The sequence below is a fragment of the Streptomyces sp. NBC_01471 genome, from assembly GCF_041438865.1.
Classification (GTDB): Bacteria; Actinomycetota; Actinomycetes; order Streptomycetales; family Streptomycetaceae; genus Streptomyces.
The window spans coordinates 1715001-1830343 of sequence record NZ_CP109450.1 but is presented as its reverse complement, the minus strand read 5'-3'; the positions used below and the strand labels follow the sequence as shown (position 1 = coordinate 1830343).

Below are 115343 nucleotides of genomic sequence, written 5' to 3'. Positions count from 1 at the left end.
TCCGTGCCAGGCTGGCCGAACGGGAGGCGGCCTACCCGCGCCGCCGCGGTATCCAGGCGCCGCCGCCCCGGGTCAGGGTGGCCCCCACGGGATCCAGGCTGGCCACGGTGATCGAGGTCCGCGCCCAGGACGCACCGGGCCTGCTGTACCGGATCGGCCGGGCGCTGGAGACGGCCGCGGTGAGGGTGCGCAGCGCGCACGTGTCCACGCTGGGGGCCAACGCGGTGGACGCGTTCTACGTGACGGGGCAGGACGGGGATCCGCTCCCGGCGGAGGCGGCGGCCGGGCTGGCCCGGGAGCTGGAGGCCGGGCTGCGGGGGTGAACGGGGGCGCATCCACCCGGCCGCCGTACCGGGTTCTGTCCCCTGCTCCGGACCCCTGCCGGGGGCAGGGGCAGACCCGACCCACCCCGTCCGGATACCCTGGGGTCCAACCGTCCCCCCGCCCCCGACCCGAGGATCCGCGACCGCCGTGTTCGATACCCTCTCCGACCGCCTTGCCGCGACTTTCAAGAACCTCCGGGGCAAAGGGCGCCTCAGCGAGGCGGACATCGATGCCACCGCGCGCGAAATCCGTATCGCCCTGCTCGAGGCGGACGTCGCGCTGCCCGTCGTCCGCGCCTTCATCAAGCAGATCAAGGAGCGCGCGGCAGGCGCCGAGGTCTCCCAGGCGCTGAACCCGGCGCAGCAGGTCATCAAGATCGTCAACGAGGAGCTCATCGGCATCCTCGGTGGCGAGACCCGCCGCCTCCGCTTCGCCAAGCAGCCGCCGACCGTGATCATGCTCGCCGGCCTTCAGGGCGCGGGCAAGACGACCCTCGCCGGAAAGCTCGGCCTCTGGCTCAAGGGCCAGGGCCACACCCCGCTGCTCGTGGCGTGCGACCTCCAGCGTCCCAACGCCGTCAACCAGCTGAGTGTGGTCGCCGAGCGTGCGGGCGTCGCCGTGTACGCCCCCGAGCCGGGCAACGGCGTCGGCGACCCGGTCAAGGTCGCCCAGGACTCGATCGAGTTCGCCAAGTCCAAGCAGTACGACGTCGTCGTGGTGGACACCGCGGGCCGGCTGGGCATCGACCAGGAGCTGATGCGGCAGGCCGCGGACATCCGTGACGCCGTCAGCCCCGACGAGGTCCTCTTCGTCGTCGACGCGATGATTGGTCAGGACGCGGTCAACACCGCCGAGGCCTTCCGCGACGGCGTCGGCTTCGACGGAGTGGTGCTCTCCAAGCTCGACGGCGATGCCCGCGGTGGTGCGGCCCTGTCGATCGCGCACGTCACCGGCCGGCAGATCATGTTCGCCTCCAACGGCGAGAAGCTGGACGAGTTCGACACGTTCCACCCGGACCGCATGGCGTCCCGGATCCTCGGCATGGGCGACGTGCTCAGCCTGATCGAGAAGGCCGAGCAGACCTTCAGCCAGGCCGAGGCCGAGCAGATGGCCTCCAAGCTGGCCGGCAGCAAGGGGGGCAAGGACTTCACCCTCGACGACTTCCTGGCCCAGATGGAGCAGGTCAGGAAGATGGGCAGCATCTCCAAGCTGCTCGGCATGCTGCCCGGCATGGGGCAGATGAAGGAACAGATCAACAACATCGACGAGCGGGACGTGGACCGTACCGCCGCGATCATCAAGTCGATGACCCCGGCCGAGCGCCAGGACCCGACGATCATCAACGGCTCGCGCCGGGCCCGGGTGGCCAAGGGCTCGGGCGTCGAGGTCAGCGCCGTGAAGAGCCTGGTGGAGCGGTTCTTCGACGCGCGCAAGATGATGTCGAAGATGGCCCAGGGCGGCGGCATGCCGGGAATGCCTGGTATGCCGGGCATGGGGGGCGGCCCGGGGCGCCAGAAGAAGCAGCAGAAGCAGGCCAAGGGCAAGCGCAAGAGCGGTAACCCGATGAAGCGCAAGGCGGAGGAGCAGGCCGCCGCCGCCCGCCGCGAGCAGGGCGGCGCCGCGGGCCTGCCGTCCGGTGAGGACGCGAAGAACTTCGAGCTCCCGGACGAGTTCAAGAAGTTCATGGGCTGACCGCGTCACCCGCGCGGCACGGACCGGTACGTACGGCCGAGCGGCCCGTACCCCTCGGATCTCCGGGGGTACGGGCCGCTTCGCCGTGGTGAGGCGGTGGGCAGCCCGCGGTCAGGCGGTCCGGGCGACCACGTAACGGAAGATGTTCGGCATCCACACCGTGCCGTCGCGCCGCAGATGGGGGTGGAGCGCCTCGGCGACCTCCTTCTTGACCTGGTCCCGGTCCGTCGCCCGTATCGCCGCGTCGAACAGCCCGGTCGACAGCAGCCCCCGCACCGCGCTCCGCAGGTCCGCGTACCCGAACGGGCAGGCCACCCGGCCCGATCCGTCGAGCTTCAGCCCGGCCCGCGCCGCGACCTCCTCCAGATCGTCCCTGCGCGGCTGACGCACGGCATCGGCCAGTCGGGTGGCGACCCGCAGCACGGCCGACGCCGAGCAGCGCTCGGGCGGACCCCAGCCGGTCAGGACCACCGCGCTGCCGCGCTCCAGCAGCGGCACCGCGTCCTCGACCGCGGGCATTGCTCCGTCCGGGTCACCCGTGACGCCGCCCATCGGCTCGAAGGCCGTCAGCAGGTTGTACGGCACGGTGGCGCCGCCGGAGGCCTCGGCGGGCCCACCGTGCACCAGGCGGGTCCTGCCGCGCCGTGCACCGGGCGTACCGTCCGCGCCGTCCGGCAGCAGCCGCTCCCGGGCCAGCGCGATGCGCTCGGCATGCGTGTCCACGCCGGTGACGCTCGCCCCGCGGGCCGCGGCCATGAGCAGGGCGAGCCCCGAACCGCAGCCGATCCCGAGCAGCCGGGTGGCGCTGCCCGCGTCCAGCCGCTTGTAGACCGCTTCGTAGAGCGGCACCAGCATCCGTTCCTGGATCTCGGCCCAGTCGCGGGCACGCGCGACCGCTTCCTCTGTGGGAGCCGCAGCCACGGACCGGTGGTTCCGGACGAGCGTTGATGACATCGAAGCGCCCCAATTCGCCGAGAGATCGGTTGTGCTCGGTTTGCAAACCCCCGTGCAGATGTGCGCGCACTGTCCTGTTGCCCAGAGAACTCCGCATCGGCGCTCAAGTCCAGAGGGGGTGAGGCAATGCTTGCGTTGCCGGAATATGCGTCCTGACTGTGCGTCTCCGGGCGCGAAAATCAATCACGTTCCCGGGGGTACTCGCCGTACGATTCGCGCCATGAAAAAGGCTCCCGTTCTCACGCCCCGGGCGGACGACTTTCCCCGCTGGTACCAGGACCTGATCAACAAGGCCGAACTCGCGGACAACGGTCCGGTGCGGGGCACCATGGTCATCCGCCCGTACGGCTACGGGCTGTGGGAGCGGATGCAGCAGGAGCTGGACGCCCGCATCAAGGCCGCGGGCGCTCAGAACGCCTACTTCCCGCTCTTCATCCCCCAGTCTTACCTGACTCGCGAAGCTGAGCATGTCGAGGGATTCGCGCCGGAGCTCGCTCTCGTCACCCATGCCGGTGGCAGAGAGCTCGAAGAGCCGGTGGTCGTCAGGCCCACATCCGAGACGATCGTCAACGAATACTTCTCGAAATGGGTGCAGAGCTACCGGGATCTGCCGCTGCTCATCAATCAGTGGGCGAATGTGGTCCGTTGGGAGATGCGGCCGAGGGTGTTCCTGCGGACCACCGAATTCCTCTGGCAGGAGGGCCACACCGCCCATGCCGACAGGTCGGAGGCGCATGACTTCGCCGCGCACATCCACCGGAACGTCTACGCGGACTTCATGGTCAACGTGCTCGGCATCGATGTGGTGCTCGGCCGCAAGACCGCCGCGGAACGGTTCGCGGGCGCGATCAACACCCTGACGCTCGAAGCCATGATGGGGGACGGCAAGGCCCTCCAGATGGGCACCAGTCACGAACTCGGCACGAACTTCGCCAAGGCGTTCCACACCGAGTACCTGTCGAAGGACGGCAAGCAGGAGCTGGTCTGGCAGACGTCCTGGGGCGCCACGACCCGGCTGGTCGGCGGGCTGATCATGTCGCACGGCGACGACAGCGGCCTGCGGGTGCCGCCCCGGCTGGCGGCCGTGCAGGCGGTGGTCGTCGCCATCAAGGGCGACGAGGCGGTGGCGAAGGCCCGCGAGATCGGCGCGCGGCTGGAGGCGGCGGGGATCAGGGTCCGCGTCGACGACCGCACCGACATCCCCTTCGGCCGCCGGGCCGTCGACTGGGAGCTCAAGGGCGTCCCGGTACGGATCGAGATCGGCCCGCGGGACCTGGCTGAGGGCACGGCGGTCCTGGTCCGCAGGGTGGTCGACCCGCAGGCCGCCGGCGGTCCCGGCGGCAAGGAGTCCGTACGCGTGGATGAGCTCGCCGGGCTGCTGCCCGCGGTGCTCGAAGAGGCGCAGAGCCAGTTGCTGCGCGAGTCGCGGGAGCGCCGTGAGTCCCGTACCAGCGAGGTACGGACGGTCGGGGAGGCCGCCGAGGCGGCGGCCGCGGGCGGCTGGGCCCGGATTCCGTGGGCCCTCCTCGGCCCCGAGGGCGAGGCCGAACTCGCCGGGCACGGGGCATCCGTACGGTGTCTGGTCGCCGAGGACGGGGCGGTGCCGGAGTCGGACGACGCTCCCGGTACCGTCGCTCTGGTCGCTCGTGCGTACTAGTCGCTCGCGTACGGGTGGGGGCCGACGGTCCCGGCGTCGGGTGCGGCCGGTGACCGGCCGCTGAATCGGCCGAAACGCCCCTTGTGGGTCGGCCGGTGGAGCGCGGACCGGCGTGGGACCCGTGGCTACGCGCCGGGGCGTACGCGACCCTACGTACCACCTTGGTGTGAGCTGTGAGGCTTCTCCGCAGATCAGCGCACCCGCCCTCGTCCGGACGCATCAAGGGCAACTGACGGGTACGTGCAAATTATTTGGGATGCCCCGGAATAGGAACACAGCGGTACCCCGGCTCGTTGTCACGACGTGAGCACGACACCAACTGTCCTCGCCGCAGAGCTGGCGCAGGCGTGGGCCGATATTCAGCGGTACCACCCCGAGCTGCCGGATCTAGCCGCGCCCGAGTCCCTGATCGGCGAGTCCTCGTCCGCCTGCGGCGCTGAACTCTCCTTCGAGCGACTGCTCCATGAGGCAGTCCACGGCATCGCCGCCGCGCGAGGTGTCCGCGACACCTCGCGCGCCGGCCGCTACCACAACCGCAGGTTCCTGGCGATCGCCGAGGAGATGGGGCTTGACCACCCCGAGGAGCCGCATCCCAGCAGCGGCTTCTCGCTGGTCTCGCTCAACCCCGAGGCGAAGCGCAGATACCGCCAGACCATCGAGCGGCTCCAGCGCGCGCTCAAGGCGCACACGGTCGCCACGGCCTCCGACACCAAGCGCTCCTTCCGCGGACCTGCCGCCCGGCACGGTTCCTCCGGCGGCGGGGTGCGCGTGAAGGCGGTCTGCGACTGCGGCCGCAATGTCCGGGTCGTTCCGTCCGTGCTGGCCCAGGCGCCCATCGTCTGCGGTGGCTGCGGAAAGGCATTCCGTATCCCGGAAGTGGTCGCAGCGGCCGGCTGATCCGGGGTGCCGCGACGTATGGCACAATGGCTAGCTGTACTCGACAGCCGCACAGGAACCCTCTCGTCCTCCGGCTGACGCGTCCATCGGGCACCCGAGTACCGCAACCCCACGTGGCATCTCGTTGTGCCCAACCACGTCAAGACCAGGAGACACCACTTCCGTGGCAGTCAAGATCAAGCTGAAGCGTCTGGGCAAGATCCGTTCGCCTCACTACCGCATCGTCGTCGCCGACTCCCGTACCCGCCGTGATGGCCGGGCCATCGAGGAGATCGGCCTGTACCACCCGGTGCAGAACCCCTCGCGCATCGAGGTCAACTCGGAGCGTGCGCAGTACTGGCTGTCCGTCGGCGCCCAGCCGACCGAGCCGGTCATGGCGATCCTGAAGCTCACCGGTGACTGGCAGGCGCACAAGGGCCTCCCGGCCCCCGCGCCGCTGCTGCAGCCGGAGCCGAAGGCCGACAAGCGCGCCGCGTTCGAGGCGTTCGCCAAGTCCATCGAGGGCGACGAGCCGAAGGGTGAGGCCATCACCCCGAAGGCGAAGAAGGCCGACAAGAAGGCGGACGAGGCGGCTCCGGCTGCTGAATCCACCGAGTCGACCGAGGCCTGAGCATGCTCGAGGAGGCTCTCGAGCACCTCGTGAAGGGCATCGTCGACAACCCCGACGACGTACAGGTCGCCTCGCGCGACCTCCGTCGCGGGCAGGTGCTGGAGGTCCGGGTGCACCCCGATGACCTCGGTAAGGTGATCGGCCGCAACGGCCGCACCGCGCGCGCCCTGCGCACCATCGTGGGCGCCATCGGCGGCCGTGGGATCCGGGTCGACCTCGTCGACGTGGACCAGGTCCGCTGAGAAGTAGCTGAACACCGGCTCGGGCCGGGGAGGGCTGAGAAGCCGTCCCCGGCCTTTGTCGTCCGCGGTTCGCGCGGCAACACAGAAGCAGAAGCAGAAGAGGAGCGAAGCGTGCAACTGGTAGTCGCACGGATCGGGCGCGCCCACGGGATCAAGGGCGAAGTCACCGTGGAGGTGCGCACGGACGAGCCCGAGCTGCGGCTCGGACCCGGCGCGGTGCTCGCCACCGACCCTGCGGCCACCGGGCCGCTGACGATCGAGACCGGCCGGGTGCACAGCGGCAGGCTGCTGCTGCGCTTCGCGGGGGTCACGGACCGGACGGGCGCCGAGGCGCTCCGGAACACCCTGCTGATCGCCGACGTCGACCCGCAGCAGACTCCGGAGGACCCCGAGGAGTTCTACGACCACCAGCTGATGGACCTCGACGTGGTGCTGGCCGACGGCACCGAGGTCGGCCGGATCACCGAGATCACCCACCTGCCCTCGCAGGACCTCTTCATCGTGGAGCGCCCCGACGGCAGCGAGGTCATGATCCCCTTCGTCGAGGAGATCGTCACCGAGATCGACCTGGAGGAGCAGCGGGCCGTCATCGACCCGCCGCCCGGCCTGATCGACGACGGCCAGGCCGAGGTGGCCGGCGCCCGGGACGACGACTGATGCGGCTCGACGTCGTCACGATCTTCCCGGAGTACCTCGAACCGCTGAACGTCTCGCTGGTGGGCAAGGCGCGCGCCCGCGGCCGGCTCGACGTACAGGTGCACGACCTGCGGGACTGGACGTACGACCGGCACAACACGGTCGACGACACCCCCTACGGCGGCGGCCCCGGCATGGTCATGAAGACCGAGCCCTGGGGCGAGGCGCTGGACGAGGTGCTGGCCGCCGGTTACGAGTCGGGCGCGTCCGGCCCCGTCCTGGTCGTGCCCACCCCCAGTGGCCGGCCCTTCACCCAGCAGGTCGCGGTCGAACTCTCCGAACGGCCCTGGCTGGTCTTCACGCCCGCCAGGTACGAGGGCATCGACCGGCGGGTCGTCGACGAGTACGCGACCCGGATGCCGGTGTACGAGGTCTCCATCGGGGACTACGTCCTGGCCGGCGGCGAGGCCGCGGTCCTGGTGATCACGGAAGCCGTCGCCCGGCTGCTGCCCGGTGTGCTCGGCAACGCCGAATCGCACCGCGACGACTCCTTCGCGGCCGGTGCGATGGCCGACCTCCTCGAAGGCCCCGTCTACACGAAGCCGCCCGAGTGGCGCGGCCGGTCCATCCCGGACGTCCTGCTGAGCGGCCACCACGGGAAGATCGCGCGCTGGCGCCGGGACGAGGCGTTCCGGCGTACGGATCTCAACAGGCCGGATCTGCTGGAGCGCGGCGACCCCGCGTCCTTCGGCAAGAAGGACCGCGAAATGCTCTCGATCCTGGGCTGGAAGCAGGGGCCCGGCGGGCGATTTGGGCGAGAGCCCGGGGACGTGGAAGAATAGGCCGCTGCTGTACGTCCGGCGTGCGCCCCTGCCACAGGGGGAACGACGACCGTCCGACGCGATCAGCTCCCGAAACTCATCACGATGATTCCGTCGATGACCTGTGGCATCGGCGAAGAAAGCAGAAGATCATGTCCAGCCTGCTCAACGACGTCAACACCGCTTCGCTGCGGTCCGACCTTCCGGCCTTCCGCGCCGGTGACACGGTCAACGTCCACGTCCGTGTCATCGAGGGCAACCGCTCGCGTATCCAGCAGTTCAAGGGTGTCGTCATCCGCCGCCAGGGTGCGGGCGTCAGCGAGACCTTCACGGTCCGCAAGGTCTCCTTCTCGGTCGGCGTCGAGCGTACCTTCCCGGTGCACAGCCCGATCTTCGAGAAGATCGAGCTCGTCACCCGCGGTGACGTCCGTCGCGCGAAGCTGTACTACCTCCGTGAGCTGCGCGGCAAGGCCGCGAAGATCAAGGAGAAGCGCGACCACTGAGTCCACAGGGCGGCCGGATAAGCTCTGGCCCCGATGGACACCGAAGCACAGCACAAGGAGCGCGACCGCTCGCCCGAACCGGATACGTCCGGGGAGGAGCAGCGGTCGCGCTCTGTGCGTCTCTCCGCGCTGATCGAGGGGCCCTGGCGCAAGGCCGGGCTGCTGGCCCTCGTCTGCCTGGTGTTCCTGCTGCTGCTGAGTACGTATGTGATGCAGCCGTTCCTGATTCCCAGCGGCTCCATGGAACCCACGCTCCAGGTGGGGGACCGGGTGCTGGTGAACAAACTGGCGTACCGGCTCGGCGACGAGCCGCAGCGCGGGGACGTGGTGGTCTTCGACGGGACCGGCTCCTTCGTGCAGGAAGCGCCCGCGCGGAACCCCGTGACCCGGGCGGTGCACGGTGCGGCGGCCGCGCTGGGTCTCGCCGCGCCGGCCGGTACCGACTACGTCAAGCGTGTGGTGGGGGTGGGGGGCGACCATGTGGTCTGCTGCGACAAGCGCGGCCGGATCGAAGTGAACGGGCGGCCGGTGGACGAGACGTACCTGTATCCCGGCAACCCGCCCTCCCAGGTGCCCTTCGACATCGTGGTGCCCGCCGGAACCCTCTGGGTGATGGGCGACCACCGCTCACGCTCCAGCGACTCCCGTGATCATCTCGGTGATCCCGGTGGCGGGATGGTCCCGGTGGACCAGGTCATCGGGCGGGCCGGTGGGATCGGCTGGCCGTTCAGCCGCTGGACCTCGCTGGAGCGGACCGGTGCCTTCGACCGGGTACCGGCGGCCGGCGGCAGCCATGGGTAACCGGGGGAGAGCGCGCGACAGCGGGGGGAGCGCGGATCGGACGGCGGCGGTCGACGGCCCCACGGGCGAGCGGTCCCTCCCCACCAGGGCCGAGCGGCGCAGGCTGGCGCGCAAGGTGCAGCGGCGGCGGCGCCGCTCCACGGCGCGCGAGATACCCGTTCTCATCGTCGTGGCGGTCGTCATAGCGCTGGTGCTCAAGACGTTCCTGGTGCAGGCGTTCGTCATCCCGTCGGGTTCGATGGAGGAGACGATCCGGATCGGCGACCGGGTACTGGTGGACAAGCTCACCCCCTGGTTCGGCTCGAAGCCGCAGCGCGGCGATGTCGTCGTCTTCAAGGACCCCGGCCACTGGCTGCCGCCGGAGGAGAACCAGACCCGGAGCTCTCCGTTCCTCGTCAAGCAGCTCAAGGCCGGACTGACCTTCATCGGGCTGCTGCCGTCGGACAACGAACAGGACCTGATCAAGCGGGTCATCGGGGTCGGCGGGGACACCGTGAAGTGCTGCGACAAGAAAGGCAGGGTCACCGTCAACGGCGTCCCGCTGAACGAGCCGTACCTCCATCCGGGGAATCCGCCCTCCCAGCTGAAGTTCGAGGTGAAGGTCCCGGTCGGGCGGCTCTTCGTGATGGGCGACCACCGGTCCAACTCGGCGGATTCCCGGTTCCATCTGGACGAGCCCTACCAGGGGACGGTGCCCGTGAGCGGCGTGGTGGGGCGGGCGGTCGTGATCGCCTGGCCGTTGGGACACTGGAGCAGGCTCAAGGAGCCCGCCACCTTCGCATCGGTGGCGTCGGCGGCGCCGGGTCCGTCCGGCTCCGATCAGCCCGGCTCCGGTCCGGCAGGCTCGGATCCGTCCGGCTCCGGGCCGGGGGGCCTCGCCTCTCAGGATCGGCACGTAAACTTCCCGCTCCCGACTCCTGCGGAACTTCCGCTCGTTATGGGAGTGGTGGGCCTGCGTCTCCCCGGAGGCAGGCGACGGCACGGAGTGAGGAGTGGATGTGGGGGACGTGGCGGTCGGCGCGCGATCCGGACACGAAGAGCCAGAGGACCGGCCCGGGCCGCCCGTTGGTGGCGCGGGAACCGAAGCCTCTGACAGTGGGAGGTCCGACGGGTCCGACAGGGCCGGTGGCCAGCACAGGGCCGGCGGCCGGCAGAACGGCCCCGACGGGCCGGACGACCTTGACGAGGACGGCAGGGACGGCGAGAACAGCGGAGACAGGGGACCGAAGAAGCAGCGCTCCTTCTGGAAGGAGCTGCCGCTCCTCATCGGCATCGCGCTGGTCCTGGCGCTGTTGATCAAGACGTTCCTGGTCCAGGCGTTCTCGATCCCCTCCGACTCGATGCAGGACACGCTGCAGCGCGGCGACCGGGTGCTGGTCGACAAGCTGACCCCGTGGTTCGGCTCGGAGCCGGAGCGGGGCGACGTCGTGGTGTTCCACGACCCGGGCGGCTGGCTCGAAGGTGAGCCGACCCCGACTCCGAACGTGGCGCAGAAGTTCCTGAGTTTCATCGGCCTGATGCCGTCCGCGGAGGAGAAGGACCTGATCAAGCGGGTCATCGCGGTCGGCGGGGACACGGTTTCCTGCAAGAAGGGGGGCCCGGTCGTCGTCAACGGCAAGGCGCTGTCCGAGAAGTCGTTCATCTATCCCGGCAACACCCCCTGCGACGACCAGCCGTTCGGGCCGATCCATGTGCCCAAGGGCCGGATCTGGGTGATGGGTGACCACCGTCAGGACTCGCTCGACTCGCGCTACCACCAGCAGCTGCCCGGTGGCGGCACGGTGTCCGACAAGGAGGTCGTCGGCAGGGCGTTCGTGGTGGCCTGGCCGGTCAACCGCTGGGACTGGCTGGGTGTTCCGAGCACCTTCGACCAGAAGGGCATCAACGCCGCCGGATCGCTCGCTCCCGGGGCGCTCGGGCTCGCCGGGGCGCTGCCGTTGGTGATCCGGCGCAGGCGCAGGCTGACCCGCGACGGTACTGCCGGGTAAGGTGCGCTCCCAGATCGTCGATCTCCGATGTGGGGGAGCGCTGGGATGAGCGGAACAGTACGTACGAGTGAGGGTGGCGGCCGGCTCGGCAGTGCGCTGTCGGGTCTGGCCGTGGCCGTCGGCTGCGTGCTCTTTCTCGGAGGGTTCGCCTGGGGTGCGGTGGAGTACAAGCCGTACACCGTGCCTACGGACTCGATGACCCCGACCGTGCAGGTGGGGGACCGGGTACTGGCACAGCGAATAGACAGCAGTGCGGTGCACCGCGGGGACGTGGTGGTTTTCAAGGACCCCGACTGGGGCGACATGCCGATGCTGAAGCGGGTCGTCGGAGTCGGCGGCGACGAGGTCGCCTGCTGCGACAGCAGGGGCCGCCTCACGGTGAACGGCGAGGGGATCAACGAGCCGTATCTCAAGGCCGATTCGCTCTCCAAGGGGCGGGCCTCCGCGATGGCGTTCACGGTGAAGGTGCCCGAGGGGCGGCTCTTCCTGCTCGGTGACGAGCGCACCAACTCGATGGACTCACGCGTCCACCTCCAGGACGCGTCCCACGGCTCGGTACCGCGCTCGACGGTTTCCGCTCGGGTCGACGCCATCGCGTGGCCGCTCAGCGGCGGAACGGTCGAGCGGCCCAAGGGCTTCGCCGCGCTGCCGGGCGGGGTCTCCCAGCCGGGGCCGCTGAAGCTGATCCTGGCCGCTGTGCTGGCCGGAGTGGTGCTGATCCTGGGCGGGGCGGTCTACGGGCCGCTCGCACGGCGGCTGGGCGGCAGGAAGAAGGTGCCCGCCGGTGCCGGCTGAGCTGCGGGAGGTGGCGCGCGTCATCCTGCTCGATCCGGCCGACCGGGTGCTGCTGATGCACGGATTCGAGCCCGCCGATCCGGCGCGTACCTGGTGGTTCACTCCGGGCGGAGGTGTCGAGGCCGGGGAGACCCACGAGGAGGCCGCGCTCCGCGAGGTACGGGAGGAGACCGGCATCGACACGGTGGACCTCGGCCCGGTGCTGTGGACCCGGGTCTGCTCGTTCCCGTTCGACGGGCGCCGGTGGAACCAGGACGAGCGGTACTTTCTCGGGCGAACCACTCGGACGGCGACCGCCATGGACGGGCTGACCCCGCTGGAGCAGCGCAGTGTCGCGGGGCTGAGGTGGTGGACTTCCGCCGAACTGTCCGCGACGCGTGAGACGGTGTACCCGACCAGGCTCGCCGGGCTGCTGCGCACGCTGCTCGACGAGGGTCCCCCGGCTGCACCGGTGGTCCTGGCCCCGGAAATCGTCTAGGGGTGCGGGGAGCGGCGCACAATAGGGGGACGCACGGCTGAAGGGGAACATGCCATGAGCGCCGAGGACCTCGAAAAGTACGAGACCGAGATGGAGCTGAAGCTCTACCGGGAGTACCGCGACGTTGTCGGCCTGTTCAAATATGTGATCGAGACCGAGCGGCGCTTCTACCTCACCAACGACTACGAGATGCAGGTGCACTCCGTACAGGGCGAGGTCTTTTTCGAGGTGTCGATGGCTGATGCCTGGGTCTGGGACATGTACAGGCCGGCCAGGTTCGTCAAGCAGGTACGCGTACTGACCTTCAAGGATGTGAACATCGAGGAGCTCAACAAGAGCGACCTCGAACTTCCGGGTGGCTGAGTTGTCCACAACCGGCGAGTAATCCACCAAGATCCACACGGTGGCTGCCCGGGCGGCACAGTCGGTGCCGGAGGTGGTGCCGAATGAACGCACGGGGGGCACTCGGGCGGTACGGCGAGGAGCTGGCGGCGAGGACGCTGGCCGGATCCGGAATGACCGTCGTCGAGCGGAACTGGCGGTGCAGGTCGGGCGAGATCGACATCGTGGCGCGGGACGGCGACGCGCTGGTCGTCTGCGAGGTGAAGACCCGCAGGGAAGGCTCTTTCGAACATCCGATGGCCGCGGTCACCCCGGTCAAGGCCGACCGGCTCAGACGGCTCGCCGAGTGCTGGCTCGCGGCGAACGGCGGGGCGCCGCCCGGCGGGGTGCGGATCGATCTGATCGGGGTCGTGCTGCCCGGGCGTGGGGCGCCTGTGGTGGAGCATGCGCGGGGGGTGGCCTGATGGGCTTCGCACGTGCGTGTTCGGTCGCGCTGGTCGGGGTCGACGGCGTGGTGGTGGAGGTCCAGGCGGATCTCGAACCGGGCATCGCCGCTTTCACCCTGGTGGGGCTGCCGGACAAGAGCCTCATCGAGAGCCGGGACCGGGTCAGGGCCGCCGTGGTGAACTCGGGCGCCGAGTGGCCGCAGAAGAAGCTCACGGTCGGGCTAAGTCCGGCGTCGGTGCCGAAGAGCGGCAGCGGGTTCGATCTGGCTGTCGCCTGCGCCGTCCTGGGGGCGGCCGAGCGCGTCGACCCGAAGGAGATCGCCGATCTGGTGCTCATCGGTGAGCTGGGGCTCGACGGCCGGGTCAGGCCGGTACGTGGCATTCTGCCCGCTGTGCTGGCGGCGGCCGAGGCGGGATACAGCCAGGTCGTGGTCCCGGAGCAGACCGCGGGGGAGGCGTCGCTGGTGCCGGGGATCTCGGTGCTCGGGGTGCGGAGCCTGCGGCAGCTCATCGCCGTACTCACCGGTGAGCCGGTCCCCGACGAGGCGGCTCCGGTGCGGGGGCAGCCGGACTCGATGCTGGCAGGGCTGATGGTGCCGGGCGCCGGTGCCGGCACCGGGCTGGCCCCGGGGCCGGGACCCGGGGCGGGGCCCGATCTCGCGGACGTGGCGGGGCAGCCGACCGCCAGAAAGGCACTGGAGGTCGCCGCCGCCGGGGCCCACCATCTGCTGCTGCACGGGCCTCCCGGTGCGGGCAAGACCATGCTGGCCGAGCGGCTTCCGGCGATCCTGCCGCCGCTGACCAGGCACGAGTCGCTGGAGGTCACGGCGGTCCACTCGGTGGCCGGCATCCTCCCACCGGGGGAGCCACTGATCGGGACCGCGCCGTACTGTGCTCCCCACCACTCCGCGACCATGCAGTCGCTGGTCGGCGGCGGCAACGGACTGCCCCGGCCCGGAGCCGTGTCCCTGGCACACCGAGGGGTCCTCTTCCTCGACGAGGCACCCGAATTCTCCGTCCGGGTCCTCGACGCGCTCCGCCAGCCGCTGGAGTCCGGGCACGTGGTGGTCGCGCGCAGCGCCGGGGTGGTGCGCTTGCCCGCCAGGTTCCTGATGGTGCTGGCCGCCAACCCCTGCCCCTGCGGCCGGCACACGATGAACGGCTCGGGGTGCGAATGCCCGCCGTCGGCGGTCCGCCGGTACCAGGCCAGACTCTCCGGCCCGCTGCTCGACCGGGTGGATCTGAGGGTCGAGGTGGAGCCGGTGCGCCGCTCGGATCTCATGGAGCAGGGCGGTGCGGGTGAGTCGTCCGCCGCTGTGGCCGTTCGGGTACGGGAGGGCCGGGAGCGGGCGGCGGCGCGGCTGGCCGGCACGCCGTGGAGCACCAACAGCGAGGTGCCGGGCCACGAGCTGCGGACCCGCTGGACGGCCGCGCCGGGTGCGCTCGCCGCGGCCGAGCGGGACATGGAGCGAGGGCTGCTCACGGCCCGAGGTCTCGACCGGGTCCTGAGAGTGGCCTGGACGGTCGCCGACCTGGCGGGCCGCGACCGGCCGGGCGCCCAGGACGTCGGGCTGGCCCTCCAGCTGCGGACCGGCGTGGACCGCGGGGCGTTGCTCGCCGCAGGGAAGGACGCCGGATGAGTACGGACACCGATGGGGACGAGCGGCTGGCCCGGGCCGCCCTGACCCGGATCGTCGAGCCGGGTGACGAACTGGGCGGCCGGTTGCTGCGCGAACTGGGGGCCGTGGAGCTGTGGCGGCGGCTGCGCACCATGGCGGACGGCGGGGAGGCGGCGTTCCCCGGGGCGAGCGCCAAGCGGCTCGGCGGCTACCGGCTGCGGGCGGCCGCGGCGCGGCCCGAGCGGGATCTGCGGGACGCGGACGCGGGCGGCGGGCGGTTCATCTGTCCGGGCGACCCGGAATGGCCGGCGCAGCTCGACGACCTGGGGGACGCACGGCCGATCGGGCTCTGGGTGCGGGGCCGGCCCCATCTGCGGATATGGGCGCTGCGCTCCGTCGCGGTGGTCGGTGCCCGCGCCTGTACGGCTTACGGGGCGCACATGGCGGCTGCCCTGGGATCGGGCCTCGCAGAGCTCGGCTGGGTCGTCGTGTCGGGAGCTGCCTTCGGTGTCGACGGCGCCGCCCACCGCGGTGCGCTCGCCGCCGGCGGCGCCACCATCGCCGTGCTGGCCTGCGGTGTCGACACGGTCTACCCGCGCGGTCACGCCGAGATGATCGGGCGGATCGCGGAACAGGGTCTGCTCATCGGTGAGTTGCCACCGGGTGCCCACCCCACGCCCAGCCGCTTCATCCTCCGCAACCGCGTGATCGCCGCGCTCACCCGGGGAACCGTGGTCGTCGAGGCCCAGTACCGCAGCGGCTCACTGGCCACCGCGCGCAGTGCGCAGAAGCTCGGCCGGTACACGATGGGTGTGCCGGGGCCGGTCACCAGCGGGCTCTCAGCCGGTGTGCACGAACTGCTGCGCGGCGGGGGTGTTCTGGTCACCGACGCGGCCGAAGTCGCCGAGCTGGTGGGGGACATCGGCGATCTGGCACCCGGCAGACATGGTCCTGTCCTGCCGCGGGACCTCCTCGGACCGGTAGCCGCCCGGGTGCTGGAGGCGCTTCCGGGCCGTGGCGCGATGGACGGGCGTGATGTGGCCCGCGAGGCCGGGACAACGGCCGACGAAGCGCTCGCGAGGCTGTACGAACTCCACTCGTTGGGGTTTGTTGAACGGCGAAGTGAAGGATGGCAGTTGGCAGTGGCGGCGCCACAGATCGCGGACACCCGGCGAGGCGATGCTTGACCTGGGGCAATCGGGTGAAAAGGTGATGTCGCAGCCTCGGCAGGGGCCTTCCGGCATCACCTCCCCGACGCGGTCCACGGGACCGCGGCACACAGGTGCTATGACGTACTCATCGCGCCCTGCGATGCTCCAGTCACGCTACGCTCACAAGGAATCCGGCTCAAAACAAGTCCCACGCAGGTCCCAGCAGAACGGCTCAAGGCAACGAATGCCCCAGCACACGTCCGGGTCTGACCGCGCGGCAGCGCCACCGGCTGCACGTGGCCATATTCGGCCCCCCGCGCCGTCATCACTCGATGAGCTGTGGCGGTCGTACAAGTCGACGGGCGACAAACGGCTGCGCGAGCAGCTGATCCTGCACTACTCGCCCCTGGTGAAGTACGTCGCGGGCCGGGTCAGCGTGGGGCTGCCGCCCAATGTCGAGCAGGCCGACTTCGTGTCCTCCGGCGTCTTCGGACTGATCGACGCCATCGAGAAGTTCGACATCGAGCGGTCCATCAAGTTCGAGACCTATGCGATCACCCGGATCCGCGGGGCGATGATCGACGAACTCCGCGCGCTCGACTGGATTCCCCGCTCGGTCCGGCAGAAGGCACGTGCGGTCGAGCGTGCCTACGCCACGCTGGAGGCCCAGCTGCGCCGCACTCCGTCCGAGGCCGAGGTCGCGGCCGAGATGGGCATCGCCGTCGAGGAACTGCACGCGGTCTTCAGCCAGTTGTCGCTGGCGAATGTAGTGGCCCTGGACGAGCTGCTGCACGTCGGCGGCGAGGGCGGTGACCGGCTGAGCCTGATGGACACCCTGGAGGACACCGCCGCGGACAACCCGGTGGAGCTGGCCGAGGGACGCGAGCTGCGCAGACTGTTGGCCCGCGCCATCAACACGCTCCCCGACCGGGAGAAGACCGTCGTCACGCTGTACTACTACGAGGGCCTCACGCTGGCTGAGATCGGCCATGTCCTCGGGGTCACGGAGAGCCGGGTCAGCCAGATCCACACCAAATCGGTCCTGCAGCTTCGCGCCAAGCTGTCGGACGTCGGCCGCTGATTCCGCAGGCGAATCGTGCCTGCCGAAGGGGCTTCCGTAAAGTGGGCCCGTGCCCAGGATTCGAGCGGCCTCCGTGGCCGAACACCGAACCATGCAGCGCGGTGCCCTGCTGGACGCCGCTCGCACCCTCCTCTCCGAAGGCGGCACGGAGGCGCTGACCTTCCCGGCCCTCGCCGAGCGCACCGGCCTCGCGCGCTCCTCCGTGTACGAGTACTTCCGCTCGCGCGCCGCCGTGGTGGAAGAGCTCTGTGCCGTCGACTTCCCGGTCTGGGCCGCGGAGATCGAGTCCGCGATGGAGCGGGCCCCTGATCCGGCGGGCAAGGTCGAGGCGTATGTGCGCCAGCAGCTGGCGCTGGTCGGCGATCAGCGCCACCGGGCGGTGGTGGCCATCTCCGCGGGCGAGCTCGACGCGGGCGCTCGCGAGAAGATCCGTGCCGCGCACGGCGGTCTCATCGCGATGATCGTCGAGGCGCTCGAAGCTCTGCACCACGACCAGCCGAGGCTCGCGGCGATGCTGCTCCAGGGAGTGGTGGACGCGGCGGTGCGGCGCATCGAGACGGGTTCGGCCGAGGACCCCGCGGTGGTGGCCGAAGCGGCCGTCGCGATGGCCCTGGGCGGCGTCCAGGGCTGACGCCCGCCAGTGCGTGCGCACCGCCGGTGCGTGCGTCCCGCGGGGTGGAGCCCTGTGATCACTGTCGCCCTGGTCGCCCCCGTCGTCCCCGGTGCCGTTGTGATCTCCGGTGCCGCTGTGGGCTCCGGAACTCCGAATACCGGGAGCAGCCTGGACGGCCCCAGGTGCAGCAGTCCGGGCGGGAGCAGCGACAGCGGGTCCAGGTAGACGTCACCGCGCAACAGCCCCCAGTGCAGACAGCCCGACGGACAGTGGGACGGCCCGTCCTCCCGTACGGCGACCGGCCGGCCCGCGGTCACCTCGTCCCCCGTCCCGACGAGCGCCCGGACCGGTTCGTATGTCGTGCGCAGGGGTGTGCCCGACACCGCGATGGTGAGCACCCCGTGCCCGGCCACCCGGCCCGCGAACGTGACCCGGCCGGGTGCGGCGGCCAGGACCGGTGTGCCGGGTGCGGAGGCCAGGTCGACCCCGCGGTGCCCCGGCCCGTATGGAGAGGCGGGCGGGTCCCAGCCGTGAACGATCCGTGGACGGCCGGCCACCGGCCAGCTGCGGTCGGCCGGCGCGGGTACGCGCGCCGGCACCGTCGGCGCGTCCGCTCCCCTCGCGGACAGGGCGGGCGGCTCGGTGCGAGGGAGCCCGGCCCCGGAGGCGACGGCCATCGCGGCCACGGCCGCCGGCAGCACCGCGCACACCGCGCACACCGCGCACACCGCGCACACCGCCACGAGTAACCGGGCGAACCATGCCTTCAGGCCAGGGGTGTCCGGTTCGCGGGCATCGCGGCCCCGGGCGTTCTCGTACAGGTACATGAGGGACATGGGGGAACCGTCCCCCAGTACGGGGGTTCGCGGGGATCATGGCCGGTATCTGTGGACTACCAGCCGGTTGTGGACATCGCCGTCACCCGGCACCCACCGGGTCCCGTACACTTCTGGTGGCGATCCGGGTCACCGGGTCGACTTCGCACGCCCCCCATCACCCCATCAGCGGTCGATGGACGCGCCTCTCGGTCCCTTGTGGCACGGCGCGTGTGGGCGTCAGGCGCGACAGCAATCCTGCGGTCGCGACAACCGAGTACATCAAGGAGTACGGCCATGGCCGTCGTCACGATGCGGGAGCTGCTGGAGAGCGGCGTCCACTTCGGTCACCAGACCCGTCGTTGGAACCCGAAGATGAAGCGCTTCATCTTCACGGAGCGCAACGGCATCTACATCATCGACCTGCTCCAGTCGCTGTCGTACATCGACCGCGCCTACGAGTTCGTCAAGGAGACCGTCGCCCACGGCGGCTCCATCATGTTCGTGGGTACCAAGAAGCAGGCCCAGGAAGCGATCGCCGAGCAGGCGACGCGCGTGGGCATGCCCTACGTCAACCAGCGTTGGCTCGGCGGCATGCTGACCAACTTCTCCACCGTCTACAAGCGCCTTCAGCGTCTGAAGGAGCTTGAGCAGATCGACTTCGAGGACGTGGCCGCCTCCGGCCTCACCAAGAAGGAGCTCCTGGTCCTCTCGCGCGAGAAGGCCAAGCTGGAGAAGACCCTCGGTGGTATCCGCGAGATGCAGAAGGTGCCCAGCGCCGTCTGGATCGTCGACACCAAGAAGGAGCACATCGCCGTCGGTGAGGCGCGCAAGCTCCACATCCCGGTCGTCGCGATCCTCGACACCAACTGCGACCCCGACGAGGTCGACTACAAGATCCCGGGCAACGACGACGCGATCCGCTCCGTCACCCTGCTCACCCGCGTGATCGCCGACGCCGTCGCCGAGGGCCTCATCGCCCGCTCCGGCGCTGCGACCGGCGACCAGAAGCCGGGCGAGAAGGCTGCCTCCGAGCCGCTCGCCGAGTGGGAGCGTGACCTGCTCGACGGTGAGAAGAAGGACGGCGCCGAGGTCGTCCAGACCTCTGCCGAGACCGAGAAGGTCGCGGACGCCGAGGCCGCTGCCGAGACTCCGGCCGCCGAGGCGCCCGCTGCCGAGGCCCCTGCCGCCGAGGCGCCCGCCGCCCCGGCCGCGGACGCCGAGCAGGCCTGACCCTCACCGGTTCGGTTGTTGACGGCGGAGGCCTCCGGGCCTCCGCCGTTCACCCGTAAGATCTTTCAGACTTCGAGAGAGAATTTCACGATCATGGCGAACTACACCGCCGCTGACGTCAAGAAGCTCCGCGAGCTCACCGGCGCCGGCATGATGGACTGCAAGAAGGCGCTCGACGAGGCCGACGGCAGTGTCGACAAGGCCGTCGAGGCGCTCCGTATCAAGGGCCAGAAGGGCGTCGCCAAGCGCGAGGGCCGCTCCGCCGAGAACGGCGCCGTCGTCTCCCTCATCGCCGACGACAACACCTCCGGTGTTCTGGTCGAGCTGAAGTGCGAGACGGACTTCGTCGCCAAGGGTGACAAGTTCCAGGCTGTCGCCAACGCGCTCGCCGCGCACGTCGCCGCGACCTCCCCGGCCGACATCGCGACGCTCCTCGCGTCCGAGATCGAGGCCGGCAAGACCGTCCAGGCGTACGTGGACGAGGCCAACGCGAACCTCGGCGAGAAGATCGTCCTGGACCGCTTCGCCCAGTTCTCGGGCGGCTACGTGACCTCGTACATGCACCGCACCATGCCCGACCTGCCCCCGCAGATCGGTGTCCTGGTCGAGCTGGACAAGGCCGACGCCGAGCTCGCCCGCGGTATCGCGCAGCACATCGCCGCCTTCGCGCCGAAGTACCTGGACCGCGAGGACGTCCCGGCCGAGGTCGTGGAGGCCGAGCGCCGCGTCGCCGAGGAGACCACGCGCGCCGAGGGCAAGCCCGAGGCCGCGCTCCCGAAGATCGTCGAGGGCCGGGTCAACGGCTTCTTCAAGGACGCCACCCTCCTGGGCCAGCCGTACGCCCTGGACAACAAGAAGTCCGTCCAGAAGGTTCTGGACGAGGCCGGTGTCACCCTGAAGCGCTTCTCGCGCATCAAGGTCGGCATCTGAGTCTGTACGCGATCCACCGAAGACCCCGATAGGGTCTGACGCAGCCGCCCGGGTCCGCGCCGGACGGCCGCAGATCTGACGAGGAGGCCATTGCCGCACAGGGAACCGCAAGGACCCCCGGCAATGGCCTTCTTCGTATGCGCACGAGGAGATCTCCATGGAACAGGCCGACAAAAACGCCGACAGTCCCGACGACGGCAGTACCGGCGACGTCAAGAGGCACGGCCGCTTCATGCTGAAGCTGTCGGGTGAGGCGTTCGCCGGCGGCGGCGGCCTCGGCGTCGACCCCGACGTCGTACACGCCATCGCCCGCGAGATCGCGGCGGTCGTCCGTGACGGCGCCGAGATCGCGGTCGTCATCGGCGGCGGTAACTTCTTCCGCGGCGCCGAGCTCCAGCAGCGCGGCATGGACCGGGCCCGCTCCGACTACATGGGCATGCTCGGTACGGTCATGAACTGCCTCGCCCTCCAGGACTTCCTGGAGAAGGAGGGGATCGACTCCCGCGTCCAGACCGCCATCACCATGGGGCAGGTCGCGGAGCCGTACATTCCGCTGCGCGCCGTCCGTCACCTGGAGAAGGGGCGCGTCGTCATCTTCGGCGCGGGCATGGGCATGCCGTACTTCTCCACCGACACCACCGCCGCGCAGCGTGCCCTGGAGATCGACGCCGAGGCGCTGCTCATGGGCAAGAACGGGGTGGACGGGGTCTACGACTCCGACCCGAAGAAGAACCCCGACGCGGTGAAGTACGACGCGCTGGAGTACAGCGAGGTGCTGAACCGCAACCTCAAGGTCGCCGACGCGACCGCCATCACCCTCTGCCGTGACAACAGTCTGCCGATCCTCGTCTTCGAGCTGCTGGCCTCCGGCAATATCGCGCGGGCCGTCAAGGGTGAGAAGATCGGGACTCTTGTGAACGACCAGGGCACCCGGGCCTGAGAACCGGGGGACGGCCGTTCGGGAGAGCCGAGGGGCCACGAGTCACGAGGCCGAGGCCGAGAGGCCAACAGGACCGACAAGAACCTGCCGGTCGGACACCGTGCAGGGCAAGACGCGGGTTTACTCCAGGGCCTGAGAACGCGGGCCCACTCAAGACATGCGGGAGCAAGTGGTGATCGAAGAGACCCTCCTCGAGGCCGAGGAGAAGATGGAGAAGGCCGTCGTGGTCGCCAAGGAGGACTTCGCCGCGATCCGCACCGGCCGTGCGCACCCGGCGATGTTCAACAAGATCGTGGCGGAGTACTACGGCGCGCTGACCCCGATCAACCAGCTCGCCTCGTTCTCCGTGCCGGAGGCCCGGATGGCCGTGGTGACCCCGTTCGACAAGACCTCGCTGCGGAACATCGAGCAGGCGATCCGTGACTCGGACCTCGGCGTCAACCCGAGCAACGACGGCAACATCATCCGTGTGACGTTCCCGGAGCTGACCGGTGAGCGCCGCAAGGAGTACATCAAGGTCGCCAGGACCAAGGCCGAGGACTCCAAGATCTCGATCCGCTCCGTCCGCCGCAAGGCCAAGGAGACGATCGACAAGATGATCAAGGACGGCGAGGTCGGCGAGGACGAGGGCCGCCGCGCCGAGAAGGAGCTCGACGACACCACCGCGAAGTACGTCGCGCAGGTGGACGAGCTGCTCAAGCACAAGGAAGCCGAGCTGCTCGAGGTCTGATGAACGACTCTTCCTGGGGTGCCCCGCAGAGCGGCCACTCCGTCGGGGAATGGCGACCCGCCCCCGACCAGGGCGCTGTCCCGGCGGGTCCCGCATACGGCGAGCATGAAGTTGAGCAGACTCGGCCCATGCCCATCGTGCCCGACTCAGGCAGAGACGCCGAAGACGGCGGTCGTGACCAGCACAGCCGTGCCGACCACGACCGGGGGGCCGCTCGCCCGAGTGGCCCCCTGTTCCGTGACGAGATGCCGCAGGAGCCCATGCCAGCCCCGCCGCCTCCCGAGAAGAAGAAGGCCGGCCGCGATCTGCGGTCGGCGATAGGGGTCGGTGTCGGCCTCGGCGTGGTGGTGGTCGCCTCCCTCTTCATCTGGAAGGCCGCGTTCGTGATCGTGATCGCGGTCGCGGTGGTCGTCGGCCTCTGGGAACTCACCTCGCGGCTCGCCGAGCGCAAGGGCATCAAGGCGCCGCTCGTACCGCTCGCGGTGGGCGGCGCCGCCATGGTCGTCGCCGGGTACGCGCGCGGGGCCGAGGGTGCCTGGATCGCCATGGCGCTCACGGCGCTCGCCGTCCTGGTCTGGCGGATGACCGAGTCGCCCGACGGCTATCTGAGGGATGTCACGGCGGGGGTGTTCGCCGCGTTCTACGTGCCGTTCCTCGCGACGTTCGTGGCGCTGCTGCTGGCGGCCGACGACGGCCCCTGGCGGGTGCTCACGTTCCTGGTCCTGACCGTGGTCAGCGACACGGGCGCGTACGCGATCGGCTGGCGCTTCGGCAAGCACAAGCTCGCACCGCGCATCAGCCCCGGAAAGACCAGGGAGGGGCTGTTCGGCGCGGTCAGCTTCGCGATGGTGGCGGGCGCCCTCTGCATGCGGTTCCTGATCGACGACGGGCAGTGGTGGCAGGGTCTGCTGCTCGGCCTCGCCGTCGCGGCCAGCGCCACCCTGGGCGATCTGGGCGAGTCCATGATCAAGCGGGATCTCGGGATCAAGGACATGGGAACGCTGCTGCCGGGCCACGGCGGGATCATGGACCGGCTGGACTCCCTGCTGCCCACCGCACCCGTGGTCTGGCTGCTGCTGGTGCTCTTCGTCGGCTCCTGAGACCGGCGATCGGCGTATATCCACGTCTCTGACCTGTGCCTTCACCGGAGGGAGGGGCGTCGTCCACAGGACGGCGGGCCCTCCCTCCGCTGTCTGCGACACTGGATGAACCATGCCTAAGCCCGGAGAACTCACTTTCGTCGCGCCCCGCGGAGCCAAGAAGCCCCCGCTCCACCTCGCCGACCTCACGCCCGCCGAGCGCAAGGACGCCGTGGCCGAGACCGGCGAGAAGCCGTTCCGCGCCAAGCAGCTGTCGCAGCACTACTTCGCGCGGTACACCCACGACCCCGCCGAGTGGACCGACATCCCGGCCGCCTCGCGCGAGAAGCTGCGGGAGGCGCTGCTTCCCGACCTGATGAGCGTCGTGCGCCACATCAGCTGCGACGACGACACCACCCGTAAGACGCTCTGGAAGCTGCACGACGGCACGCTCGTCGAGTCGGTGCTGATGCGCTACCCGGACCGGGTGACGATGTGCATCTCCTCGCAGGCCGGCTGCGGTATGAACTGCCCCTTCTGCGCCACCGGTCAGGCGGGCCTCGACCGCAACCTCTCGACCGCCGAGATCGTGCACCAGATCGTCGACGGTATGCGAGCGCTGCGCGACGGTGAGGTGCCGGGCGGGCCCGCGCGGCTCTCCAACATCGTCTTCATGGGCATGGGCGAGCCCCTCGCCAACTACAAGAGGGTGGTCGGCTCGATCCGCCGGCTGACCGACCCCGAGCCGGACGGTCTCGGGCTCTCGCAGCGCGGGATCACCGTGTCCACGGTCGGTCTGGTGCCGGCGATGCTGCGCTTCGCCGACGAGGGCTTCAAGTGCCGCCTCGCGGTCTCGCTGCACGCGCCCGACGACGAGCTGCGCGACACCCTCGTCCCGGTGAACACGCGCTGGAAGGTCCGCGAGGTGCTCGACGCGGCGTGGGAGTACGCCGCGAAGTCCGGCCGCCGGGTCTCCATCGAGTACGCGCTCATCCGCGACATCAACGACCACGCCTGGCGGGGCGACCGGCTCGGACGGCTCCTCAAGGGCAAGCCGGTCCACGTCAACCTGATCCCGCTCAACCCGACACCGGGCTCCAAGTGGACCGCGTCCCGGCCGGAGGACGAGAAGGCGTTCGTCGCCGCCATCGCCGCCCACGGTGTCCCCGTGACCGTACGGGACACCCGTGGCCAGGAGATCGACGGAGCGTGCGGGCAGCTGGCGGCCGCGGAGCGGTAGGGCCCGTGTAACGTGGGCCGCACATTTTCATATTCCGACAGGGGAGCGCCACAGCGCTGAGAGTGCGGCACGCCGCAGACCCTCTGAACCTTGCCCGGGTCATTCCGGGTAGGAAGTTCGGTCACTACTCAAGCTGTTCAGCCCTGCCCGTTTCCGCGGGCAGGGCCGCGTCTCTTCCTGGATGTCCCCATCCCAGGAGGAATCAGTGAGTACCACCAAGCGAGCGCGCACGTCCGGCAGAACGCTGACCACCAGGAGGCTCACCGTCACGGCGCTGGCCGCCGCGCTGGGCGTCTCGACGCTCGCTGCCTGCGGAAGCTCCGGCGACTCCGGTTCGGGCGCCAAGAACTCCAAGGTCGTCACGCTGGTCAGCCACGACTCGTTCGCCGCGTCCCCCGCCGTGCTGAAGGAGTTCACGAAGGAGACCGGCTACACCGTCCACGTCCTGAAGAGCGGGGACGCCGGAGCCGCGCTCAACCAGGAGATCCTCAGCAAGGGATCCCCGCGCGGCGACGTCTTCTTCGGCGTCGACAACACCCTGCTGTCGCGGGCACTCAGCAACGGCCTCTTCACGCCGTACCGGGCCAGGGGTCTGGACCAGGTCGATTCCGGGGTACAGCTCGATGCGGCGAAGCACCGGGTCACCCCCATCGACAGCGGCGACCTCTGCGTCAACTACGACAAGAAGTACTTCGCCGACCACAAGCTCGCCCCGCCCAAGAGCTTCGACGATCTGATCAAGCCGCAGTACAAGAACCTCCTCGTCACCGAGAACGTCGCCACCTCGTCGCCCGGGCTCGGCTTCATGCTCGGCACGGTCGCCCGGTACGGGAACGACGGCTGGCAGGCGTACTGGAAGAAGCTTGAGGCCAACGGCGTCAAGGTCGACGACGGCTGGGAGCAGGCGTACAACAACGACTTCTCCGGTTCGGCCGGCGGCAAGAAGGCCAAGGGCGACCGGCCGCTCGTCGTCTCGTACGCGTCGAGCCCGCCCGCCGAGGTGCTGTACGCCAAGCCGCAGCCGAAGACCGCCCCCACCGGTGTCGTCACCTCCACCTGCTTCCGGCAGATCGAGTTCGCCGGGCTGCTTGACGGCGCGAAGAACGAGAAGGGCGGCAAGGCCCTGATCGACTTCCTGATCAGCAAGAAGTTCCAGGAGGACATGCCGCTCAACATGTTCGTGGACCCCGTGGTGAAGGGCGCGAAGGAGCCCGCGGTGTTCACGAAGTTCGGCGCGAAGGTCACCCGTCCCGAGACCGTCGCACCCGGCACGATCGCCAAGAACCGTGATCAGTGGGTCAAGTCGTGGTCCTCGATCGTCCTGAAGTAGAGCCCGCGGCGCGGAAGGGGCCGTCCGCGACCGGGCCGGGGCCAGCGAACAGGGCGGCCCGGCGGCGGACGGCGGTGCGGCTCGCGCTGATGGCCGTGCCCGTCACGTTCTTCGCCGTCTTCTTCGCCTACCCGGTCGCCGCCATCGTCGGCCGCGGCCTCAAGGCCGGCGGCACCTGGCAGTTCGGGCGGATCGGCGACGTGCTGAGCCAGCCCGACATCCTGCACATCCTGTGGTTCACCACCTGGCAGGCGTGCGCGTCGACCGGGCTCACGCTGCTGATCGCGCTCCCCGGCGCGTACGTCTTCGCCCGCTTCGACTTCCCCGGCAAGCAGCTGCTGCGCGCCGTGGCGACGGTGCCCTTCGTGCTGCCCACCGTCGTCGTCGGGACGGCCTTCCTCGCGCTGCTGGGCCGCGGCGGCCTGCTCGACCAGCTGTGGGGCGTACGCCTGGACACCACCGTCTGGGCGATTCTGCTCGCGCACGTCTTCTTCAACTACGCGGTGGTCGTGAGGACCGTGGGCGGCCTCTGGGCGCAGCTCGACCCGCGCCAGGAGGAGGCCGCGCGGGTGCTCGGCGCCTCCAGGTTCGCCGCCTGGCGCCGGGTGACCCTGCCCGCGCTGACGCCCGCGGTGGCCGCCGCCTCGCTGATGGTCTTCCTCTTCACCTTCACCTCCTTCGGCGTGGTGCAGATCCTCGGCGGACCCACCTTCTCCACGCTGGAGGTGGAGATCTACCGGGAGACCGCCGAACTGCTCGACCTGCCGACGGCGGCCGTGCTGACACTGGTGCAGTTCGCCGCGGTCGGAGCGATCCTCGCGCTGCACGCCTGGACCGTGCGGCGCAGGGAGAGCGCGCTGAGCCTGGTGGATCCGGCGCAGACCGCGCGCCGTCCGCGGGGGACGGGCCAGTGGACGCTGGTCGGCGGGGTGATCGCGGTGATCGCCGTACTGATCCTGCTGCCGCTGGGGGTCCTGGTCGCGCGTTCGCTGGACGGCCCGGGGGGCTACGGCTTCGCGTTCTACCGGGCGCTCCAGTCGCAGGGCGCCGGCGGCGGTACGTTCCTGGTCCCGCCGGTCGACGCGATCTGGAACTCCGTGCGGTACGCCCTGGCCGCGACCGGGATCGCCCTGGCCGTCGGCGGACTCGCGGCCGCGGCGCTCACCCGGCGGGCCGGACGGCTGGTGCGCGGGTTCGACGCCCTGCTGATGCTGCCCCTCGGGGTCTCCGCCGTGACGGTCGGCTTCGGGTTCCTGATCACCCTCGACAAGCCGCCGCTCGATCTGCGCTCGTCCTGGATCCTGGTGCCGCTCGCCCAGGCGCTGGTGGGCGTTCCGTTCGTCGTACGGACGATGCTGCCGGTGCTGCGTGCGGTGGACGGGCGGCTGCGGGAGGCCGCGGCCGTTCTCGGTGCCTCGCCGCTGCGGGCCTGGCGCGAGGTGGACCTGCCGATGGTGCGCCGGGCGCTGCTGGTCGCGGCCGGCTTCGCGTTCGCCGTGTCGCTGGGGGAGTTCGGGGCGACGGTCTTCATCGCCAGGCCCGACAACCCGACCCTCCCGGTGGCGGTGGCACGGCTGCTGGGCCGGGCCGGTGAGCTCAACTACGGGCAGGCGATGGCGCTGTCCACGATCCTGATGCTGGTGTGCGCCGTGTCGCTGCTGGTGCTCGAACGCATTCGTACCGACCGCTCTGGAGAGTTCTGATGCTGCAACTGGACGGTGTGACGGTCCGCTTCGGGCAGCGGGTGGCGCTGGACGCGGTGGACCTGGCGGTCGCCGAGCACGAGACGGTCTGTGTGCTCGGGCCCAGCGGCAGCGGCAAGTCGACGCTGCTGCGGGTCGTGGCGGGGCTGCAGCCCGCGTCCGCCGGGCGGGTGCTGCTGGACGGGACGGAGCAGAGCGGGGTGCCGGTGCACCGGCGCGGTGTCGGCCTGATGTTCCAGGACCACCAGCTCTTTCCGCAGCGTGATGTCGGGGGCAATGTGGCCTTCGGGCTGCGGATGCGCTCCGTCCCCCGGGCCGAACAGCCCCAGCGGGTGCGGGAGTTGCTGGAACTGGTCGGCCTGCCCGGCGCCGAGCGGCGGGCGGTGGGCGCGCTCTCGGGCGGGGAGCAGCAGCGCGTCGCGCTGGCCCGGGCGCTGGCCCCACGCCCCAAACTGCTGATGCTCGATGAGCCGCTCGGTCAGCTCGACCGCAGCCTGCGTGAACGCCTCGTCGTGGAACTGCGCGGTCTGTTCGGCCGGCTGGGTACGACCGTGCTCGCCGTCACTCACGACCAGGGTGAGGCCTTCGCGCTGGCGGACCGGGTCGTGGTGATGCGGGACGGGCGGATCGCCCAGGCCGGTACCCCGCTGGAGGTGTGGCAGCGGCCGGCTTCTGAGTTCGTCGCGCGGTTCCTCGGTCTCGACAACGTGGTGGCCGCGACGGTCACGGGCCGGGCGGCCGACACTCCCTGGGGCAAGATCCCGGTGCCGGAGGGATCGGCGCAGGGGGAGGGCCGGCTCCTGGTGCGGCCCGCCGGTGTGCGGCTCGCGGCGCCGCGGGAGGGGCTGCGCTGCACGGTGGAGGCGCGCACGTTCCGGGGCAGCCACGTGGCCGTACTGCTCCGTCCGGAGCACGGACCGCAGCTGGAGGCCGAGTGCCCGCTGCTCACGGCGCCCGGTGTGGGCGAGACGGTGGGGGCGGTCTTCGGGGCGGCCGATGTGGTCCTGCTGGCCGCGGAGGAGTGAGGGCGGGTCCCGGGCGTCCGCCGGCCGCGGTCACCGGGCCGGGTGTTCCGGCAGGACAGCCCCGGCCGCCCGGGAGAACATCTGAGTGACCTCCGGAAAGGGCAAGGACACCATGAGCACCGAGAAGAACGCCGAGAACGACACCGCGGACGGGACGGGTGAGGGCATCACCCTCACCCGTGTTCTGGACGCACCGCCCGAGCGGGTCTTCCGGGCCTGGACCACGCCCGCGCAGTTCGCCGCCTGGTACGGCGGTGACGCGGAGGCGCCCCTGGACCGGGTCACCATGGACGTCCGCCCCGGCGGCAGATGGAGCCTGGTGCTGGTGGTGCCGGACCACGGCGAGATGCCGTTCCACGGGGTCTACCGTGAGGTCGGCGCCCCCGGACGGCTGGTCCTCACCCTCAAGGACGGGGGAGCGCCCGAGGACGTGGAGGGTGAGATCGTCACCGTCACCTTCGCCGACCTGGGCGGCGGCCGTACCGAGATGGCCTTCCACCAGGGCGGCGGCAACCTGACAGCCGGGCAGTACGAGAACGCCAGGGGCGGCTGGGAGATCTTCTTCGACACCCTGGCCACGGTGCTGGCCAAGGGCTGAGCCCCGAGGTCAGAAGACCATCCCGGCCAGTGCCTCGGGTGCCTCGTCCACCGTGTCGACCAGGGCGATACGGGACTCCATCGACCGGCCCTTGGCCAGCGCCCGGAGCAGCGGCCAGGCAGGCAGTTCCTCGGTCCAGTGCGCGCGGTCCACCAGGACCATCGGGGACGGTTCGCCGTGCGAGCGGTAGTAGTTCGGGGTCGCGTTGTCGAAGATCTCCTGGACGGTCCCGGCCGCGCCGGGCAGGAAGACGACGCCCGCCGTCGAACGGGCCAGCAGTCCGTCCTCGCGGGTGGCGTTGGCGAAGTACTTGGCGATGTGCCCGGCGAAGGCGTTCGGCGGCTCGTGGCCGTAGAACCAGGTGGGGATGCCCACCGAGTCCCCGCCGTCCGGCCAGCGGCCGCGCACCTCGAAGGCGGCGCTCGCCCAGTCGGAGACGGACGGCCTGAACGACGGTGTCTTGCCGAGGAGTTCCATCGCCTCGTCCAGCATTCCGTCCCGGAAGGGCGCTGCGTACGCGCCGAGGTTGGCGGCCTCCATGGCACCGGGTCCGCCGCCGGTGGCGACGGTCAGACCGGTGCGGGCGAGCGTACGGCCCAGCCGCGCCGCCCCCGCGTACTCCGCCGTGCCGCGGGCCATGGCGTGGCCGCCCATGACGCCCACCACCCGTGCGCTGTCGAGGTGTTCGTCGAGTGCGTCCGAGATCGCGTCGTCATGGATGGAGCGGAGCATCGAGGCGAATATGTCGCCGTCGTTCCCGGTCCGCTGGAACCAGGCGTACGCGCGGGCGTCCGGGGTCGCCTCGTAACCGCTGTCCGCCAGACCCGCGAACAGTTCGTCCGCGGAGTACAGCAGCCCGCGGTACGGGGCGAAGGGCAGGCCGGGGACCGGCGGGAAGACCAGTGCGCCCGCGGCGCCCACCGCGGACTCGGCCTCGGGTCGCATGGGGCACCCGAGGAAGACGGCGCCCGATGTGTCCGCCGAGAGCAGTGTGTCGGTACGGTCCGTCAGGTCGACGGCCTGGACGCGGTATCCACCGAGCGCTCCTCGGGCGGCGGCCCGGTCGAACTGGTCGAGGGTCTCGATCTCGCGGTCACGCTCAGGTGTGGTCGGCATCCGGTCATCGTAGGGGGACGCCTCCACGGGGCCGGCGGCGCTCCACCGTGGCCCGCCGGGCAGGCCCCGCCGCAGGGTGGCGGTCAGGCCGGGAGGTGGCGGGTGTCCCCGCCGCCCGTGCTCCGCAGGAGGATCGCGTAGAGGAGGGAGGCGACGACGATACCGGCGGGGAGGGCCAGGTCCACGCCGCCCAGGGCCTGTGCGATCGGCCCGGTGTAGAGGGTGTCGACGCACAGGGCCGCCACGGCGACGCCTCCCGCGAGGGCCAGGGCCCCCGCCGTGCTGACGCCTGCGGTGTACCAGAAGGGGCTGCCGGGGGTCTCGTCCATGAGGGTGGGGCCGTCGTACCGGTTGCGGCGCAGCAGGATGTCCGTGGCGTAGATGGCCATGGCCGGGCCGAGCAGGACCACGGTGAGCTGAAGGACGTTGCTGACGGTGTCGAGGAAGTTGGAGACGAGCAGCCCGTAGAGGGTGAGGGAGACGGCGGCGGTTCCGTCGGCGATCACGCTGAGGGAACGGCGGATGCGGACGCCGACGGCCTGGAGGGCGAGTCCCGCACTGTAGGACGTCAGGGCGTTGATGGCGATCGTGCCGAGGACCAGGGCGAACAGGAAGAACGGGTCGAACCAGCCGGGCAGGATCTTCTGGAGCCCGGACTGCGGATCCGTCATGTCGACCGCGGTCGCGGCGAAGGCGCCCAGGGAACAGACGGCGACGCTGGGCAGGAAGCCGCCCAGCGCGGTCCACCCCACGATCGACCTCGCCGAGGTGGTCCGGGGCAGGTAGCGGGAGAAGTCGGCGCTGGTGGTGTAGGACAGCGGACCGGAGCCGATCAGGGTGACCCCGGCGATGAGAGCCGTCCACAGCCCGGTGCCGCTGAGCGGTTCGGCCGGCGCGTACGAGAAGTCCGTGTGCCGGAACACGCAGACCGCGACGACGGCGAAGACGGCGGTGAGGGCCAGGGTCAGCGGGAGGTACAGCTTCATGATCATGCCGTGGCCGTAGACGCCGATGGTCAGGGTGACCGTGGCGATGACCAGGACGACGACGATCTTGACGCCGGTGCTCGCGGGGATGCCGCTCTTCTCGACGAGGGAGAAGGCGGCGGTCGCCGCGGCGGCCAGGTTCAGGGCGAAGTAGCAGACGGAGATCATCCAGCCGACGACCGCGTTGTTCACCCGGTTGCCCCGGATTCCGAACATCGCCCGGGTGATCACCTCGCTCGGTGCGCCCGCGGACGGTCCGGATATGGAGAGCAGTCCGGTGAGCAGCCAGAAGAGGTTGCCCACCACGATCACCGCGAGGGCCTGCCACAGGGTCAGGCCCATGAGGATCAGGGCGCCGCCGATCACGAGGCTCAGGTAGTTGACACTGGCCGCCGCCCAGACGGAGAACAACTGCCGCGGGTGGCCGTGGCGTTCGTCCTCGGGGATGTGATCGATGCCGTGGGACTCGACTCGGGCCGCCCCGTCCGACGGGGGCCGCGCCTCCTGCTGCGCGGAGCGGCTGTCGTGGTGCGGTTCGGGAAGCGTGGACGCCATGCGGGCCCCTCCGGATGCTGTGTGCCCAGCTGCTTGCTTGTTGGTCGCACACTCAATAGCATCGATTCCATGCCGTCAAGCATTCAGAACAAGCGAATCCGCAAAGATCCGGCCGCGAGACGTGCGGAAATCGTTGCCGCGGCCGCCGGGGTGGCACTGGCCGAGGGGCTGGAGTGCATTACCCTCCGCCGCATCGCCGAGGAGCTCGACGTCCGGCCGGGGCTGATCAGTCACTACTTCCCGGCCGTGGAGGATCTGGTGTCCGAGGCCTACGGGGCAGCCGCCGGCTCCGAACTCGACGAACTCCTTCCGGGCGACCGGGCGGACGCCAGCCCCACCCGGCACCTGGCACGGTTCTTCGCGCGGGCGGCCGGGGATTCGTACGACGACATCAGCCGGCTCTGGCTCAACGCCCGGCACCTCAGCCGCTACCGGCCCGCGCTGCGTGAGCGGGTCCGTGTTCAGGAGGCCGCCTGGCGTGACCGGCTCGAAGGGCTCATCCGCGACGGCGTCGAACAGGGCGAGTTCCACACCGAGGACCCGCCACTGACGGCCATTCAGATCCTGGTCGTCCTCGACGGCCTCGGCGCACTCGTCAACAGCGGCGACAGCGGCGACGACCCGCCGGTGGTCCGGCACATGCCCGCCGCCACCGCGGAACGCGAACTCGGCCTGCCCGCCGGCACGCTGACCGCCGCCGCCGAGAACTGACCTCTCTCCAAGGAACCCCCATGCGCACCTCTCTGATCCTTCTCTCGGCCCGTCTGCTCGACCCGGCCACCGGCGAGTTCCTGCCGCAGACCGCGCTCGCCGCGGCCGACGGGCGCATCACCGCGCTCGGTGACACCCCGGAGATCCGCGCGCTCGCCGACGCCTCGACCACCGTGATCGACCTCAAGGGCGCGGTAGTGACCCCCGGTCTGGTCGACGGACACATCCACCCCGTCTCGGGCGCCGAGCTGACCGGCGGTCTGGACCTCTCGTCCTGTACCGACGTCGGGCAGGTGCGCGAGGCGCTCGCCCGCGCGGTGCGGGATCTCGCCCCCGGTGCGTGGCTGCACGGCTGGGGCCTCGACCCCAACGTCTTCGCCGGCCACCCCGTCGGGACGGCCCCCTTCGACGCCGTGCTCGACGGTGTGCCCGCCCTGCTGCTGCTCTTCGACGCGCACTCCATGCTGGCCAGCCGGCGCGCGCTGCGGCTCGCCGGCGTGGACGGACCGCGGACCTTCGACCAGGCCACCGCCGAGGTGGTGTGCGGCGCCGACGGCCGGCCCACCGGTCTGCTCCTGGAGGACGCCGCCTGCGAGCTGGTGGAGCGGGTCGCCCCGCAGCCCACCCGCGAGGAACGGCGCGAACGGCTCGCCGCCGTGCTGCGCGCCATGGCCGCCTCGGGTCTCACCGGCGGCCACGCCATGGACGCCAACGGCGACAGCCTCGCGTTCTACGCCGAACTCGACGCGGCCGGGGAACTGCCGCTGCGGCTGCGGGTCGCGCCCTGGTGCCAGCCCGGCACCGGCGCCGACGGCGTGCGCGCACTCATCGAGCAGCAGGGCGCGGGCGGCCGCCTGTGGCGCACCGACGGCGTCAAGATCTTCATGGACGGCACCATCGACAACGGCACTGCCTGGCTGGAACACCCGGACTGCCACGGCGAGTCCCGGCACGCCTTCTGGCCGGACCCCGAGGAGTACACCCGCGTCGTCGGCGCACTGCACCGGGCCGGCGTGCCCACCGCCACCCACGCCATCGGTGACGCGGCCGTACGCCATGTCCTCGACGCGGTCGAGAAGGCACAGGCCGGCGGCGGGCGGGGAGTGCGGCACCGGGTCGAGCACATAGAGACCGTCCCCGACGACACCCTGCGCCGGTTCGCCGAGTTGGGTGTCATCGCCTCCATGCAGCCGACCCACTGCTGCGATTTCACCCGGGCCGACCACACCGACAACTGGTCGCGCCGTCTCGGTGAGGAGCGTGCCTCACGCGCCTGGCGCTGCCGCGACCTGCACGACTCCGGCGCGGTCGTCGTCCTCGGCTCCGACTGGCCGATCGCCCCCTACCCGCCGCTGGACGTGATGGCTGGGGCCCGGCACCGCAGACCCTCCCGCGACCTCGCCCGGGCGCCGCACGGCCCGGAACAGGCACTCACCGCCCTGGAGGCCCTCCGGGGCATGACGGTCCACGCCGCCTACGCGGCGGGCGAGGAGCACGAGGCCGGCCGTATCGCGGTCGGCCACCGCGCCGACCTGACGGTCCTCGCCGGCGACCCGCTCGTCACGGCGGCCACCGAGCTGCCGCGCCTTCCGGTGCTGCTGACCGTCCTCGACGGCGAACCGACCCATCGCGACGCGCGTCTGTGACCCTGGCCCGGCAGCAGGTTCCCCGCTGCGGAAGCCCCGCGTTCAGGACGGCACCGTCCCGGACGGCGCCATCCTGAGGGCAGCCCTTTCACCGGGACAGGGGTGTCGCGGCGAGCACCGCGACACCCCAGGTCAGCGGGGTGAACAGGGTCAGCAGAGCGATCACGCGCAGCACGGCGGCCGACCGCAGCACTCCCGCCGGGGCGCACCCGCGCAGCAGGGCCGCTGTCGTCGCAGCGCGGTCCTGCCGGGCCTCGACGGCGGCGCTGAGCAGAGTGGCGGCCGTGCAGGCCACGACGAGCGCGGCGCCCAGCGCGGTCAGCGGACCGGCCTGCCGGACGGCCGCACCGGGCAGCGCGGAAACGGCGACGATCCCCGAGGCCACCGCGCAGCACACGCCGAGCGGCCGGCCGATCCGGGCCGCTTCGGACTGGAGCACCCGGCCCGCGAGGAGGCGCACCGCCCCCGGCCGTACGGACTGCAGGAGCCGCCCGCACAGATGGGTCAGGGCAGGAGCCGCGACGGCGAGCCCCAGCGCGGTCAGGGACCAGCCGGCCGGCACGGCAGGACCGCCGCCGGAAAGGCCGGGCACCGGCAGCGGGGCGACCCCGGGCCTGCCGCTTCCGTACGCCTCGGCCGCGAGCCCCGCCGCGACGAGTGCCACGCCCCAGGCCGCCCCCCTCGGGGCGGCGTCCTCGCGGACGGGTCTGCGGCGCCGCACGGCCCAGGCGCTGCTCACGGCCGCCGCGACCGGAACCGCCGCCAGCAGGAGCAGAGCCGCGGGCATCGGCAGCGGACTGCCCGCTACCGGCCGCCGGGCCGCACTGTGGAAGGGCAGTCCGCCACCGCTGCGCAGATGGAGGAAGAGCAGCAGCGCCGCCCCGCTGCCCAGGGCGCAGGTGAGCGCGGCGGACACCGCCGACAGCACGGCGCGCCCGGCCGGTCCGAGTCCCGCGGCCGTCGACCCGTGGCTCGGGCGGATGCCGGGGTCGGTGCGGGCCACCGCCGCCGCGAGGCGCACCGTCGCCGCCAGCGGGATCAGGCACCAGAGCAGCCGCAGCCCGGCGCCTGCCGCCGGTGCCGGGTGCCCCACCGCGTAACCGAGCACCCGGAGCAGCAGCAGTCCGACACCGGCCGACGCCGCCGCGACCAGCAGTCTCCGCAGCAGGACGAGAGGTCCGGAGCCGCGGGCTAGACGGAGAGCGAGCACGCGGAGCGCCCCTCGTCGCTGGTCGCGCCCGTGCCGCTGAGGGAGGCGGCGCGGCGGCCGTCCCGGAGCAGGACCGTACGGTCGGCGCACGCGGCGACCTCGGGGTCATGGGTGGCGAGTACCACGGTGATCCCGTGCGAACGGGCGGCGGTGACGAGGGTGCGCAGCAGCTGGGTACCGTCCGCGCCGTGCAGGACGGCGGTGGGCTCGTCGGCGAAGAGCACCGCCGGACCGGCGGCCAGCGCGCGGGCGACCGCCACCCGCTGGCGCTGCGCCTGGAGCAGGGCGTGCGGACGCTTGGCGGCGTACGCCCCCAGGTCGAGCCGCTCCAGCCACTGGACGGCCGTGTGCCTGGCGGCGCGGTGCGGAGCGCCGTTCAGCAGCAGGGGCAGGGCCGTGTTCTCCCAGGCCGTCAGTTCGGGTACCAGCCGGGGCTCGGGGTCGACCCAGCTGAACCGGGTGACCCGCAGCCGCTCGCGTGCCACCCGGCCCAGGGTGTGCACGGGGCTGCTGTTGAACCACACCTCGCCCTGCTGCGGGACGAGCTGGCCCGAGAGACAGCGCAGCAGGGTGGTCTTGCCGCTGCCGCGCGGACCGAGCACCGCGAGGATCTCCGCCTCGCGCACGCCGAGCGAGACACCGGTGAGCGCGGGTGAGCCGCTGTGGGAGTAGTGCGCTGAGCGCGCCCAGAGCACGTCGTTGTCCGGTGGGGCCACCATGGCGAGCACACCTCGGTTCAGATCTGATGTCGGTCCCCGCCGGGAAAACGGCGGGGGAGCCGATAGGTCACTGGGCACCGTAGGGACTCGGGGCGGGGGTGTGCGGACAGCACGCGGCCCGGCCGCACCCGTATCCACTCGTACGGGTGCGGCCGGGCCGACGGGTCACAGGGAGTCGGCCGTCCGGATCAGACCTGATCCGGACGGAAGACCCCGGGCCGGGGCGGGATCAGATCTTCGCCCAGGCCTCGGTGAGGACCCCGCGCATGATCGACTCGATCTCGTCGAACGTCGACTGGTCGGAGATCAGCGGCGGCGCGATCTGGACGACCGGGTCGCCGCGGTCGTCGGCCCGGCAGTACAGACCGGCCTCGTACAGGCCCTTGGAGACGGCGTTGTAGAGGATGCGCTCGGTCTCGTCCTCGTTGAAGGACTCCTTGGTCGCCTTGTCCTTGACCAGCTCGACGCCGTAGAAGAAGCCGTTGCCGCGGACGTCGCCGACGATCGGCAGGTCGTTGAGCTTCTGCAGCGTCGAGTAGAAGGCGGCCTCGTTGTCGAGGACGTGCTGGTTGAGGCCCTCGCGCTCGAAGAGGTCGAGGTTGGCGACGCCGACGGCGGCGGAGACCGGGTGGCCGCCGAAGGTGTAGCCGTGCAGGAAGGTGTTGCCGTCACGGTAGAACGGCTCGGCCAGCCGGTCGGAGATGATGCAGGCGCCTATCGGGGAGTAGCCCGACGTCATGCCCTTGGCGCAGGTGATCATGTCCGGCACGTAGTCGAACTTGTCACACGCGAACATCGTGCCGAGGCGGCCGAAGGCGCAGATGACCTCGTCGGACACGAGCAGCACGTTGTACTTGTCGCAGATCTCGCGCACGCGCTGGAAGTATCCGGGCGGCGGCGGGAAGCAGCCGCCGGCGTTCTGCACCGGCTCCAGGAAGACGGCGGCGACCGTCTCGGGGCCCTCGAAGAGGATCTCCTGCTCGATCTGGTCGGCGGCCCAGCGGCCGAAGGCCACCGGGTCGTCGCCGTGGATCGGGGCGCGGTAGATGTTGGTGTTGGGCACCTTGTGCGCGCCGGGGACCAGCGGCTCGAAGGGGGCCTTGAGCGCGGGCAGTCCGGTGATGGACAGGGCGCCGGCCGGGGTGCCGTGGTAGGCGACCGCGCGGGAGATGACCTTGTACTTCTGGTGGTTGCCGGTGAGCTTGTGGTACTGCTTCGCCAGCTTCCAGGCGGTCTCGACGGCCTCGCCGCCGCCCGTCGTGAAGAAGACCTTGTTGAGGTCGCCGGGCGCGTAGTTCGCGAGGCGCTCGGCCAGCTCGACGGCCTTCGGGTGGGCGTACGACCAGACCGGGAAGAAGGCCAGCTCCTGCGCCTGCTTGTACGCGGTCTCCGCCAGCTCCTGGCGGCCGTGGCCCGCGTTGACCACGAACAGGCCCGAGAGACCGTCGAGGTAGCGCTTGCCCTTGTCGTCGAAGATGTAGGTGCCCTCGCCACGCACGATGGTGGGAATGGGCGCGTTCTCGTACGACGACATGTCCGTGAAGTGCATCCACAGGTGGTCGTACGCGGTCTGGCTCAGGTCCTTGCTCATGACTATCGGGTGCCCCACTGGTAGGTCTGTTTTTTCAGCTTGAGGTAGACGAAGCTCTCGGTCGCCCGTACGCCCGGGAGCGCGCGGATCCGCTTGTTGATCAGGTCGAGCAGGTGGTCGTCGTCCTCGCAGACGACCTCCACCATCAGGTCGAAGGAGCCCGCGGTCATCACCACGTAGTCGACCTCGGCCATGGTGGCCAGCGCGTCGGCGACCGGGTCGAGATCGCCCTCGACCGTGATGCCGACCATCGCCTGGCGCCGGAATCCCACGGTGAGCGGGTCGGTGACGGCGACGATCTGCATGACGCCCTGGTCCTGGAGTTTCTGTACCCGCTGGCGGACGGCCGCCTCGGAGAGGCCGACGGCCTTCCCGATCGCGGCGTACGGCCGCCGCCCGTCCTGCTGGAGCTGTTCGATGATCGCCAGGGAGACGGCGTCGATCGGGGGGGTGCCGTTCCCGTTTCTGGAATCTGCGCTGCGACTGGCCACGCCCACACTGTGCATGAGGTATCGCCCGTCATGCAACCCCGAAGCGATGTAATTCGTTGCCGAAAGTCATTTTGGGAACTGAATCCGAAGTTCCGGGTGGCTGGGTATGTCGAAAGCGTCGCCCATGCGATTAGGGTGGTGTCTCACCCATCGGGACATCCACCGGACATCAACCGGGCCATCCGTCGGGCCGCATATATCGGGCCATACCCATCGGGCACCGGAGAGGGAGAACCACTGTGACCACCGAGCTGCGCCGGCTGCGTAACTACATCAACGGGGAGTTCCGGGACGCCGCTGACGGCCGGACCATCGACGTGGTCAATCCGGCCACCGGCGAGGCGTACGCGACGTCGCCGCTCTCCGGGCAGGCCGATGTCGACGCCGCCATGGAGGCCGCCGCCGCGGCGTTCCCCGCGTGGCGCGACGCCACCCCGTCCGAGCGCCAGCGTGTGCTGCTGAAGATCGCCGACGCCTTCGAGGAGCGGGCCGAGGACCTGATCGCGGCCGAGAGCGAGAACTGCGGCAAGCCGCTCGGGCTGACCCGCACCGAGGAAATCCCGCCGATGGTGGACCAGATCCGCTTCTTCGCGGGCGCCGCACGGCTCCTGGAGGGCCGCTCGGCCGGTGAGTACATGGAGGGGCTGACCTCCATCGTCCGGCGCGAGCCGGTCGGCGTCTGCGCCCAGGTCGCGCCGTGGAACTACCCGATGATGATGGCCGTGTGGAAGTTCGCCCCGGCGCTCGCCGCGGGCAACACGGTCGTCCTCAAGCCGTCCGACACCACGCCCGCCTCCACGGTCCTGATGGCCGAGATCATCGGGGCCGTCGCGCCCAAGGGCGTCTTCAACGTCGTCTGCGGCGACCGTGACACCGGCCGCGCGATGGTGGAGCACAAGGTCCCCGCGATGGCCTCCATCACGGGGTCGGTACGGGCCGGGGTGCAGGTCGCCGAGTCCGCGGCCAAGGACGTCAAGCGGGTCCACCTGGAGCTTGGCGGCAAGGCCCCCGTCGTCGTCTTCGAGGACGCCGACATCGCGAAGGCCGTCGAGGACATCTCGGTCGCCGGGTACTTCAACGCAGGGCAGGACTGTACGGCGGCCACCCGGGTGCTGGTCCACGCCTCGGTCCACGACGAGTTCGTCACGGCGCTCGCCAAGGCGGCCGCCGACACGAAGACCGGGCTGCCGGACGACGAGGACGTGCTGTACGGGCCGCTCAACAACGCCAACCAGCTCGCCCAGGTCAGCGGCTTCATCGACCGGCTCCCCGCACACGCCAAGGTCGAGGCCGGCGGCCACCGGGTCGGCGACCGGGGCTACTTCTACGCCCCGACCGTCGTGTCCGGCCTGAAGCAGGACGACGAGATCATCCAGCAGGAGGTCTTCGGCCCGGTCATCACCGTCCAGTCGTTCCAGGACGAGGCGGAGGCCCTCGCACACGCCAACGGCGTGGAGTACGCGCTGGCCTCCTCGGTGTGGACCAAGGACCACGCCCGCGCCATGCGGATGTCCAAGAACCTCGACTTCGGCTGTGTGTGGATCAACACCCACATCCCGCTCGTCGCCGAGATGCCGCACGGCGGGTTCAAGAAGTCCGGCTACGGCAAGGACCTCTCGGCCTACGGCTTCGAGGACTACACCCGCATCAAGCACGTGATGACGTCGCTGGACGGCTGAACACCCCTGCTTCCGGCCCCTGTTCCGCCGCTGTCCCGTCCCCGTGTCCGCCGCCCCCGTACGATCCGCCGTGCGGGGGCGGCGTGCGTCCGGGCACCCCGCCCCGACAAGGTGTCGCGGCCGGGGCCGGTGCTCCGTACGCAGCGTCCATTGCCCGCCGTCGCTGCCGGAGGTGAAGGTGGGCGCATGGCAGATCTTGGTGTTTCCCGGCGTTCCCTGCTCCGCGGTTCCGGCGCGGTGGGCGCGCTGGCCGCGCTCACCGGATGCGGGGTCCCCGCGGCGTACGTGAAGCCGGGGGAGCGGGCGGGACGCGACAGATCGGCGCAGGACGGGAGCCTGGTCTTCGCCAACTGGCCGCTCTACATCGACACCGACGACCACGACTCCTCCAAGCGGCCCACGCTCGACACCTTCGAGAAGCGGTCCGGGATCAGGGTCAAGTACACCGAGGAGATCAACGACAACGACGAGTTCTTCGGCAAGATCAGCCCGGCGCTGATGAACCACCAGGAGACCGGCCGGGACCTGATCGTCATCAGCGACTGGATGGCCGCCCGGTTCGTCCGGCTCGGCTGGGTCGAGGAGATGGACCGGGCCAGGCAGCCGAACGTCGCCAGGTACCTCGACCCTCAGCTGCGTTCCCCGGCCTTCGACAAGGGGCGCAAGCAGAGCGTTCCCTGGCAGTCCGGGATCACCGGCATCGCCTACAACCGGCGCAAGGTCGGTCACGAGATCAAGCACCTGAGCGATCTCTGGGCCCCCGACCTGCGCGGCAAGGTCACCCTGTTCTCCGGGCTCGACGAGGCGTTCGCCCTGCTCATGCAGGGCAACGGTGCCGACATCACCAACTGGACCGCCAAGGACTTCGACACCATGTGCGACCAGGTCGAGAAGCTCGTACGGAAGAACCAGATCCGCCGCTTCACCGGCAACGACTACATCAAGGACCTGTCCACCGGCGACGTGCTCGCCTGCCAGGCGTACTCCGGCGATGTGATCCAGCTCCAGGCCGACAGCCCCGACATCGAGTTCGTGGTGCCAGAGGAGGGCGGCGAGCTCTGGGCGGAGTCCATGATGATTCCCAACCTCGCCCGCCACAAGGCCAATGCCGAGAAGCTGATCGACTACTACTACGAGCCCGCGGTGGCGGCGAAGCTGGCGGCCTGGGTCAACTACGTGTGCCCGGTCCCCGCCGCACGCGAGGTGCTGGCCTCGTCGAAGGACAAGGAGCTGGCGGACCTCGCCGAGGACCCGCTGATCTTCCCCGACGACACGATGCGCAAGCGCCTCGCCATCGCACGGGACATCACATCGGCCGAGCGGGTCGGATACGCGAAGCGCTGGGACCGGATCGTGGGTCTGTAACCGGTCCGGCCGGCCTTTCGCGGTCCGGCCGGACCGGCGCGTCGCTGGTTGGTCCAGCCGGTCAGGCCCGGCGGCCGGCGGCTCCCGGAACGTACGGGCCGGGGTTGCGCATCGCCAGTACGGTGCTCCGGGTGACCGCCTCCTTGAGCCGGGCCGCGGTGCGGCCGGTGAGGATCAGGTCCACCGGGGTGTCGTCGGCGCGGGTCAGCTGGATCAGCCCGTCCCGGCGGCCGAGGCTGATGTTCCGCCCGACGTAGCGCAACCGCAGCGGCCGGGGCGTCCGCCCGCCCACCGCGGCGGCGACGCTGTCCGCGACCCGCATTCCCATCGGGATGCCCGTCTGGCAGGACATGCGCGACGCAGACCCGTCGGGCCCGTGCGCGGCGGCCGCGTCGCCCGCCGCGAACACCTCCGGGTGCGAGGTCGAGCGCAGTGCGCCGTCGACCCGGATCAGGCCCCGTCCGTCCACCGCGAGGCCCGCGTCGCGGGCCAGCTCCGGCACCCGGAATCCGGCCGTCCAGACCACCGTCGCGGCCGCGATCCCGGTGCCGTCTGCCAGCCCCAGTCCTTCGGCGGTGACCTCGGCGATCCTGCTGTGCTCGTGCACGGTGATGCCGCGCAGCGCCATCGCGCGGCGGAGGTGGCGGGCGGCGCGGGCGGACAGGCCGGCGCCGAGCGCGCCGGCGGTGACCAGCCGGATGCCGAACCCCGGGCAGCTCTCGGCCAGTTCGGCCGCCGTCTCGATCCCGGTCAGTCCGGCGCCGGCGACGGCCAGCGGGCCCGTACCGCGCGCCAGCCGCCCGCGGAGCCGGACGGCGTCGTCGTAGGTGGCGACGGCCGACGCGTGCGCCGCGGCGCCGGGGACGGCGGCGGTGTCGGCCCCGCTGCCCAGGGCGTAGACGAGTGTGTCGTACCCGAGGGTGTCAGGCGCGGAGTCCAGCCGTACCGTACGGGCGTCCGCGTCGACCGCGGTGACGCGCGCGACGACCAGCGCGATGCCCGTACCGGCCAGCAGCCGCCGCAGGGGCAGCTCCCGCAGGCGCTGGCCGGCGGCGATCTGGTGCAGCCTGACCCGCTCGACGAAGCGGTCCGAGGCGTTGACGAGCGTGACCCGCGCACCGGTGCCGCGCAGCCGCCCCGCCGTGCGCTTGGCGGCCGCCAGCCCCGCGTACCCCGCTCCCAGAACCACGATGTGATGGGTCATCGGTCCTCCCGCATCCCGTTCGGCCTGTGCTGTCCCCCTCTGAACCGGCGGGCGGGCCGTTTCGTGACGGGCCGGGGTGTGAGGCAGGACACATCAGCAGTGTGCCGGCGGGAGGTTCTGACCGAGCTGGGCCGTGGCGAAGCCGAGCTTGCCGGGGTTGAGGACCGTGCGTACGGCGCCGACCCGGCCGTCACTGATCTCCGGCACGATGACGCCGAACAGCGCGTCGCCCATCAGGAGGACCGCACCGGGTTCGCCGTTCACCTCGGTCACCCGGAAGCACACGAGCGCCGCCTCCGGCCGGGCCGCGAGACCCAGCAGATAGCGGATCACCTTCTCCCGGCCGCCGACCGGACGGCGGGCCGCGCTGACCTCGCCGCCGCCGTCGCTCCAGGCGACCACGTCTGCGGCGAGCACCTGCTCCAGGCTCGCGAGGTCGCCCTCCACCGCGGCGGCGATGAACAGCTCGACGATCTTCCTGCGCTGCCCGCTGTCGACGGGCAGCTGCCGCCGCGGGCGGCCGAGCTGCTCGCGCGCCCTGCGGTGCAGCTGCCGGGAGTGGGCCTCGTCGATGCCGAGTACGGCGGCGATCTCCCGGTGGCTGTGCTCGAACGCCTCGCGCAGCACGAACACCGCACGCTCGGCCGGGGTGAGCCGCTCCATCACGGTCAGCAGCGCCAGCGAGACCGACTCGCGCTGCAGGGAGGTCTCCAGCGGCCCGAGCGCCGTCTCTCCGCCGTGGGTGAGCACCGGTTCGGGCAGCCAGGGCCCGACGTACCGCTCACGGCGGGCGCGCGCCGAAGTGAGCCGGTTCAGGCAGAGGTTGGTGGAGACCTTGGTGAGCCAGGCGACGGGGGTGCGGATCGCCTCGCGGTCGGCGGCGCTCCACCGCAGATAGGTGTCCTGCACCGCGTCCTCGGCCTCGCTCGCGCTGCCGAGCAGCCGGTAGGCGAGCGAGAACAGCCGGGGACGGTGGGACTCGAACTCTGCGGCGGCTTCCGTGGTCATGCCCGCAGCATGCCAGGGCCGCCGAGCCAGGTCCCGGCGGCAGGGCTCAATCGGGAGACGGGGCGCCGAACGCGGCCACGACGCTCTTCGTCGCCGTCGGGTTCATGTCCGCGCCCTTGGCGTCCGCGGGGTTGACGCCGTGGACGAGGGTCGGGGACAGGCCCCGGGCGGCTGCCATGACCGTGTTGTCCCCCCGGCGCCCGCCGGTCCTGGCCCACACCTCGCGCCCGCCGAGTGCTCCCCGGTGGTCGTGACCGCCAACACCATCCCGTATCAGGGGTGTTGCTGAGGGATCTCCCTCAGGGTGCCGGAGAGCGCCCGGCGGCGGACCGTGCGGAGGGCGTCGATGCGGTTCGTGGTGACCGAGTCGACGCCGAAGCCGATCAGCCGGCGCATCGACCGCTTGGTGTCGGGGGTCCACGCGGAGACCAGCAGCCCGTCCCGGTGGACCCGCTCGCAGAGCTCCGGACTCAGCAGTCCGAAACGGTAGTTGAGCCAGCGGGGCTTCACCGTGTCGAGCAGGGCGGTACGCGGCGGTGTGAGCGTCGTCCAGGTCATGGCGATCTCGGCGGCCGGATCGGCCTCGCGCACGGCGAGCATGGTGGCGGGGCCCGCGCAGTAGTACGTACGGTCGCCCGCTCCGCACTCGTGGACCACACCGACGACCGTGCGTACCGCTTCCGGAGTGGCGCCCGGCAGATCGATCATGAGCCGGTGACCGTCGGCCGACGTCAGCGCCTCCCGGAGCGTCGGCACCCCGCCGTCCGTCAGTCCGCGCAGCTCGTCCGCCGTGACCCGGGCGAGTGGCCGGTCATGGCCCCACAGCCGCTCCAGGGTCGCGTCGTGCAGCAGCACCGGTACGCCGTCCCGGGTCAGCCGGACGTCGATCTCCACCGCGTCGGCGCCCCGTTCCAGCGCGGAGCGGACGGAGGGCAGGGTGTTCTCACGGAAGAGATAGGGGTCGCCGCGATGGCCCACGGCAGTGACGGTACGCATGGGGCCATCCTCGCCGACCGCTGCCGCGGGCGGCTACCGGGCGAGCCACTGCGCGGTGTACGTGTCGATCTCGGCGGCCAGCTTCGTCTTGCCCGGCGCGTCGAGGAACGACGCCGTGACGGCGTTCTTCGCGAGCTCGGCGATGCCCTTCTCGTCCAGCCCCAGCAGGCGGGCCGCGACCAGGTACTCGTTGTTGAGATCGGTGCCGAACATCGGCGGGTCGTCGCTGTTGATGGTCACCAGCACACCGGCGTCCACCATGTCCTTCAGCGGATGTTCCGCCAGGGTGCGGACGGCCCGGGTCGCGATGTTGGAGGTCGGGCAGACCTCCAGGGCGATGCCCTGTTCCGCGAGGTGGTCGAGGAGCTTCGGGTCCTGGACCGAGCTGGTGCCGTGGCCGATGCGCTCGGCGCCGAGGTGGCGCAGCGCGTCCCAGACGGTCTCCGGGCCGGTCGTCTCACCGGCGTGCGGCACCGAGTGCAGCCCCGCCGCGCGGGCCCGGTCGAAGAAGGGCTTGAACTGCGGGCGGGCCACACCGATCTCGGGACCGCCGAGCCCGAAGGAGACAAGACCTTCGGGGCGCAGGTCCAGCGCGAGCCGGGCCGTCTCCTCCGCCGCTTCGAGTCCGGCCTCGCCGGGGATGTCGAAGCACCAGCGCAGCACGGTGCCCAGCTCGGCCTCGGCCGCCTTGCGGGCGTCCTCGATCGCCTCCATGAAGGCCTGCTCGGGGATGTTCCGGCGGGTGGAGGAGAACGGCGTGATGGTGAGCTCCGCGTACCGGATGTTCTGGCGGGCCATGTCACGTGCGACCTCGAAGGTCAGCAGCCGTACGTCCTCGGGGGTGCGGATCAGGTCCACCACGGACAGGTACACCTGGATGAAGTGCGCGAAGTCCGTGAAGGTGAAGTAGTCGGCGAGCGCCTCGGGGTCGGTGGGGACCATGGAGTCCGGGTGGTGGGCGGCGAGTTCGGCGACGATGCGGGGTGACGCGGACCCGACGTGGTGCACATGCAGTTCCGCCTTGGGCAGTCCTGCGATGAACGGGTGCAGGTCGGGCATCGGGTCCTCCGGGGTACGGCGAGTTCTGCTGGTCGGGAACATCGTAGGCGGGGACCGGAGCCTCGCACACAGGCTCTAGCATGACGAGCCGAGGATGGGGGAGGCCCATGTCAGACAACGCACCACGCCCTTCGGGGGATCCCGAGCCGCCGAGAGATCCATGGGCGCCGCCCGAGCCGAAGGTGCCGCTGGACAAGCAGACGGACCAGCCGCGGACGCCGCGCGACCCGGTGCACGACCAGCAGACGGTCACGGCCATGCCGAGCGCCGCCCCCGGTGCCGGACAGCCGGGATCCGCTCAGCCGGCTCCCGGGCAGCAGACGCCGGGCCCGCACATCCCGGGGCAGCAGGGTCCCGTGCCCCCGGGGTTCGCGCCTCCCGGGTACCCGCCCCCCGGATCCGTACCGCCCCCGCCGATCGCTCCGAACGGTCCGGGCCTTGCCGGCCCGGGGCCGAACGGTCCGGTACAGGGCGCTCCCGGCACCTACGGCTACCCCTCCTATCCGGGTGCCGCCCCCGGCCCGCAGGGACCCGCCCCCTACGGATACCCGGGGCAGTCCGGCCGGCCCGGATACCCCGGCTATCCGGGGTACGGCGGCCAGGGCGGCTGGAACACCATGCAGCAGGGACCCGCCAACGGCTACGGAGTGGCCGCGCTGGTGCTCGGCATCCTCAGCGTGGTCGTCTTCTGCGCCTGGGGTCTCGGCATCATCCTGGGGACGCTCGCCCTGATCTTCGGCATCCTCGGCCGCAAGCGAGCCAACCGCGGTGAGGCGAACAACGGTGGGATGGCGCTCGCCGGGATCATCCTGGGCCCCATCGGCATCGTGGTCAGCGCCACGTTCCTCAGCGTGGTCATCTGGGGCATCTCGAACGCGCACGACTCCACCCCCGACTACGGCAGCGGCGGCAACACCTACCCGAGCTCCCTCGTCGTCGGCGCCGACCACTGAGACACGGCCATGGACATACGGCCTGAGACCTGGCCACGGAGACGAGGGCACTGAGAACTGTCCCGGGCGGCCCCGCTCGCCCGGGCAGCGCCGCCGCCGGCACCACCGGGTGGACTCCGGCCGTCCCGCCGCGCGGTGCCCGCGGTCGGCCCGCGGCGACAGCCGTGCGCAGCCACTCCCCGACGGCCGGTATCCAGGGCTCCACCATGGCGTACCGCATGCCGTCGGCCACGGAGGGTGATGGCCGCCACCGGCTCGGACTGCCCGGTCCGATGCCCCGTCCCCGCCACGCGGGGCGCCCCGGATGTGCGGGAACACGATCCGCTCCCCGTGGCCGGCCTGCCCGGCAGGCTCTCAGCCGTGCTCCATGCACGGGAGTCCGGCAGCCGCCACGGACACTCCGTCGTGGATTTTCCGGCCCACGCGACACATGGTCCACCGATTCCGTTGCGTAACCAAAAGGAAACAACGGAATCACTTGTTGATGAACTATCGCTCTGCCAGGATCGGCACTCAATTCGAGCTTGAGCTACGGAGAGAGCACGATGGTCAACAGCTTCCAGGTGCGGGACCGCTTCGCGGCCGGCGCACAGTACATCGGCGGGCAGCTGCGCCCCGGTACATCAGGGCGGACCCAGGACGTCGTGAACCCCGCCACCGGCGAGGTGGTGTTCAGCTACGCGCCGGCGGGCACCGCCGACGTCGACGCCGCCGTCGCGGCGGCCCGCGCGGCCTTCCCCGGCTGGGCCGGGGCCACCCCGGGCGAACGCTCCGACGCGCTGCACCGCTTCGCGGCCGTGCTCGCCGAGCGCGCCGAGGAGTTCGCCTACGCGGAGTCCCTCCAGTGCGGCAAGCCGATCAAACTGAGCCGTGAGTTCGACGTGCCGGGCACCGTCGACAACGCCTCCTTCTTCGCGGGCGCCGCTCGCCAGCTCCAGGGCCAGTCGGCCGGCGAGTACAGCGGGGACCACACGTCGTACGTCCGCCGTGAGGCGATCGGCGTGGTCGGTTCCATCGCTCCCTGGAACTACCCGCTCCAGATGGCCGCCTGGAAGGTCCTCCCGGCCATCGCCGCCGGCAACACCATCGTCCTGAAGCCCGCCGAGATCACCCCGCTGACCTCGTTGATGTTCGCGCAGGCGGCCACCGAGGCGGGCATCCCCGACGGGGTCGTCAACATCGTCAACGGCCTCGGCGCGGAGGCGGGCGAACACCTGGTGGGCCACCCGGACGTGGTCATGACCTCCTTCACCGGCTCGACCCAGGTCGGCAAGCGCGTCGCCGAGATCGCCACCGCGACCGTCAAGCGGATCCACCTCGAACTCGGCGGCAAGGCCCCCTTCCTCGTCTTCGACGACGCCGATCTGGAAGCCGCCGTGCACGGCGCGGTCGCGGGTTCGCTCATCAACACCGGCCAGGACTGCACAGCCGCCACCCGCGCCTACGTCCAGCGCCCGCTGTACGAGGCCTTCGTCCAGGGCGTCGCCGAACTGATGGGCACCCTCCGCATCGGTGACCCCTTCGACGAGTCGACCGACATCGGCCCGCTGATCAGCTACGCCCAGCGCGACCGGGTCGCGGCCTTCGTGGACCGGGCCAGGGACACCGCCCGCGTGGTCACCGGCGGCGAGGCGCCCGAGATCGACGGCGCCTACTACCTCCCCACCCTCATCGCCGATGCCGCCCAGGACAGCGAGATCGTCCAGGCCGAGATCTTCGGCCCGGTCCTGGTCGTGCTGCCCTTCGACTCCGACGACGAAGGCATCGCCCTCGCCAACGACACCCCGTACGGACTGGCCTCGTCCGCCTGGACCCGGGACGTCTTCCGGGCGAACCGCGCGACCCGCGAGATCCAGGCCGGCTGCGTCTGGGTCAACGACCACATTCCGATCATCAGCGAGATGCCGCACGGCGGTTACAAGGCAAGCGGCTTCGGCAAGGACATGTCGGTGTACTCGTTCGAGGAGTACACACAGGTCAAGCACGTCATGTACGACAACACTGCGGTGGCCCGCAAGGACTGGCACCGCACGATCTTCGGGGACCGATAAGGAAAGGGCACCGAGCCCATGGAGCAGTTCGAGCCAGACCGTCTCTCCCCGGCCCAGCTGGCCGCCGCCCGCCGCACTCTGGCCCGTGGCGGAGGGTCAGTCACCCGCAGGTCGCTGCTGCGCGCCACGGGTGCGGGCGCTCTCACGCTCGGCGGCCTCGCCGCCCTCACCGGCTGCGGCATCCCCGCGGCCAAACGCGACGGCGGGGCCCCGGCCACCAGTGACCACTCGGCCGCGGAGAAGGTGATCAACTTCTCCAACTGGACCGAGTACATGGACGTCAGCGACGACGGAAAGCACCGGCCCACCCTGGAGGCGTTCACCAGGCGCACCGGGATCAGGGTCAAGTACACCGAGGACATCAACGACAACGTCGAGTTCTTCGGCAAGATCAAGCCGCAGCTCGCGGCCGGCCAGGACACCGGACGGGACATCATCATCCTGACCGACTGGCTGGCCGCCCGGCTGATCCGGTTCGGCTGGGTCGAGCGGCTGGACCCGTCGCTGCTCCCGCACGCGTACGCGAACCTCTCCGAGCAGTTCCGCACCCCCGACTGGGACCCGGGCCGCGCCTACTCGTACCCCTGGGCCGGTATCCCCACCGTCATCGCCTACAACACCAAGGCGACCGGCGGCCGCAAGGTCGACTCCGTCACCCAGCTCCTCGACGACCCCAGGCTCAAGGGGCGGGTGGGCTTCCTCTCGGAGATGCGCGACTCGGTCGGCATGACCCTGCTCGACATGGGCAAGGACCCGGCGAAGGTCACCGACGCCGACTACGACGCCGCGATCGGCCGCCTCCAGAAGGGCGTCGACACCAAGCAGATACGCCGCTTCACCGGCAACGACTACATCAGCGACCTGGACAAGGGCGACATCGCCGCCTGCGTCGCGTGGGGCGGTGACATCACCCAGCTCCGGAACGACAACCCGCACGTCGAATACGCCATCCCCGCCGCCGGATACATGACGTCCAGCGACAACATGATGGTCCCGGCCAGGGCCCGCCACACCTCCAACGCCGAACGGCTGATGGACTACTACTACGAGCCCGCCGTCGCCGCGAAGCTCACCGCGTACACCAACTACCTCTCCCCGGTGGACGGTGTCCGCGCGGAGCTCGCGAAGATCGATCCCAAGCTGGCGGCCGATCAGCTGATCCTCCCCGACAAGGCGATGGCCGCCCGGTCACACGCCTTCCGCTCGCTCTCCAGCAAGGAAGAGACGGCGTACGAGGAGAAGTTCTCCCGGCTCATCGGGGCCTGACCCCGCACCGCGCGACAGCTCGCCGCCCCAGCGCTCCCCGCCCCAGCGCTCCCCCCTCAGCGCTCCAGCCTCCCCATCTGCCTCTGCTCTCCTCTGTTCCCACGAACCCCCGGGACCGTACCCATGACACAGACGAATGAAGGCGGCGACGTCCGTCTCGCCGGGATCAGCAAGACCTACGGGTCGTTCACCGCGGTGCACCCGCTGGATCTGACCGTCCCGCAGGGCTCCTTCTTCGCGCTCCTCGGCGCCTCCGGCTGCGGGAAGACCACCACCCTGCGGATGATCGCCGGCCTGGAGGACCCGACCACCGGCACCGTCCGGCTCGGCGACCGGGATGTCACCGATCTGCCCCCGTACAAACGCCCGGTCAACACGGTCTTCCAGTCGTACGCGCTCTTCCCGCACCTCGACGTGACCGAGAACATCGCCTTCGGCCTGCGCAGGCGCGGCATCAAGTCCGTCAAGAAGCAGGTCGGCGACATGCTCGACCTCGTTCAGCTCGGGGACTTCGCGCACCGCAAACCGCACCAGCTCTCCGGAGGCCAGCAGCAGCGCGTCGCCGTCGCCAGGGCGCTCATCAACCACCCGCAGGTGCTGCTGCTCGACGAACCGCTCGGCGCCCTCGACCTCAAGCTGCGCCGCCAGATGCAGCTGGAGCTCAAGCGCATCCAGACCGAGGTCGGCATCACCTTCGTCCATGTCACCCACGACCAGGAGGAGGCCATGACCATGGCCGACACCGTCGCGGTGATGAACGGCGGCCGGGTCGAGCAGCTGGGCGCGCCCGCCGAGCTCTACGAGAACCCGGACACCACCTTCGTCGCGAACTTCCTCGGCACCTCGAACCTCATCGAGGCCGAAGTCGTCGAGGCCGGGGCCGACATCACCGTCCTCGCGTCGGGGGCCAGGCTCCGGCTGCCCGCCGACCGGTGTACGGCCGCCACCAGCAGTGGTGGCAAGCTGCTCGTCGGGGTGCGGCCGGAGAAGATCGCCCTGGCGCACGCGGACGACGCGGCGGAGATAGCGGAGGGACGCAACCGCATCACCGGGCGGATAGCCGACTCCAGCTTCATCGGGGTCTCCACGCAGTACGTCATCGACAGCCCCGTCTGCACCGGTCTTGAGGTCTACGTACAGAACGTCGAGCGCGACTCCCGGCTGTCCCCGGGCGCCGATGTCGTCCTGCACTGGAACCCCGGGCACTCGTTCGGCCTCGACGCCGGCCAGGCCGTCGACGCGGGCAAGGCGGACGCAAGTGCCGAGGAGGCCGCGTGAGCGTCACCGAGGCCCCGCCCGCCGAGGCCCCCGCGGCGGAGTCCGGCGCCGTACGCAAGCCGCCCGTCCGCAAGCGGCTCGTACCGTACTGGCTGCTGCTCCCCGGCATCATCTGGCTGGTGGTCTTCTTCGCCCTGCCGATGATCTACCAGGCCTCGACGTCCGTGCAGACCGGTTCGCTGGAGGACGGCTTCCAGGTCACCTGGCACTTCCAGACGTACTGGGACGCCCTGCACGAGTACTACCCGCAGTTCATACGCTCCCTGCTGTACGCGGGCACGGCGACGGTCCTCTGTCTGCTGCTGGGCTACCCGCTCTCGTACCTCATCGCCTTCAAGGCGGGCCGCTGGCGCAATCTGGTGCTGATCCTGGTCATCGCGCCGTTCTTCACCAGCTTCCTGATCCGCACGCTCGCCTGGAAGACGATCCTCGCCGACGGCGGCCCGGTCGTGGGGGTCCTGAACACCCTGCACATCCTCGACGTGACCAGCTGGCTCGGCTGGACCGACGGCAGCCGGGTGCTGGCCACCCCCATGGCCGTGGTCTGCGGACTCACCTACAACTTCCTGCCGTTCATGATCCTGCCGCTCTACACCTCGCTGGAGCGTATCGACGGACGGCTGCACGAAGCGGCGGGCGACCTCTACGCCACCCCGGCCACCACCTTCCGCAAGGTGACCTTCCCGCTCTCGATGCCCGGCGTCGTCTCCGGCACCCTGCTCACCTTCATCCCGGCGGCCGGTGACTACGTCAACTCCGAACTTCTCGGCTCGACCGACACCAAGATGGTCGGCAGCGTCATCCAGTCGCAGTTCCTGCGGGTGCTCGACTACCCGACGGCCGCCGCGCTCTCCTTCATCCTCATGGCGATCGTGCTGATCATGGTCACCGTCTACATCCGCCGAGCCGGCACGGAGGACCTGGTCTGATGCTGAGGAACTCCACGCGCTGGCTGCGCCGCCATCTCGTCACCGTCGCCGGGCTGATCACCCTCGCTTATCTGATCCTGCCCAACGTCGTCGTGATGGTCTTCTCCTTCAACAAGCCCAACGGGCGCTTCAACATCAGCTGGCAGCGGTTCTCGCTGGACGCCTGGAAGGACCCCTGCGGGGTCGCCGACATGTGCGGCTCGCTGAACCTCTCGCTGGAGATCGCCGTCTGGGCGACGATCGGCTCCACCGTGCTCGGCACGATGATCGCCTTCGCGCTGGTCCGCTACCGGTTCAGGGCGCGCGGCGCGATCAACTCGCTGATCTTCCTGCCGATGGCCATGCCCGAGGTCGTGATGGCCGCCTCGCTGCTCACCCTGTTCCTCAACATGGGTGCCCAGCTGGGCTTCTGGACCATCCTCATCGCGCACATCATGTTCTGCCTGAGCTTCGTGGTCACGGCGGTCAAGGCCCGAGTGATGTCGATGGACCCGCGGCTGGAAGAAGCCGCGCGCGATCTCTACGCGAGCCCGGTGCAGACCTTCCTGCGGGTCACCCTGCCGATCGTGTCGCCCGGGATCGCGGCGGGCGCGCTGCTCGCCTTCTCGCTGTCCTTCGACGACTTCATCATCACCAACTTCAACGCGGGGTCGACCGTGACCTTCCCCATGTACGTCTGGGGATCGGCGCAGCGCGGTACCCCTGTACAGATCAACGTCATCGGCACGGCGATGTTCGTCATCGCGGTGCTGGTGGTCCTCGGCGGCCAGCTCGTCAGCAACCGCCGGAAGAACAGCACACCGCACTGAGCAGGACCCGAAGGAGTGGAACCCATGGCCGCAGCTGCCATGACCCGTGCCCTTGCCGCATCGCTCGCCGACGCCGAGCCGGTGTCGTTCTGGCTGGAGGACCCCGGCAAGCCGGCCGTCCTGCCCGCCCTCACCGGGGACGTCAGCTGCGACCTCCTCGTCGTGGGCGGCGGCTACAGCGGACTGTGGACCGCGCTGCGCGCCAAGGAGCGCGACCCCGGCCTGGACGTCGTCCTCATCGAGGGCCACGAGGTGGGCTGGGCCGCTTCGGGCCGCAACGGCGGCTTCTGCGCCGCATCGCTGACCCACGGTCTCGCCAACGGTCTCGAACGATGGCCCGGTGAGATCAAGCAGCTGGAGGAGCTGGGCGCGCGCAACCTCGACGCCATCGAGGAGGCCGTCGCCCGGTACAAGATCGACTGCGACTTCGAGCGCACCGGTGAGATCGACGTCGCCACCCGGCCGCACCAGGCGGAGGAGCTGCGCGACTGGCACCGCGAGACCGCGGAACTCGGCTTCGAGGGGCTGGAGTTCCTCGACCAGGACGCCCTGCGGGCCGAGGTGGACTCCCCGACCTTCCTCGGCGGGATCTGGGACCGGCGAGGCGTAGCGATGCTGCATCCGGCCAAGCTGGCCTGGGGACTCAAGCGGGCCTGTCTGGACCTCGGCGTGCGGATGTACGAGCGCACCCGTGGGCTCGACCTGGTGCGCTCAGGACCGGGAATGGCCGTCCGCACCCCGTACGGCAGGGTCTTCGCCGGACAGGTGGCGCTGGGCACCAACATCTTCCCCTCGCTGGTCAAGCGGGTGCGCCCGTACACCGTGCCGGTCTACGACTACGCGCTGATGACGGAGCCGCTGACCGATGAGCAGCTGGCGTCGATCGGCTGGCGGGGCAGGCAGGGACTCGGTGACAGCGCCAACCAGTTCCACTACTTCCGGCTGACCGCGGACCACCGCATCCTGTGGGGCGGCTACGACGCGATCTATCCGTACGGCGGCAGGCTGAGCGCCGAACTCGACCAGCGCCCGGCCACCTATCTGACCCTCGCCGAGCACTTCTTCACCTTCTTCCCGCAGCTGGAGGGGGTCCGCTTCAGCCATGCGTGGGGCGGCGCGATCGACACCTGCTCGCGGTTCTCGGCCTTCTTCGGCACGGCACACGGCGGCCGCGTCGCCTACGCGGCGGGCTTCACCGGTCTCGGTGTCGGAGCCACCCGGTTCGGCGGCGACGTGATGCTCGACCTGCTCTCGGGTGCCGAGACGGAACGCACCCGGCTCGAAATGGTGCGGAGCAAGCCGATGCCGTTCCCGCCCGAACCGTTCGCCTGGGCGGGTATCGGGCTGACCAAGTGGTCGCTGGCGCGGGCGGACGAGAACGGCGGCCGGCGCAATCTCTGGCTGAAGTCGATGGACCGGCTGGGGCTCGGATTCGACTCCTGAACCGGCCGGTCCCGCCGGTACGCCGGGGCTGTGACCCAGGTCACTGTCATTGGGTGTCCGAACCCGCGTCATGAAGTGCTCCCTCCCCGCTCTCTCCCCGTGCACGCAGGAACCGCGCGTACACGAATGGAGGCCGGGCGATGGCTGGCTCGGGGGCAAGGACCGCAGTGGAGTGGCTCGCGTCGGTGGCGCCGGATCCCGGCGCGTGCCGGCGGGCATGGGAGCGCGACCCCCACGGGGTGGCGCTCCTGCCCGCCGGGGTGCGCTGGGACGTGCTCATCGTTCCGGGGGAGCTGGGCTATCCGACCCTGGACGTGCTGTCCCGGCTCATCGACCGGCCGGGGCCGGTGCTGGCGGATTTCGGTGAGTCCGGGATGGGCTTCTTCGTACCGCCGGGGACGGCCGCGCGCTGGATCGGCACGGGTGTGCGGGGCGTGGGCGACGGTACCTGGATCGTGGTGCCGCAGCCGGGCCGGACGGCCAGTGGGGTGCGCTGGCTCGTCCCGCCGGACGCCGAGGGGACGCTCACCGATCCGGTGCTGCTGGAACTGGCGATGCACGAGGCTGCCGCACTCCGGGCGGGCGACATTGGTGACGGACTGGTCTGAACCACCGCCGGGGAGTGTGTGAAGCCTTGACAGTCCAATTGGTCTGGACCATGTTGGGCGCGCTTCACCACCTCAATCCCCCCATGTCCGGAGGCAGTTGTGAAACGCCCAAGACTTCTGGCCATGCTCGCCACGGCCGCACTCGCGGTGAGCGCACTCGCCGGGGCCGCGCAGACCTCGCAGGCGGCCGGGCCTGCGGCGGGCGCGGCCCTGCCCGCGCACGCCCTGGTCGGCTATCTGCACTCCAGCTTCGCCAACGGTTCCGGCTACACGAAGCTGGCCGACGTCCCCGACTCCTGGGATGTGATCGACCTGGCCTTCGGCGAACCGACGTCCCCCACATCCGGCGACATCCGCTTCAACCTCTGCCCCGCCACCGAATGCCCGGGCGTCGAGTCGGCCGACGCGTTCAAGGCGGAGATCAAGGCCAAACAGGCGGCGGGCAAGAAGGTGCTGATCTCCATCGGCGGCCAGAACGGTCAGGTGCAGCTCACCACCACGGCGGCCCGCGACACCTTCGTCGCCTCCGTCTCGAAGATCATCGACGAGTACGGACTCGACGGCCTGGACATCGACTTCGAGGGCCACTCACTCTCCCTGGACACCGGCGACACGGACTTCCGGAACCCCACGACCCCGGTCGTCGTCAACCTGATCTCCGCGCTGAAGACGCTCAAGGCCAAGTACGGGGACACGTTCGTGCTGACGATGGCGCCGGAGACCTTCTTCGTGCAGCTCGGGTACCAGTTCTACGGTTCGGGCCCGTTCGGCGGCCAGGACCCGCGCGCGGGTGCCTATCTGCCGGTGATCAACGCCCTGCGCGACGATCTGACGCTGCTGCACGTCCAGGACTACAACTCGGGCCCCATCATGGGCCTCGACAACCAGTACCACTTCATGGGCGGCGCCGACTTCCACATCGCCATGACCGACATGCTGCTCACCGGCTTCCCGGTCGCGGGCGACACCACGAAGATGTTCGCTCCGCTCCGCCCCGACCAGGTGGCCATCGGCCTCCCGGCCTCGGTGAACGCGGGCAACGGGTTCACCTCGACCGCCGACGTGGACACGGCGCTGAACTGTCTGACGAAGAAGACGGACTGCGGCTCCTACGCCACCCACGGCACCTGGCCCGGCCTGCGCGGGCTGATGGCCTGGTCGGTCAACTGGGACCTGTTCAGCAATCAGGAGTTCGCGAAGAACTTCGACGCATACAGCTGGCAGTGACCAGCAGCAGGGCCGTGCAGAGCAGCCAGCTGGCCAGCACGTCGAGCGGCCAGTGGTAGCCGTGCAGGAGAAGACCGGTGCCCGTCGCCACCGTCAGGATTACGGCGACGGGCACCGGCCAGTTCCGCCGGGTGTACGGCATGAGGAGCAGCGCGGCCCCGCCGTAGGCCACCATCGCGGTCGCGGAGTGGCCCGAGGGGAAGTAGCCGGTGGACGGGTCGAGCGGCCCCGGCCGCGCCGTCCAGAGCTTCAGTGGCACCACCAGTGCGGGGACCACGGCCATCGCCAGGGCGGCGGCCAGGACGTCCCTGCGGCTGCCGCGCCACAGGGCGTACGCCATCACCACCACCAGGACCGGCAGGGCGACCTCGGTGTTGCCCAGGTCGGAGAGGGCGCCGCTGAGCCACCCGGGGCCGGTGCCCACGATGTGGTGGTCGATGCGCACATCCATCCGCAGCAGCGGCCCGTGGGCCATGACCTGCCAGGTGATCAGGGCGAAGAGGAGAACACAGCCGAGCGCGGAGAGCAGCACGCGCCGCAGCGGGGAGAGAGGAGCCGGCCGCCCGGGAACAGGGGGGGTAGTTCCGAGGCGGCCGCCTGGACCGGTGTGCCGCGCGCCCCGGGGGGTGTGGGGCGGGCGGCCATCCGATCGGTGAGGAGATCCGGAGCCCGAAGCTCCGGTGGTGTGCGCGAAGGCACGACCAGGCGCGAGCTGGGGAGGCCCTTGCCTGGGATCGCTCACAGTCATTCGTGAGCGGGGTGTTTCTCTCATCTGTCAGAACCGTACGGCAGAGGAAAGGAGGCCGACAGCCGGAATCGCATCCCGCCATCGCCCCCCCACACGTTCTTCACATGCCCCGACCGTTACTGGAGGTCACACGCCCGCGAAGGCATCCTCCAGCAGGTCAAGACCCTCGTTGAGCAGGTCCTCGCCGATGACCAGCGGGGGCAGGAAGCGCAGCACGTTGCCGTAGGTGCCACAGGTCAGAACGAGCAGTCCCACCGAGTGACAGGCCTTGGCCAGAGCTGCGGTCGCCTCCGGGTTGGGGTCCTTGCTGCCCGACTTGACCAGCTCGACCGCGATCATCGCGCCGCGGCCCCGGATGTCGCCGACGATGTCGTACTTCTCCTGGATGGCCGTCAGCCGCGCCTTCATGATCTCCTCGATGCGCCGGGCCTTCGCGTTGAGGTCCAGCTCCTTCATCGTCTCGATCGAGCCGAGGGCGCCGGCACAGGCCACCGGGTTGCCGCCGTACGTGCCGCCGAGGCCGCCGGAGTGCGCGGCGTCCATGATCTCGGCGCGGCCGGTCACCGCGGAGAGCGGCAGCCCGCCCGCGATGCCCTTGGCGGTCGTGATCAGGTCGGGGACGATGCCCTCGTCCTCACACGCGAACCACTGGCCGGTGCGGCAGAAGCCGGACTGGATCTCGTCGGCCACGAAGACGATGCCGTTGTCCTTGGCGAACCGCGCGACGGCGGGCAGGAAGCCCTTGGCGGGCTCGATGAAGCCGCCCTCGCCGAGCACCGGCTCGATGATGATCGCGGCGACGTTGTCCGCGCCGATCTGCTTGTTGATCATGTCGATGGCCTGGGCGGACGCCTCGGCACCCGCGTTCTCCGGGCCGCTCGGCCAGCGGTAGCCGTACGCCACGGGCACCCGGTAGACCTCGGGCGCGAACGGACCGAAGCCGTTCTTGTACGGCATGTTCTTCGACGTCAGCGCCATCGTGAGGTTGGTGCGGCCGTGGTAGCCGTGGTCGAAGACCACGACGGCCTGGCGCTTGGTGTACGCACGGGCGATCTTCACGGCGTTCTCGACGGCCTCGGCGCCGGAGTTGAAGAGCGCCGACTTCTTGGGGTGGTCGCCCGGGGTCAGCTCGGCGAGCTGCTCACAGACCTCGACGTACCCCTCGTAGGGGGTCACCATGAAACAGCTGTGGGTGAACTCGGCGAGCTGCGCGGACGCCCGGCGTACGACGGCCTCGGCGGACGCACCCACGGACGTCACGGCGATGCCGGAGCCGAAGTCGATGAGGCGGTTGCCGTCGACGTCCTCGATGATGCCGCCGCCCGCACGGGTCGTGAAGACCGGCAGCACGGAGCCGACACCGGCGGCGACCGTCGCATTGCGACGGGCCTGGAGCTCCTGCGACTTGGGGCCGGGGATGGCGGTGACGACGCGGCGCTCCTGCGGAACAGCGGTCATGGGGGACTCCTGTGGGACGAAATCGGACGCTTCCTCTCAAGCAGGCTAGGGGCGCGTCCGGAACGGCGGCATGCTCCGTTCGGTAGTGGTCCGGGTGTGTCGTTGTCCGCGACGGACATAGCAGCGTGATGACACCCGGCAGCGGGCACGTGGCACTAGATTGAGGCGCGAGATCGAGGCGCACCGCACAGGCGGACCTGGCTGGTCAGGGGGCAGGGGTCATGGACACCGAAGGCACGTACGACGCACGCGGCACCCGGGGGGCCGGTCCCGTGCCGCGCCCTGCCGGGCCGCCGGCCGTCCCGCCCCCGCCCACCTACGCACCGGCGACGGGGCCGGTGCTCGCCGACTGGCTGGCGGCCCCGCGCCACCGGGAGGGGCCCGGCGTCTGGGCGTACGGCCATGCCGAGCGCCCCCCGGAGTCCGAGCACCTCCCCGGCCGCACCGTGTTCAGCGGGGCGGTCATCTCGCTGCTCGCCTGCGTCCTGGTCTGGTCGCTCTGGAACAACGGCTACATCCCGTACTGGCGCGTCCCGCTGGAGCTCTTCACCCCGGGAGACTGGTGGAGCCGCCAGCGGATGGGCGAACCGGCGCCGCAGGGCGCGGAGAACGCGCTGGAGGTCTACCGGTTCCTGATCGCGGCCGTGCTCCTCTACGGCTTCGGCCGGCTCGGCAACTGGCGCGGGGCCTTCGAGCAAGCCGTCGAGGGCCGCCCGCCGCGCGCCCGTGCGACGGCCGCCGCGGCCCTGGCCCTCCTGGTCTGGATCTTCGTCTGGGCGGGCACCCTGCCGGGGCTCGACATGGTCTTCATGCTGATGCCGAGGTCCTGGGTGACCGGCGGCGGCGACCAGGTCGTGGCGGCCGCCGTGGTGTACACGACGTACGGACTGATCACGCTGGCCGTGGTCTGGCCGTTCGCCCGGCTGGGCCGCTGGCGCACCCTGCTGCGCCCGGGGCAGCTGCCGCAGCAGCGCGCTCCGCAGGAGCAGGCGCGGGCCGGGGCCGCGGCCCGGGACGCCTCGGTCCCGGCCCCCGCCGACTGGCCCGAACTGCGCGCCCAGGGCCTGACCGAACTCGCCGACCGGCTCTCCGACGAGGTCCGTTCCGGGCGGATGAACGACGTGGACTACACCCGGGTCCGGCGCGCCTGGCGCTCCGTCCAGGCGGACCCGGCCCGGCTGGACTCCTTCACCGAAGCGGTGCGCAGGACCGGCGCCGCCGCGTGCGTGCACCCCTCGGGCGCCCGCGACCTGCCGGTGCGCGCGGCCCGGCACGACCTGTTCGTACGCCAGGTCAGGCTCGGCACGGTCGACCCCGGCGAGCGCAATCCGTACGCCAGGCGCGGCAGTGGCCTCGCGCTCGAACCCGAGCTGCTCGGCACCTCGCTGCTGGCCGTCGGCCCGCCCGGTGCGGGCAAGACCCGCGACCTGGTGCGGCCCGTGGTGGAGTCCCTCGCCCTGCAGGCCCTCGCGGGCCAGGCCGCCGTCATCGCCGTGGCGTCGGCCGGCACCCAGCTCGGCCCCGACGAGGCGTACGACGTCGTGGTCAAACCCGGCGACCCCTCGTCCGCGTACGACTTCGACCTCTACGGCGGCGCGACCGACCCCGACGAGGCCGCCGCCGTGCTCGCCGAGGCGTTCACCGGCGACCTCCCCGAGGTCGACAGCCGGCGCGCGGCCACCGCGCTCGCCCAGCTGCTCGGCCCGTACCTGGCGGCCCACGGCCACTTCCCCTCGGTGCCCGATCTGCGGGAACTCCTCGACGGGGTGCCGGCCGCGCTCGCCACCCTGCGCGAGGCGCTCGACGCGGGCGGCCACTTCGGCCTGCAGCGCGAACTCGACGCCCGCGCCCGGCAGTCCGGGGCGCCGGGCGACCCCGGACCGGCCCTCGCCGACCGCGTCGCCTCCCTGGACCGGCCCGCCTTCGCCGGGTTCTTCGACACCTCGGGCACCTCCCGGCCCTTCTCGCTGCGCTCGCTCGAACACCCCGTACGGGTCAGGATCGACCTCCCGGAACGGGGGCACGCGGAGGCCTCCCGGGTCCTCGCCCGGCTCGTCCTCGCCCAGTTCACCGCGAGCGCGGCGGCCCGCGCCGACCGCTCGCTCTTCGCCTGTCTCGTCCTCGACGACGCCACCCGCACCGTCACGGCGGACTCGGTCCGCTCCATCCAGCGGCTGCGCTCCGCCCACGCCGGAGCCGTCCTCACCCTGCGCAGCCTGAGTGACGTACCGGACGACCTGCACACCGCGCTGCTCGGCGCGGTCGGCTGCCGGATGGCGTTCTCCGGGGTGACCACCTGGGAGGGCAGGTCCTTCGCCGAGGCCTGGGGCACCGAATGGGTGGAGACCAAGGACGTCACCCAGCGCACGGTCTTCGCCGACCAGCCGCTCACCCGGGCGATCCACTCCTTCCGGAAACTCGTCACGGGAAAGGCGGTGACGACGGACGCCGTGACCGTACGCAGGGTCGAACGCGAGCGCTGGTCGGCCTCCGACCTGGCCCATTCGGTGCCCGCGGGCCATGCGGTGCTCTCGCTGAGGACGGTGCGCGGCGAGCACACGCCGCCCCTTCTGGTGGACCTGCGCGGCTGATCCGGAGCAGGGACTCGTACGCCCTGGCAGAATTGGTGGAGCCGTTCATACGGGGCGGCACAGTTCTCACCCATTCTTCAGCCGAAGGTCCTACGGTCCCCCCATGCCGCCCACCCTTGCCTCGCTGGTCCACCACTCCACGCTCAAGCTGACCGTGCGTGCGGGGGAGGGCCGTCTTGAGACGCCGGTGCGCTGGGCCCACGTCAGCGAGCTGGCCGACCCCGTCCCGTACATGGAGGGCGGCGAACTCCTCCTCATCACCGCGATGACGCTGGACACCGAGGACCAGGAGGCGATGCGCCGGTACGTGCGGCGGCTCGCCAAGGCCGGAGTCGTCGGGCTCGGCTTCGCCGTCGGCGTCCACTACGACGACATCCCGCCCGCACTGGTCGCCGCCGCCGAGGAGGAGGGCCTGCCGCTCCTGGAGGTCCCCCGGCGCACCCCGTTCCTGGCCATCAGCAAGGCGGTTTCGGCCGCCATCGCCGCCGACCAGTACCGCTCGGTCACCGCGGGGTTCGAAGCCCAGCGCGAGCTGACCCGGGCCGCGCTGAGCGGCGACGGCCCCGGCGACCTGGTGGCGCGGCTCGCGTCCCATGTCAACGGCTGGGCCGCGCTGTACGACGCGGCCGGCACCGTCGTGTCCGTCGCCCCCGAGTGGGCCGCGCGCCGCGCCGCACGGCTCACCCCGGACGTGGCCCGGCTCGGCGAGCGCCCGGCGCCCGCGAGCGCGGTCGTCGGCGGCTCCGACGACCGCGTCGAGCTCCAGTCCCTCGGCACCGGCCGCCGCCCGCACGGCGCGCTGGCCGTCGGAACGGGCGCCCCGCTGGGCACCGCCGAGCGGTACGCGGTGCACTCGGCCATCGCGCTGCTCACCCTGACCACCGAACGCTCCCGGTCCCTGCGGGCGGCCGAGGACCGGCTGGGCGCGGCCGTACTGAGGATGCTGCTCGCCGGGGAACCGGACCACGCCCGCACGGTCGCCGGGGATCTCTACAACGGCCTGCTCGACGCCCCGTACCGGCTGCTCATCGCCGAGGGCACGTCCCACGCGCTCCAGGAGCTGGCCGAGGCGCTGGAGTCCGGGGCCTCCCGGGCGGGCGAGATGGTGCTCGTCGTCCCCGAGGGTGAGCGCCTCGTCGTGCTCGCCACCGACGGCGGAGCAGCGGTCACGGCCTGCACGGCGTACGCCCAGCAGATCGAGGCCCGCCAGGCCCCCGCGGACGCATTGACCTCCGCGGGAACCGCCGACGACGACCGGGTCGTCATCGGCCAGTCCGCGCCGGCCGGCACCATCGCCGCCGCCTCCGCGTACCGCCAGGCCGAACAGGCGCTCTCGGTCGCGCGCCGGCGCGGCCGGGTCCTGGTCGAACACGAGGAACTGGCCACCGGATCCGTGGTGCCGCTGCTCGCCGACGACGCGGTCCGTGCCTTCGCCGACGGCATGCTCCGTCCGCTGCACGAGCACGACGCGACGGGCCGCGGCGACCTGGTGGCGTCCCTGCGCGCCTGGCTCGCGCACCACGGCCAGTGGGACGCGGCCGCCGCCGACCTGGGGGTGCACCGGCACACACTGCGGTACCGGATGCGGCGGGTGGAGGAGATCCTGGGGCGGTCCCTGGACGATCCGGACGTACGGATGGAGCTGTGGCTGGCGCTGAAGGCCACCAGCATGCCGTGAGCGGCGCGGGCCGGCCGGCGCCCGGAGCACGCCGCCCCGTCCCACGACATTCCGGCACCCCGGGAGCCCGCACCACTCCATGCCGGACAAACACAGCGCCGCCCCCGCAGCCCTACCGTGGGTACACCAACCACCACCACGGAAGGGCCGGAACACATGACCTCCACCCACGCCTTCTGGCTCGCCGGCCGCCAGGCCACCGGCGATGACACCTTCGATGTCACCTCCCCCTGGGACGGCAGGCTCGTCGGTACGGTCGCCGTCCCCACCGACGCGCAGGTCGAGGAGGCCGTCGCCGCCGCGTACGCCGTCCGGGACGAGTTCGCCGCGACGGCCGCCCACGTCCGGGCCGCCGCCCTGGACCACGTCTCCCGGCGGCTGGTCGAGCGCACGGAGGAGATCGCCCAGCTGATCACCGCCGAGAACGGCAAGCCCATCAAGTGGGCGCGCGGCGAAGTCGGCCGCGCCGTATCGGTGTTCCGGTTCGCCGCGGAGGAGGCCCGCCGCTACAACGGCGGCGAGGCGCAGCGCCTCGACACCGACGCGGGCGGCGCCGGCCGCCTCGCGCTGACGCGCCGGTTCCCGCGCGGCGCGGTCCTGGGGGTCGCGCCGTTCAACTTCCCGCTGAACCTCTGCGCCCACAAGATCGCCCCCGCCATCGCGGTCGGTGCGCCGATCATCCTGAAGCCCGCCCCGGCGACCCCGCTCTCGGGCCTCATCCTCGGCGAGCTGCTCGCCGAGACCGAGCTGCCCGCGGGCTCCTGGTCGGTCCTGCCGGTCGCCAACGACCGGATGCCCGCCCTCGTCCAGGACGAGCGGCTGCCGGTCATCTCCTTCACCGGCTCCGACAAGGTCGGCTTCGCGATCATGGACTCGGTCCCGCGCAAGCACATCACCCTGGAGCTCGGCGGGAACGGAGCGGCCGTCGTCCTGGCCGACTACGCGTCCGAGAAGGACCTCGACTGGGCCGCCACGCGCATCGCGACCTTCTCGAACTACCAGGCCGGCCAGTCCTGCATCTCGGTGCAGCGTGTGATCGCCGACGCCTCGGTGTACGACCGGCTCGTCCCGAAGATCGTCGACGCAGTGGCCCAGCAGACCACCGGCGACCCCGCCGACGCGGCCACCGACGTCGGCCCGCTGGTCAGCGAGGACGCGGCCAAGCGGGTCGAGTCCTGGGTCGACGAGGCGGTACGGGAGGGCGCCAAGCTGCTCGCGGGAGGTTCCCGGGACGGCGCCAGCTACGCGCCGACCGTGCTCGCCGACGTCCCCGCGGACACCACGGTGGCCTGCGAGGAGATCTTCGGCCCGGTCCTGACGCTCACCAGGGTCGACGGCGAGGCGGAGGCGTTCGCCGCCGTCAACGACTCCAAGTACGGCCTGCAGGCGGGCGTGTTCACGCACGACGTGCAGACGGCGTTCCGCGCCCACAGCACCCTTGAGGTCGGCGGCGTGATCGTCGGTGACGTCCCCTCGTACCGCGCGGACCAGATGCCGTACGGCGGCGCCAAGCAGTCCGGCGTCGGGCGTGAGGGCGTGCGCTTCGCGATGGAGGACTACACCTACGAGCGGGTCATGGTCTTCACGGGCCTCGCCCTCTGAACGCGCCCCGCCTTCTGAACGGGCGTCGCCCGTCGAACCGGGCGAACCGGTCCGGACCCGGCCCACGGAGCTGATCCGGACCCGCGTCCGATCAGACCCGATCGGACGCACTCGCCCCCGCCCGGCCACCCCTCACGCACGCGAGGGGTGGCCGCGGTGCTGGGGATGGGGTACATACGGACGAGTAGTGACGACTAGCACCGCCTGACTGCGGGCAGGTGTGTCCACCCGACGTCCGCGGTGAGGAGTACCCCTCATGACCGCACCACTCGACAAGCCCAGGGTCACCGAGCGCGAGGCGCGCGAGGTCGCCGAGGCCGCCCGTGAACAGGACTGGCGGAAACCGAGCTTCGCCCAGGAGCTGTTCCTCGGCCGCTTCCGGCTCGATCTGATCCATCCGCATCCCCTGCCCGACGCCGAGGACGTGCGCCGCGGCGAGGCCTTCCTGGCGAAGCTGCGCGCCTTCTGCGAGACCGGGATCGACGGCGCGCTGATCGAGCGCGAGGCCCGCATCCCCGACGAGACGGTCAACGGGCTCAAACAGCTCGGCGCGCTCGGCATGAAGATCGACACCAAGTACGGCGGCCTCGGCCTCACCCAGGTGTACTACAACAGGGCGCTCTCACTGGTCGGTTCGGCCAGCCCGGCCGTCGGCGCGCTGCTCTCCGCGCACCAGTCGATCGGGGTGCCGCAGCCGCTCAAGCAGTTCGGCACCCAGGAGCAGAAGGACGCCTTCCTGCCCCGGCTGGCCAGCACCGACATCTCGGCGTTCCTGCTCACCGAGCCGGACGTCGGCTCGGACCCGGCCCGGCTGGCCACGTCGGCGGTCCGGGACGGCGACTCGTACGTCCTCGACGGCGTGAAGCTCTGGACGACCAACGGCGTCGTCGCGGACCTGCTCGTCGTGATGGCCAGGGTGCCCAGGCCCGAGAACGGCGAGGGCGGCAAGGACGGCAAGGGCGGCATCACCGCCTTCATCGTCGAGGCCGACTCGCCGGGCATCACCGTCGAGAACCGCAACGCCTTCATGGGTCTGCGCGGCCTGGAGAACGGCGTCACCCGCTTCCACCAGGTCCGCGTCCCGGCGGCGAACCGGATCGGCCCGGAGGGCGCCGGTCTCAAGATCGCCCTCACCACCCTCAACACGGGCCGGCTCTCGCTGCCCGCGATGTGTGTCGGCGCGGGCAAGTGGTGTCTGAAAATCGCCCGCGAGTGGTCGGCCGAGCGAGAGCAGTGGGGCAGGCCCGTCGGCCGGCACGAGGCGGTCGGAGCCAAGATCTCCTTCATCGCCGCGACGACCTTCGCCCTCGAAGCGGTCGTGGACCTCTCCTCCCAGATGGCCGACGAGGACCGCAACGACATCCGGATCGAGGCGGCGCTCGCCAAGCTGTACGGGTCCGAGATGGGATGGCTGATCGCCGACGAACTGGTGCAGATCCGCGGCGGCCGCGGCTTCGAGACGGCCGATTCCCTCGCGGCCCGCGGCGAACGGCCGGTGCCCGCCGAGCAGATGCTCAGGGACATGCGCATCAACCGCATCTTCGAGGGCTCGACCGAGATCATGCACCTGCTGATCGCCCGGGAGGCCGTCGACGCGCATCTCTCCGTCGCCGGCGGCCTCATCGACCCCGAGACCTCGCTGCAGGACAAGGCGAAGGCGGGGGCACAGGCCACCGCGTTCTATGCCCGCTGGCTGCCGAAGCTCGTCGCCGGCCCCGGACAGCTGCCCGGCAGCTACGCGGCCTTCCACCCGGAGGGCCACCCGGACCTCTCGGTCCATCTGCGCCACGTCGAGCGCTCCGCGCGCAAGCTGGCCCGCTCGACCTTCTACGCCATGTCGCGCTGGCAGGGAAAGATGGAGACGAAGCAGGGCTTCCTCGGCCGCATCGTCGACATCGGCGCCGAGCTCTTCGCGATGAGCGCGGCCTGCGTACGGGCCGAACTGCTGCGCTCGTCGGACGACCACGGCCGGGAGGCGTACCAACTGGCCGACGCCTTCTGCCGGCAGGCCCGGCTCCGCATCGACGAACTCTTCGGCCGGCTCTGGGCGAACACCGACGAACTGGACCGCAAGGTCGTGTCCGGTGTCCTGTCCGGTACGTACACCTGGCTGGAGGAGGGCATCGTCGACGCGTCGGGCGAAGGCCCCTGGATCGCCGACGCCACTCCGGGACCCTCCACCGCGGACAACGTCCACCGCCGTATCCGCTGACCCGGGACGGCAGACCCCTCCGGGGCGGTCCACGGCCGCATCGTGGACCGCCCCGGCCCCGGTCGCGGGCGCACGGCAGAATGTCCGCCCGTGACCGTGACAGAAATCCCCGGCTCCAAGTCCGTGACCGCCCGAGCCCTGTTCCTGGCCGCCGCGGCCGAGGGCACCACCACACTCCTGCGCCCCCTGGTCTCCGACGACACCGAGGGGTTCGCCGAGGGCCTCACCCGGCTCGGATACGCCGTGGAGCGCGGGCCGGACGCCTGGCGCGTCGAGGGCCGCCCGGCCGGACCCGGCGTGGCCGGTGCGGACGTCTACTGCCGGGACGGCGCCACCACGGCCCGCTTCCTGCCCACCCTCGCCGCCGCGGGCCGGGGGCACTTCCCGGGCCCTTCGGGCACCGGGAGAGGCACGTACCGCTTCGACGCATCGGCCCAGATGCGCCGCCGCCCGCTGGCCCCGCTCACCCGCGCTCTCCAGGAGCTGGGCGTCGACCTCCGCCACGGGGAAGCAGAGGGCCACCACCCGCTGAGCATCGCCGCCCGCGGCATCGAGGGCGGCGAACTGACCCTCGACGCGGGCCAGTCGTCGCAGTACCTCACCGCGCTGCTGATGCTCGGCCCGCTCACCCGCACGGGGCTGCGCATCACCGTCACGGACCTCGTCTCCGCCCCGTACATCGAGATCACCCTCGCCATGATGCGCAGCTTCGGCGTCGAGGTGGCCCGCGAGGGAAACGTGTTCACGGTGCCGCCCGGCGGCTACCGCGCCACCGAGTACGCCATCGAGCCGGACGCCTCCACGGCGAGCTACTTCTTCGCGGCGGCCGCTGTCACCGGGCACACGGTCACGGTGCCGGGCCTCGGCGAAGGCGCTCTCCAGGGCGATCTGCGCTTCGCCGAGGTGCTCGGCCGGATGGGCGCCGACGTCCGCACGACCGCGAGCGGCACGACGGTCACCGGGCCCGGCTCGCTCGCCGGGCTCACCGTCAACATGCGTGACATCTCCGACACCATGCCGACCCTGGCCGCCATCGCCCCCTACGCATCGGGGCCGGTGCGGATCGAGGACGTCGGCAACACCCGGGTGAAGGAGTGCGACCGGCTGGAGGCGTGCGCGGAGAACCTCCGCGCGCTCGGCATCGAGGTCGCCACCGGACCCGACTGGATCGAGATCAGGCCGGGCAGCCCGCGGCCCGCCCGGATCGAGACGCACGGCGACCACCGCATCGTGATGTCCTTCGCGGTCACCGGCCTGCGCACGCCCGGCATCACCTTCGACGACCCCGGCTGCGTCCGGAAGACCTTCCCCGGCTTCCACGAGGCGTTCGCGGAGCTGCGGCGCTCCTGGTGAAGCATGGCCTGCCTGCCCCTCGTCAGTCTCAAGAGGGCCGGCAGCCGGTACGGCGCCCCGCGCGCCGGGGTCAGCCGTGCGGTCGCGGCCCACCACGCTCCCGTTCCGTGACCCGTACGGGCCGACCGGTGGCCCCAGCGCCGGACCGCCCGGACACTCCGTACGCACCCGAACCGGGGCTCACTGTCCTGACGGCCGGGCGATGCGGCAACAATGGGGGGCATGAGCGACAGCCCTGCCACCCTCGCCGACCCGCACATCGTCTTCGACCCCGTCGAAGGACGCCGGGACATCGTCGTCCTCGGCTCGACCGGGTCCATCGGCACCCAGGCCATCGACCTGGTGCTGCGCAATCCCGACCGCTTCCGGGTGACGGCGCTCTCCGCCGCGGGCGGGCGGGTCGCCCTGCTCGCCGAGCAGGCACGCCGACTCGGTGTCCGTACCGTCGCTGTCGCCCGTGCGGACGCCGTGCCCGCGCTGCGCGAGGCGCTGGGCGCGGAGTACGGCACCGAGCCGCTCCCGGAGATCCTGGCGGGGCCCGAGGCCGCGAGTGAACTCGCCGCGTCCGACTGCCACACCGTGCTCAACGGCATCACCGGCTCGATCGGCCTCGCACCCACACTCGCCGCACTGGCAGCGGGCCGCACGCTCGCCCTCGCCAACAAGGAGTCGCTGATCGTCGGCGGCCCGCTGGTGAAGGCGCTGGCGAAGCCCGGCCAGATCATCCCGGTCGACTCCGAGCACGCCGCGCTCTTCCAGGCGCTGGCGTCCGGAAAGCGCGCCGATGTGCGCAAGCTCATCGTCACCGCGTCCGGCGGCCCCTTCCGTGGCCGGACCAGGGCCGAGCTGGCGGACGTCACCCCCGACGCGGCGCTGGCGCACCCGACCTGGGCGATGGGCCCGGTCATCACGGTGAACTCGGCGACCCTGGTCAACAAGGGCCTGGAGGTCATCGAGGCGCATCTGCTGTACGACGTGCCGTTCGACCGTATCGAGGTCGTCGTGCACCCCCAGTCGTACGTGCACTCCATGGTCGAGTTCACCGACGGCTCGACGCTCGCCCAGGCCACCCCGCCCGACATGAGCGGCCCGATCGCCGTCGGCATCGGCTGGCCGCAGCGGATCCCGGACGCCGCTCCCGCCTTCGACTGGACGAAGGCGTCCAGCTGGGAGTTCTTCCCGCTGGACACCGAGGCCTTCCCGTCCGTCGGGCTCGCCCGGCACGTCGGAGCCCTGGGCGGCACGGCCCCCGCGGTCTTCAACGCGGCGAACGAGGAGTGCGTCGACGCCTTCCTGGCCGGAAAGCTGCCCTTCAACGGGATTATGGATACGGTCACGGCAGTCGTGGCCGAGCATGGCGAGCCCCGTACGGGAACTTCTCTGACGGTCGCGGACGTCCTGCAAGCGGAGACCTGGGCACGCGCCCGGGCCCGTGAACTCGCCCAGAAGGCCACAGCGGAGGCTCGCGCATGACCACGATCGTGTTGACGGTCATCGGCATCGTCATCTTTGTCTTCGGGTTGCTCTTCTCCATCGCCTGGCACGAGCTGGGCCACCTGTCGACGGCGAAGCTCTTCGGCATCCGCGTCCCGCAGTACATGGTCGGCTTCGGCCCGACCATCTGGTCGCGGAAGAAGGGCGACACGGAGTACGGCTTCAAGGCGATCCCGGCCGGCGGCTACATCCGCATGATCGGCATGTTCCCGCCGGGCCCGGACGGCCGGATCGAGTCCCGGTCCACCTCCCCGTGGCGCTCCATGGTCGAGGACGCGCGGTCGGCGGCCTTCGAGGAGCTGGAGGAGGGCGACGAGGAGCGGCTGTTCTACACCCGCAAGCCGTGGAAGCGCGTGATCGTGATGTTCGCGGGCCCCTTCATGAACCTGGTCCTCGCCGTGGTGATCTTCGTCGGGGTCGCGATGTCCTTCGGCTTCGAGACGCAGACCACGCAGGTCGCGGGCGTGCAGAAGTGTGTCATCTCGCAGAGCGAGAAGCGCCAGACCTGCGAGAAGGGCGACCCCGTCTCGCCGGCCAGGGCGGCGGGCCTGAAGGAGGGCGACAGGATCGTCGCCTTCGACGGTGCGAAGGTCTCCACCTGGGCCGACCTGTCGGACCACATCCGCGACACCATCGGCCCGGCCACCCTCACCGTCGTACGGGACGGCAAGCAGCAGACCCTGCACGCCAGGCTCGCCAAGAACATGGTGGCCCGCAAGGACTCCAACGGGGACGTCGTCCCGGACAAGTACGTCCCGGCCGGGTACCTCGGCTTCGCCGCGCAGACCGAGATCAAGCCGCTCTCCTTCGGCGCTTCGGTGGGCCGGATGGGCGGCATGGTGAGCAACGGTGTCGACTCGATCGTCGCGATGCCGTCCAAGATCCCGGACCTCTGGAAGGCAGCCTTCGACGGCGGCCAGCGCAAGGCCGACTCGCCGGTCGGTGTGGTCGGCGCGGCCCGGATCGGCGGCGAGGTCATGACGCTGCACGTGCCCGCGCAGAACCAGCTGGCGATGATGCTGTTCCTGCTGGCCGGCTTCAACCTCTCGCTCTTCCTCTTCAACATGCTGCCGCTGCTGCCGCTGGACGGCGGACACATCGCGGGAGCCCTGTGGGAGGCGCTGCGGCGCAATCTGGCCAAGGTCTTCAAGCGGCCCGACCCGGGCCCGTTCGACGTCGCGAAGCTGATGCCCGTCGCGTACGTCGTCGCCGGGGTCTTCGTCTGCTTCACCCTGCTCGTGCTGGTGGCCGACATCGTCAACCCCGTCAAAATCACCTGAGAACAACCGGAAAGCAGCGGCCGCACACCCTTGGTGTGCGGCCGCTCACCTTTGGGTGGTTTACGGGCGCGGATGTTCGTGTGCTGCCCCGGGTGACGTAATCTCGGTGGCCGAAGCCCGTTGTTTCCGGGACCTCGATCCACACCCTTGGGGATGCACTGCGCATGACTGCGATTTCTCTCGGAATGCCGGACGTTCCGACCAAGCTCGCCGACCGGAGGATCAGCCGCAAGATTCAGGTCGGCACGGTGGCCGTCGGAGGAGACGCACCCGTCTCCGTGCAGTCGATGACCACCACGCGGACCTCGGACATCGGGGCGACGCTCCAGCAGATCGCCGAGCTGACCGCTTCCGGCTGCCAGATCGTGCGGGTGGCGTGCCCGACGCAGGACGACGCCGACGCGCTGGCGACCATCGCGAAGAAGTCGCAGATTCCGGTCATCGCCGATATCCACTTCCAGCCGAAGTACGTCTTCGCGGCGATCGACGCCGGATGCGCGGCGGTGCGGGTGAACCCGGGCAACATCAAGCAGTTCGACGACAAGGTGAAGGAGATCGCACGCGCGGCCTCCGACGCCGGCACGCCGATCCGGATCGGCGTGAACGCGGGCTCGCTGGACGCGCGGCTGCTGAAGAAGTACGGCAAGGCGACGCCCGAGGCGCTGGTCGAGTCGGCGCTGTGGGAGGCCTCCCTCTTCGAGGAGCACGGCTTCCGCGACATCAAGATCTCGGTGAAGCACAACGACCCGGTGGTCATGGTCAACGCCTACCGGCAGCTCGCGGCGCAGTCCGACTACCCGCTGCACCTGGGTGTGACCGAGGCGGGCCCCGCCTTCCAGGGGACCATCAAGTCCGCTGTGGCCTTCGGCGCACTGCTCAGCGAGGGCATCGGCGACACCATCCGGGTCTCGCTCTCCGCGCCGCCCGCCGAGGAGGTCAAGGTCGGCATCCAGATCCTGGAGTCGCTCAACCTCAGGCAGCGCCGCCTGGAGATCGTCTCCTGCCCGTCCTGCGGCCGGGCCCAGGTCGATGTGTACAAGCTGGCCGACCAGGTGTCCGCCGGGCTCGAGGGCATGGAGGTCCCGCTGCGCGTCGCCGTGATGGGCTGTGTCGTCAACGGTCCGGGTGAGGCGCGTGAGGCCGATCTCGGTGTGGCATCGGGCAACGGCAAGGGCCAGATCTTCGTGAAGGGCGAGGTCATCAAGACCGTCCCGGAGTCGAAGATCGTCGAGACCCTCATCGAAGAGGCCATGAAGATCGCCGAGCAGATGGAACGCGACGGCATCGCCTCCGGCGAGCCCGCTGTCTCCGTCAGCTGAGGCTGAACGGCCCTGTCGGCCGGACCGCTCCCGTGAGCTGAACGGTTCCGTGAGGTGAACGCCTCCGTCGGCCGAACCACCAGGCCGGGGCCGGACCGCTCTGTCGGCCGGACCGCTCCGGCGGTGCGCGGGACAGGACCCTGTGCAGGCGCATGCCCGCACGCAGGGCCTCTCCCGCGCGAGCGGTGCTGCGATCCATCTCCGGGTACAGTTCGGAGACCAGCAGACCGTGTGACTCCGCCCCCAGGGGCTTCTCGCGGTGACGCGTCGGTCAAGCCGTGACCGACGCCGGACAGGCGCGCTGCAAACGCTAGCAAGAGCGCGATGCCGTGACACTGCCCCGAAGGAGCGTTGGAGCGACCCTTGTGTTGACGCAGACCACCACCCGGGTCCTGGAACCCGGCGAACTCGACGCGGCGCTCGAGATCCTGCACAGCGATCCCGTCGTCAACGCCTTCGTGACGTCCCGCGTCCAGGTCGCCGGACTCGACCCGTGGCGGCTCGGCGGCGAGATGTGGGGCTGGTACACCGGCGGCAGGCTCCGCTCGCTCTGCTACTCCGGCGCCAATCTCGTCCCGATCTGCGCGGGCCCCGACGCCGTACGCGCCTTCGCCGAGCGTGCCCGCCGGGCCGGCCGCCGCTGCTCCTCCATCGTGGGACCCGCCGAGTCCACGGCGCTGCTGTGGCGGCTGCTCGAACCGAGCTGGGGCCCCGCCCGCGACGTCCGCGCCCATCAGCCCATGATGGTCACCGAACAGCAGTCGCCCGACATCGCGCCCGATCCGCTGGTCCGCCGCATCCGCAAGGACGAGCTGGAAGTGGTCATGCCCGCCTGTGTGGCCATGTTCACCGAGGAGGTAGGCGTCTCCCCGATGGCCGGGGACGGCGGACTGCTCTACCAGGCGCGCGTCGCCGAACTGGTCGGCTCCGGCCGCTCCTTCGCCCGGATCGAGAACGGCAAGGTCGTCTTCAAGGCCGAGATCGGCGCCGCCACCTCCCTGGCCTGCCAGATCCAGGGCGTCTGGGTCGCCCCGGAGTTCCGCGGCCGCGGCCTCTCCGAGACGGGCATGGCCGCCGTCCTGCGCTACGCGCTCGCCGATGTCGCCCCCGTGGTCAGCCTGTACGTCAACGACTTCAACTCCGCGGCGCGCGCCTCCTACCGGCGGGTCGGCTTCCGCGAGGTCGGAGCCTTCATGAGCGTCCTGTTCTGACGCCGGAGTTCTGCGGTTAGGGTGCCGACCATGGATGACGCAGTGGTCGGGCCGGTCGATCTCGCCGGACGAGTGGACGAAGCGCTGGCCGTGCAGGCCCTCGCCTTCGGCCTCAGCGAGGCCGAGGTCGCCGTGCGCCGCCACATCGTGCTGCGCCATCTGCAGAACCCCGGTGCCCGCGCCCTCGGCGCGACGGCGCCCGACGGCCGCCTGGTCGGCTTCGTGTACGGGATGCCCAACAGCCGTGCCCACTGGTGGTCCACGGTGGTCGAGCCGTATCTGCGCGCCACCGGCTCCGACTCCTGGCTCGACGACTCCTTCGTGATCACCGAACTGCACGTGCACCCCGGCTTCCAGGGCCGGGGCACCGGCCGCGAGATGATCACCGCGATCACCGACGCCGCAGCCGAACCGCGCTCGATCCTCTCGGCCATCGACCGCGAGTCCCCGGCCCGCGGTCTCTACCGCTCCCTCGGGTACACGGACCTCGCGCGGCAGGTCCACTTCCCCAGCGCGGGAATGCCGTACGCGGTGATGGGCGCCCCGCTCCCGCTGCTCCGCCCCGCCGCCCCCGCCTGAGCCCGTGCGTTCCGGTCGCCCTCCTGACCGATTTCCGCCCGCCCGCCGGGCACGGTTAACCTCCTGACATCACTTACGGGGGTCCGGGGGGAGTCCCCCGGAAAACACAGCCAAGCAGGAGAGTCACCATGGCCCAGGTCCAGCGCATGTCCCGGTTGATGGTCAAGACCTTGCGCGACGACCCGGCGGACGCGGAGACGCTCAGCCACAAGCTCCTGGTCCGCGCCGGTTACGTACGCCGCAACGCGGCCGGGATCTGGACCTGGCTGCCGCTGGGCAAGAAGGTCCTGGACAACGTGTCCCGCGTGGTGCGCGAGGAGATGGACGGCATCGGCGCGCAGGAGGTCCTGCTTCCCGCGCTGCTGCCCAAGGAGCCCTACGAGGCGTCCGGCCGCTGGGAGGAGTACGGCGACCTGCTCTTCCGCCTCCAGGACCGCAAGGGCGCCGACTACCTCCTCGGCCCGACGCACGAGGAGATCTTCACCCAGACCGTCAAGGACCAGTGCACGTCCTACAAGGACCTGCCGGTGATGCTGTACCAGATCCAGACGAAGTACCGGGACGAGGCCCGTCCGCGCTCCGGCGTGCTGCGCGGCCGTGAGTTCCAGATGAAGGACTCGTACTCCTTCGACACCACGGACGAGGGCCTGGCCGAGTCCTACCGGCTGCACCGCGAGGCGTACATCAGGATCTTCGAGCGCCTCGGTCTCGACCACCGCATCGTCTCCGCCGTCTCCGGCGCCATGGGCGGCTCGGCCTCCGAGGAGTTCCTGGCCCCGGCCGCCGCCGGCGAGGACACCTTCGCTGACTGCCCCCGGTGCGACTACGCGGCCAACACCGAGGCGGTCACCTTCACCGCCCCCTCGGCCGACGCCGTGGAGCACGGAGCCGTCGAGGAGCTGGACACCCCCGACACCCCGACGATCGAGACCCTGGCGGCGCACCTCGGTGTGGACGCCTCCGCCACCCTGAAGAACCTGCTGGTGAAGGTCGACGGCGAGATCGTCGCCGTGGGCGTGCCCGGTCACCGCGAGGTGGACCTCGGCAAGCTGGGCGAGCACCTGGCCCCCGCCGTGGTCGAACTGGTCGTCGCCGAGGACTTCGAGGACCGCCCCGATCTGGTACGCGGCTACGTCGGCCCGCAGGGCCTGGAGAAGGTCCGCTACATCGCCGACCCGCGGATCGCGGCCGGCACGGCCTGGATCACCGGCGCGAACAAGCCCGGCAAGCACGCGCGCAACGTGGTCGCCGGACGCGACTTCGAGGTGGACGACTACCTCGACGTGGTGGTCGTCGAGCCCGGCGACCCCTGCCCGTCCTGCGGCACCGGCCTGAACCTGGACCGCGCGATCGAGATCGGCCACATCTTCCAGCTGGGCCGCAAGTACGCGGACACCTTCCAGCTCGACGTGCTGGGCCAGCAGGGCAAGCCGGTCCGGGTCACCATGGGCTCGTACGGCATCGGCGTCTCCCGGGCCGTGGCGGCACTCGCCGAGCAGTCCGCGGACGACAAGGGGCTGTGCTGGACCAAGGAGGTCGCACCGGCCGATGTGCACGTCGTCGCGGCGGGCAAGGCGCTCCAGACCGAACTGGCCCTGGACGTCGCCGACAAGCTCGGCGCGGCCGGTGTGCGGGTGCTGGTCGACGACCGCGCCGGGGTCTCGCCCGGGGTGAAGTTCACCGACTCCGAGCTGATCGGCGTCCCGCAGATCCTGGTCGCCGGCCGCCGGGCCGCGGACGGCGTCCTCGAACTGAAGGACCGGCGCACGGGCGAGCGCGAGGAGCTCACGGTCGCCGAGGCGATCGAGCGGCTGGCCGGCTGAACCGACCGGAGTGACGCGTACGCGGCGGGGCGGGCCGGCTCAGAGCCAGCCCGCGAACTCCAGCAGCAGCTCCCCGTCCTGCCGCCGCCCCGCCGCGACCGCCCGCACCCCCGATTCCACCGCCCGGAACAGGGTCCAGCCGTGCAGCCGCGCGTGCTCGACCTCCAGCGAGTCCGCCAGCCGGTTCACCCGGCGCCGCACCGTGGAGGGGCCGACAGCGGCGGCGACCAGGTCGTCCACCCGGTCGCGCACCAGCCGGGCCAGGTCGTACGCGCGCTCGCCGACCACCGGATCCGGACCCACCGCGAGCCAGGGGGTGCGCTCGCCCGCGAGTACCTTGCTCTGGCGGAAGTTGCCGTGCAGCAGCACGCTCTCGGCAGCCGACGGGAGGAGTTCGTCGCGCGCCGCGAGCGCCGCGTCGACCAGCGGGACGACCAGCGGTTCGGCCGTCGCCCGCATGGCCGTGGCCTGCCGGGCGGTCCGCTCGGCCACCGTCTCGAAACCGTGCCCGTCCGGCGGCGCCACCCAGAGCTTGCGCACCGTGCCCGCGGCCTCCAGGAGAGCCTTGGCCTCCGGGAGCGAGTGCAGCGAGACCTCCGGGTGCAGACGCTCCAGGAGAAGGGCACCGTCGCCGGGGGAGGGGTCGTCGAGCAGCTGCACGGCGCCCCAGCCGTTCCAGTGCGCCAGCGCGGCCCGCTCCAGGTCGGGCCGGGCGAAGGACGGAGCCAGCTTCAGCGCCGCGTGCGTTCCGTCGGCGCGGCGCACCAGCACGATCAGGGCGCTGCGGCCTCCGGGGGCCTGTACTCGCTCGGCAGTCAACTCCCGTACGCCGAGGGCCCCTTGCATATCAGTCTGAATCCGGCTGAACCAGTCGGCCGCGGCGGCGTCCCCGTACGTCTCGCCGAGCGCCCGGACAAGCCGCTGCGGCGGTTCGAAAGTCATGCGTGCGTGGGTCCCTTTCCGGCGCTTGCTGAGGCCCGCTCGGCGAGCCCCGGAAAGGCTACGCTGCCGTCGCCCCGCCACCGCGCAGCCCGCACCGCGGCCTCCCGCAGGGCCAGCGCCGCCTCGTGCCGCAGCGGCCCCTGCGCGGCCCGCACCAGGTCGGAGTAGACATCGGCCACCCGGTCCTCCAGAACCGCCGCGAGCCGGACCGCGTCGCCCTGCCCCGTCACCTCGAAGGGCAGCGCATAGGCGGCCGACGCCGCGACCGGCTTGCCGCCCAGGTCGCGCACGGTACGGGCCAGCGCGTCGCGCCGGGCGCGGTGGGCGTCGTACGCCTGGCGGGCCTCGGTCCTGCGCGCGGGAGCGATCCGGCCGCCGACGACGCCGTACCCGTACACGGCGGCGTGTTCGGCGGCCAGTGCGGACTGCGCCGCTTCGCGTGCGCTCATCAGTGGTCCCCCTGGGTCAGCAGATACGCGTGGACGGCGGACGCGGCCGCGACCGAGGCCAGCAGCCGTGCCAGCTCCGGCGGTGCGTCGGCGAGCGCGGCGGTGTGGGCGTCGGTGGCCCGCCGCTCGGCCGCCGCGAGGGCCTTCAGGGCGGCCTCGCGGTCCGCGGGCACACCCGGGGGCGCTGGCGCCGGGGAGGCCTTCCGGGACGGGCCGGGCGTCGCGGAGGGTGTGGACCCGGCGGGCGGCGCCAGCGCCTTGACGTGCAGTGCCACGGCGTCCCGCAGCGGCCCCACGAGCTTCTCCGTCGCCGCGTCCCGGTGCCGGGCGAGCACCGCGTCGTACAGGGCGAGCAGACCGGCGCTGGTCCGCGCGGAGCGCTGCCGGAGCACCGTCCCGGCGCGGGGAGCGGCCGCACCCTGTGTACGGTGGGCGGCGGACCGTTCCGAACAGCCGGTCAGGAGTGCGGCACCGGCAGCCGCCGTCGCGCCCAGCACACTCCTGCGTGTGGTCCCCGTGCCCAGCACGTGTTTCTCCCTCGGCCCGAAGTGATCACCGCAGGCGAGCGTACCTGCGGGTCAACACAGCGAGGACGGCAACACCCCTGGGGACCGGATACCCTTTGATCTGACACGCGACGATCAGACACGCGGCGATCGAGAAACGCGACGATCCCACAACAGCACACGCGGCCGAGGAGTCACCCGGATGAGCACCACCCAGAGCGAGAGGCTGCGCGGGCTGCTGGAACCGCTCGTCGCCGCCAAGGACCTGGATCTGGAAGAGATCGAAGTGTCCCGGGCCGGCCGGCGTGGCGTACTGAGGATCACCGTGGACTCCGACGACGGCGTCGAGCTGGACACCTGCGCCGAGCTGAGCCGGGCCATCTCCGAGAAGCTCGACGAGAGCGACGTGATGGGCGACGGCGAGTACGTACTCGAAGTCAGCTCGCCGGGCGCCGACCGTCCGCTGACGGAGCACCGCCACTACGTACGGGCCACCGGCCGCCTGGTGAAGCTGACGCTGACCGGGGGCGACGAGGTGGTCGCGCGCATCCTCGCGGTGGACGACGACGGCCTCGACCTCGAAGTGCCGGGCGTGAAGGGGCGCAAGCCCACCGCCCGCCGGGTCGGCTTCCCGGAGATCGCCAAGGCGCGCGTGGAGCTGGAATTCAACCGCAAGGACAAGAAGGAAGAGGAGGCGTAGCCATGGACATCGACGTAAAGCTTCTGAAGGGCTTGGCGAAGGAGAAGGAGATCTCTTTCGACCTGCTGGTCGAGGCGATCGAGTCGGCCCTCCTCATCGCGTACCACCGCACCGAGGGAAGCCGCCGCCTCGCCCGCGTGCGCCTCGACCACGACAACGGTCATGTGACGGTCTGGGCGAAGGAGGACCCGGCCGACCTCGAAGAGGGCCAGGAGGCCCGGGAGTTCGACGACACCCCGTCCGACTTCGGCCGGATCGCCGCGACCACGGCCAAGCAGGTCATCCTGCAGCGGCTGCGGGACGCGGAGGACGACCTGACCTTCGGCGAGTACGCCGGGCGCGAGGGCGACGTCGTCGCCGGGGTCGTCCAGCAGGGCAAGGACCCGCGGAACGTGCTGGTCGACATCGGCAAGCTGGAAGCCATCCTGCCGGTGCAGGAGCAGGTGCCGGGCGAGACCTACTCGCACGGGCTGCGGCTGCGTACGTACGTGGTCCGGGTGGCCAAGGGTGTCCGCGGCCCGTCCGTGACCCTCTCCCGCACCCATCCCAACCTGGTGAAGAAGCTCTTCGCGCTGGAGGTCCCGGAGATCGCGGACGGCTCGGTCGTCATCGAGGCCATCGCCCGCGAGGCCGGTCACCGCAGCAAGATCGCCGTACGGTCGACCCGGTCGGGGCTCAACCCGAAGGGCGCCTGCATCGGCCCGATGGGCAGCCGGGTGCGCAACGTGATGGCCGAGCTGCTCGGCGAGAAGATCGACATCGTGGACTGGTCGGACGATCCGGCCGAGATGGTGGCCAGCGCGCTCTCGCCGGCCCGGGTCAGCAAGGTCGAGATCGTCGACCTCGCCGCCCGCTCGGCCCGGGTCACGGTCCCGGACTACCAGCTCTCGCTCGCCATCGGCAAGGAAGGGCAGAACGCCCGCCTCGCCGCCCGGCTGACCGGCTGGCGCATCGACATCCGCCCGGACACCGAGCCGGACGACGGCCCGTCCGACGGCCGGGGCGACGAGGCCTGAGCCTCCGGTCCCGGCCGGGCGGCCGGGACCGTAACCGCACGATTCCGGAAAACTTCAAGACAACATCCGTTCGATTCCTGCCCCAATCGGGTGGGGTCGTTACGGGGAGGTAGACTTAAACGTGTCTGGCCGGACAGTCGACCGAGCGTGCCCTGAGCGAACCTGCGTGGGATGCCGGGAGCGGACGGTCAAGAGCGAACTGCTGCGCATCGTCGTGGTCGGGGGCAGATGCGTCCCTGATCCGCGCGGTACGCTGCCCGGCCGGGGTGCGTATCTGCACCCCGCCCCGGTCTGCCTCGACCTGGCGGTCCGCCGCCGGGCGTTCTCCAGGGCCTTCAAGGCCAGGGGGCCGCTCGACAGCGCGGAGCTGACCCAGTACGTCGGGCAGGCAGCACCGTAATAGCAGCACCGTAATAAGTGAACGGCACGGGTCCCCGTGCGGTCAGGTACCTCGCGAGTTGGAAGTAGGTCGAGATTGCGATGAGCACTCGATGAGTACGCGATGAGTACGCCCATGAAGTAGCGACGGTCCGGCGGTAACCCGGACCTAAAAGGAGCGAAGTGGCTAAGGTCCGGGTATACGAACTCGCCAAGGAGTTCGGAGTTGAGAGCAAGGTCGTCATGGCCAAGCTCCAAGAACTCGGTGAGTTCGTACGTTCGGCGTCCTCGACGATCGAGGCGCCGGTTGTACGCAAGTTGACTGACGCTTTGCAGGGGCCCGGCGGCAACGCCGGCAAGTCCGCTGCCAAGCCCGGCGCGCCCCGCAAGGCCGCGCCCTCTCCCGCACCCCGTGCGGGTTCCACGCCCGCGGCGCCGTCCCCGGCCGCCGCGGCCCGTCCCGCTGCCCCGAAGCCCGGTGTCCCGGCCCCCAAGCCGGCAGCCGCCGAGGCTCCGCAGAGCAGCGCTCCCAGCACCCCCTCGGCGCCGTCTCCGGCCGCCCCGGGTCCGCGTCCGGGCCCCAAGCCCGCGGCCAAACCCGCTCCGGCGGCTCCGGTCCCGGCAGCCGAGTTCTCGGCGCCCGCCCCGGCCCAGCCGGCGGCGCCGCAGACCCCGCGTCCCTCGGGCGCGACCCCGGGTCCCCGTCCCACCAACGCCCGTCCGGCCCCGGCCGGCGGTCAGCGTGACGGTGGCCGCGGCGGCGAGCGTCCGGCACGGCCGGCCGGCCAGGGCGCCCCGCGCCCCGGCGGCAACCGTCCGTCCGGTCCCCGTCCGGGCAACAACCCGTTCACCTCCGGTGGCTCCACCGGTATGGCCCGCCCGCAGGCACCCCGTCCCGGTGGCGCCCCGCGTCCCGGCGGCGGCCAGGACCGCCCCGGCGGCCCGCGTCCGCAGGGTGGTCCCGGTGGCGCTCCGCGTCCCCAGGGCCAGGGCGGCGCACGTCCCAGCCCCGGCGGCATGCCCCGTCCGCAGGGCGGTGCCCCGCGTCCCGGCGGCGCCCCCAGCGGTAACCGTCCCAACCCCGGCATGATGCCGCAGCGTCCGGCTGCCAGCCCCCGTCCCGGTGGCGGTCCCGGCGGTGGCGGTCGTGGTCCCGGTGGCGGCGCGGGCCGTCCCGGCGGCGGCGCCCGTCCGGGCGGCGGCGGCTTCGCCGGCCGTCCGGCAGGTCCCGGCGGCGGCGGTCGTCCCGGCGGCGGCGGTGGCTTCGGCGGCCGTCCCGGCGGCGGTGCTCCCGGTGGTGGCTTCGGCGGACGTCCCGGTTTCGCGGGCCGTCCCGGCGGCCCCGGTGGCCGCGGCGGCACACAGGGTGCCTTCGGCCGTCCCGGCGGGCCCGCCCGCCGTGGCCGCAAGTCGAAGAGGCAGAGGCGCCAGGAGTACGAGGCCATGCAGGCCCCGTCGGTGGGCGGCGTCATGCTGCCCCGCGGCAACGGACAGGCCGTCCGGCTGTCGCGCGGTGCCTCCCTCACCGACTTCGCGGAGAAGATCAACGCCAACCCGGCGTCGCTCGTCGCCGTGATGATGAACCTCGGCGAGATGGTCACGGCCACGCAGTCCGTCTCCGACGAGACGCTGAAGCTCCTCGCGGACGAGATGAACTACGTCCTGGAGATCGTCAGCCCGGAGGAGGAGGACCGCGAGCTGCTCGAGTCCTTCGACATCGAGTTCGGCGAGGACGAGGGCGGCGAAGAGGCTCTCGTCTCGCGCCCGCCGGTCGTCACCGTCATGGGTCACGTCGACCACGGTAAGACCCGGCTGCTCGACGCGATCCGCAAGACGAACGTCATCGCGGGCGAGGCCGGCGGCATCACGCAGCACATCGGTGCCTACCAGGTCTCCTCCGAGGTCAACGGCGAGGACCGCCGGATCACCTTCATCGACACCCCGGGCCACGAGGCGTTCACCGCCATGCGTGCCCGTGGTGCGAAGTCCACCGACATCGCGATCCTCGTGGTGGCGGCGAACGACGGTGTGATGCCCCAGACGATCGAGGCGCTGAACCACGTCAAGGCGGCCGGTGTACCGATCGTCGTCGCGGTCAACAAGATCGACGTCGAGGGTGCCGACCCGACCAAGGTGCGCGGTCAGCTCACCGAGTTCGGTCTGGTGGCCGAGGAGTACGGCGGCGACACGATGTTCGTCGACATCTCCGCCAAGCAGGGACTCAACATCGACTCCCTCCTGGAGGCCGTGGTCCTGACCGCGGACGCCTCGCTCGACCTGCGGGCCAACCCGGAGCAGGACGCGCAGGGTATTGCGATCGAGTCCCACCTGGACAAGGGCCGCGGTGCCGTCTCGACGGTCCTGGTCCAGCGCGGCACGCTGCGCATCGGCGACACGATGGTGGTCGGCGACGCGTACGGCCGGGTCCGGGCGATGCTCGACGACAACGGCAACAACCTCGAGGAAGCGGGTCCCTCGACCCCCGTCCTCGTGCTGGGTCTCACCAACGTCCCGGGTGCCGGCGACAACTTCCTGGTGGTCGACGAGGACCGTACGGCCCGTCAGATCGCCGAGAAGCGTGCCGCCCGTGAGCGCAACGCCAACTTCGCCCGCAAGGGCGTCCGGTTCTCCCTGGAGAACCTGGACGAGGCGCTCAAGGCCGGTCTGGTCCAGGAGCTCAACCTCATCATCAAGGGCGACGCGTCCGGTTCGGTGGAGGCTCTCGAGTCCTCGCTGCTCCAGCTCGACGTCGGCGAAGAGGTCGACATCCGGGTCCTGCACCGCGGTGTGGGTGCGGTCACCGAGTCGGACATCGACCTGGCGACCGGCTCCGACGCCATCGTGATCGGCTTCAACGTGCGCGCCGCAGGGCGTGCCGCGCAGATGGCCGAGCGCGAAGGCGTGGACGTCCGGTACTACTCGGTCATCTACCAGGCGATCGAAGAGATCGAAGCGGCCCTCAAGGGCATGCTCAAGCCGGAGTACGAAGAGGTCGAGCTCGGCACGGCGGAGATCCGCGAGATCTTCCGCTCGTCCAAGCTGGGCAACATCGCCGGTGTGCTGGTCCGCTCCGGCGAGGTCAAGCGCAACACGAAGGCGCGCCTGCTCCGCGACGGCAAGGTCATCGCGGAGAACCTCAACATCTCCGGTCTGCGCCGCTTCAAGGACGACGTCACCGAGATCCGCGAAGGGTTCGAGGGTGGTATCAACCTCGGCAACTTCAACGACATCAAGATCGACGACGTCATCGCGACGTACGAGATGCGCGAGAAGCCCCGCGGCTGATCCGTATCGCGGTTGATCCGTACCCCGGGGTGAAGCCCCTGGAGTGCAGTGGTCGGGGCCGCTCGGCGGGAGTTATATCCGTCGAGCGGCCCCGGCCGTTGCGTGTACGGTTCTGGTGTCCCTGCCAAGCGGTTGGCGGGGCGCGACCCCGAACCGGCGGGACATCCGGACATGCATGTTTGTAGGGACACTGTCCTTCGATCTCCTGCTCGGCGACGTACGGTCGCTGAAGGAGAAACGCTCCGTCGTCCGGCCCATCGTGGCCGAACTCCAGCGCAGGTTCGCGGTGAGTGCGGCCGAGGTCGGCGACCAGGATCTGCACCGCAGGGCCAGGATCGGCCTCGCCGTGGTGTCCGGCGGGACGGAGCATCTCACTGATGTACTCGACCGGTGCGAGCGACTTGTCGCCGCCCGGCCCGAGGTGGAGCTGCTGTCCGTACGACGGCGGCTGCACGGCGACGAAGACGATTGAGCAAGGCTCGAGAAGGAGAAGGACCAGTGGCCGACAACGCGCGGGCGAAAAAGCTGGCGGACCTCATCCAGGAGGTGGTCGCCGAGAAACTGCAGCGCGGCATCAAGGACCCCCGTCTGGGCACGCACGTGACCATCACGGACACCCGCGTCACCGGTGACCTGCGGGAGGCCACGGTCTTCTACACGGTCTACGGGGACGACGAGGAGCGGGCGAGCGCGGCAGCCGGTCTGGAGAGCGCCAAGGGCATCCTGCGCTCGGCGGTCGGCGCGGCGGCGGGGACGAAGTTCACCCCCACCCTCGCCTTCGTGGCGGACGCCCTGCCGGAGAGCGCCAAGGCGATCGAGGACCTCCTCGACCGGGCCAGGGCGTCGGACGCCAAGGTGCGCGAGGCGTCTTCCGGCGCCGCGTACGCCGGTGGCGCCGACCCGTACCGCAAGCCGGAGGACGAGGCCGACGAGGCCGCGGCGTCCGGCGACGACGACGGGGACAACGCCTCCGCATGACACAGCTGAACACCGTGCCGGACGGCCTTGTCATCGTCGACAAGCCGTCCGGCTTCACTTCGCACGACGTCGTGGCCAAGATGCGCGGGATCGCGAAGACCCGCCGCGTCGGCCACGCGGGCACCCTCGACCCGATGGCCACGGGCGTGCTCGTCCTCGGGGTCGAGAAGGCCACCAAGATGCTCGGCCACCTCGCGCTGACCGAGAAGGAGTACCTCGGTACGATCCGGCTCGGCCAGAACACCGTCACGGACGACGCCGAGGGCGAGATCACCTCGTCCGCCGACGCGTCGGCGGTGACCCGGGAAGCCATCGACGCCGGGGTGGCGCAGCAGACCGGTGCCCTCATGCAGGTGCCGTCCAAGGTCAGCGCCATCAAGATCGACGGCAAGCGTTCGTACGCGCGGGTGCGCGGCGGCGAGGAGTTCGACATCCCGGCCCGCCCGGTGACCGTCTCCTCGTTCCGGGTGTACGACGTCCGTCCGGCCGTCGCCGACGACGGGACGCCCGTCGTCGACCTGGTCGTCTCGGTGGTCTGCTCCTCCGGCACGTACATCCGCGCCATCGCCCGTGACCTCGGCGCGGCCACCGGGGTCGGCGGCCACCTGACGGCGCTGCGCCGGACCCGGGTCGGCCCGTACGGGCTCGACACGGCCCGGACCCTGGACCAGCTCCAGGAGGAGCTGACGGTGATGCCGGCCGCGGACGCCGCCGCCGCCGCGTTCCCGCGCTGGGACGTGGACGAGAGGCGGGCCAGGCTGCTGCTCAACGGAGTCCGGCTCGACATGCCCGGCTACCCCGCCGGGGCCGTGGCCGCCTTCGGTCCCGACGAGCGGCTCCTCGCCCTGGTCGAGGAGGAGAACGGCAAGGCGAAGAGCCTTGCCGTCTTCGGCTGACCCACCGTGGAGCGGGCAGGGCCGCTTGCCCGCTCCACGATCCCCCTCGCAGGGGGTCTGTCCATCCCGGCCCCGGGATTCACTCGTTCGGCCAGGCGCTCGGAGTGAATGCCGGGAGCGCAGGGGGGCGCCTTCGGCCGGTGTCCTCTTCCGGCGATCACCGCGCGCCTACGGTCGGATCCATGGGAAGCGGGGACCGGGAGACGCTGGTACGCATCTGCGATCCGGCGGGACGGCCGCGGGGCACCGGCTTCGTCGCCGATGACCGGGGCACGGTGGTGACCAGCCATGAGGTGATCGCCGGCCTCACCGGAGCCGTGCTGTCCGCAGCGGACGGCCGGACATGCTGCGCCGGGCCCGACGCGATCACCGCACTGCCGGAGCTGGGACTGGCCCTGGTGCGCAGCGAGGACCTCGGCGTCCCACCGCTGCCCCTGGCGGTACGGGACACGGTCGGCACCGGCACCTATGTCCGCGTCGCCGCACTCGGCTGGCGCGCCGCGCGCGTGCTGGGCGAGACCACGGCGGCCTACGCCGCGGACGGCCGCTGCCACCGGCTCACCGCCCTGGAACTGGCGCTCGGCACCCAGGGCAGCGACGCGCTCCGCCCGGGCGGCGCGGCGGCGGGCGGGCCCGTCGTGGACGCGACGACCGGGGCCGTGCTCGGAGTGCTCGGCACCGCGCTGCAGGGGGACCGCCCGGTGGCCGGCCTCGCCGTTCCGCTGCGCGGAGCCGCGCTCGCCCCGCTGCTGCGCCGCAACGCCGCGACCGTCCCCGGCTACGGCCAGGACCTCAACCTCGCGGGCGTACTGGAGCTGACCGCCACCTCGGTCGGGGCTGCCGGCTCCGCCGGGTTCTGGCGCGACCCGGTCGAGCGGCCCGGTATCGCCGCCGCGCTGGACGCCTTCCCGGCGGGCGGCGGACCCGTGCTCGGCCTGGTCGGCGCCCCCGGCACCGGGCGGACGACGGAACTCACCGCCCTCGCCGCCCGCCGGGCCCGCGGCGCGCAGCCCGCCCCCACGGTCTGGCTGCGCGGCGCCGATCTGCGCGCCGCCGATGTCTCGGTCGCGGACGCGGTGGCCCGCACGGTCCGGCAGGCCGGGCGGATCGTGGGCGCCGACGGTCTGGACCGGGCCACCCCGGAGCGGATCGCCGGCCTCGCGGCCGCGGCCGGACAGCCCCTGCTCATCCTGCTGGACGGGCCCGAGGAGATGGCACCGCTGCCGGCCGGCGCGCTGCCGGAGTGGGCCGGGGCCAGCACGCGCTGGCTGTGCGCGCACGGGGTGCGGATGGTGGTCGCCTGCCGTCCCGAGTACTGGGAGCAGGCGGCGGGGCTCCTCGGCCCGCGGGGCGCGGACCGCGTACGGATCGGGGATCTGCCGCCGCGCGAGGCCGGGCGGGCCCGGCAGCGCTACGGCATCCCCGAGGGGATGCTCGCCCCGGAGGACGCGGGCCATCCGCTCGCACTGCGGATGCTCGCCGAGGTGCGGGCCGCGATCCCCGGCGGGGTGGACGGCAGGCCCGCCCGCGAGGACGTGTTCACCGCGTACCTGGATCTGCTCTGCCTGCGGACCGCCGTACGGATCGCGGCCGGCCGGCGCCCCGCCCCCCGGGGCACGGCGGTCCGGCGGCTCGCGGCCGGGGTCTCGGGCCGGGTGCACGAGGCGGCGCGGCGCTGCCTGGGGCCCGGACAGGGGGAGCTGGACCGCGCCTCGTTCGAGGAGCTCTTCCCGTGGCGTACGGGATGGGCCTCGGCCGTGCTGACCGAGGGGCTGCTGACCCCGGCGGGCGCCGGGTACCGCTTCGCGCACGGCGAACTCGCCGACTGGGTGCAGGGCGAGCACCTCGACGTGGACGGCGCACTGTACGCGCTGGTGCACCGCCGGGCGGCGGAACCGGCCGACGGGGCCGCCGCCCGGCTCCCGGAGCGCGCGGACGCCGCCGCTGCGCGGCGTCCGCCGACCGTGCCCCGGCACCGGGCAGGGCCGGTGGTCCAGGCGCTGCTGCTGCTCGGGCGCCGCCACGGACACCACGAACTGGGGCGCCGGCTGCGCGAGTTGACCGAGGCGCTGGGCCGGATGCGGGACGTGCCCGCGGAGACCGGGGCGCCGCTGCCGAGCCGGGAGGCAGGCGCCGGGGCGGAGCCCGCGCCGGTGGTGCCCCGGCAGGCGACGCCCGCGTCCGCCCCTTCGCGGCGTCCGGCACACCCACCGGCCGCACCGGACGGAAGCGTGGGTACGTCCCGTACGGGCCCTTCCGGCCGGTCCGCCGGGAGCACGCACCGGACGCCGCTCCCCGACGGACAGCCGGTTCCCGCCGCGGCACTCGCCGACCCGGAGTGGTGGGCGGCGCGGCTGCTCGCCGATGTGCTGCTGCGCGTTCCCGACGCCCGCCCGTACATCGGCGTACTGCGGCTCCTCGCCGACCGGATCACCCTTCTGTCCGTTCGCGCGGGCGGCCCGCGCGGGCTCGGCGGGTTCGGCGCCTTCGACAGCGCCTTCTGGGAGCGGCTGCGGCTCGGCGAGAGCCACCGGCTCGATCTGCTGCGGAGGCTGGTGCCCGCCGACGGAGCGCCCGGTGTGCGGACCGCCGACCGCTATCTCGACGCCGCCGCCCGGCGGCTCGCCGCCGATCCCAGGACCGTACAGCCGCTGCTGTGCCGCTGGTTCGGGGACGAGCGGCTGCTGCCGTCCGACGACCGCGCCGAGCTGCGGCCCACCGTCGCGGGGGTCGCGCAGGCGCTGCTGTACACCCGGCGGGGGCTGGCCGTGGACGACCTCGCCGAGGCGCTCGTCGCCACCGGCCACCCCCGCGCCGACGAGTTGCTCGCCGCGCTCGCCGAGGACGAGACCTCCGCGCTCTGCCGCGCCGTGGACCGCTGGGCGCACGACGACCGGCCCGAGCGCCGGGCGGCAGCGGCCCGGCAGGCAGCACGGGCCGCCGTACACGCCAGGACAGACCCCGACCGCGAGCTGCTGCGGTACGCGGCACTGGCCCTGCTCGCCCGCCCCGGCGACAGCGGACTGCACGGCCCCGCCCTGGCCCTGCTCGTCGGCGACCCGCACACCCGCGCCCGGCATCTGCCGCGCGCCCTGGCCCTGTTCGAGTCCGGCACGCCCCGGCTGCCCGCCGCCGCGGTCGCCGCCGCGCTGCCCACCCATCCCGAGCCCGTGCTCGCCGCCTTCGAGGCCGTCCTGCGGGCCCGGCCGGACACCGCGGGCCCGGTACTGAGCGCGCTCGCCGGGATCAGCGCCCCCGCCCCGGCCCGCCGCGCCGCCGCACTCGTCCACGAGTACATCGACCGCCACCCGGCGGGCGCCGAGCACGCCGCCGCGTTCGTCGACCGCCGCCTGGAGGACGGCCCGGCCGCCAGGACCGTCATCTTTCCGCTGGTCACCGGCTTGCTGCGGGGCCGCCCGAGCTCCGTGCGCGCGGCACTCGCCCCGGTGCTCGCCGCGCCCGGCGGCCAGGGTTCGCGCGCGATGCGGGCCGAGCTGCTCGACGTCCTCCTGGAATACGAGCGGTACGAGGCCAGGGACGGTCCGGCCGTCCTGGAGGCCCTGGTGCGCGCCGCGGCGCACGGGGCCGCCCGCCGGGCCGAACCCCGGACCCGCGATCTGGTCCACCGCGCCGGACTGCTGCTGGCCCGCACGCCCGACGGAGCGGCCGCCCTCGACCGGCTCCTGACCGAACTGTCCACGGCCTCACCCGTCTTCGCGGGGCAGCTCGCCGGCTGGCTGGCCGGTGCGCCGCAGGAGTGGGCCGTCGTCGTCGGCCCAAGCACCCGCCGCACGGTCGGGAAGCCGGGAGCCCCGATGCCGATGCACGCCGCGAGCGCCGGACATGGCAGTCTTAGACCTGCATAACTGCAGGGCATTGATCATGTACACGGGTTCGGGCGAGGAGCGGTCTCAGTGCAGCGCTGGCGTGGCTTGGAGGACATTCCCCAGGACTGGGGACGCAGCGTCGTCACCATCGGCTCCTACGACGGGGTGCACCGCGGCCATCAGCTGATCATCGGGCGTGCCGTGCGGCGCGCGCGGGAGCTGGGCATCCCCTCCGTGGTCGTCACCTTCGACCCGCACCCCAGCGAGGTCGTGCGCCCCGGCAGCCACCCGCCGCTGCTCGCTCCGCATCACCGGCGCGCCGAGCTGATGGCGGACCTGGGCGTGGACGCCCAGCTGATCCTCCCGTTCACGACCGAGTTCTCGAAGCTGTCGCCCGCCGACTTCATCGTGAAGGTCCTGGTCGACAAGTTGCACGCGCTCGCCGTCATCGAGGGTCCCAACTTCCGCTTCGGCCACAGGGCAGCCGGAAACGTCGGTTTCCTCGCCGAGCTGGGCGCGACGTACGACTACGAGGTCGACATCGTCGACCTCTCGGTGAGCGGGGAGGCGGGCGGCGGCGAGCCGTTCTCGTCCACCCTGACCCGCCGCCTGGTCGCCGAGGGCGACATGACCGGCGCGGCCGAGATCCTGGGCCGCCCGCACCGTGTCGAGGGAGTCGTGGTCCGGGGCGCGCAGCGCGGCCGCGAGCTGGGCTTCCCCACGGCGAACGTGGAGACGCTGCCGCACACCGCGGTCCCGGTGGACGGGGTGTACGCGGGATGGCTGACCGCGGACGGCGAGCGGATGCCCGCGGCGATCTCGGTGGGCAGCAACCCCCAGTTCGACGGCCGCGAGCGCACTGTCGAGGCGTACGCCATCGACCGTGTCGGCCTCGACCTGTACGGCATGCATGTCGCCGTCGACTTCCTCGCCTATGTGCGCGGCATGGAGAAGTTCGACTCGATCGACGCGCTGCTGGTGGCCATGGCGGACGACGTGAAGCGGTGCAGGACGCTGATCGAGGCGTACGAGTCGCACTGACGGTGCGGTGCGCGCACCACGGGGTGCGCGCTCAGTCCTGCGCCGCCACCAGTACGTCCCCGGCCGCCGTCCGGCAGTAGAGCACCGACCGTCCGGCCCGCCGTCTGAACACCAGACCGGAGTCCAGCAGGATCTTGAGATGGCGGCCCACCGAGCCCAGGGCCTGGCCCGAGAGCGCGACCAGTTGCGTCGTGCTCTTCGGGGTGTCGAGCAGCACCAGAACACTCGCCCGTCCGCTGCCGAGCAGCCTGCCGAGCGCCTCGGGCGAGGCCTCCCGGGCGGGCTCCGACAGCTGGCCCGTACAGGGATAGACGGCGGAGAAGCGGTGCGGCCTCTTCCACGAGACCCAGCCGCTGCGCCCGCTCGCCGGAACGAACAACAGCTGTGCGTCCGAGACCTCTTGAGGCTCGTAGGCGCCGTGGTTGATCCGCAGCCGGCCCTCGCCCAGCCAGCGCATCCCCGGCCGGATGCCGTCCAGCGCCGCCGCCCAGCCGCCCTTGGTGAGCAGCCGGGTGCGCGCCAGGATGTCCGCCTCGAAGAGGCGCCGTCGCCGGGGCCAGTACGGCAGCACGGTCTCCGTCCACACCCACTCCAGCAGGTCGGCCGCGCGGTCCGGCAGATCGTCCCGGTACAGAGCGGCGGGCAGCCGGCCGCCCGCGCCGACGGCCAGGTCGTAGCGGGCCTCGGCCGGCGGGGTCGCGCGGACCCCGGCCAGCTCGCGGTGGAAGTCCGACTCGTCCTCGCAGGGCGGTGTGGGTGACAGGAAGTCGGCGATCCAGTGCGGTCGCAGACCGGTCCGTACCAGCAGGCGGGTGACCGGATCCGCGGCCATCAGCTCCTGGTAGGCGGGCCGGTGCGCGGCCAGCCAGGACCGCTCGCCGGGATGCCCGGTCAGCCCGGACTCCAGCATCACCAGACAGGCGAAAGCCTCGCTGAACTGGGAGATCACAAACCGGCTGCGCGCCAGTGTGTCCGCGTCGATGACCCACAGCCCCATGTTTCGCCCCCCGGCGAAACATTATCCGCCGGTCCCGGCGCCCGGTCAGAATCCGGCGATGCGCACCTACCGACAGCTCTTCGGGGTACCGGAGTTCACTCCGCTCCTCGCCTCCTTCTCGCTCCTGGCCACGGCCTCGACCGTCAGCGGTATCGCGCTGGCCTCGCTGGTCTTCGCCTCAACCCACTCACCCCTGCTCGCCGCGCTGAGCATGTTCGGCGGCTCCCTCGCCCAGGCCGTCGGCGCGGTGGCGCTGCTCTCCGCCGCCGACCGGCTGCCGCCGCGGGCCGCGGAGACCGGCCTTGCGGTGATCGCCGGTGCGGGCGCGGCCGTCCTCGCGCTCCCGGGGCTGCCGGTCCCGGCCATCTTCGCGGTGCTGTTCGGCCTGGGGCTGACCGGCTCGGTGGGCGGCGGGGTGCGCTACGGCCTGCTCGCCGAGATCCTTCCCGAGGACGCGTACGTCCTGGGGCGCTCGGCGCTGAACATGTCCAGCGGGATCACGCAGATCGCCGGATTCGCGGTCGGCGGGGTGCTCGTCGCCGCCCTCTCGCCGCGCGGCGCCCTGCTCGTCGCCGCAGCTCTCGCCCTGACCGGCGCGGCCGTGGCGCTCGGCGGGCTGAGCAGCCGGCCGGCCCGGTCGGCCGGGCGCCCCTCCGTCAGGGAGACCTGGCGGGTCAACCGGCTGATCTGGTCGTCGGGGCCGCGCCGGTGCGTGTACCTCGCGCTCTGGCTGCCCAACGGGCTGATCGTCGGCTGCGAGGCGCTCTTCGTGTCGTACGCGCCCGGGCACGCGGGGCTGCTGCTCGCGGTCGCCGCCTTCGGGATGCTCGTCGGGGACGTGGCGGTCGGCCGGATCGTGCCGCCGCGGTGGCGCTCCCGGCTCGTCACCCCGCTGCTGTTCCTGCTCGCCGCGCCCTATCTGGTCTTCGCGGTCCGGCCCGGGCTGCCGCTCGCGGTGTCCGCCGTCGTGCTCGCCTCGGCCGGATACGCGTCGAACCTGGTCCTGATGGAGCGGCTGCTGGAGCTGACACCGGACGACATCCAGGGCCAGTCGCTCGGACTGCACACCTCGGGCATGCTCACCCTCCAGGGCGTGGGAGCCACCCTCGCGGGCACCGTGGCCCAGCACACGTCGGCCGCGACGGCCATGGTGGTGATGGCCGCGGCGTCCGTCGCCGTATCACTCGCTCTGGTGCCGGGGCTGCGGACACCCGCCCCGGCGCCCGCGGCCCCGGTGCGGACGGCTCCGTGACCGCACCGGCACCACTCGACCCGCACACCGCACCGGACCGGGCGCACCGGACCGGCACACCGCACCAGGAGGCCGGCTCCGGGAGGCCGGTCTCAGGACGCCGGGACCGTGTCCGCCGACTTCGAAGCCGTGGCCCAGTGGCACGCCACCGCGTCCTCCCCGCCGCCGGCCAGCACCGGAAGGTCCTTCGTACGGCAGGCGTCGGCGACCCCGGCACGCTCCGCCTCACCCGAGGCGAGGATGTGGCAGCGGGCGTGGAAGCGGCACCCGGACGGCACCCTGGACGGGTCCGGCGGCTCACCCGTGAGCACCACCGGATCCGTCGTGGCGTCCGGCATCACCGACAACAGCGCCTGGGTGTAGGGGTGTTGGGGCGCCGTGAGGATCCGGTCCACGTCACCCGTCTCCACGATCCGGCCGAGATACATCACCGCGACCCGGTCGGCGATGTTCCACGCGAGCCCCAGGTCGTGGGTGACGACCAGGGCCGAGAGGCCCAACTCGTTCCGCAGCCGCAGCAGCAGGGCGAGGATCTCACCGCGCACCGACGCGTCGAGCGACGCTACCGGCTCGTCCGCCACGATCAGTTCGGGATCGAGCACCAGCGCCCCCGCGATCACGACACGCTGGCGCTGACCGCCCGACAGCTCGTGCGGATACTTCAGGAAGAACCGCTCGGGGGGCCGCAGCCCCGCCCGGGAGAGCGCCCCGGACACCGCTTCCCGCTCGTTGCCCGTGAAGTCGTGGATCCGCAGGCCCTCGGCCACCGCCTCGTACACCGTGTGCCGCGGGTTGAGCGAACCGCTCGGGTCCTGGAGCACCAGCTGGACGCGCTTGCGGTACGCCTTGAGGGCGCGGGCGGAGAGGTCGAGCGGCTCGCCCGCGAAGGTCACCTCACCGGACGTCGGACGTACGAGTCCGAGCAGCGTGCGGGCGAGTGTCGTCTTGCCGCACCCCGACTCGCCGACCAGGGCCACGATCTCGCCGGGCCGGATGTCGAGGTCCACCCCGTCGACGGCGCGCGCCGGGGGAGCTCCGCGCCGGCCGGGGAAGGTGACCTCCAGCGCGGTGGTGCTGAGCAGGGGAGGGGTCGTCATGAGGTACTCCTTGCTTCCTCGGCGCCGGGCTCCGCGACCGCGCCGGTACCTGACTCCACGACAGCTCCGGTACCTGGCTCGGAGCCGGGACCCGGCTTCACGAGCAGACAGGCCGCCTGCCGCCCCGGACCGGCGTCCCGCAGCTCCTGCCCGCTGGTCGCGCACTCGTCCAGGGCCACCGGACAGCGCGGATGGAACGTACAGCCCGAGGGCAGCGCGGCCGGGTCCGGCGGGTCACCGGGCAGTCCGCGCGGGGCGCGCCGGGACGCGGGGTCGCCGATACGCGGGAAGGCCCCGGACAGCGCGGTGCTGTACGGGTGCGCCGCCCCGGTGAAGACCAGTTGCGCCGGGCCCTCCTCGACCACCCGCCCCGCGTACATCACGGCCAGCCGGTCGCAGGTGTCGGCGAGGACCGCCAGGTCGTGGCTGATCATCAGCAGACTGATGTCCTGGTCAGCGACCAACTGCTCGATGAGCCGCAGGATCTGGGCCTGGATCATCACATCGAGCGCGGTAGTCGGCTCGTCGGCGACGATGACCTGCGGATCGCAGGCCAGCGCCATCGCGATCATCACGCGCTGCCGCTGCCCGCCGGAGAGCTCGTGCGGATAGGCGTCCGCCCGCGCCCCGGGGAGCCCGACCTGCTCCAGCAGGTCGCGGGCCCGCCCGCGTGCGGCGGCCGGGGTCGCCCGGTGGTGGACGAGCAGTGGCTCCGCGATCTGGTCGCCGATCCGGTGCACCGCGTTGAGGGAGTGCATCGCGCCCTGGAAGACGATCGAGGCGCCTGCCCAGCGGACGGCCCGCAGCCGCCCCCACTTCATGGTGAGGATGTCCTCGCCGTCGAACAGGATCTCGCCGCTCAGTGTCGCCGACGCGGGCAGCAGCCGCAGCAGCGCCAGCGCCAGCGTCGACTTGCCGCACCCCGACTCGCCCGCGATACCGAGCTTCTGCCCGGCCCCGACGGTCAGGTCCACTCCGCGCACGGCGGGCACGGCGGCTGCCCCCGACCCGTAGGTCACGTGCAGGTCCTTGATTTCGAGGAGGCTCAACGTCCCACCCCCAGCTTCGGGTTGAGCACGGCCTCCACGGCGCGGCCGCAGAGGGTGAAGGAGAGCGCCACCAGCGCGATGGCGATACCGGGGGGCGCCAGGTACCAGAAGTGCCCGGAGGAGACCGCGCCCGCCTCGCGGGCGTCCTGGAGCATGCCGCCCCAGGAGATGACCGTCGGGTCGCCGAGGCCGAGGAAGGCCAGGGTCGCCTCGGTGAGGATGGCGTTGGAGATGCCCAGCGTCGTCTGGGCGAGCACCAGCGGCACCACGTTGGGCAGCACGTGCCGGGTCATCACATGGCCGTGGCCGCCGCCGAGCGCCCTGGCGCGTTCGATGTACGGACGGGACTCCACGGCGATGGTCTGAGCCCTGACGAGCCGCGCGGTGATCGGCCAGGCGGTCACACCGATCGCCAGGATGACCGTCCAGACCGAGTGGTCGAGCACGGTGGCGAGCACGATCGCCAGCACCAGGGTCGGCATCACCAGGAACCAGTCGGTGACCCTCATCAGCACGGTCGCGAACCAGCCGCCGAAGTGCCCCGCGATGATCCCGACCAGGGTGCCGATGGCCACCGAGAGGGCGGCGGCCAGCAGCCCCACGGTGAGTGAGATCCGGGCGCCCCAGATCAGCAGGGCGAGCGCGGAGCGCCCGAACTGGTCGGTGCCGAGGGGGAACCTCCCGCTCGGATCCTCCAGCGCCGTGCCCGGGGCCTTCGTCACACTCTGCACGTCACCGCCGACCAGCAGCGGCGCGGCCAGCGCGACGATCGCGATGAGGAGCAGACCGGCGAGCCCGTACACCCCCGACCGCTGTGTGCGGTACTGCCTCCAGAAACGGGCCACGGACTCACGCCGCCTGGCCCGGGCGAGCGAACCCGCCGTCTGTTCTGCGGTCGCGGTCGTCATCGGCCCACCCTGGGATCGAGCAGCGGATAGAGCAGATCGGCCAGTACGTTCATCACGATCATGGCGCCCGCGAAGACGACGAACAGGCCCTGCACCAGCGGGAGATCGGGAACGCTCAGCGCCGAGTAGAACAGCCCGCCGACACCGGGCCAGGAGAAGACCGTCTCGACCAGGATCGAACCGGCTGCCACCTGACCGAAGTTGATGAAGATCATGGTCACGGTCGGCAGGAGAGCGTTGGGCACCGCGTGACGGCGGCGGACGAGATCGTCGCGCAGCCCCTTGGCCCGCGCCGTGGTCAGATAGTCGCTGCCCATCTCGTCGAGCAGCGAGGAGCGCATGACGAGCAGCGTCTGCGCGTAGCCGACCGCGACGAGGGTGATGACCGGCAGCACCATGTGCTGCGCGATGTCGGAGACGTACGCGAAGCCGGTCAGGCCGCCCGACTCCATGCCGCCGGTCGGGAACATGCCGGGGATCGGGCCGATGCCCACCGAGAAGACGATGATCAGGAGCAGCCCGAGCCAGAAGGACGGCACCGACCAGAGCGTCAGCGCGATGCCGGTCGAGACCTTGTCCCCGAGCCGGCCGTTCCGCCAGGCGGAGCGGGTGCCCAGCCAGAGACCGAGCGTGCAGTGAATGACCACCGCGACACCGGTGAGCAGCAGCGTCGCGGGCAGCTTCTGCGCGATCAGATCGGTGACGGGGGCGTGGAACTGGTACGAGGTGCCCAGATCCCCGGTGAGCGCCTTGGAGCAGTACTGGGTGAACTGCTGCCAGACCGGCAGGTCGAGACCCAGCTGCCTGCGGAGTTCGAGCAGCTGGGCGTGGCTGACCGCACGGCCGTGCGTCATCGTACGGACCGGGTCGCCCGGAATGATCCGGAACAGGAAGAAGCTGGTGACCAGAACGGCGAGCAGCGAGACGGCCGCGCCGCCCAGCTTGCCCGCCACGTACAGCAGATACGCGGTCGCGTTGCGGGTGCGAGGGCCGGACGGCCCGGTCTTGACCTCGACCGGGCCGTCCGCCGCACCCTCCGCGAGCGGAGTGGTGCTAGCAGCGCTCATGAGTTATTCACGGTCTTCCGCTGTGGAACGGCGGCGCAGGGCGACAAAGCCTCCGAGCCCGATCACGATGACGGCTGCGACGATGCCGATGACGAGCCCCGTCGAGGAACCCGACGACTTCGAGGCGCTGTGGTCGGCAGGGACCGCCGACCACCAGCTCCAGTAGCCGTCCTGGCCCCAGATGTTGCCCGCCGCCAGGGGCATCGTTTCGATGGACTTGATCTGGTCGGTACGGTACGCCTCGACCGCGTTCGGATACGCCATGACATTCATGTACCCGGTGTCGTACAGCCGTGACTCCATCTGCTTCACCAGATCGGCGCGCTTGGCCGTGTCGTACTCCTGGGCCTGCCGCGCGTACAGGCTGTCGTACTTCTTGTCGCAGATGAAGGTGTCGGTGGAGCCGGTGTCCTTCGGGGTGCTGGGCCGCGCGGCGCACGTGTGGATGGACAGCACGTAGTCCGGGTCGGGGTTGACCGAGTAGCCGTCGAAGGCCAGGTCGTACTGACCGGCCAGCTCGGGGTCGGTGACGTTGTCGACGCACGACATCGTGAGGCCGATGCCCAGCTTCCCGTACCACTCCTTCATGTACTGGCCGACGGCCTTGTCCTCCGGGGCGGTGGCGTGGCAGAGGAGACGGAGGTTCAGCGGCTTGCCGTCCTTGCCGACCCGCTTGCCGGCGCCGTTCTTCTTGTAGCCCGCTTCGTCGAGGAGCTTCGCGGCCCTGGCCGGGTCGTAGCTGACTTTCTGGCTGGCCGAGGGCTGCCAGACGTAGTCCGTGAAGCGCGGCGGGATGTACCCGGCGCCCTGGACGGCGTGGCCCTGGAAGACCTTGTCGACGATGGCCTTGGTGTCGGTGGCGGCGAACAGCGCCTGGCGCACTCGCCTGTCGTGGAGCGCCGGGTTGCCGTTGCCGAACTTCGTGCCGTTCCTGGCCTGGGCGCCCGGGTTGACGGCGAGTGAGTAGAAGCGCCGGCCGGGGGCGTCGTTGACCTTGATGTTCTTCTCGGACTTCAGGGCTGCCGCCTGGGCCGGGGTGAGGCCCTGGACGAAGGAGACCTCGCCCTTCTCCAGCGCCGCGACGGCCGCGTCATTGTCCTTGTAGTACTTGAGGTCCAGCTCGTCGAACTTGGGAGCGCCCCGCCAGAACGTCTTGTTCGGCTTGAACTTCAGGTACTGGTCGACCTTGTAGTCGGTGAGGATGAACGGCCCGTTGCCGACCACCGGGAACTTCTTGTCGTTGTTGAACTTCGAGAAGTCCTTGACGCTCTCCCAGACGTGCTTGGGCACGATCGGCACGTCGAGCGCGGTCATCGTCGCCTGAGGCTTCTTCAGCCGGATGACCAGGGTCTGCGGGTCGGGCGCGGTCACTTTCTCGAAGTTCGCGGTGAAGCTGCCGTTGGAGGTGGCCGCGGCCGGGTCCGTCATCATCTTGTTGAACGTCCAGGCGGCGTCGTCGGCGGTGGCCTGCCGGCCGTCCGACCACGTGGAGTTCTTCCGGATGGTGAACGTCCACGTCAGTTTGTCGGCCGACGGCTTCCACGCGGTGGCGAGGCCGGGGATCGTGTGGCCGTCCTTGACGTCATAGTTCGTCAGGTAGTCGTACATCAGCCGCAGTGCTGTGGTGGACACCAGGCGCTGGGCGAGGAACGGACTCATCGAGTCGACGCTCTGGTTCATGGCGATCGTGAGGACCTTCTTGCCGCCGGAGTCCGAGCCGGAGTCAGAGACCGACGGCGCCTTGGCCTCGGCGGCGTGGGCCTGCGGGGGCGCCGGGTTCAGCGGGGTCGCGGCGGCGGCCACCAGGGCGAAGGCGGTCGCGCCGGTGGCCAGAAGCAGACGGAAACGGGAGCGGTGCCGGATAGTGCCGGTCGGAACTCTTCTGTCCATGGGCGTTGACCTCGCGTCAGGGTGAATCATGGAGTCGCCAGCTGGTGAAGCGAAGGTTTATCAGCGGTGGTTTAGACATGTCAACGGTCGTCAAGACCGTGCCTGGGCTGCACAAATGTCTGAAGGCCCACACCGTTTGCACGGTGTGGGCCTTCAGTGGTCTATACCCTTATGCCCTCACTGCTGAGGGGGCTGCGGCGCCTGCGGAGGCGGCTGCTGCGGCCATCCGGCGGGCGGCACGGGCCCCTGCTGCTCCGCCTGACCGGGCTGACCTGGGGGTCCTGGCTGCTGCGGCTGGGGCAGTGGCTGTCCCGGCTCTGCGGGCTGCTGCCAGGGCTGCCCCGGTGCCACCGGCTGACCGGGCTGTCCCTGCGGCGGCCGGCCCTGACCGGGGTGTCCCGGCCGGCCGTGCTGCACCGGTTGCTGCTGCCAGCCCTGTTGCTGCGGCGGATAGGGCTGCTGGGGGTGCGGTGCCTGGGGGTGCTGCGGAGGCTGCTGCCCACCGTAGGGCTGCTGCGGTGCCTGCGGCGCCTGGGGCGTGTAAGGCTGCTGCTGCCGGCCTGGCATCGGCGGGGCCATGTGAGGAGGCGGGGTCTGGCCGCCGCTGCCGGTCCACAACCCCTGTGCCTGCTGGGCGCGTTGGAAGTCCTCCGCGACCAGGGCGGAGAGGTTGAAGTACGCCTCGCGGGTCTTCGGCCGCATCATGTCCAGGTCGACCTCGGCACCCGCCGACAGATGCTCGTCGAACGGCACCACGACGACCGCGCGGCAGCGGGTCTCGAAGTGCTGCACGATGTCATCGACCTTGATCATCTTGCCGGTCTCGCGGACCCCGGAGATCACGGTGAGCGACCGCGCGACCAGCTCCGAATAGCCGTGCGCCGAGAGCCAGTCGAGCGTGGTGCTCGCGCTGGACGCGCCGTCGACGGACGGGGTGGAGACGATGATCAGCTGGTCGGCGAGGTCGAGTACACCCCGCATCGCGCTGTACAGCAGACCCGTGCCGGAGTCGGTCAGGATGACCGGGTACTGCTTGCCCAGGACGTCGATCGCCCGACGGTAGTCCTCGTCGTTGAACGTGGTGGAGACGGCGGGGTCCACGTCGTTGGCGATGATCTCCAGACCGGAGGGCGCCTGTGAGGTGAACCGGCGGATGTCCATGTACGAGTTCAGGTACGGGATCGCCTGGACCAGGTCGCGGATGGTGGCCCCGGTCTCCCGCCGGACCCGCCTGCCGAGGGTCCCCGCGTCCGGGTTGGCGTCGATCGCCAGTATCTTGTCCTGCCGCTCGGTGGCGAGCGTGGCGCCCAGTGCGGTCGTCGTGGTGGTCTTGCCGACACCGCCCTTGAGGCTGATGACGGCGATCCGGTAGCAGGAGAGGACCGGCGTCCGGATGAGTTCGAGCTTGCGCTGCCGCTCGGCCTCCTCCTTCTTGGCGCCGATCTTGAAGCGCGAGGCACCGGCCGGGCCGCTGCGACTGCTCTTCGTCTTCTGCTTGTTGCGGATCAGCCGGTCGGACGACAGCTCGACGGCCGCCGTGTACCCGAGCGGCGCACCCGGAACGGAACGCTCCCGCTGATCATGGGCAACGGGCTGTGGCCACCCGGCCCCGGTACGGGGGTCGACAGGGGCGGACGGCTGCTGTGCCTGCTGTGCCTGCTGGGGGTCCTGGACCTGCGGGTTCGGGTTCTGTGGCGTGGGCAGGCCGGGACCGGGAACACCGGGCTGCGGGAAGCCGTAGCCGGATTCGGGGTGCCGCGGCTGAGGGACCGGGGGCTGCTGCGGCGGCTGTTGTGCCTGCGGGGGCTGGGACTGCTGCGGCGCGGGCAGGTGAGGGGCCGGCTGCGGAAATCCGTAACCGTCCTGGCCCTGCGGCGTCTGCTGCTGGGGGAACCCGTAGCCGCCGTGCGGTGGCTGAGGAGCCTGAGGCGTCTGAGGTGTCTGGGGCGGCAGCGGCGGCTGCGCGGACTCCACGGGCCTGGGCTGCTGGGGGAACCCGTAACCGTGCTGCGGTTGCTGGGGCGCGGGCGGGTTCGGGGCCGGCGGCGGGAACCCGTAACCGGCCCGGGGCTGCTGCGGCGCGGGCAGGTCGGGGGCCGGCTGGGGGAACCCGTAACCGTCCTGGCCCTGCGGAGTGTGAGCAGGGGGAGGTGTGCCCGGCGCCGGCTGCTGGGACTGCTGCGGCTGCTGTGGCGGTCCGGGGTACGGCTGCGACTGGTCGGCGCTGGGCGTGCTCACCGGCCACTGCGGAGCGGCCGGAGGCGCGGCGGGCTGGAACGCGGGCGGCAGCGGCGGAAGCCCACTCTGCGGCGACGCGGAAGGTGCGGGCGTCCAGGGCCGGTCGGGGGCGGAAGGCGAGTCCTGCGGCTCCGGAGCGTCCGGAGTGCGCGGAGGCACCGCGTCCGGGATCGCGTCGGTGGGCGCGGGTACGGCGTCGAAGGGCTCTCGGACGGGCCCGGCCGCCGGTCCGGACTCCGCTCCGAATGAGGCCGCTACGTCCGCGTATGCGTCGGACCGGTAGGGACCGGAAGGCGCGTTGGACGTCCCGGTCGTGGGAGCGGGCGCGGGTCCCGTGCTCTCCTTCTCGGCGGCCGGGGGGACTTCGGACCGCTCCCGCGCTGCCTTCGCGGCAGCTTCGAGCTTCTCGAACTCACGCTTCAGCGCGGAGGGGGAGAACTTCATGGTTGCCCCGCTCTCCACATCGCCCCCACCGAACGCCGCTGCTGCCTTCTCGGGCTCGGCCTTCGGAGCCGGTCCCGCTAGCGGATCCGGTTCCTGCTCCTGAACGATCGGTGCGAGCGGCTCGGACACAGCCTCAGGCGTATCCCCGGCCCCGGACACGGAGTGGCCGACGGGCGCCGGTCCGGATTCCGCATCTGGCTCGTCGTCCGGTTCGACGTCCAGATCACCATCGGACGCCGACACCGACGCCGGCGCGGACACTCGCTCCGACCCGAACTCCTGCTCCTGCTCCTGCTCCAAAGCCGCGTCCGGTTCCTGCGTCCCGTCCTGCCCGGACACCGCGTCGACGTCGGACACCCCGCCCGTTCCGGACACCCCACCCGTTCCGGGCGTCGCGTCGGCGCCCGGCTCCGCCGCTGGACGTCCGGCCCCGGTCTCCTGTTCTTCCCTCTCCGCAGCGGCCGGCGCCGGGGTCCAGTTCGGCTGGAACCCACCCGTCAGCGGCAGCCCCGGCACAGCCGCGGGCCCGCCGACAGCTCCGGTGGGCTCTGCCCGGGGAGTCTCGGGTGTCCGAGGCGCGGGCGGCGCGGGCGGCACCGGCGGCGGGGGAGGTGGGGGAGTCCGGACGGGCTGCGGGGCGGCCGGTGCGGACTCCTGCGCCGGAGCGTCCGAAGCGTTCTGCGTGTACCAGGCGGGAGGGGTGTAGTCGATGGTGAACTCACCCGTCTCGGCGGGATCCGCGTCGGACTGATCGTCGACGGGTGTGTTCGATCCCCCGCGAATCTCGTCCCGATCGCTGTTCACAATGCCTCCCGCTGGTGTGCTCTAGCACCCTCGTGCCGTAGTGGATGGGGGGCGACCGTTGTCGTCCGATCCGCCTGGCTCTCCCCGTGAGGACGCGAACACCCCGCTTGCGGGTCTGGCCCGCGCCCCCGTCCCAGCCTAATCACCATTCGTACCGGGATGGCATGACGGAGTGCACCGTCGGGCGTGACCTTTACGTCAAGTGGTGCCTGAAAGGGGCCCTGTTACGCCGCAACGCATCAGTCATAACGGAAGGAAGGCTCCAAAAAGCCCCCAAAATAAGTCCGTCACGGCCGCCCCCCCCGCCTACTCCGCGGCGTTCGTGATCCCGCCGTTGTGCGGCGCGGGCTCCAGGTCGAATTCGCCGTCACGGGCGCCCAGCACGAAGGCACGCCATTCCGCCTCCGTGTACCGCAGGACCGTTCCGTGATCGATGGACGACCTCATGGCCACGGCCCCGTCCGGCAGATACGCGATCTCGACCCGCTCCTCGTGCTCCGAGGTGCCGGGCGCGCCCTGCCACTCGACACCTGAGATGTCGAGCGCGTAGAGCTCTTCCTTCTCGCGTTCCTTGCGGTCCTTGTCGTGTGCGTCAGCCATGGCTGCCCGGTCCCTTCACCACGTACGAACGAGCTGTTCGCTCACCCTACTTGGAGGGACCGGGCCGGCTCATGGGTTCCGGACGACGTGGAACCGGCGTGGTAGAGGGTGCCGCGCGGTCACCGGCTGAGCAGCGTGATCGCCGTACACGTGCCGCTCACCGCACCGACCGCCATCACCGTCACGGACACACAGCGCCGTTTCAGCTGCTCGTAGCGCGCCATGTACTCGCCGCGCAGTTCGGCCGCCCGATCGGAGATCCGTACGAGCACGGCCCGGGAGACGGCCATCCGGTCGGCCAGGTAGACGCGTTCCACATCGTCCCGCTGGGCCGTTGTCAGCCAGGGCAGCTGGCCCGCGAAGCTGGCGGCCTGCCGCCGGGCCTCCTCCACCTCCGCGTTCCACAGCAGGTACCCCTCGATCCGCACGAGTCCGGCGGCGGTGTCCTCGTCGGTTGCCACGACTGCTCCTCGCCGTCCCTTCCGCCTGTCCACTTCACTTCTTCGACGTCTTCGCTGCCCGCACCCGGCGGACACGGCCGCCGGGTGCTACTCGTCCCCGGCACCCGTGCCGGAGCCGGTGCCCCCGGAGGAGGCCGCCGCGTGCCCCGCTGCTTCGAGAGCGTTGATCGCGGGGTAGTGGAGGTCGAAGGCCGGGCTCTCGGAGCGGATCCTCGGGAGGGTCGTGAAGTTGTGCCGGGGCGGCGGGCAGGACGTCGCCCATTCGAGCGAGCGGCCGTAGCCCCACGGGTCGTCGACCTCGACCCTCTTGCCGTACTTCGCCGTCTTCCAGACGTTGTAGAAGAACGGCAGCAGCGAGAGCCCCAGCAGGAAGGAGGCGATACTCGAAATGGTGTTCAGCGTGGTGAAGCCGTCAACGGCGAGGTAGTCCGCGTACCGCCGCGGCATGCCCTCCGCACCCAGCCAGTGCTGCACCAGGAACGTGCCGTGGAAGCCCACGAACAGCGTCCAGAAGTTGATCTTGCCGAGCCGCTCGTCCAGCATCTTGCCGGTGAACTTCGGCCACCAGAAATAGAACCCGGCGAACATCGCGAAGACCACGGTCCCGAACACCACGTAATGGAAGTGCGCGACCACGAAGTACGAGTCGGACACGTGGAAGTCCATCGGGGGCGAGGCCAGGATGACACCGGTCAGACCACCGAAGAGGAACGTGATCAGGAAGCCGACGGCCCAGAGCATCGGTGTCTCGAACGACAGCGAGCCGTGCCACATCGTGCCGATCCAGTTGAAGAACTTCACCCCGGTCGGCACCGCGATCAGGAAGGTCATGAAGGAGAAGAACGGCAGGAGCACACCGCCGGTGACGTACATGTGGTGCGCCCACACCGTCACCGACAGCCCCGCGATGGAGATGGTGGCCCCGACCAGGCCGATGTAACCGAAGACCGGCTTGCGGGAGAACACCGGAATGATCTCGGTGACGATCCCGAAGAACGGCAACGCGATGATGTACACCTCTGGATGCCCGAAGAACCAGAACAGGTGTTGCCACAGGAGTGCTCCGCCGTTGGCCGCGTCGAAGACATGAGCCCCGAACTTCCGGTCCGCCTCCAGCGCGAGCAGCGCGGCGGCCAGTACGGGGAAGGCCAGCAGCACGAGCACGGCGGTCAGCAGCGCGTTCCACACGAAGATCGGCATGCGGAACATCGTCATGCCGGGGGCGCGCATGCAGATGATCGTGGTGATGAAGTTGACCGAGCCGAGGATCGTGCCGAAACCCTGGAAGGCCAGACCCATGATCCACAGGTCGGCGCCGACTCCGGGGGAGCGGACCGTGCTGGTCAGCGGGGAGTACGCGAACCAGCCGAAGTCGGCAGCGCCGTCCGGGGTGAGGAAGGCTCCCATCACGATCAGCGCACCGAGCAGGTACAGCCAGTAGGCGAAGAGGTTCAGCCGGGGGAACGCCACATCGGGCGCCCCGATCTGCAACGGCATGATCCAGTTGGTGAAGCCGATGAACAACGGCGTCGCGAACATCAGCAGCATGATCGTGCCGTGCATCGTGAACGCCTGGTTGTACTGCTCGTTCGACACGATCTGCGTACCCGGCCGCGCCAGCTCGGCGCGCATCAGGAGCGCCATCACCCCGCCGATGCAGAAGAAGGCGAACGATGTGAGCAGATACATCGTGCCGATCGTCTTGTGATCGGTCGTGGTCGCCCAGCTGACGATGACGCTTCCGGGACGCCTGGGGCGTACCGGTACCTCGCTGTCGTACTCGTCACCGGACGTCGGTGAATCCTCGGTGGCCCTCGTCGTCACTGCGGTGCTCCTGCTGCTGTGGTCGCGCCCTGACGGGCTGGACAGCACAGGAGCATGGCGCAGCTCACACCGAAGGGATCTCAGGCGGTGTGGCGTGGCGCGCGGCTTGAGCCGTTCGGGTGTACGGGCGGGGCCGGGGGCACGGGCCGGCCGACTCGGAAAGGCTGATACGCTGTGTGACGGCCGTCTGTGTACGCGCCTCCGGATTCCCCGGAGGCTGCGCCCAGCGGATCCCCGCCTCCCGAGTTACGGAAGTTCCCCAGCGTATTCGACCTGGGGCACTCGGTGGCCTGAAGACTCACGAGGAGTACGCGTGTCGCTCGACGCCGCTACGAAGAAGCAGATCATGACCGAGTTCGGCCAGAAGGAAGGCGACACCGGTTCCCCCGAGGTTCAGGTCGCCATGCTCTCGCGCCGTATCTCGGACCTGACCGAGCACCTCAAGATGCACAAGCACGACCACCACTCCCGCCGGGGTCTGCTGATCCTGGTCGGCCAGCGTCGCCGCCTTCTCCAGTACCTGGCCAAGAAGGACATCCAGCGCTTCCGTGCGCTGGTCGACCGCCTCGGCATCCGCCGCGGTGCGGCCGGCGGCGCCAAGTAAGAGCGTTGTGCGAGGGAGCGGGCCCCATTTCCTGGGGACCGCTCCCTTTGCCGTACGTGCTGCGGCCGCTGTACGTGCGGAACCCGGACCGCGCTCAGTAACCTGGGTGTGCACGGCAGCGCCGAAGCCGCAGTGAAGAACACCGCAGTAAGAACGCTGCGGCGCCGAACGCCGCAGTAGGGAACACCGCAGTACCGGACGCTGCAGTACCGAACGAGGGGAAGCGCCCTCCAGCCGCCGCCGGTCCTCGGTAGTGGCCCCCGGGGAACATCACCCGGGTGCTTCGATCGAAGACCGGCCCCGCAACCATGGAGCGCTTCTCCGCCCCGTTCCCCGCCACACGGGCTGGGGGACGAAAGACGACGAGTATGGAGAAAACGCTAGTGGAGAACGAGACCCACTACGCCGAGGCCGTTATTGACAACGGAACCTTCGGCACCCGCACCATCCGCTTCGAGACGGGCCGCCTGGCCAAGCAGGCCGCCGGCTCCGCCGTGGCGTACCTGGACGACGACACCATGGTGCTGTCGGCCACCACTGCTTCCAAGAAGCCCAAGGACAATCTCGACTTCTTCCCCCTCACGGTGGACGTCGAGGAGCGGCAGTACGCGGCCGGCAAGATCCCCGGCTCCTTCTTCCGCCGCGAGGGCCGGCCCTCCGAGGACGCGATCCTCACCTGCCGCCTGATCGACCGGCCGCTGCGCCCCTCCTTCAAGAAGGGCCTGCGCAACGAGATCCAGATCGTCGAGACGATCATGGCGCTCAACCCCGACCACCTGTACGACGTGGTCGCGATCAACGCCGCATCCGCTTCCACGATCCTGGCGGGCCTGCCCTTCTCCGGCCCGATCGGCGCCACCCGCGTCGCCCTGATCAAGGGCCAGTGGGTCGCCTTCCCGACGCACACCGAGCTTGAGGACGCCGTCTTCGACATGGTCGTCGCGGGCCGTGTGCTCGAAGACGGTGACGTCGCGATCATGATGGTCGAGGCCGAGGCCACCGAGAAGACCATCCAGCTCGTCAAGGACGGCGCCGAGGCCCCGACCGAAGAGGTCGTCGCCGCCGGTCTCGAAGCCGCGAAGCCCTTCATCAAGGCGCTCTGCAAGGCCCAGTCCGACCTCGCCGCCAAGGCTGCCAAGCCCACCGGCGAGTTCCCGGTCTTCCTCGACTACCAGGACGACGTCCTGGAGGCGCTCACCGCCGCGGTCAGGACCGAGCTCGCCAAGGCGCTCACCATCGCCGGCAAGCAGGAGCGCGAGGCCGAGCTGGACCGCGTCAAGGAGATCGCCGTCGACAAGCTGCTCCCGAAGTTCGAGGGCCGCGAGAAGGAGATCTCCGGCGCGTACCGCGCGCTGACCAAGTCCGTCGTGCGTGAGCGCGTCATCAAGGACAAGGTCCGCATCGACGGCCGCGGCGTCACGGACATCCGTACGCTCGCCGCCGAGGTCGAGGCCATCCCGCGCGTGCACGGCTCGGCGCTGTTCGAGCGTGGCGAGACCCAGATCCTGGGCGTCACCACCCTCAACATGCTCCGCATGGAGCAGCAGCTGGACACCCTCTCCCCGGTGACCCGCAAGCGCTACATGCACAACTACAACTTCCCGCCGTACTCCGTCGGTGAGACCGGCCGCGTGGGCTCGCCCAAGCGCCGCGAGATCGGCCACGGAGCGCTCGCCGAGCGCGCCATCGTGCCGGTGCTGCCGACGCGCGAGGAGTTCCCGTACGCGATCCGCCAGGTCTCCGAGGCGCTGGGCTCCAACGGCTCGACGTCCATGGGCTCGGTCTGCGCCTCCACCATGTCCCTGCTGAACGCCGGTGTGCCGCTCAAGGCCGCCGTCGCCGGTATCGCCATGGGCCTCATCTCGCAGGAGATCGACGGCAAGACGCACTACGTCGCCCTCACCGACATCCTCGGTGCGGAGGACGCCTACGGCGACATGGACTTCAAGGTCGCCGGCACGAAGCAGTTCGTGACCGCGCTCCAGCTCGACACCAAGCTCGACGGCATCCCCGCCTCGGTCCTGGCCGCCGCGCTGAAGCAGGCCCGTGACGCACGCCTCCACATCCTCGACGTGATGAACGAGGCCATCGACGTCCCGGACGAGATGTCCCCGAACGCCCCGCGGATCATCACCGTCAAGATCCCGGTGGACAAGATCGGTGAGGTCATCGGCCCCAAGGGCAAGATGATCAACCAGATCCAGGAGGACACCGGCGCCGACATCACGATCGAGGACGACGGCACCATCTACATCGGTGCCCAGCAGGGCTCGCAGGCCGAGGCCGCGCGCGCCACGATCAACTCGATCGCCAACCCGACCATGCCGGAGGTCGGCGAGCGGTACCTGGGTACGGTCGTCAAGACCACCACCTTCGGTGCGTTCGTGTCGCTCATGCCGGGCAAGGACGGCCTGCTGCACATCTCGCAGATCCGCAAGCTCGCCGGTGGCAAGCGCGTGGAGAACGTCGAGGACGTGCTCGCGGTCGGCTCCAAGGTCCAGGTCGAGATCGGCGAGATCGACTCCCGCGGCAAGCTCTCCCTCGTCCCCGTCATCGAGGGCGAAGAGGACGAGAAGAAGGACGACGCCGACAAGTGACGTCCCGTAGTTCCGTGACGACGGCCCGCACCTCCTCGGAGGCGCGGGCCGTCGCCCGTACCCAGAGCCACCTCACGGACGAGAACGGCAGCAGTGCATTCAAGGACGGAAACGTGAGCAACGCCGGAGCACAGTCCAGCGACACGGTCCGCAGGACCGTCCTCCCGGGCGGTCTGCGTATCGTCACCGAGACCGTCCCCTCCGTACGGTCGGCGACCTTCGGGATCTGGGCGAACGTCGGATCCCGGGACGAGACGCCGTCCCTCAACGGCGCCACCCACTACCTGGAACACCTCCTCTTCAAGGGCACCGCGAAGCGCAGCGCCCTCGACATCTCCGCCGCGATCGACGCGGTCGGCGGCGAGATGAACGCCTTCACGGCGAAGGAGTACACCTGCTACTACGCGCGGGTCCTGGACAGCGATCTACCGCTGGCCATAGACGTCGTCTGCGACATGCTGACCGGTTCGCTGATCACCGAGGAGGACGTCGAGGCCGAGCGCGGCGTCATCCTCGAAGAGATCGCGATGACCGAGGACGACCCGGGCGACGTCGTGCACGACCTCTTCGCGCAGACGATGTTCGGTGACACCCCCCTCGGCCGCCCGGTGCTCGGCACCGTCGACACCGTCAACGGGCTCAGCCGCAGCCAGATCGCCCGCTTCTACAAGAAGCACTACGACCCGACGCATCTCGTCGTCGCCGCCGCCGGCAACATCGACCACGACACGGTGGTACGCCAGGTCAGCGAGGCGTTCGGGCGCGCGGGCGCGCTGTCCCGTGCCGACGCGGTCCCGGCGGACCCGCGCACCGGCTCCCGCACCCTGCGCTCCGCGGGCGGCTTCGACCTGCTGAACCGGAAGACCGAGCAGGCGCACATCGTGCTCGGCATGCCCGGCCTGGCCAGGACCGACGACCGGCGCTGGGCGCTCGGCGTCCTCAACACCACACTCGGCGGCGGTATGAGCTCCCGCCTCTTCCAGGAGGTACGGGAGAAGCGCGGCCTCGCCTACAGCGTGTACTCGTACACCTCGGGCTTCGCCGACTGCGGGCTCTTCGGGGTGTACGCGGGCTGCCGCCCCAACCAGGTCCACGACGTCCTGAAGATCTGCCGGGACGAGCTGGACCGGGCCGCGAGCGACGGTGTGACCGACGAGGAGATCCGCCGCGCGGTCGGCCAGCTCGCCGGTTCCACGGTGCTCGGTCTGGAGGACACCGGGGCGCTGATGAACCGTATCGGCAAGAGCGAACTGTGCTGGGGCACCCAGATGTCGGTCGACGAGATGCTGGAGCGGATCACCGCGGTCACCCCGGACGAGGTCCGCGCGGTCGCCCACGACATATTGGGACAGCGTCCCTCGCTGTCGGTGATCGGTCCGCTGAAGGACAAGCAGGCCGACCGCCTCCGCGAAGCGGTCTCCTGAGCGAACCGTCTGTGAAACGCGTCAGCCGTGACGCGTGAAGCGCGAGCGATGAAGGAAGAGCAAGCATGAGCAGCAAGCTGCGCGTCGCGGTCCTCGGCGCCCGGGGCCGTATCGGCTCCGAAGCCGTACGGGCCGTCGGCGCCGCCGACGACATGGAACTGGTCGCGGCCCTCGGCCGCGGCGACACGCTCGACGCGCTCACCGCGTCCGGCGCCCAGGTGGCCGTCGACCTGACGCACCCCGACTCGGTGATGAGCAACCTGGAATTCTGCGTACGCAACGGAATCCACGGCGTCGTCGGCACCACGGGCTGGACCGACGACCGCCTCGCGCAGCTCGGCTCCTGGCTGGCCGCCTCCCCGGAGACCGGCGTCCTCATCGCCCCGAACTTCTCCATCGGGGCCGTGCTCACCATGACGTTCGCACAGGCGGCAGCCCGCTTCTTCGAGTCCGTCGAAGTCATCGAGCTGCATCACCCGAACAAGGCGGACGCCCCGTCGGGCACCGCGCAGCGCACCGCTCAGCTGATCGCGGCCGCCCGCGACAAGGCCGGCTGCGCCCCGCAGCCGGATGCGACGAGCACCGCACTGGACGGCGCCCGCGGCGCCGACGTCGACGGCGTCCCGGTGCACTCCGTACGGCTGCGCGGCCTCCTGGCCCACCAGGAGGTGCTCCTCGGCGGCGAGGGCGAGACCCTCACCATCCGCCACGACTCCCTGCACCACAGCAGCTTCATGCCGGGCATCCTGCTCGGTGCGCGACGCGTGGTGACCACCCCCGGCCTCACCTTCGGCCTGGAACACTTCCTCGATCTGAGCTGACCGATGCGCGCAAAGATCACCTACCTCGTCACGGCCGCCGTCCTGGTCTTCTACTTCGTCCTGGTGGGCAGCCGGGGCGTGCTGCTCATCGAGAACGGCACGCTGCTCACGGTCACCTTCGGCGTGGCCGTGCTGATCCTGCCGCTGATCGGTGTCTGGTTCCTCTGGAAGAACACCCAGTTCGTCCGGCGCGCCAACCGGCTCGCCGCCGAACTGGACGCCGAAGGCGGCCTGCCCGTCGACGAGTTGGTGCGTACGCCCAGCGGCCGGATCGACCGCGACTCGGCCGACGAGGTCTTCGTCCGCCGCAAGGAGGAGACCGAGGACAGCCCGGACGACTGGCGCTGCTGGTTCCGCCTCGCGGTCGCCTACCAGGACGCCAGGGACACCCCGCGCGCCCGTAAGGCCATGCAGCGGGCCATCGCCCTGCACGCGGGCAGGCCCGTCAGTATCTGACGGGCCTGCGGGTCGCCGGGGTCGTCCGCCCGGCTCTGCTGCGTCTGCTCAGCCGAGCCGGTACTCCGCACCCCACGCCTCGACCGTGTCCGCCGCACGGTCGAAGGCCTCGTGGCGCGCCAGGAAGTCGGCGCTGTGGTCGGTGAGCAGCGGCGGCAGCTGCTCACCACTCCGCTGTACGAGCAGGAGCGCCTCGCCCTGCACTGTGCGCGGCAGCCCGAGCCAGCGGACCGGCTGCTGCACCGTGCGTACGGCCGCGGTACGGCCCCAGGGCACGGTCACCGTCCTGAAGAAGCCCACCCGCCGCACTCCGTGCCTGCTCACCCACGTGCCCATCCGCAGCAGCCGCAGGGCGCAGACCACGACGACGAGGCCGAGGACGAGGGTGACGCCCGCACCCGACACCGCGCCGGCGAAGGCGATGATCATCGCCGCCAGCAGGATGAAAGAGGCGAGCAGCAGGAGCAGAGCCGCCGCCCCCACCCGCCAGGGCCCGGGGCGGTAGGGGCGACGCCACTGATCGTGGTCGTCGAACGGCAGCGCGACATCGTCGGCATTCTCGGCAGTTGCGTCAAACGCGCGGTCGGCCGTCAGGAAAGGCAGGGGCACGACTGATCCTCACTCACAAGCACGCTCGATTGGCTGTGCCCGGTGAGGCTACCGATGAGATCATCGCCCGACCACCCCAGGGGTCCGGACGAGTCAGTGGTCGTGCGCCGCTTCCGACTGATGCGTCTGTACGGGCGTCTGGTCGGCGGCCAGAGCAGGCAGACCGAACAGGAGCGAGCCTGCGAGGCCCGCGACGACCGTGAGGCCGACCAGCACACGGCCGGCGAGCTGGGAGGCGCTGGGGCGTTGACGGGGCGGCGGTTCGATGTTGCTACGGAAGCGGTCTGCGTCAGCGACGAATGCGAACGGGACGGCCTCTCGCCGGCGGAACATAGGGGCACTTCTCCTTGGATCACGAGTTTTCCGGTTCCACTCTGGTTCCACAGATTCAGACGTACAAAGCCACCGATCGGTGCCCGATTTCCACGAATGGGCAGAACTTTTCTGCTGACGGTTCGTCCGGTCCTGGTTGTCGGTGCCGCGCCGTAGAGTGGGCGCCGCCCGAGCGATGCAACTGGAAGGACCCCGCCGGTGAGTGACACTCCCAGCTCAGACCCCAAGCCGAGCTTCCGCAGCGACGTCACCGTCGAACTGGTGAAGCACAGCGCGAGCGACTCCGACGTGCTGTGGGCGGCCCGAGTCTCCACGGCGGGTGAGCAGTCCCTCGAAGAGCTCCAGAAGGACCCCGAGCGCTCCAAGGGACTCATCAACTATCTGATGCGGGACCGGCACGGCAGCCCCTTCGAGCACAACTCGATGACCTTCTTCATCAGCGCCCCGATCTTCGTGTTCCGTGAGTTCATGCGGCACCGCGTCGGCTGGTCGTACAACGAGGAATCCGGCCGCTACAGGGAGCTGGAGCCGGTCTTCTACGTACCGGGCGAGTCCCGCAAGCTGGTCCAGCAGGGCCGTCCCGGCAAGTACGAGTTCGTCGAGGGCACAGCGGCCCAGCAGGAGCTGACCGGCCGCGCCATGGAGGACTCCTACCGACAGGCCTACGACGCCTACCAGGAGATGCTGGCAGCCGGTGTCGCCCGCGAGGTGGCCAGGGCGGTGCTGCCCGTCGGCCTGTTCTCCTCGATGTACGCGACGTGCAACGCCCGGTCGCTGATGCACTTCCTCGGCCTGCGCACCCAGCACGAGCTGGCGCGCACGCCGTCCTTCCCGCAGCGGGAGATCGAGATGGTCGGCGAGCGGATGGAAGAGCACTGGAACAAGCTCATGCCGCTGACGCATGCGGCCTTCAATGCCAACGGCCGGGTCGCCCCGTAGGGCACACATGTGCGACTGGGCTGCGTGAGGTGTCCGGATTGCACCCTTTGGTGAAGTTCATCTAGGCTGATCAAACGGACCCGGCACTGCTTGAACCCCCGAGCAGGCAGTGCCGGGCTCCGTAGCTCCGTCCCCCGAGGGGACGGGGCGCACTGAGCAGCGAGTAGCGTGGTACCCATGGCTCCGATCTCCACTCCGCAGACCCCCTTCGGGCGGGTCCTCACCGCCATGGTCACGCCCTTCACGGCGGACGGCGCGCTCGACATCGACGGCGCGCAGCGACTTGCCACCCATCTGGTGGAAACAGGCAACGACGGCCTGGTCGTCAACGGCACCACCGGCGAGTCCCCGACCACCAGCGACGCGGAGAAAAACGACCTCGTGCGGGCGGTACGGGAAGCGGTCGGAGACCGTGCTCACGTCATCGCGGGTGTAGGCACCAATGACACCCGGCACAGCCTGGAGCTGGCCCGAGCGGCCGAGACCGCCGGCGCGCACGGCCTGCTCGCCGTGACGCCGTACTACAACAAGCCGCCGCAGGAGGGCCTGCTCCGGCACTTCACCGCCATCGCGGACTCCACCGGGCTGCCCGTCATGCTGTACGACATCCCCGGCCGCAGCGGTGTCCCGATCAACACCGAGACGATCGTCCGGCTGGCCGAGCACCCGCGCATCGTGGCCAACAAGGACGCCAAGGGCGACCTCGGCCGCGCCAGCTGGGCCATCGCGCGCAGCGGTCTGGCCTGGTACTCGGGCGACGACATGCTGAATCTGCCGCTCTTCTCGGTGGGCGCGTGCGGATTCGTCTCCGTCGTCGGTCACCTCGTCACCCCTGAGCTGCGCGCCCTCCTGGAGGCGTACCTCGCGGGCGACGTCCAGAAGGCGACCGAGATCCACCAGCGTCTGCTGCCGGTCTTCACCGGCATGTTCCGGACGCAGGGAGTGATCACTACCAAGGCGGCACTGGGCTTCCAGGGCCTGCCTGCCGGACCGCTCCGGCTCCCTCTGGTGGAACTTGCCCCTGAGGAAACGGCCCAGCTCAAGATCGATCTTGCTGCCGGCGGGGTAGAACTTTAAACACAGACTTCACAACTGAATACGCAAGATCACTCTGACAACTGCAAGTGCACGAATCATGCGCGCCACGTGCCTCAGGTACGTGGCGTGTGTGGTGAGGAGAGTCTTTTGAGTCATCCGCATCCTGAACTCGGCGCACCGCCGAAGCTTCCGAAGAACGGCCTGCGCGTCACCCCGCTCGGCGGTCTCGGCGAGATCGGCCGGAACATGACGGTCTTCGAATACGGAGGCCGGCTGCTGATCGTCGACTGCGGCGTGCTCTTCCCCGAGGAGGAGCAGCCGGGCATCGACCTGATCCTGCCCGATTTCACCACCATCAAGGACCGCCTCGACGACGTCGAGGGCATCGTGCTCACGCACGGCCACGAGGACCACATCGGCGGTGTGCCCTATCTGCTCCGGCTGAAGCCGGACATTCCGCTGATCGGCTCCAAGCTGACGCTGGCGCTCATCGAGGCGAAGCTCCAGGAGCACCGGATCCGCCCGTACACCCTCGAAGTCATCGAGGGCCAGCGCGAGCGCATCGGCGTCTTCGACTGCGAGTTCATCGCGGTCAACCACTCCATTCCCGACGCTCTCGCGGTCGCCATCCGCACCCCCGCGGGCATGGCCGTCGCCACCGGCGACTTCAAGATGGACCAGCTGCCGCTGGACGGCCGCCTCACCGACCTGCACGCGTTCGCGCGGCTGAGCGAAGAGGGCATCGATCTTCTCCTCTCGGACTCGACGAACGCCGAGGTCCCCGGCTTCGTGCCGCCCGAGCGCGACATTTCCAATGTCCTGCGCACGGTCTTCGCGAACGCCCAGAAGCGCATCATCGTGGCGAGCTTCGCCAGTCATGTGCACCGCATCCAGCAGATCCTCGATGCGGCGCACGAGTACGGGCGACGGGTGGCGTTCGTCGGACGGTCGATGGTCCGGAACATGGGCATCGCCCGTGACCTGGGCTATCTGAAGGTTCCGGCGGGTCTGGTCGTCGACGTCAAGACGCTCGACGACCTTCCGGACGACGAGGTCGTGCTGGTCTGCACCGGCTCGCAGGGTGAGCCGATGGCGGCCCTGTCGCGGATGGCCAACCGCGACCACCAGATCAGGATCGTCCAGGGCGACACCGTGATCATGGCCTCGTCGCTCATCCCGGGCAACGAGAACGCGGTGTACCGCGTGATCAACGGCCTCACCCGCTGGGGCGCCGACGTGGTCCACAAGGGCAATGCCAAGGTCCACGTCTCGGGCCACGCGTCGGCCGGCGAGCTGCTGTACTTCTACAACATCTGCCGCCCGAAGAACCTGATGCCGGTGCACGGCGAATGGCGCCATCTCCGCGCCAATGCCGAGCTCGGCGCGAAGACGGGTGTCCCCAAGGACCACATCGTCATCGCGGAGGACGGCGTGGTGGTCGACCTGGTCGACGGCAAGGCGAGAATCGTCGGCAAGGTCCAGGCGGGCTATGTGTACGTCGACGGCCTCTCGGTCGGCGATGTGACGGAGACCCACCTCAAGGACCGCCGCATCCTCGGCGACGAGGGCATCATTTCCGTCTTCATCGTGATCGACAGCTCCAGCGGCAAGATCGTGGGCGGCCCCCACATCCAGGCCAGGGGCTCGGGCATCGATGACGGCGCGTTCAGCGCCGTCGTACCGAAGATCGAGGACGCCCTGAACAAGTCGGCCCAGGACGGCGTGCTGGAGCCTCACCAGCTTCAGCAGCTCATCCGTCGCACGGTGGGCAAGTGGGTCTCGGACGGCTACCGCAGGCGCCCGATGATCCTTCCCGTCGTCGTCGAGGTCTGACGGTCGTACGCACGGAGCTGGAGCGGGGCTCCCCGATTTGCTTCGGGGAGCCCCGCTCCAGTACGTTTACGGCTCCACCTGACCGGGAAGCGCGCACACTCGTGTGCCGCGAGCTTCTGAAATCGGGTGGGGAATTCCGACTCAGAACCTCTGGTAAAGTCGGAATCGCCGGAAAGGGAAACGCGAAAGCGTGGAACTGGAAAGCGGCCCGCCGACCGGGAATCGGACACGAAAGAGTCTGATAGAGTCGGAAACGCAAGACCGAAGGGAAAAGCCCGGAGGAAAGCCCGAGAGGGTGAGTACAAAGGAAGCGTCCGTTCCTTGAGAACTCAACAGCGTGCCAAAAGTCAACGCCAGATATGTTGATACCCCGGCCCACCTCTGGTGGGTTGGTGGTTCCTTTGGAAAAGACCTGAACGGTTTTCGGACCGGTCAGGCAACACACAGCGAGGACGCTGTGGACAGTCGGCCTTATTCCGGTTGACTGTCCCGCTCAACGCGATGTGGACCCGATTACGG

General features: G+C 70.9%; 100 protein-coding genes, 2 pseudogenes and 1 riboswitch (1 of these 103 only partly in view). Of the genes and pseudogenes, 72 read left to right on the top strand and 30 right to left on the bottom strand.

Annotated elements, in window-relative coordinates; translation table 11 throughout:
- A protein-coding gene (locus tag OG285_RS08040; RefSeq protein ID WP_371793481.1) for a [protein-PII] uridylyltransferase crosses the window boundary here: on the top strand, window positions 1-323 show its end. Its footprint begins 2125 nt before the window's first position; 323 of the gene's 2448 nt are visible here — the last part of the coding sequence; its start codon lies off the left edge, out of view; the stop codon is at window positions 321-323.
- Between the two features lie 148 nt (window positions 324-471).
- Window positions 472-2016, top strand: a complete 1545-nt coding sequence (gene ffh, locus OG285_RS08035; protein WP_356832715.1) for a signal recognition particle protein — start codon at window positions 472-474, stop codon at window positions 2014-2016.
- 111 nt (window positions 2017-2127) lie between these two features.
- Here the strand turns inward: ffh and OG285_RS08030 are convergent, their stop codons facing one another.
- Window positions 2128-2970 carry a methyltransferase domain-containing protein gene (locus OG285_RS08030; protein WP_356832713.1) on the bottom strand — a complete coding sequence of 281 codons (843 nt, stop codon included), beginning with the start codon at window positions 2968-2970 and terminating at the stop codon, window positions 2128-2130.
- 220 nt (window positions 2971-3190) lie between these two features.
- On the opposite strand from OG285_RS08030, the gene proS reads away from it, so the two are divergent.
- The 18 genes from proS (at window position 3191) to OG285_RS07940 (ending at window position 17668) form a co-directional block, all read left to right on the top strand.
- Window positions 3191-4627, top strand: coding sequence for a proline--tRNA ligase (proS, locus tag OG285_RS08025; RefSeq protein WP_356832712.1), 1437 nt, complete (start codon window positions 3191-3193; stop codon window positions 4625-4627).
- A gap of 303 nt (window positions 4628-4930) precedes the next feature.
- Window positions 4931-5524: a hypothetical protein gene (locus OG285_RS08020; RefSeq protein ID WP_328319875.1), complete on the top strand. Its 594-nt coding sequence runs from the start codon at window positions 4931-4933 to the stop codon at window positions 5522-5524.
- 163 nt (window positions 5525-5687) lie between these two features.
- Window positions 5688-6134, top strand: coding sequence for a 30S ribosomal protein S16 (gene rpsP, locus OG285_RS08015; protein WP_327294999.1), 447 nt, complete (start codon window positions 5688-5690; stop codon window positions 6132-6134).
- 2 nt (window positions 6135-6136) lie between these two features.
- Window positions 6137-6376: an RNA-binding protein gene (locus OG285_RS08010; RefSeq protein WP_356832710.1), complete on the top strand. Its 240-nt coding sequence runs from the start codon at window positions 6137-6139 to the stop codon at window positions 6374-6376.
- Between the two features lie 111 nt (window positions 6377-6487).
- Window positions 6488-7033, top strand: coding sequence for a ribosome maturation factor RimM (gene rimM, locus OG285_RS08005; protein WP_356832708.1), 546 nt, complete (start codon window positions 6488-6490; stop codon window positions 7031-7033).
- A complete protein-coding gene (gene trmD / locus OG285_RS08000; protein WP_356832706.1) occupies window positions 7033-7854 on the top strand; it encodes a tRNA (guanosine(37)-N1)-methyltransferase TrmD in 822 nt (273 codons plus the stop codon). The genes rimM and trmD overlap by 1 nt, the downstream gene beginning before the upstream one ends.
- Before the next feature lie 131 nt (window positions 7855-7985).
- Window positions 7986-8336 (top strand): 50S ribosomal protein L19, encoded by a 351-nt coding sequence (rplS, locus tag OG285_RS07995; RefSeq protein ID WP_356832704.1) that lies wholly within the window; start codon window positions 7986-7988, stop codon window positions 8334-8336.
- A gap of 33 nt (window positions 8337-8369) precedes the next feature.
- A complete protein-coding gene (gene lepB, locus OG285_RS07990) occupies window positions 8370-9137 on the top strand; it encodes a signal peptidase I (protein ID WP_371790605.1) in 768 nt (255 codons plus the stop codon).
- Window positions 9130-10230 carry a signal peptidase I gene (gene lepB / locus OG285_RS07985; protein WP_371790604.1) on the top strand — a complete coding sequence of 367 codons (1101 nt, stop codon included), beginning with the start codon at window positions 9130-9132 and terminating at the stop codon, window positions 10228-10230. Before lepB (OG285_RS07990) ends, lepB (OG285_RS07985) begins: the two co-directional genes overlap by 8 nt.
- Entirely contained in the window at window positions 10145-11125 is a 981-nt protein-coding gene (lepB, locus tag OG285_RS07980) for a signal peptidase I (protein WP_356832794.1), read from the top strand. Before lepB (OG285_RS07985) ends, lepB (OG285_RS07980) begins: the two co-directional genes overlap by 86 nt.
- 45 nt (window positions 11126-11170) lie before the next feature.
- Window positions 11171-11920, top strand: a complete 750-nt coding sequence (gene lepB, locus OG285_RS07975; protein WP_371790603.1) for a signal peptidase I — start codon at window positions 11171-11173, stop codon at window positions 11918-11920.
- Window positions 11910-12398 carry an NUDIX hydrolase gene (locus OG285_RS07970; protein WP_371790602.1) on the top strand — a complete coding sequence of 163 codons (489 nt, stop codon included), beginning with the start codon at window positions 11910-11912 and terminating at the stop codon, window positions 12396-12398. Before lepB (OG285_RS07975) ends, OG285_RS07970 begins: the two co-directional genes overlap by 11 nt.
- Window positions 12399-12452: 54 nt before the next feature.
- Entirely contained in the window at window positions 12453-12761 is a 309-nt protein-coding gene (locus OG285_RS07965; RefSeq protein WP_003965949.1) for a DUF2469 domain-containing protein, read from the top strand.
- A gap of 83 nt (window positions 12762-12844) precedes the next feature.
- Window positions 12845-13204: a YraN family protein gene (locus tag OG285_RS07960; protein WP_356832694.1), complete on the top strand. Its 360-nt coding sequence runs from the start codon at window positions 12845-12847 to the stop codon at window positions 13202-13204.
- Window positions 13204-14826, top strand: a complete 1623-nt coding sequence (locus OG285_RS07955) for a YifB family Mg chelatase-like AAA ATPase (protein WP_371790601.1) — start codon at window positions 13204-13206, stop codon at window positions 14824-14826. Before OG285_RS07960 ends, OG285_RS07955 begins: the two co-directional genes overlap by 1 nt.
- A complete protein-coding gene (gene dprA / locus OG285_RS07950; protein WP_356832690.1) occupies window positions 14823-15992 on the top strand; it encodes a DNA-processing protein DprA in 1170 nt (389 codons plus the stop codon). Before OG285_RS07955 ends, dprA begins: the two co-directional genes overlap by 4 nt.
- A gap of 208 nt (window positions 15993-16200) precedes the next feature.
- Window positions 16201-17037: an RNA polymerase sigma factor WhiG gene (whiG, locus tag OG285_RS07945; RefSeq protein WP_356832688.1), complete on the top strand. Its 837-nt coding sequence runs from the start codon at window positions 16201-16203 to the stop codon at window positions 17035-17037.
- 91 nt (window positions 17038-17128) lie between these two features.
- Window positions 17129-17668 (top strand): helix-turn-helix domain-containing protein, encoded by a 540-nt coding sequence (locus OG285_RS07940; RefSeq protein ID WP_356832792.1) that lies wholly within the window; start codon window positions 17129-17131, stop codon window positions 17666-17668.
- Window positions 17669-17922: 254 nt separating this feature from the next.
- Here OG285_RS07940 and OG285_RS07935 read toward each other — a convergent pair.
- A pseudogene (locus tag OG285_RS07935) lies at window positions 17923-18327 on the bottom strand (peptidoglycan DD-metalloendopeptidase family protein); the annotation flags it as partial.
- Between the two features lie 435 nt (window positions 18328-18762).
- Here OG285_RS07935 and rpsB point away from each other — a divergent pair.
- From rpsB to OG285_RS07885, 10 genes are all read left to right on the top strand, one after another.
- Window positions 18763-19698 (top strand): 30S ribosomal protein S2, encoded by a 936-nt coding sequence (gene rpsB / locus OG285_RS07930; protein WP_328331924.1) that lies wholly within the window; start codon window positions 18763-18765, stop codon window positions 19696-19698.
- Window positions 19699-19791: 93 nt separating this feature from the next.
- A complete protein-coding gene (tsf, locus tag OG285_RS07925) occupies window positions 19792-20628 on the top strand; it encodes a translation elongation factor Ts (protein ID WP_356832686.1) in 837 nt (278 codons plus the stop codon).
- 157 nt (window positions 20629-20785) lie between these two features.
- Entirely contained in the window at window positions 20786-21568 is a 783-nt protein-coding gene (gene pyrH / locus OG285_RS07920) for a UMP kinase (protein ID WP_356832684.1), read from the top strand.
- A 172-nt stretch (window positions 21569-21740) separates the two neighbouring features.
- Window positions 21741-22298, top strand: coding sequence for a ribosome recycling factor (frr, locus tag OG285_RS07915; protein ID WP_164266826.1), 558 nt, complete (start codon window positions 21741-21743; stop codon window positions 22296-22298).
- Window positions 22298-23398 (top strand): phosphatidate cytidylyltransferase, encoded by a 1101-nt coding sequence (locus OG285_RS07910; RefSeq protein ID WP_356832682.1) that lies wholly within the window; start codon window positions 22298-22300, stop codon window positions 23396-23398. The genes frr and OG285_RS07910 overlap by 1 nt, the downstream gene beginning before the upstream one ends.
- A 112-nt stretch (window positions 23399-23510) precedes the next feature.
- Entirely contained in the window at window positions 23511-24617 is a 1107-nt protein-coding gene (gene rlmN / locus OG285_RS07905) for a 23S rRNA (adenine(2503)-C(2))-methyltransferase RlmN (RefSeq protein ID WP_356832640.1), read from the top strand.
- A gap of 29 nt (window positions 24618-24646) precedes the next feature.
- Window positions 24647-24750, top strand: a riboswitch (TPP riboswitch).
- Window positions 24751-24822: 72 nt separating this feature from the next.
- Window positions 24823-25947 (top strand): thiamine ABC transporter substrate binding subunit, encoded by a 1125-nt coding sequence (locus OG285_RS07900; RefSeq protein ID WP_371790600.1) that lies wholly within the window; start codon window positions 24823-24825, stop codon window positions 25945-25947.
- A gap of 89 nt (window positions 25948-26036) precedes the next feature.
- On the top strand, window positions 26037-27650 hold the full coding sequence (locus OG285_RS07895) for an ABC transporter permease (protein ID WP_371790599.1): 1614 nt from the start codon (window positions 26037-26039) through the stop codon (window positions 27648-27650).
- Entirely contained in the window at window positions 27650-28675 is a 1026-nt protein-coding gene (locus tag OG285_RS07890) for an ABC transporter ATP-binding protein (RefSeq protein WP_371790598.1), read from the top strand. The genes OG285_RS07895 and OG285_RS07890 overlap by 1 nt, the downstream gene beginning before the upstream one ends.
- Before the next feature lie 112 nt (window positions 28676-28787).
- Entirely contained in the window at window positions 28788-29273 is a 486-nt protein-coding gene (locus tag OG285_RS07885) for an SRPBCC domain-containing protein (RefSeq protein WP_371793480.1), read from the top strand.
- 9 nt (window positions 29274-29282) lie between these two features.
- Here OG285_RS07885 and OG285_RS07880 read toward each other — a convergent pair whose 3' ends face one another.
- Both OG285_RS07880 and OG285_RS07875 read right to left on the bottom strand, forming a co-directional pair.
- A complete protein-coding gene (locus OG285_RS07880) occupies window positions 29283-30389 on the bottom strand; it encodes an LOG family protein (RefSeq protein WP_371790597.1) in 1107 nt (368 codons plus the stop codon).
- An 83-nt stretch (window positions 30390-30472) separates the two neighbouring features.
- Complete coding sequence (locus OG285_RS07875) at window positions 30473-31930, bottom strand: cytosine permease (RefSeq protein WP_371790596.1); 1458 nt, start codon at window positions 31928-31930, stop codon at window positions 30473-30475.
- A 69-nt stretch (window positions 31931-31999) separates the two neighbouring features.
- Here OG285_RS07875 and OG285_RS07870 point away from each other — a divergent pair, with 69 nt between their 5' ends.
- Complete coding sequence (locus tag OG285_RS07870) at window positions 32000-32641, top strand: TetR/AcrR family transcriptional regulator (RefSeq protein ID WP_371790595.1); 642 nt, start codon at window positions 32000-32002, stop codon at window positions 32639-32641.
- A 20-nt stretch (window positions 32642-32661) separates the two neighbouring features.
- Complete coding sequence (locus OG285_RS07865; RefSeq protein ID WP_371790594.1) at window positions 32662-34287, top strand: amidohydrolase; 1626 nt, start codon at window positions 32662-32664, stop codon at window positions 34285-34287.
- An 88-nt stretch (window positions 34288-34375) separates the two neighbouring features.
- Here OG285_RS07865 and OG285_RS07860 read toward each other — a convergent pair whose 3' ends face one another.
- From OG285_RS07860 to OG285_RS07845, 4 genes are all read right to left on the bottom strand, one after another.
- Entirely contained in the window at window positions 34376-35497 is a 1122-nt protein-coding gene (locus OG285_RS07860; RefSeq protein ID WP_371790593.1) for a hypothetical protein, read from the bottom strand.
- The gene (locus OG285_RS07855) at window positions 35479-36216 is read right to left on the bottom strand and encodes an ABC transporter ATP-binding protein (protein ID WP_371790592.1); all 738 of its coding nucleotides are present in this window, start codon (window positions 36214-36216) and stop codon (window positions 35479-35481) included. Before OG285_RS07855 ends, OG285_RS07860 begins: the two co-directional genes overlap by 19 nt.
- 229 nt (window positions 36217-36445) lie before the next feature.
- Entirely contained in the window at window positions 36446-37807 is a 1362-nt protein-coding gene (locus OG285_RS07850; RefSeq protein ID WP_356832620.1) for an aspartate aminotransferase family protein, read from the bottom strand.
- 2 nt (window positions 37808-37809) lie between these two features.
- Window positions 37810-38313 (bottom strand): Lrp/AsnC family transcriptional regulator, encoded by a 504-nt coding sequence (locus OG285_RS07845; RefSeq protein ID WP_356832618.1) that lies wholly within the window; start codon window positions 38311-38313, stop codon window positions 37810-37812.
- 224 nt (window positions 38314-38537) lie between these two features.
- Here OG285_RS07845 and OG285_RS07840 point away from each other — a divergent pair, with 224 nt between their 5' ends.
- Window positions 38538-39977 carry a gamma-aminobutyraldehyde dehydrogenase gene (locus tag OG285_RS07840; protein WP_356832616.1) on the top strand — a complete coding sequence of 480 codons (1440 nt, stop codon included), beginning with the start codon at window positions 38538-38540 and terminating at the stop codon, window positions 39975-39977.
- Between the two features lie 186 nt (window positions 39978-40163).
- Window positions 40164-41342: an extracellular solute-binding protein gene (locus OG285_RS07835; RefSeq protein WP_371790591.1), complete on the top strand. Its 1179-nt coding sequence runs from the start codon at window positions 40164-40166 to the stop codon at window positions 41340-41342.
- A gap of 61 nt (window positions 41343-41403) precedes the next feature.
- On the opposite strand, the gene OG285_RS07830 is transcribed toward OG285_RS07835, so the two are convergent.
- From OG285_RS07830 to OG285_RS07810, 5 genes are all read right to left on the bottom strand, one after another.
- A complete protein-coding gene (locus tag OG285_RS07830; protein WP_356832612.1) occupies window positions 41404-42546 on the bottom strand; it encodes an FAD-dependent oxidoreductase in 1143 nt (380 codons plus the stop codon).
- A gap of 93 nt (window positions 42547-42639) precedes the next feature.
- Complete coding sequence (locus tag OG285_RS07825) at window positions 42640-43554, bottom strand: RNA polymerase sigma-70 factor (protein WP_371790590.1); 915 nt, start codon at window positions 43552-43554, stop codon at window positions 42640-42642.
- A gap of 46 nt (window positions 43555-43600) precedes the next feature.
- On the bottom strand, window positions 43601-43732 hold the full coding sequence (locus tag OG285_RS07820) for a hypothetical protein (protein ID WP_371790589.1): 132 nt from the start codon (window positions 43730-43732) through the stop codon (window positions 43601-43603).
- A gap of 95 nt (window positions 43733-43827) precedes the next feature.
- Window positions 43828-44550, bottom strand: coding sequence for a glycerophosphodiester phosphodiesterase (locus tag OG285_RS07815; protein ID WP_356832606.1), 723 nt, complete (start codon window positions 44548-44550; stop codon window positions 43828-43830).
- A gap of 33 nt (window positions 44551-44583) precedes the next feature.
- Window positions 44584-45651, bottom strand: a complete 1068-nt coding sequence (locus OG285_RS07810) for an adenosine deaminase (RefSeq protein WP_371790588.1) — start codon at window positions 45649-45651, stop codon at window positions 44584-44586.
- 65 nt (window positions 45652-45716) lie between these two features.
- Here OG285_RS07810 and OG285_RS07805 point away from each other — a divergent pair, with 65 nt between their 5' ends.
- The 9 genes and pseudogenes from OG285_RS07805 to OG285_RS07765 all read left to right on the top strand — a co-directional run.
- Entirely contained in the window at window positions 45717-46562 is an 846-nt protein-coding gene (locus tag OG285_RS07805) for a DUF4190 domain-containing protein (RefSeq protein ID WP_356832602.1), read from the top strand.
- Between the two features lie 545 nt (window positions 46563-47107).
- Window positions 47108-48613, top strand: a complete 1506-nt coding sequence (locus OG285_RS07800) for a gamma-aminobutyraldehyde dehydrogenase (protein WP_371793479.1) — start codon at window positions 47108-47110, stop codon at window positions 48611-48613.
- Window positions 48614-48631: 18 nt separating this feature from the next.
- Complete coding sequence (locus OG285_RS07795; protein ID WP_371790587.1) at window positions 48632-49879, top strand: PotD/PotF family extracellular solute-binding protein; 1248 nt, start codon at window positions 48632-48634, stop codon at window positions 49877-49879.
- Window positions 49880-50002: 123 nt separating this feature from the next.
- A complete protein-coding gene (locus OG285_RS07790) occupies window positions 50003-51157 on the top strand; it encodes an ABC transporter ATP-binding protein (RefSeq protein WP_371790586.1) in 1155 nt (384 codons plus the stop codon).
- Window positions 51154-52086, top strand: a complete 933-nt coding sequence (locus OG285_RS07785) for an ABC transporter permease (RefSeq protein WP_356832597.1) — start codon at window positions 51154-51156, stop codon at window positions 52084-52086. Before OG285_RS07790 ends, OG285_RS07785 begins: the two co-directional genes overlap by 4 nt.
- Window positions 52086-52895, top strand: coding sequence for an ABC transporter permease (locus OG285_RS07780; protein WP_371790585.1), 810 nt, complete (start codon window positions 52086-52088; stop codon window positions 52893-52895). The genes OG285_RS07785 and OG285_RS07780 overlap by 1 nt, the downstream gene beginning before the upstream one ends.
- Before the next feature lie 24 nt (window positions 52896-52919).
- Window positions 52920-54338 carry an NAD(P)/FAD-dependent oxidoreductase gene (locus tag OG285_RS07775; protein ID WP_371790584.1) on the top strand — a complete coding sequence of 473 codons (1419 nt, stop codon included), beginning with the start codon at window positions 52920-52922 and terminating at the stop codon, window positions 54336-54338.
- Window positions 54339-54478: 140 nt separating this feature from the next.
- On the top strand, window positions 54479-54946 hold the full coding sequence (locus tag OG285_RS07770; RefSeq protein WP_371790583.1) for a hypothetical protein: 468 nt from the start codon (window positions 54479-54481) through the stop codon (window positions 54944-54946).
- A 207-nt stretch (window positions 54947-55153) separates the two neighbouring features.
- Window positions 55154-56173 (top strand): annotated as a pseudogene (locus tag OG285_RS07765) (chitinase); the annotation flags it as partial.
- Here OG285_RS07765 and OG285_RS07760 read toward each other — a convergent pair.
- Window positions 56124-56705, bottom strand: a complete 582-nt coding sequence (locus OG285_RS07760; RefSeq protein WP_371790582.1) for a phosphatase PAP2 family protein — start codon at window positions 56703-56705, stop codon at window positions 56124-56126. The pseudogene OG285_RS07765 and the gene OG285_RS07760 sit on opposite strands and share 50 nt — an antisense overlap.
- A gap of 342 nt (window positions 56706-57047) precedes the next feature.
- Window positions 57048-58379 (bottom strand): 4-aminobutyrate--2-oxoglutarate transaminase, encoded by a 1332-nt coding sequence (gene gabT, locus OG285_RS07755; protein ID WP_371790581.1) that lies wholly within the window; start codon window positions 58377-58379, stop codon window positions 57048-57050.
- A 221-nt stretch (window positions 58380-58600) separates the two neighbouring features.
- Between gabT and OG285_RS07750 the strand changes: the two genes are divergently transcribed.
- The 11 genes from OG285_RS07750 to OG285_RS07700 all read left to right on the top strand — a co-directional run bounded on the left by OG285_RS07750 (window position 58601) and on the right by OG285_RS07700 (window position 75521).
- Entirely contained in the window at window positions 58601-60970 is a 2370-nt protein-coding gene (locus OG285_RS07750; RefSeq protein WP_371790580.1) for an ATP/GTP-binding protein, read from the top strand.
- Window positions 60971-61073: 103 nt separating this feature from the next.
- On the top strand, window positions 61074-62648 hold the full coding sequence (locus OG285_RS07745) for a PucR family transcriptional regulator (protein WP_356832584.1): 1575 nt from the start codon (window positions 61074-61076) through the stop codon (window positions 62646-62648).
- 156 nt (window positions 62649-62804) lie between these two features.
- Window positions 62805-64250: an aldehyde dehydrogenase family protein gene (locus tag OG285_RS07740; RefSeq protein WP_356832582.1), complete on the top strand. Its 1446-nt coding sequence runs from the start codon at window positions 62805-62807 to the stop codon at window positions 64248-64250.
- 256 nt (window positions 64251-64506) lie between these two features.
- Window positions 64507-66462 carry an acyl-CoA dehydrogenase family protein gene (locus tag OG285_RS07735; protein ID WP_371790579.1) on the top strand — a complete coding sequence of 652 codons (1956 nt, stop codon included), beginning with the start codon at window positions 64507-64509 and terminating at the stop codon, window positions 66460-66462.
- A 90-nt stretch (window positions 66463-66552) separates the two neighbouring features.
- A complete protein-coding gene (gene aroA / locus OG285_RS07730) occupies window positions 66553-67815 on the top strand; it encodes a 3-phosphoshikimate 1-carboxyvinyltransferase (protein ID WP_371790578.1) in 1263 nt (420 codons plus the stop codon).
- Window positions 67816-68028: 213 nt separating this feature from the next.
- Window positions 68029-69288, top strand: coding sequence for a 1-deoxy-D-xylulose-5-phosphate reductoisomerase (dxr, locus tag OG285_RS07725; RefSeq protein ID WP_356832576.1), 1260 nt, complete (start codon window positions 68029-68031; stop codon window positions 69286-69288).
- Complete coding sequence (locus OG285_RS07720) at window positions 69285-70589, top strand: site-2 protease family protein (protein WP_356832574.1); 1305 nt, start codon at window positions 69285-69287, stop codon at window positions 70587-70589. Before dxr ends, OG285_RS07720 begins: the two co-directional genes overlap by 4 nt.
- Before the next feature lie 164 nt (window positions 70590-70753).
- Complete coding sequence (gene ispG / locus OG285_RS07715; protein ID WP_356832572.1) at window positions 70754-71908, top strand: flavodoxin-dependent (E)-4-hydroxy-3-methylbut-2-enyl-diphosphate synthase; 1155 nt, start codon at window positions 70754-70756, stop codon at window positions 71906-71908.
- Window positions 71909-72273: 365 nt separating this feature from the next.
- A complete protein-coding gene (locus tag OG285_RS07710) occupies window positions 72274-73119 on the top strand; it encodes a GNAT family N-acetyltransferase (RefSeq protein WP_356832571.1) in 846 nt (281 codons plus the stop codon).
- Between the two features lie 30 nt (window positions 73120-73149).
- Window positions 73150-73698, top strand: a complete 549-nt coding sequence (locus OG285_RS07705) for a GNAT family N-acetyltransferase (RefSeq protein ID WP_356832569.1) — start codon at window positions 73150-73152, stop codon at window positions 73696-73698.
- A gap of 128 nt (window positions 73699-73826) precedes the next feature.
- Window positions 73827-75521, top strand: a complete 1695-nt coding sequence (locus OG285_RS07700; protein WP_371790577.1) for a proline--tRNA ligase — start codon at window positions 73827-73829, stop codon at window positions 75519-75521.
- A 39-nt stretch (window positions 75522-75560) separates the two neighbouring features.
- Here the strand turns inward: OG285_RS07700 and OG285_RS07695 are convergent, their stop codons facing one another.
- From OG285_RS07695 to OG285_RS07685, 3 genes are read right to left on the bottom strand one after another with little or no spacing between them, the layout of a single operon-like run.
- Window positions 75561-76463: an aminoglycoside phosphotransferase family protein gene (locus tag OG285_RS07695; RefSeq protein WP_356832565.1), complete on the bottom strand. Its 903-nt coding sequence runs from the start codon at window positions 76461-76463 to the stop codon at window positions 75561-75563.
- On the bottom strand, window positions 76460-76912 hold the full coding sequence (locus OG285_RS07690) for a ferritin-like domain-containing protein (protein WP_356832563.1): 453 nt from the start codon (window positions 76910-76912) through the stop codon (window positions 76460-76462). The genes OG285_RS07695 and OG285_RS07690 overlap by 4 nt, the downstream gene beginning before the upstream one ends.
- The gene (locus tag OG285_RS07685) at window positions 76912-77439 is read right to left on the bottom strand and encodes a twin-arginine translocation signal domain-containing protein (protein WP_371790576.1); all 528 of its coding nucleotides are present in this window, start codon (window positions 77437-77439) and stop codon (window positions 76912-76914) included. Before OG285_RS07685 ends, OG285_RS07690 begins: the two co-directional genes overlap by 1 nt.
- A 181-nt stretch (window positions 77440-77620) precedes the next feature.
- Here OG285_RS07685 and rimP point away from each other — a divergent pair, with 181 nt between their 5' ends.
- The 9 genes from rimP (at window position 77621) to OG285_RS07640 (ending at window position 89539) form a co-directional block, all read left to right on the top strand.
- On the top strand, window positions 77621-78118 hold the full coding sequence (gene rimP, locus OG285_RS07680) for a ribosome maturation factor RimP (RefSeq protein WP_356832559.1): 498 nt from the start codon (window positions 77621-77623) through the stop codon (window positions 78116-78118).
- A 2-nt stretch (window positions 78119-78120) separates the two neighbouring features.
- Window positions 78121-79134: a transcription termination factor NusA gene (gene nusA / locus OG285_RS07675; protein WP_356832557.1), complete on the top strand. Its 1014-nt coding sequence runs from the start codon at window positions 78121-78123 to the stop codon at window positions 79132-79134.
- A gap of 121 nt (window positions 79135-79255) precedes the next feature.
- Window positions 79256-79534: a YlxR family protein gene (locus OG285_RS07670; protein ID WP_371790575.1), complete on the top strand. Its 279-nt coding sequence runs from the start codon at window positions 79256-79258 to the stop codon at window positions 79532-79534.
- Window positions 79535-79695: 161 nt separating this feature from the next.
- Entirely contained in the window at window positions 79696-82797 is a 3102-nt protein-coding gene (gene infB / locus OG285_RS07665; protein ID WP_371790574.1) for a translation initiation factor IF-2, read from the top strand.
- Between the two features lie 175 nt (window positions 82798-82972).
- Window positions 82973-83269 (top strand): DUF503 domain-containing protein, encoded by a 297-nt coding sequence (locus tag OG285_RS07660; protein WP_356832552.1) that lies wholly within the window; start codon window positions 82973-82975, stop codon window positions 83267-83269.
- Window positions 83270-83295: 26 nt separating this feature from the next.
- Complete coding sequence (gene rbfA, locus OG285_RS07655) at window positions 83296-83775, top strand: 30S ribosome-binding factor RbfA (protein WP_371790573.1); 480 nt, start codon at window positions 83296-83298, stop codon at window positions 83773-83775.
- The gene (gene truB / locus OG285_RS07650) at window positions 83772-84671 is read left to right on the top strand and encodes a tRNA pseudouridine(55) synthase TruB (RefSeq protein ID WP_371790572.1); all 900 of its coding nucleotides are present in this window, start codon (window positions 83772-83774) and stop codon (window positions 84669-84671) included. Before rbfA ends, truB begins: the two co-directional genes overlap by 4 nt.
- Before the next feature lie 182 nt (window positions 84672-84853).
- Window positions 84854-88537, top strand: a complete 3684-nt coding sequence (locus OG285_RS07645; RefSeq protein WP_371790571.1) for a trypsin-like peptidase domain-containing protein — start codon at window positions 84854-84856, stop codon at window positions 88535-88537.
- A 48-nt stretch (window positions 88538-88585) separates the two neighbouring features.
- Window positions 88586-89539: a bifunctional riboflavin kinase/FAD synthetase gene (locus tag OG285_RS07640; protein ID WP_356832544.1), complete on the top strand. Its 954-nt coding sequence runs from the start codon at window positions 88586-88588 to the stop codon at window positions 89537-89539.
- Between the two features lie 31 nt (window positions 89540-89570).
- On the opposite strand, the gene OG285_RS07635 is transcribed toward OG285_RS07640, so the two are convergent.
- Window positions 89571-90536: a winged helix-turn-helix domain-containing protein gene (locus OG285_RS07635; protein WP_356832542.1), complete on the bottom strand. Its 966-nt coding sequence runs from the start codon at window positions 90534-90536 to the stop codon at window positions 89571-89573.
- A 58-nt stretch (window positions 90537-90594) separates the two neighbouring features.
- Here OG285_RS07635 and OG285_RS07630 point away from each other — a divergent pair, with 58 nt between their 5' ends.
- Window positions 90595-91788 (top strand): MFS transporter, encoded by a 1194-nt coding sequence (locus OG285_RS07630; RefSeq protein ID WP_371790570.1) that lies wholly within the window; start codon window positions 90595-90597, stop codon window positions 91786-91788.
- Between the two features lie 92 nt (window positions 91789-91880).
- Here the strand turns inward: OG285_RS07630 and OG285_RS07625 are convergent, their stop codons facing one another.
- The 9 genes from OG285_RS07625 to ctaD form a co-directional block, all read right to left on the bottom strand.
- Window positions 91881-92885: an oligopeptide/dipeptide ABC transporter ATP-binding protein gene (locus OG285_RS07625; protein WP_371790569.1), complete on the bottom strand. Its 1005-nt coding sequence runs from the start codon at window positions 92883-92885 to the stop codon at window positions 91881-91883.
- On the bottom strand, window positions 92882-93985 hold the full coding sequence (locus tag OG285_RS07620; RefSeq protein WP_371793478.1) for an ABC transporter ATP-binding protein: 1104 nt from the start codon (window positions 93983-93985) through the stop codon (window positions 92882-92884). Before OG285_RS07620 ends, OG285_RS07625 begins: the two co-directional genes overlap by 4 nt.
- Window positions 93931-94842: an ABC transporter permease gene (locus OG285_RS07615; protein ID WP_371790568.1), complete on the bottom strand. Its 912-nt coding sequence runs from the start codon at window positions 94840-94842 to the stop codon at window positions 93931-93933. Before OG285_RS07615 ends, OG285_RS07620 begins: the two co-directional genes overlap by 55 nt.
- On the bottom strand, window positions 94839-95909 hold the full coding sequence (locus OG285_RS07610) for an ABC transporter permease (protein WP_371790567.1): 1071 nt from the start codon (window positions 95907-95909) through the stop codon (window positions 94839-94841). Before OG285_RS07610 ends, OG285_RS07615 begins: the two co-directional genes overlap by 4 nt.
- Window positions 95910-95912: 3 nt before the next feature.
- The gene (locus OG285_RS07605) at window positions 95913-97799 is read right to left on the bottom strand and encodes an ABC transporter substrate-binding protein (RefSeq protein ID WP_371790566.1); all 1887 of its coding nucleotides are present in this window, start codon (window positions 97797-97799) and stop codon (window positions 95913-95915) included.
- Between the two features lie 177 nt (window positions 97800-97976).
- Window positions 97977-101285, bottom strand: coding sequence for an SCO5717 family growth-regulating ATPase (locus tag OG285_RS07600; protein ID WP_371790565.1), 3309 nt, complete (start codon window positions 101283-101285; stop codon window positions 97977-97979).
- 306 nt (window positions 101286-101591) lie between these two features.
- Window positions 101592-101885 carry a DUF397 domain-containing protein gene (locus tag OG285_RS07595; protein ID WP_356832527.1) on the bottom strand — a complete coding sequence of 98 codons (294 nt, stop codon included), beginning with the start codon at window positions 101883-101885 and terminating at the stop codon, window positions 101592-101594.
- A gap of 119 nt (window positions 101886-102004) precedes the next feature.
- Window positions 102005-102346: a hypothetical protein gene (locus OG285_RS07590; RefSeq protein WP_356832525.1), complete on the bottom strand. Its 342-nt coding sequence runs from the start codon at window positions 102344-102346 to the stop codon at window positions 102005-102007.
- A gap of 87 nt (window positions 102347-102433) precedes the next feature.
- Window positions 102434-104170, bottom strand: a complete 1737-nt coding sequence (gene ctaD / locus OG285_RS07585) for a cytochrome c oxidase subunit I (RefSeq protein WP_356832523.1) — start codon at window positions 104168-104170, stop codon at window positions 102434-102436.
- Between the two features lie 313 nt (window positions 104171-104483).
- On the opposite strand from ctaD, the gene rpsO reads away from it, so the two are divergent.
- From rpsO to OG285_RS07560, 5 genes are all read left to right on the top strand, one after another.
- Window positions 104484-104774 (top strand): 30S ribosomal protein S15, encoded by a 291-nt coding sequence (gene rpsO, locus OG285_RS07580; protein WP_250297433.1) that lies wholly within the window; start codon window positions 104484-104486, stop codon window positions 104772-104774.
- A 383-nt stretch (window positions 104775-105157) separates the two neighbouring features.
- Window positions 105158-107371 carry a polyribonucleotide nucleotidyltransferase gene (locus OG285_RS07575; RefSeq protein WP_356832786.1) on the top strand — a complete coding sequence of 738 codons (2214 nt, stop codon included), beginning with the start codon at window positions 105158-105160 and terminating at the stop codon, window positions 107369-107371.
- Window positions 107368-108795, top strand: coding sequence for a M16 family metallopeptidase (locus OG285_RS07570; RefSeq protein WP_371790564.1), 1428 nt, complete (start codon window positions 107368-107370; stop codon window positions 108793-108795). The genes OG285_RS07575 and OG285_RS07570 overlap by 4 nt, the downstream gene beginning before the upstream one ends.
- A 65-nt stretch (window positions 108796-108860) precedes the next feature.
- Window positions 108861-109616 (top strand): 4-hydroxy-tetrahydrodipicolinate reductase, encoded by a 756-nt coding sequence (dapB, locus tag OG285_RS07565; RefSeq protein ID WP_371790563.1) that lies wholly within the window; start codon window positions 108861-108863, stop codon window positions 109614-109616.
- Between the two features lie 3 nt (window positions 109617-109619).
- Entirely contained in the window at window positions 109620-110072 is a 453-nt protein-coding gene (locus OG285_RS07560; RefSeq protein WP_356832517.1) for a tetratricopeptide repeat protein, read from the top strand.
- Between the two features lie 48 nt (window positions 110073-110120).
- Here the strand turns inward: OG285_RS07560 and OG285_RS07555 are convergent, their stop codons facing one another.
- Together OG285_RS07555 and OG285_RS07550 are read right to left on the bottom strand one after the other, a co-directional pair.
- The gene (locus OG285_RS07555) at window positions 110121-110681 is read right to left on the bottom strand and encodes a hypothetical protein (protein ID WP_356832515.1); all 561 of its coding nucleotides are present in this window, start codon (window positions 110679-110681) and stop codon (window positions 110121-110123) included.
- A gap of 93 nt (window positions 110682-110774) precedes the next feature.
- Window positions 110775-111014, bottom strand: a complete 240-nt coding sequence (locus tag OG285_RS07550; protein ID WP_356832513.1) for a hypothetical protein — start codon at window positions 111012-111014, stop codon at window positions 110775-110777.
- A 198-nt stretch (window positions 111015-111212) separates the two neighbouring features.
- Between OG285_RS07550 and thyX the strand changes: the two genes are divergently transcribed.
- The 3 genes from thyX to OG285_RS07535 all read left to right on the top strand — a co-directional run bounded on the left by thyX (window position 111213) and on the right by OG285_RS07535 (window position 114824).
- The gene (gene thyX / locus OG285_RS07545) at window positions 111213-111953 is read left to right on the top strand and encodes an FAD-dependent thymidylate synthase (RefSeq protein ID WP_356832511.1); all 741 of its coding nucleotides are present in this window, start codon (window positions 111213-111215) and stop codon (window positions 111951-111953) included.
- A 177-nt stretch (window positions 111954-112130) separates the two neighbouring features.
- A complete protein-coding gene (gene dapA, locus OG285_RS07540; protein ID WP_356832509.1) occupies window positions 112131-113030 on the top strand; it encodes a 4-hydroxy-tetrahydrodipicolinate synthase in 900 nt (299 codons plus the stop codon).
- Window positions 113031-113138: 108 nt separating this feature from the next.
- Window positions 113139-114824 (top strand): ribonuclease J, encoded by a 1686-nt coding sequence (locus OG285_RS07535; RefSeq protein WP_356832507.1) that lies wholly within the window; start codon window positions 113139-113141, stop codon window positions 114822-114824.
- The last annotated feature ends 519 nt before the right edge of the window (window positions 114825-115343 follow it).

Excerpts from the sequence above, each read along its gene's own strand:
- OG285_RS07750 (WP_371790580.1), top strand. The coding sequence starts at position 58,601 with ATGGACACCGAAGGCACGTACGACGCACGCGGCACCCGGGGGGCCGGT.
- lepB (WP_371790605.1), top strand. The coding sequence starts at position 8,370 with ATGGACACCGAAGCACAGCACAAGGAGCGCGACCGCTCGCCCGAACCG.
- lepB (WP_371790603.1), top strand. The coding sequence starts at position 11,171 with ATGAGCGGAACAGTACGTACGAGTGAGGGTGGCGGCCGGCTCGGCAGT.
- whiG (WP_356832688.1), top strand. The coding sequence starts at position 16,201 with ATGCCCCAGCACACGTCCGGGTCTGACCGCGCGGCAGCGCCACCGGCT.
- dxr (WP_356832576.1), top strand. The coding sequence starts at position 68,029 with ATGGGGGGCATGAGCGACAGCCCTGCCACCCTCGCCGACCCGCACATC.
- OG285_RS07610 (WP_371790567.1), bottom strand. The coding sequence starts at position 95,909 with ATGAGCGCTGCTAGCACCACTCCGCTCGCGGAGGGTGCGGCGGACGGC.
- OG285_RS07960 (WP_356832694.1), top strand. The coding sequence starts at position 12,845 with ATGAACGCACGGGGGGCACTCGGGCGGTACGGCGAGGAGCTGGCGGCG.
- OG285_RS07895 (WP_371790599.1), top strand. The coding sequence starts at position 26,037 with ATGGCCGTGCCCGTCACGTTCTTCGCCGTCTTCTTCGCCTACCCGGTC.
- pyrH (WP_356832684.1), top strand. The coding sequence starts at position 20,786 with ATGGAACAGGCCGACAAAAACGCCGACAGTCCCGACGACGGCAGTACC.
- trmD (WP_356832706.1), top strand. The coding sequence starts at position 7,033 with ATGCGGCTCGACGTCGTCACGATCTTCCCGGAGTACCTCGAACCGCTG.
- OG285_RS07810 (WP_371790588.1), bottom strand. The coding sequence starts at position 45,651 with ATGTTCCCGACCAGCAGAACTCGCCGTACCCCGGAGGACCCGATGCCC.
- OG285_RS07775 (WP_371790584.1), top strand. The coding sequence starts at position 52,920 with ATGGCCGCAGCTGCCATGACCCGTGCCCTTGCCGCATCGCTCGCCGAC.
- OG285_RS07940 (WP_356832792.1), top strand. The coding sequence starts at position 17,129 with ATGCAGCGCGGTGCCCTGCTGGACGCCGCTCGCACCCTCCTCTCCGAA.
- OG285_RS07625 (WP_371790569.1), bottom strand. The coding sequence starts at position 92,885 with ATGACGACCCCTCCCCTGCTCAGCACCACCGCGCTGGAGGTCACCTTC.
- OG285_RS07845 (WP_356832618.1), bottom strand. The coding sequence starts at position 38,313 with ATGCACAGTGTGGGCGTGGCCAGTCGCAGCGCAGATTCCAGAAACGGG.
- rimP (WP_356832559.1), top strand. The coding sequence starts at position 77,621 with ATGAGCACCACCCAGAGCGAGAGGCTGCGCGGGCTGCTGGAACCGCTC.
- OG285_RS07870 (WP_371790595.1), top strand. The coding sequence starts at position 32,000 with ATGCCGTCAAGCATTCAGAACAAGCGAATCCGCAAAGATCCGGCCGCG.
- OG285_RS07695 (WP_356832565.1), bottom strand. The coding sequence starts at position 76,463 with ATGACTTTCGAACCGCCGCAGCGGCTTGTCCGGGCGCTCGGCGAGACG.
- OG285_RS07745 (WP_356832584.1), top strand. The coding sequence starts at position 61,074 with ATGCCGCCCACCCTTGCCTCGCTGGTCCACCACTCCACGCTCAAGCTG.
- OG285_RS07805 (WP_356832602.1), top strand. The coding sequence starts at position 45,717 with ATGTCAGACAACGCACCACGCCCTTCGGGGGATCCCGAGCCGCCGAGA.
- ispG (WP_356832572.1), top strand. The coding sequence starts at position 70,754 with ATGACTGCGATTTCTCTCGGAATGCCGGACGTTCCGACCAAGCTCGCC.
- tsf (WP_356832686.1), top strand. The coding sequence starts at position 19,792 with ATGGCGAACTACACCGCCGCTGACGTCAAGAAGCTCCGCGAGCTCACC.
- OG285_RS07855 (WP_371790592.1), bottom strand. The coding sequence starts at position 36,216 with ATGGTGGCCCCACCGGACAACGACGTGCTCTGGGCGCGCTCAGCGCAC.
- OG285_RS07660 (WP_356832552.1), top strand. The coding sequence starts at position 82,973 with ATGTTTGTAGGGACACTGTCCTTCGATCTCCTGCTCGGCGACGTACGG.
- OG285_RS07885 (WP_371793480.1), top strand. The coding sequence starts at position 28,788 with ATGAGCACCGAGAAGAACGCCGAGAACGACACCGCGGACGGGACGGGT.
- OG285_RS07595 (WP_356832527.1), bottom strand. The coding sequence starts at position 101,885 with ATGGCTGACGCACACGACAAGGACCGCAAGGAACGCGAGAAGGAAGAG.
- OG285_RS07735 (WP_371790579.1), top strand. The coding sequence starts at position 64,507 with ATGACCGCACCACTCGACAAGCCCAGGGTCACCGAGCGCGAGGCGCGC.
- OG285_RS07635 (WP_356832542.1), bottom strand. The coding sequence starts at position 90,536 with ATGGGGCTGTGGGTCATCGACGCGGACACACTGGCGCGCAGCCGGTTT.
- OG285_RS07965 (WP_003965949.1), top strand. The coding sequence starts at position 12,453 with ATGAGCGCCGAGGACCTCGAAAAGTACGAGACCGAGATGGAGCTGAAG.
- OG285_RS07815 (WP_356832606.1), bottom strand. The coding sequence starts at position 44,550 with ATGCGTACCGTCACTGCCGTGGGCCATCGCGGCGACCCCTATCTCTTC.
- OG285_RS07615 (WP_371790568.1), bottom strand. The coding sequence starts at position 94,842 with ATGACGACCGCGACCGCAGAACAGACGGCGGGTTCGCTCGCCCGGGCC.
- OG285_RS07705 (WP_356832569.1), top strand. The coding sequence starts at position 73,150 with ATGGATGACGCAGTGGTCGGGCCGGTCGATCTCGCCGGACGAGTGGAC.
- nusA (WP_356832557.1), top strand. The coding sequence starts at position 78,121 with ATGGACATCGACGTAAAGCTTCTGAAGGGCTTGGCGAAGGAGAAGGAG.
- OG285_RS08010 (WP_356832710.1), top strand. The coding sequence starts at position 6,137 with ATGCTCGAGGAGGCTCTCGAGCACCTCGTGAAGGGCATCGTCGACAAC.
- OG285_RS07550 (WP_356832513.1), bottom strand. The coding sequence starts at position 111,014 with ATGTTCCGCCGGCGAGAGGCCGTCCCGTTCGCATTCGTCGCTGACGCA.
- OG285_RS07770 (WP_371790583.1), top strand. The coding sequence starts at position 54,479 with ATGGCTGGCTCGGGGGCAAGGACCGCAGTGGAGTGGCTCGCGTCGGTG.
- dprA (WP_356832690.1), top strand. The coding sequence starts at position 14,823 with ATGAGTACGGACACCGATGGGGACGAGCGGCTGGCCCGGGCCGCCCTG.
- OG285_RS07890 (WP_371790598.1), top strand. The coding sequence starts at position 27,650 with ATGCTGCAACTGGACGGTGTGACGGTCCGCTTCGGGCAGCGGGTGGCG.
- OG285_RS07690 (WP_356832563.1), bottom strand. The coding sequence starts at position 76,912 with ATGAGCGCACGCGAAGCGGCGCAGTCCGCACTGGCCGCCGAACACGCC.
- OG285_RS07865 (WP_371790594.1), top strand. The coding sequence starts at position 32,662 with ATGCGCACCTCTCTGATCCTTCTCTCGGCCCGTCTGCTCGACCCGGCC.
- OG285_RS07720 (WP_356832574.1), top strand. The coding sequence starts at position 69,285 with ATGACCACGATCGTGTTGACGGTCATCGGCATCGTCATCTTTGTCTTC.
- OG285_RS07630 (WP_371790570.1), top strand. The coding sequence starts at position 90,595 with ATGCGCACCTACCGACAGCTCTTCGGGGTACCGGAGTTCACTCCGCTC.
- rpsB (WP_328331924.1), top strand. The coding sequence starts at position 18,763 with ATGGCCGTCGTCACGATGCGGGAGCTGCTGGAGAGCGGCGTCCACTTC.
- gabT (WP_371790581.1), bottom strand. The coding sequence starts at position 58,379 with ATGACCGCTGTTCCGCAGGAGCGCCGCGTCGTCACCGCCATCCCCGGC.
- OG285_RS07645 (WP_371790571.1), top strand. The coding sequence starts at position 84,854 with ATGGGAAGCGGGGACCGGGAGACGCTGGTACGCATCTGCGATCCGGCG.
- OG285_RS07700 (WP_371790577.1), top strand. The coding sequence starts at position 73,827 with ATGGCCCAGGTCCAGCGCATGTCCCGGTTGATGGTCAAGACCTTGCGC.
- OG285_RS07800 (WP_371793479.1), top strand. The coding sequence starts at position 47,108 with ATGGTCAACAGCTTCCAGGTGCGGGACCGCTTCGCGGCCGGCGCACAG.
- OG285_RS07835 (WP_371790591.1), top strand. The coding sequence starts at position 40,164 with ATGGCAGATCTTGGTGTTTCCCGGCGTTCCCTGCTCCGCGGTTCCGGC.
- OG285_RS07740 (WP_356832582.1), top strand. The coding sequence starts at position 62,805 with ATGACCTCCACCCACGCCTTCTGGCTCGCCGGCCGCCAGGCCACCGGC.
- OG285_RS07820 (WP_371790589.1), bottom strand. The coding sequence starts at position 43,732 with ATGGCAGCCGCCCGGGGCCTGTCCCCGACCCTCGTCCACGGCGTCAAC.
- truB (WP_371790572.1), top strand. The coding sequence starts at position 83,772 with ATGACACAGCTGAACACCGTGCCGGACGGCCTTGTCATCGTCGACAAG.
- OG285_RS07850 (WP_356832620.1), bottom strand. The coding sequence starts at position 37,807 with ATGAGCAAGGACCTGAGCCAGACCGCGTACGACCACCTGTGGATGCAC.
- OG285_RS07560 (WP_356832517.1), top strand. The coding sequence starts at position 109,620 with ATGCGCGCAAAGATCACCTACCTCGTCACGGCCGCCGTCCTGGTCTTC.
- OG285_RS07790 (WP_371790586.1), top strand. The coding sequence starts at position 50,003 with ATGACACAGACGAATGAAGGCGGCGACGTCCGTCTCGCCGGGATCAGC.
- OG285_RS07780 (WP_371790585.1), top strand. The coding sequence starts at position 52,086 with ATGCTGAGGAACTCCACGCGCTGGCTGCGCCGCCATCTCGTCACCGTC.
- OG285_RS07830 (WP_356832612.1), bottom strand. The coding sequence starts at position 42,546 with ATGACCCATCACATCGTGGTTCTGGGAGCGGGGTACGCGGGGCTGGCG.
- OG285_RS07605 (WP_371790566.1), bottom strand. The coding sequence starts at position 97,799 with ATGGACAGAAGAGTTCCGACCGGCACTATCCGGCACCGCTCCCGTTTC.
- dapB (WP_371790563.1), top strand. The coding sequence starts at position 108,861 with ATGAGCAGCAAGCTGCGCGTCGCGGTCCTCGGCGCCCGGGGCCGTATC.
- OG285_RS07910 (WP_356832682.1), top strand. The coding sequence starts at position 22,298 with ATGAACGACTCTTCCTGGGGTGCCCCGCAGAGCGGCCACTCCGTCGGG.
- OG285_RS08030 (WP_356832713.1), bottom strand. The coding sequence starts at position 2,970 with ATGTCATCAACGCTCGTCCGGAACCACCGGTCCGTGGCTGCGGCTCCC.
- rplS (WP_356832704.1), top strand. The coding sequence starts at position 7,986 with ATGTCCAGCCTGCTCAACGACGTCAACACCGCTTCGCTGCGGTCCGAC.
- OG285_RS07955 (WP_371790601.1), top strand. The coding sequence starts at position 13,204 with ATGGGCTTCGCACGTGCGTGTTCGGTCGCGCTGGTCGGGGTCGACGGC.
- proS (WP_356832712.1), top strand. The coding sequence starts at position 3,191 with ATGAAAAAGGCTCCCGTTCTCACGCCCCGGGCGGACGACTTTCCCCGC.
- OG285_RS07880 (WP_371790597.1), bottom strand. The coding sequence starts at position 30,389 with ATGCCGACCACACCTGAGCGTGACCGCGAGATCGAGACCCTCGACCAG.
- OG285_RS07875 (WP_371790596.1), bottom strand. The coding sequence starts at position 31,930 with ATGGCGTCCACGCTTCCCGAACCGCACCACGACAGCCGCTCCGCGCAG.
- lepB (WP_371790604.1), top strand. The coding sequence starts at position 9,130 with ATGGGTAACCGGGGGAGAGCGCGCGACAGCGGGGGGAGCGCGGATCGG.
- rlmN (WP_356832640.1), top strand. The coding sequence starts at position 23,511 with ATGCCTAAGCCCGGAGAACTCACTTTCGTCGCGCCCCGCGGAGCCAAG.
- OG285_RS07825 (WP_371790590.1), bottom strand. The coding sequence starts at position 43,554 with ATGACCACGGAAGCCGCCGCAGAGTTCGAGTCCCACCGTCCCCGGCTG.
- dapA (WP_356832509.1), top strand. The coding sequence starts at position 112,131 with ATGGCTCCGATCTCCACTCCGCAGACCCCCTTCGGGCGGGTCCTCACC.
- OG285_RS07795 (WP_371790587.1), top strand. The coding sequence starts at position 48,632 with ATGGAGCAGTTCGAGCCAGACCGTCTCTCCCCGGCCCAGCTGGCCGCC.